Source organism: Streptomyces sp. NPDC049597 (assembly GCF_040675505.1).
Classification (GTDB): domain Bacteria; phylum Actinomycetota; class Actinomycetes; order Streptomycetales; family Streptomycetaceae; genus Streptomyces.
The window spans coordinates 25,416-136,647 of sequence record NZ_JBFAOY010000004.1; the positions used below are offsets into that span (position 1 = coordinate 25,416).

Sequence of the window (111,232 nt, forward strand, 5' to 3'; positions counted from 1 at the left end):
GTCAAGGACCCGCAGGTGCGCGCCCTGGTCCGTCACATCGTCACGGAGAACCACCGGGTGGAGCGCGTGATCGCGCACCTGTCCAGAGCGTCGCGATGAAGACGTTCGCGACCGTCAGCCCGCCGACCGCGCCGAAGAGCGCCTTGTCGACGCGCTCCTCGTCCCGCTTGACGTAGACCAGGCCGAGGATCACCACCAGCACCGCCAGCTTGACGCCGATCTTCAGGTTGTTCACCGTCTGGTCGTCGGCCTGGTTGAGGCCCACCAGCACGACGCCGGTGATCAGCATCGTCAGCGCACCGTGCAGCATCGCCGGGTTGAAGCGGGCCGTGCCCGCGCCCATCGCCTTCATCTGGGTCAGGAATCCGCCCAGCAGGGAGGCGATGCCGATGATGTGCAGCGCGACGAAGACATTGATGAGTACGTCCATGGGCCGGAGCCTAATCGGCGCCATACCACCGTCCGGCGGCCGGGGGAGCCCGATCGCGGCGTTCGGTCGGTGCCGCTCCGCAATGCGGCCGGCACCGCCGTCGCGCACACAACAAGCGGACATCACCGTCCAGGTTCGAGCACTTCCCGTCGTCACGTCGTCGTCCGCCGACCGCCAGGTCTAGCGTCAGCGCCCAGGTGGCCGGCTCCCCACCGCCGTCGTGCAGCCGGACGGCCCGGCCGCCCCCGCCGAAAGATCCGGCGGTGTACCGCTCCCCCGTGCGGTACGCCGCCGGACCGCAGGTACGCAAGTACGCAGGAAGGACGTGTACGCCCCGTGGCAGCGCACCGGAGACCGAAGCAGCGTCCGCTCACCGGGCCGGCTGCCCGCACCGCGGCCACCCTCGCGCTCGCAGGCGCGGCGACCACGACCGCGCTCGACGGCTCGGCCCACGCCGAGCCCCGTCTCACGCCCGCCCAGCTGAAGGCCCGCATCGACACGCTGTACCAGGAAGCCGAGGAGGCGACCGAGAAGTACAACGGAGCCAAGGAGCGGACGGCGCAGGCCCGCGGAGCGCTCGACGAGCTGCGGGACGAGGCCGCCCGCCGGACGGAACGGCTCAACGCCTCCCGCAACGCGCTCGGTTCCGTCGCCACCGCGCAGTACCGCTCCGGCGGCATCGATCCCGGCCTGCAGCTCGCGCTGACCTCGGACCCCGACGAGTACCTGGCGCGCGCCTCCCTCGCCGAGCGGGTCGGCGAGCGGCACGCGGCCGCCGTCGCCGGTGTGCACCGCCGGCTCGTGGACCTCGGCCGGCTCAGGGCACGGGCCGACGAGCGGACGGCCGAACTGGAGCGGCACCGGCGCGAACTGGCACGACACAAAGCGGCCGTGAAGGAGAAACTGGCCGCCGCCGAACGACTGCTGGCCAAGCTGCCCGCCGAGGAGCGCGCCGCGTACGACGCCGGAGGGGCCGACGCGGCCCGCGCCGGCCGCTCCACCGCACCTGGCGGCGCGCTCGAGGCGCCGAACGGCCGGGTCGCACAGGCCGTCGCGTACGCCTACGGCGCTCTCGGCAAGCCGTACGTGTGGGGGGCGACCGGGCCGTCCGCGTACGACTGCTCCGGGCTCATCCAGGCCGCCTGGCGCTCGGCCGGAGTCTCGCTGCCCCGCACCACGTACACCCAGATCAACGCCGGGCAGCGCGTCTCCCGCTCCCAACTCGCTCCCGGAGACCTGGTCTTCTTCTACTCCGGCATCTCGCACGTCGGCCTGTACATCGGCGGCGGCCAGATGATCCACGCGCCGCGACCCGGTGCGCCCGTGCGCGTCGCCCCGATCGACCTGATGCCCTTCGCCGGGGCGACGCGGGTCTCCTAGCGTCCGGCGGACCGGAGCGGGGCGGCATCGCCGCGCGCGTCGCGCCCGGCGTCAGACCAGGCGCCGGGCCGTCGCCCACCGCGTGAGCTCGTGGCGGTTGGACAGCTGCAACTTCCGCAGCACCGCCGAGACATGCGACTCGACCGTCTTCACCGAGATGAACAGCTGCTTGGCGATCTCCTTGTACGCGTAGCCGCGCGCGATCAGCCGCAGCACCTCGCGCTCCCGCTGGGTGAGCCGGTCCAGGTCCTCGTCGACGGGCGGCGCGTCGGTCGATGCGAACGCGTCCAGCACGAAGCCGGCAAGCCGCGGCGAGAACACCGCGTCGCCGTCCTGCACCCGGAAGATCGAGTCGACCAGGTCGGCGCCGGTGATCGTCTTGGTGACATAGCCCCGGGCCCCGCCGCGAATCACGCCGATGACATCCTCGGCGGCGTCCGAGACCGACAGCGCCAGGAAGCGCACGGGGTGCTCCGCCGACGCCATCAGCGGCGCGCAGCGGCGCAGCACCTCCACGCCTCCGCCGCCGGGCAGGTGCACGTCCAGCAGGACGACCTCCGGCCGGGTCGCCATGATCACGGTGACCGCCTGGTCGACGTCGGCGGCCTCACCGACGACCTCGACCCCGGTGCGCTCGGTCTGCCCGATCTCGGCCTGCACACCGGCGCGGAACATCCGGTGGTCGTCGACGAGCACGACCCGCACGCGCCGCTCGGCGCTCTCCTGCGCAGACTCGGTCATCCGTCAGCCCTCTCCATCTCGAGCTCCACCTCGGTACCCCCGCCGGGCACCGTGCGCAGCCGTGCCGTGCCGCCGTTGCGCTGCATCCGGCCGATGATCGATTCTCTTACGCCCATTCTGTCGCCCGGAACGGCATCCAGGTCGAATCCCGGCCCCCGGTCCCGGACCGAGACGAAGACCGTGCGGCCCTCGACCTCCGCGTAGACCTGGACCGCCCCTCCCGCGCCACCGTACTTGGCGGCATTGACCATCGCCTCGCGCGCGGCCTGCATCTGTGCGGAGAGCTTCTCGTCGAGCGGGCAGTCCCCGACGACCACGACCTCCAGGGGCACGCCATGCTTGTCCTCGACCTCGGCGGCGGTCCTCTTGACCGCCTCGGCGAGGGTGTCGGGCTCCTCGTCCTCGTCCTTGCCGGTGCCCTCCGGCCGGTAGAGCCAGTTCCGCAGCTCGCGCTCCTGGGCGCGGGCGAGCCTGCGCACCTCGCCGGGGTCGTCCGCGTTCCGCTGGATCAGGGTGAGGGTGTGCAGGACGGAGTCGTGGACGTGGGCGGCGACCTCCGCCCGCTCCTGGGCGCGGATGCGCATGGTCCGCTCCTCGGAGAGGTCCTGGGTCATCCGCACCAGCCAGGGGCCCGCGAGCAGCGCGACCCCGGCGATGACGGCGATGGCGGCCGTCAGCACGTTGCCCAGCTGGGCCGCCGAGCCGCGCACGACGATGAAGACGGTGAGGCCCATGCCCACGAGCGCCACCCCGGCGAGGGCGCGCGCCAGTTGCACCAGGCGGCGGCGCCGGCTGTCCGTGTCGAGACTGGTCCAGCGGGCCCTGCGCGCGTTGTCCGCCTGCCGCCACACCAGCACCACACCGGCGCCGATCAGCAGCGTCGGCCACACGTAGCGGTTGGCGGTGCCGTTGGTGTCGACATTGCCGACGAAGACCGCCGCGCCGACGAGCAGCGCGACCAGGGCGAACAGCTGCCCCTTGTCGGGCTTGCGCAGCCGGCGCCGGCCGTCGGGCGTGGTCTCGAAGACCGATCGCGGCTCGGCGGCCCGGCCCCCGACGCCGAGCGGGACGACGATCCAGAAGACCGCGTACAGCAGGGCGCCGAGGCCGTCCGCCATGAACAGGGCGAGGAAGAGGAGGCGCACCCAGACGACCGGCAGCCCGAGATGTCCGGCGAGACCGCGCGCCACACCGCCGAGCATGCGTCCGTCGGCGCTGCGGTACAGCTTGCGGACGGCCATCTCTTCGGTCTCGGTCGGACGGGCGGCGACTGGCATGCCCTGATCGTCACACGGCCCCGCCGGACCGGTCATCAGGGCCGTCCCTTAATCCGACCCTGAGAATTCCCCGTTCCTCAGGGGCAATATCAGGGGACGGCCAGGGTCGGGGCGGCTGCCGTCCCGGCGCCGGGACCGTCACCATGGAGTCATGACCCAGCCGACCGCCGCGCCGCCCCAGCCACCGCAGGAGCCGCCGCCTCCGCCGCGGCTGCGCCGCGCCCCGCGCCACAAGGTCGTGGCCGGCGTCTGCGCCGGGCTGGGCAGGCACTGCGACATAGACCCGGTGATCTTCCGGATCGTGATCGGCGTGCTGTCGGTGACCGGCGGCATCGGCCTGATCTTCTACGGCTTCGCCTGGCTGCTGATCCCGGCCGACGACGAGGAGGAGAACGAGTTCCGCAGGATGCTGACGGGCCGCGTCGACGGCGCATCGCTGAGTGCCGTGCTGCTCGCCCTGCTCGGCTGCGGACTCCTCCTGACGATGCTGGGCAACGGGAACATGCTCGGCTTCGTCACGATGCTCTCGCTGGCGGTGACCGGGGCTGCCGTGTGGTCCCAGCGGCGCACGCACGCCCCGCCCGGCGGCGAACCCGCGGCCGCGGCCGCGGCCCACGCCGTCGCGGAGGCGCCGCCGGAGACGAAGGCCCCTCCCGTCCCGGACAGCCCGTCCTGGTGGCGCGACCCGATCGTCAAGGACGGTACGACCGGGCCGGTGCCCACCGGATACCTGTGGGGCCCCGAGTCGGCGCTCGCCGAGAGCGCCGTCGCTCCGCCGCGCCCCGGGGCGCGGCCGGCCGAGGCCGTGGTGGCGCCGCAGCCGCGCGGGCCGCGCGGGATCGGCGGCGCGGTGTTCCTGCTGGCCCTGGTCGCGGGCGGTCTGGGCACGGGCCTGAGCTGGGACAGCCGGCCGCTGGGCACGGCCCTGCAGATCGGGCTCGTCGCCGCTCTGGCCGTGTTCGGCCTCGGCCTCCTCGTGAGCGCGCTGCTGGGCCGTACAGGTTTCGGCACGGTGCTGCTGACGATGGTGACGGCGGCTCTGCTGGCGGGCGCCGCGGCCCTGCCGAAGGACATCAGCACGAGGTTCGACCAGAGGACGTGGGCGCCGGCGTCGGCGACCGCCGTCCGGCCGGGTTACGAGATGGGCTCGGGGGAGGGGACCCTCGACCTCTCCGCACTCGAACTGCCCGCCGGGCAGACGGTGTCGACGAGGGCGGAGATGGGGCTGGGGCACCTGAGGGTCGTCGTGCCGAAGGACGCCGTGGTGCGGCTGGAGGCCCAGGTGGGGGTCGGCGACATCAGGCTGCCGGGCGACGCGCCGGACGATGTGGACGTCGGCCCGGGCCAGGACCGGCGCAGGACGCTTCCCGCCCCGCCGGGAGCGCCACCGGGCGGGACGCTCGTCCTCGATCTGGAACTGGGCATCGGACAGGTGGAGGTGACCCGTGCGGCGTCGTGAGTTCCGGCACGCCTTCCGTCCCGGCAGGCTGGTCGCCGGACTGTCCGTCCTGACCGCCGCCCTGCTGTACGGGGGCGATGCGGCGGGCGCCTGGCACACCCCCTGGTTCGTCGCCTTCCCGGTCGTGTTCGGCGGTCTGGTCCTGGCGGGGACCGTCGCCGCCCTGCACTACATGGTCCGGCGCCGCCGGGCCCGCAGCACGGCGTCGAGGGAGAACACCGGGGCCCCGGCGAGCACCAGCGGCAGCCAGGCCATGAAGTAGGCGAGGTCGTTGCCGTAGTAGTACGGATCGGTCTGCCAGCTCACGGTCAGCCACAGGCTCAGCGAGATGAGCGCACCTCCGAGGGCGGCCAGTCGGGCGAACAGCCCGACCAGAGTGCCGAGGCCGACGGCGATCTCGCCGATGGCGATGGCCTGGCCGAAGGCCTCCGGGTTCCTGAGCGCCAGATCGACGAGCCAGGGCACGGCGGAGCCGTCGCGCACGGAGTTCATGACCTCGCCAATGGATCCCGTGCCGCTCGCCGCCAGGAACCGGCTGTCCGTGAGCTTGTCGATGCCGGCGTAGACGAAGGTCACGCCGAGGAACAGCCGCAGCGGCAGAAGCGCGTACCGGATGGCCTGCTCTCGCCACCCGCGTCGCGGCCCCTCGCTGTCCGTCCCGTAGGTCGATGTCGTCCCGTAGGTGTATGTCATCGCTGGTCCCGCCTTCGCTTCGGCCCCGTCAGACGACCATACGTAGGCCGAGGCCGTGTGGCTCACCAGGCATGCGGCACACACTGTGACACTCGGGTGACATCTCGGCTGACATGTCGGCCGGCGGCTTTCGTCCGCCCCCGGCCCGGGCGCTTCGCGGTCAGTCGGTGATCTGGATGAGGCAGCGGTTGCTCGTCACTCCGGCGGCCGTCACCACCTGCACGTCGACCCTGCCCGGCTCGACCTCCACGGGTACCGGCACCGTGAGCAGGGTGTCGGCCGGGTTGGCGAAGCCGCCCGCCACCGGGACGAGCGGTACGTGCACATGGACCGCGCCGAAGCGGACGACGAGCCTCGCCAGCAGGTCCGGCCGGTCGGCGCCCGGCGGCACGAAGCCGGTGCCCCGGATCTCGATGTCGTCACCCGTGCGGATGGGCCCGTCCAGGTCACCGGCCTCCCGGGCGCGCACCACGGACATCACGACGGGCCGGCCGCCCTCCGCGTGCTTGCCGGCGAGATAGGTCCCTGCCGACAACACCACCAGCAACACGAGCCCCCACGGGATGTGGGGCAGCCGCTCCGGGTCACGGGTCAGCGCCGTCAGGGCGAGAACGACGGCGGCCCCGTTGATCAGCACGTACTGCCCGTCGGCGAAGGCGGCCCGCCCCGAGTCGTCGCAGAACAGGTCGGACGCGCGCGGATGGTCGGCGCGCACCTTCTGCAGCCGCAGCGCGGCGACCCGTACGGCCACGGTCCTGCGCACCCCGACAGCGATCGCGCACACAACGGCGAGGACGCACAGCAGCCCGCCTCCGGCGGCGAGGCCCAGCCCGTCGGTGAGCCGGTCGCGCCGGATGCCGGACGAGGCACCGGCCAGCAGGAAGGCGAGATGCAGCAGGGTGCCGCAGACGACGAGCAGCCAGGCGACGGCAACGGCACGGGAGGTGGACAGGCGGTTGTCCTCACCCGTCAGCACGGCGAGGAGGCCGCCCCGGGCCCCGTGCGCCCGCGCCGCGCCGGTGAGGGCGCCGGCGACGACGAGCGCGGCGAGCAGCCCCGCCGTGCGCGCCGGGGTCCAGCCCGTGCCGATCGCGGTCGCCGTCTGCGCGACGACGAGCGCCGTGAAGCACCCCCACACCCCGGCCAGGGTGCGCAGCCGGACCCCGCGCAGCCGGGACGCGGCCACGGCCCGGTCGAGACCTGCGACGCTGCGGGCCGACTGCGTCAGCTCGTCGGACACCCACTGCCGCGAGGCGCCCGGTGAATGGGCGACGCCCGCGGGAAGCCCTTCACCCGCCGCGAACTCGTCCCGTTTGGCGAGGAACTCGGCCACCGCGCGCCGATGACCTTCGCGCGCCCCGTGCGCGCACGTGTCGCACTGTCCCGCTTCTTGCACCGCCACGGCCGAACGCCACCTCTCCGCATCGACAGGCCAAGCGCCTTGTGATGCATGGGAATTGTGCCGTACGCAAACGGCCGCCACCCCGATGGCCGAGGCCTGGAAGCGTGAAACCGGCGGCGCGGAATTGACCTCGGCTACTGGAGGAGGTCCGGTTCGGCGCGGCTGATCTGCTGCCACAGCGGCTGGAAACTGATCCAGGCCACCAGGTCCCCGCCCAGCTGTTCGCGCGTGGCCAGCGCCTGCCGGCGTCCGATGGGCACGGCCCTGCCCGCGGCCCGCGCCGCCAGCTGCACCTGCGCGCAGCGCTCCATCGAGATGAACCACCAGGCGGCGGCGTCGACCGAGTCGCCGACGGTCAGCAGCCCGTGGTTGCGCAGCACGAGCGCCTTGCGCGGCCCGAGTGTCTCCGCGATCCGCCGCCCCTCGTCCTCGTCCACGCTCACCCCCGTGTACGCGTCGACCACCGCGTGGTCCTCGTAGAAGGCGCAGGCCTCCTGGGTGAGGGGCTCGACCGGGTGGCCCAGCGCGGCGAGCGCCCGCCCGTGCACCGTGTGGGTGTGGGCGACCGCGACGACGTCGGGGCGGGCCAGGTGCACCTGGGCGTGCACGGCGAAAGCCGCCTGGTTGACGCGGTGCCGTCCGACGACCGCCCGGCCCCACCGGTCGGCGAGGACCAGGTCCCCGGCGGATACGTGGGCGAAGGGGACGCCGAAGGGGTTCACCCAGAAGCAGTCGGTGAATTCCGGGTCCCGTGCGGTGATGTGTCCCGACACCCCGTCCTCGTACCCGAAACGCCCGAACAGCCGCAGCGCCCCGGCGAGCCGCTCCTTGCGGTACGCGCGCTCCTCGACGACGGACTCGTGCACGGGCGGCATCGCGAACCGCAACTGCTCCACGGGCAGGGGCTCCGGCGTGAACGTCATGGCCCGGAAGGTAGTGCCGCGGAGGTCAACAGACCAGAGCGGCTCGGCACTTCAAGGGCGCAGCCCCCGCACACGGCGACGCCGCCACCCGCACGAGGCGGGCGACGGCGTCGCGTACGGCGGCGGGGAGAATCACTCCCACTCGATGGTGCCCGGCGGCTTGCTCGTCACGTCGAGCACCACGCGGTTGACGTCGGCGACCTCGTTGGTGATCCGGGTGGAGATCTTCGCGAGCACCTCGTACGGCATGCGCGTCCAGTCGGCCGTCATGGCGTCCTCGGACGAGACGGGGCGCAGGACGATCGGGTGGCCGTAGGTGCGGCCGTCGCCCTGGACGCCGACGCTGCGGACGTCGGCGAGCAGCACGACGGGGCACTGCCAGATGTCGCGGTCGAGGCCGGCCGCCGTGAGCTCCTCACGGGCGATGGCGTCCGCCTCGCGCAGCAGGTCCAGGCGCTCCTTGGTGACCTCGCCGACGATGCGGATGCCGAGACCGGGGCCGGGGAACGGCTGGCGCTGGACGATCTCCTCCGGCAGGCCGAGCTCCTGGCCGACCATGCGGACCTCGTCCTTGAACAGCTTGCGCAGCGGCTCGACGAGCTCGAACTCGAGGTCCTCGGGCAGACCGCCCACGTTGTGGTGCGACTTGATGTTGGCGGTGCCGGTGCCGCCGCCGGACTCGACGACGTCCGGGTAGAGCGTGCCCTGCACGAGGAAGGCGACGTCCTCGCCGCCCGCGGCCTCCGCCACGATCTCGGCCTGCGCCTGCTCGAAGACGCGGATGAACTCCCGGCCGATGATCTTGCGCTTCTCCTCGGGGTCGGAGACGCCCGCGAGCGCGTCGAGGAACCGCTTCTCCGCGTCGACGACCTTCAGCTGGACGCCGGTCGCGGCCACGAAGTCCTTCTCGACCTGCTCGGTCTCGCCCTTGCGCATCAGGCCGTGGTCGACGTAGACGCAGGTCAGCTGGGAGCCGATGGCCTTCTGGACGAGGGCCGCGGCGACCGCCGAGTCCACGCCGCCGGACAGACCGCAGATGGCGCGCTTGGTGCCGACCTGCTCGCGGATCGCCGCGATCTGCTCCTCGATGACGTTGCCCGTGGTCCAGCTCGGCTCGATGCCGGCGCCGCGGTAGAGGAAGTGCTCCAGGACCTGCTGGCCGTAGGTGGAGTGCATCACCTCGGGGTGGTGCTGCACGCCGTAGAGCTTCTTCTCGTCGTTCTCGAAGGCGGCGACCGGGACCACGTCGGTGGACGCGGTGACGGTGAAGCCCTCCGGCGCTGCCGAGCAGGCGTCGCCGTGCGACATCCACACCGACTGCTCGTCGGGCGTGCCCTCGAAGAGGGTGGAGCCGGGCTTGGTGACGTGCAGCGGCGTACGGCCGTACTCACGCGCACCGGTGTTGTCGACGGTGCCGCCGAGGGTCGTGGCCATCAGCTGGAAGCCGTAGCACATGCCGAAGACGGGGACGCCGGCCTCGAAGATCTCGCGGTCCAGGCGCGGGGCGCCCTCCGCGTACACCGAGGACGGGCCGCCGGAGAGGATGATCGCCTTCGGGTTCTTCGCCAGCATCTCCGCCACGGGCATCGTGGACGGGACGATCTCGCTGTAGACCCGGGCCTCACGAACGCGGCGGGCGATGAGCTGGGCGTACTGGGCGCCGAAATCGACAACCAGGACGACGTCCGGGTTGGATGCGGGCGCGGCAGCGGGGGACGCTGATGACACTGGCGGCCTTCCGGCGGTGGGAGAGGGTCGGTATTTGTCGATTCTACCGGGACGGGCGGGCATACCTTCGTCTCACCATCCGAACCCGGCTTTGGCGCGCGACGGGCCGGAGTCCATACTGACCGCATGCACACGCAGCTGACCTTCGTCTTTACCTATGGCACCGGCCCGTCCGGCTGCCATGGTCGTGCTGCCTAGCTTCTGACAGCGACTTCCCAGGCGCCCCGGGCCGACAAGGCCCGGGGCGCTTCGGCTTTCTCCGGGCCGTGCCGATCCGGGGCCCCACCGAAACGAGGAGAGCCCCCGTGACCGAGGTACTCGACAAGACCGGCGCCCGCACCGACGACGCCGCCCACGTGATCGCCGGCGCGCGCGAGCGCATCGACGCGCTCGACGACCGCATCATCGGCCTGATCCAGGAACGCATGGCGGTATCGGCGGTGATCCAGGACGCCCGGATCGCCTCCGGCGGCCGCCGGGTCAACCTGGCGCGCGAGATGGAGGTGCTCGGCCACTACAGGGACGCGCTCGGCAAGCCCGGCACCTCGCTCGCGATGACGATGCTGGAGCTGTGCCGGGGCCGCATCTGAGCCGTGGGCCTACGCCTGCGCACCTGCGTTCGGGCGCATCCTCACCCGTACGGCGCGTGACGCACCCGGCCGGTCTTCGTTGGTCCCGATGTCCGCGCCAGCCAGGGGCGGGCCTCGAAGGAAACCACGCGTGGCTCCGCTGGAGCGTGTGACGCACCCGCAGGTGCGTCGTGGGACCTCGCCCCAGCGCGCGTGACCGGTCGGCAGGGGACAGCAGCCCGGTCACCCCAAGGGCGGTCGGCTCCGGGGACGCCCGGCGCCGACCGCATCCGGTCGGACGGTGCGCAGGCCGCATCCCGTCCCCCAGACACGAGTACGAGCACGTCCCCCTCTGCGCAACCGCACTGTCACAGGCCGAACCCCGCGCCGCGCGAGCGCCGGGGCGGCGGCCTCCCCCACGCGGCGCAGCCCCCCGGCGCCGCGCCACGGCACCGCGCCGCCCTGACGCCGGTGCCGAACGGAAGGGCCCCGCGGACTCGGCGTCCGCGGGGCCCTTCCCCTGCCGTGTGCCCGCCATGACGCGTCGACGGCGGGGTCCTGTGTGTGATCCACCTCACATGAGGATTCCGCGGCGCGAGGACAACCATCCCCACTGGTCACAGGTCATGCATGCGTAACAACGGCCTCTTGTGCGCTGCGGCGCGCGGCGGCCGCCGAAGCCAGGAGGCCGCTGCACTCGGAGGGGGGTGCAGCGGCCTTCGTCGTGCGCGGGCGCGGCGCGGGCGCGCGGGCTACTTCTTGGGCGGGACCGCCGGGATGCCCAGGAACGGCAGCCTCAGCGCGCCGAACGCCTCGGCCGGGACGGCCGGGGACTTCGGCGCCACCGGGGACAGCCGCTCGTATGCCGCGCCCTGGGCAGGACGTGTGTCCTCGTCCCCGTTGTTGGGCCAGAACGACATCGCGCGCTCCGCCTGAGCCGTGATCGTCAGCGACGGGTTGACGCCCAGGTTCGCGGAGACGGCGGAGCCGTCGACGACCGAGATGCCCGGGTGCCCGTACAGCCGGTGGTACGGGTCGATCACGCCCTCGTCGGCCGAGGCGCCGATCGGGCAGCCGCCGAGGAAGTGGGCGGTGAGCGGGGTGCCCATGAGCTCACCGATGTTGGACCCCGCGAAGCCGTTGATCTCCTCCGCGAGCAGGGACGCGGCGCGCGTGGCCTCGGGGATCTGGTTCGGGTTCGGGGCGCCGTGACCCTGGCGGGCGGTGAGCAGGCCCTTTCCGATGCCGCTCGGTTTGCGGTAGGTGGTCAGCGAGTTGTCCAGCGACTGCATGACCAGGCCGATGATCGTCCGCTCGGACCAGCGCCGGTTGGACAGCGCGCGGAGCGCGAGCAACGGGTGCCTGGCCATGTTGCCGAGCCAGCCGGCGACCCGGCCCTTGGCCCGGTAGGGCACCTGGAGGATCGTCATGCCGCCCATGGCGTTCGAGCCACGGCCGTAGCGGACCGGCTCGATGTGGGTGTTCTCGTCCGGGTGGATCGAGGACGTGATCGCGACACCGCGCGTGAAGTCGACCCGGTCCGCGCCGTGGCGCTTGCGGTAGCGGCGGTTGTCGGTCTGGGCGCCGACGAGTGCCTCGGAGTTGGTCCGGGTCAGCTCGCCGAGGCGCGCGGACAGCCGCGGCAGCAGCCCGCTGTCCTTCATCCGGTGCAGCAGGGTCTGCGTGCCGTACGTGCCGGCGGCGATGACGACCCGGCGGGCCCGGAACGTACGGCCCCGGCCCTTGCGCCTGTTGTCGCTCGGCAGGGTCCTGACCGCGAAGCCGCCGCGCGAGTCCTCGGTCACCGCGACGACGGACGTCATCGGGTGGACGACCGCGCCCGCCTTCTCGGCGAGGTGGAGATAGTTCTCGTTGAGGGTGTTCTTGGCCCCGTGCCGGCAGCCCGTCATGCACTCGCCGCACTCGGTGCACGCCTTGCGCGAGGGGCCCGCCCCGCCGAAGTACGGGTCGGCGACCTCCTGGCCGGGCCGGGCCCTCACCGATCCGTCGGCGTCGTCGCCGTCCCCGAAGAACACGCCGACCGGGGCCATGTGGAAGGTGTCGCCCACGCCCATCGCCTCGGCGGTCGCCTTCAGGTGGACGTCCGAGGGCGTCATCGTCGGGTTGAGCCGTACGCCGAGCATGCGGCGGGCCTGGTCGTAGTACGGCGTGAGCTCGTCCTGCCAGTCGGTGATGTCCTTCCACTGCGGGTCGTTGAAGAACGGCGCGGGCGGGACGTAGAGCGTGTTGGCGTAGTTGAGCGAGCCGCCGCCGACGCCCGCCCCCGCGAGCACCATCACGTTGCCGAGCAGGTGGATGCGCTGGATGCCGAACAGGCCGAGCGCGGGGGCCCAGAGGTAGTTGCGCAGGTCCCAGGAGTTCTTCGGCAGCGACTCCCTGGTGAACCGGCGGCCCGCCTCGAGGACTCCGACCCGGTATCCCTTCTCGGACAGCCGGAGGGCGGAGACGGAGCCGCCGAAGCCGGAGCCCACGACGATCACGTCGTAGTCGTACACGACGCCGTCCGCCGCGTCCTGATTTCGGGCAGGGGGTACCTCGGACATGGCTCTCCTCGTGAAATGTGCGGGCGTACGGGTGGGGCCGGGGGGTCAGCTCAGACGCAGGGCCTTCATGGCCTTCAGGCTGAAGCTCATGAACGCGGCGTACTTCTCGTCGTCCATGCCGAACGACGGGGCGAGAGGCAGCAGTCGCTGCTGGGCGACGGTCTGCGCCTCCGTGTACTTGAGGATGCCCTCGGAGCCGTGCCGCCGGCCGAGCCCGGAGTCCTTCATGCCGCCCATGGGCGCCTGGACGCTGCCGTAGGCAGGGGCGTAGCCCTCGTTGATGTTGACCGTGCCGGTGCGCAGCTTCGCGGCGACCGCGTGGCCTCGCCTGCCGTCCTTGGTCCACACGCTCGAATTGAGCCCGTACGCGGTGGCGTTGGCCAGCTCGACCACCTTGTCCTCGTCCGAGAAGCGGTAGACGGACACGACCGGCCCGAAGGTCTCCTCGCCGCACACGGCCATCGGCGCGTCGACGCCGTCGAGGATGGTGGGCTCGTAGAAGTAGGGGCCGATGTCGGGGCGGGCGACGCCGCCGGCGACGAGCGTCGCGCCCTTGGCGACGGCCTCCTCGACATGGCGGGTCACGGTCTCCAGCTGGCGCGGGCCGACGAGGGAGCCCATGTCCGCGCCGTAGGCGAGGGAGGTGCCGAGCCGCATCGCCTTGGTGCGCGCGGCGAAGCGCTCGACGAACTCGTCGGCGATCGACTCGTGGACGTACAGCCGCTCGATGGAGATGCACAGCTGGCCCGCGGACGAGAAGCAGGCGCGGACGGCGCCGGCCGCGGCCTTCTCCACATCGGCGTCGTGGAGCACCAGCATGGCGTTCTTGCCGCCGAGTTCGAGGGAGACGCCGACCAGCCGGGCGGCCGCCCCCTGGGCGACCTCGCGGCCGGTGCGGGTCGATCCGGTGAAGGAGACGTAGTCGGCGTGCTTGACGACCTCGGGGCCGACGACCGGGCCCTCGCCGATGACGACCTGGAACACCTCGGCGGGCAGCCCCGCCTCGATCAGCAGGTCGCGCGCCCACAGCGCGGTGAGCGCGGTCTCGGTGTCGGGCTTCATGACGACCGCGTTGCCGGCGACGAAGGCGGGCAGGGCGTCGCCGACGGACAGCTCCAGCGGGTAGTTCCAGGGCGCGATCTGGCCCACCACCCCGCGCGGCTGGCGCAGTTCGGTGGTCTTCGTCAGGACGGGCACGACGCCCGTGTGGTGCTTGGGCCTGAGATACGCGGGGGCCTTGCGCCCGTAGTGGCGGGCCGCGACGGCGACGGCCAGCACCTCCTCGTGCGCGTGCAGCCGGGCCTTGCCGGTCTCCAGCTGGATCAGGTCCAGCACCTCGGCCTGGCGATCGAGCACCAGGTCGTGGAAGCGCAGCAGCACGGCGGCACGGGCGCGCACCGGGGTGGCCTCCCACACCCGCTGGGCGGCACGGGCCCGCTCGAAGGCGGCGGCGACGTCCTCGGGGCCGGACTCGGGCAGGTCCGCCAGCTTCTCGCCGGTGAACGGGGCGTGGTTCGCCGTGCGGCCGGAGCCCGTCACACCCCTGGTGAGCTGGGCGACCAGTTCGGGAGTGACCACGTCGGCTGCGGTGCGCGCACCGGCCGGCGAGGCGGCGATGGGGTTGGTGCCGAGGGCGGTTGCGGTGGCCTGCGAGTCCGTCATGGGGGCGAGAGTATGCGGCGGCGGGCACTTTGGGTACCCGTCGGTAACAGCTTTTCACCGGGCCCCCACGATTACGCCAGTGATCACTGGCAGATAAGCCCTGATCAGGGGCTCGTCATGGTTCGACGGAGGCCGGCAGTGTGATGAAGCCGTAGTACGGATCTCCGCGGACGACCGCCCGGCCGTCAGTTCGAGGGCGGCCGCCAGCCCCTGAGCATCGTGTCGAACTGCTCGCGGATCACGTCCCAGTCCTTCGCCGGGCCGGACATGTAGAGGGCGTACTCGGTGCCGTCGTCCTCGTAGTACATCTGGTCGATGGCACGCCGGGGCCCGGGGTGCTCCGTGCGCTCGGTCCAGGTGAACTCCCAGAGCGCGGACTGCGTCTGGTCGCGGAACGTGTTGGGACGCAGCTTCAGCCGGCGGTAGTCCGGCAGGCGCTTCGCCAGCCCCTTCTGCATGTCCAGCATGTGCATGTAGGGATTCTCGAAGTCCGGGGACGGGTCGACGCTGATCCGGATGCGGTGGCGGCCGTTGTCCGGCGTGTAGTCGATCTGGTCGCCGTCGGCCTGGCGCTTCCAGCCGTCGGGCACCCACAGGACGAACCCCTTCGGGTCCTTGACGCGCCCCCAGCCGTCCGGGACGTCCGACGCCCGGGCCTGCCCGGTCGGTCCTCCGCTGTCCGTGGTCCTTTCCCCGGCGCCGCCCCCGTCCGCGTACTTCATCGCGGCGAGGCCCGCGCCGCCGCCGACCACGGCCGCGAGGACCACGACGACGGCGAGCGTGCGCAGCCGGGGACCGCGCCGCGGCCGGACGGCGTCCGCGCCGGGCGCCGCGGCCAGGACCGTGCCGGAACCCGCCGCGCCCGTGCCGGAGGCCGTGACGGCGCCCTGCGGCAGCCGCTGAGTCACCCGCTGCGCCGGCACGGCCGGGTCCCGGCCCTCCACGGCCTCCGTCAGCATCCGCTCGGCCTCGGCCGCCGAGGGGCGGGCCGCCGGGTCCTTGTGGAGCAGCGCCATGATCACGGGTGCGAGGCGGCCCGCCCGCAGCGGCGCGGGCGGCGGGTCGTCCACCACGGCCTGCATCGTCGCCAGCGGCGACGAGCGGCGGAACGGCGACCGCCCCTCCAGCGCCGTGTACAGCGTCGCGCCCAGCGACCACAGGTCGGACGCCGGGCCCGGGTCGTGGCCGCGGACCCGCTCGGGAGCCAGATAGTCGATCGAGCCGACGATCTCCCCCGTCCTGGTGATCGTCGAGTCACCCTCGATCGCCGCGATCCCGAAGTCGGTGATCATCGCCCGGCCGTCACGGCCCAGCAGGACGTTGGCGGGCTTGATGTCCCGGTGGAGCACCCCTGCGGCATGCGCGGCGCCGAGCGCGCCCAGGACGTGCAGCCCGATCCGGGCGGCCTCCCGCTCGTCGATGCGGCCGGGCTCCTTGGCGGCGTCGGCGAGCGAGGGCCCGTCGACGTACTGCATGACGATCCAGGGCCGGGCGTCGTGCTCCAGCACGTCATGGACCGTGACGACACCGGGATGGCTGATGCGCGCCGCCGCCCGGGCCTCCTTCTGGGTCCGGGCGTGCAGCACGGTCCGGTCGGCCTCGGAGACGTACAGACCCGCCGTCAGTTCCTTGACGGCGACTACTCTGTGCAACACCTCGTCATGAGCGCGCCAGACCTTGCCCATGCCGCCGCGTCCAATGGTCTCGCCCAGCCGGTAGCGCCCGGCGAGCAGCAGACCGGCGCCTGTGCTGTGAGTGTGTTCCACGTACCCGCCCCGTTCTTAGGATTTACAGGTTACGGAGGGGAAGCCCGGACGTGGAACCGAGGCTCGCTCAAGTGACCGCACTGTGATGCGTGGTCAGCTGCCGAGACGTCACGCTCCGTGACAGGGAGGCCGGTTCGGGATGGTTCGGGCGGAACCGGAAGGCCGGGGAGGGAGGTTGACGGCCGGGCAGCGGCTCAGCGCGTCACGCGGTACGTGGCCGTGGCCTGCTGATGGATCTCGGTGACCCGGTCCCGCCGGTCGGCCGGTCCGATCACCTGGATCACGTGGTAGCTGTCGCCGACGATCACCGCGAGGTTGCGGACGAACACCTCGCGGCCGGTGCTGTCCTGCCAGGTGAACTGGCCCTCCGCCATCGACTGCTGCCCCACGTCGATGCGGCGCAGTCCGCTCGCGCTCGCCCACGACGAGTCCCGGAACGGCTGGAGCTCCCGCTCCTTGTCCCGCTGGTAGACCAGCGGATCGTCGCCGCTGGTGCTCACCGGGTCCCGCCCGGGCACCACGATCAGCGTGAAGTCGCCGTCGCCGTAACGCACTTGGCCGGCATCGTTGATCGGGCTGCGCCGCCAGTCCTCGTCGACGGCGAGCCGGAAGCCCTCGGGGTCCTCGCGCAGCACATAGCCGTCGGGCAGGCTCGCGGCCGGCGCCGAGGTCTGCGGCTGCTGCGCACCGGAGCTCCCGCTCGGCGAGGCCCCCTGGCCGCCCTCCCCCTCACCGCCCGTCCGCCCCGGGCTCGGCCCCGCACCCGCCGTGCGGCCGGCTCCCGGGCCGGGCTCCCCGGAGCCCGCTCTGGGCATGAACAGGAACGCGTACGCGACGGCCGCCACCAAGGCGAGCAGGATCAGCAGCAGCAAGGTGCGGCCCAGGGCACGCGGCGCACGACTCCGACCGCCGTACGGCTGCCGCTCCGGACGCGCCAGGTGGTCCCGGCGCTCGACCCGCCCCGCACGGACACCGCCCCTCGGTCCCTTGTGCCGGTGCCGGCCGTGCGCCGCCTCCCGGCCGCCTGACCGGCGCCTGCGCACCAGCTCTCCCCGCCGGCGTACGACCGGCAGGCGCGAGGCGTCCACCGGGCCCGCGGGGAGCGGCACGACGCCCATGCCCGCCTCCGGCTCCGGCGCGGAACGCACCAGAGACCGCAGCCAGCCGCGCAGCTCCTCGAAATCGGGCCGCTCCGTGGGGTCCTGACGCAGCAGCGATTCGACGACGGGACGCAGCGGCCCGCACTCCTCCGCGAACGCGGGCGGCTCCGCGCACACGAGCTGGACCAGCTCGGCGGCGCTCTCCTCGGGGTACGGGGCATGGCCCTGGACCGCCCGGAAGAGCAGCGCGCCGAGCGCCCACAGGTCCGTGGCCGGTCCGACGGGGGCGGCCAGCTGCCAGTTCTCGTGGACCGGTCCGGCCTGCTCCGGGGCCCATCGCTCGGTGACCGCGCCGACGACGGCGATCCGCGCCTGGCGCGCGCGCTCGGCCGCCAGCGGCGTGGCCGGGCCGCGGAAGACGGGGGCGGCGGCGCCCGCCACGACGTCGTCCCAGCGGCCGGACGCGGGCGCCGGGGAGCTCCCGGCGGGGACCGGACGGCGCTGGGCGTCGGCGCGCAGGGCGTCTCCGCCGCCACCGCCGCGGTTCCAGCTGCCCGTCGCCGAGCTGTCCGGTCGGGCGGCCGGCAGCGCGGGACGGGCTCCGTGGGTGCCGCTGTCCGGACGCCCGTGACCGGCCGCCGCCTGGCGCACGCCGTAGGGGTCGTCGCGGTACGGGTCGTTCCGCGGGATCTCGCCCCCAGGGCGCGCGGCGGGCAGCGCGGGGCGGCTGCCGCCCGCGGAGAGGGGGCCGGGGCCGTCACGGCCGGGGGGCGCGGCGTCGTGCCAGGTCCCGGCGAGGCGGGCGCGGCCGGGCCCTTCCTCGTCGTCGTAGTCGTCGTAGTCGTCGTAAGCGGATGTCCCGTCGTGGCCGTCGTCGTACGCGGATACCCCGGACTGGCCGTCGTCGTCGTACGCGGATGCGTCGCCCTGGCCGTCGTCGTCGTACGCGGATGCGTCGCCCTGGCCGTCGTCGTACGCGGATGTCTGGTCGTCGGCACGGCGGTCTTCGCCCTCGCCCGGGCGACGGGCCCACCAGTCGGGGTCCAGGCCGTCCTGCACGGGGCGGTCGTCGTCGGCGCCGCCCGCGTACCGTCCGGTGTCGCGCCCCCGGCCGTCATGGACACGCGCCGCCGCGCGGGCGCCCGCGCGGTAGGCCGCAATGGCGCCCGCCCTGGCGGCCCGTACGTCCGGGAGTCGGCCGGTGTCCGTGCCGGCCTGACGGGGCAACGCGGACCGGGCGGGCTCCAGGGCAGCCGGGCCGTCCGGCGCGCCGCCCGCGCGCGGCCGCGGCACCGGCTCGGCCCCGGTCGCCTCCGGGGCGCCCGCGAGGTCGTGGCCGGGGCCAGGGCCGTCGAAGCCGGCCTCCGGACCGTCGGGGCCTGCCTCGGGCGGCTCGGGGACCGGCGCGTACCCGCAGAGCGCCTCCTCGGCCGCTCCGGAGGCCAGGCCGGTGAGCACCACGCGGCCGTCGTCGCAGACGAGGACGGTGCGCACGGTGATGTTCCGGTGGGTCCAGCCATGGGCGTGCAGGACGCGCAGCGCGGTGAGCACATCGGACGCCACCTCGGCCGCGCGGTAGGGGCTGAGCGGCTTCTCCGCGAGGAGGGCGGCGAGCGGACGTGCGCCGACGAGCTCGCTCACGATCCAGAGCGAGCCGTCCTCGGCGAATACGTCGAAGACCTGGTCGAGGCGCGGATGGTCGGGGATCCGCGCCGCCGCCTGCGCGGCCTCGACGGCCCGGCGCACGGCCGGGTCGGTCGGCCGCCGCGTCGCACGCCCCGGCATCCGCCGGGGCACGGCGGCGCCTGCGAGCCCGTCACCGTCGACCACCTCGGCGTCCACGACCTCCGGCAGCGGAACCTGCCGCACCAGCACCTCATGGCCGCTGTACGTGTCGAACGCGCGCGTCTCGGCCAGCTCGAACTCGTCGGAGGGCGGCAACGGCAGGCGATAGCGGTCGGCGAGCACCCTTCCCGCATAGTCCTCCACGACGCCTCCCCACGTGCGCGCTGTCCCCCCGGCCGGTCCGGAAACACCGCACACAGCCGCGCGAAGCCGTCAATACCGGTCGCTCAACGGCCCCTTGTCGCTGCATTCCGTCCGCGAGTTCTCACGATACGTGGCCTTGCTCAGTCCTTGGGGCTGAACGTCGCGAACGCCGTCGTGCGCAGCGTCTTGCACTCCTCGGCGTCCCACTCAGTCGCCTTGCACGTGATCATGATCGCGTAGCCGTGCTTGGCGTCGACCTTGAAGCCCCTGTTCAGAACGCGTACCCGCTGACCGCTCTCCGTGCGCTCGAACTCCCAGTCGGCGACGGTCGGATAGCCGTTGTAGTCGACCTTCCGAATGCCGATGTGCTTGTAACCGGTGCTCGTCGACTTGACGCCGAGGACGGCCGCGGACCAGGCGGCGGCCGCATCGCCGCCCGGGCTGGCGGTGAAGTCGACCTGAACGCGCGGCACGCCGCCGTCGACGCTGAACTTGGCGCCGGAGTTGCGGCCCGCGATTCCGGTCATCCGGAACTTCTCCGGCATCGCCATGGTGAAGTGGAACTGGTCGTTGGAGACCATCACGTACCCCGCGGGCAGGGCGTCCTTGCCCGCGCCGGTGCCGCTGCCGTCGCCGGAGGGCTGCCCGCCGGACGTGCCGGTGCTGCCGGCCTGGTCGTCCTTGCCGGCGTCCTCGCCCGCGTCCTTGTCCGTGCCCTGCCCACTGTCCGGCGTCGCGGCACCGCCGACGGTGGCCTTGCCGTCGCCGCCCGCGGACGGACCCGCCGACGCGGCTGTGTCGTTCTTGCCCTTGCCCTCATTGGCCTTGTCGTCTCCGCCGAGCGCGAAGACGAGCACGGTGGAGAGCACCACGAGGACGGCGACGACCGCGATGATCACCAGGGTGCGGCGGGGCACCACATCCGTGAGCGGCGCGCGGACGGGAGCGGTCCTGCCGGCAGACGGTGTGGCGGAAGCGGGGACCGCCGCAGCGGCCGTGGTCGCCGTCCTCGTCCCCCCGCCCGCCTCGGCCCTTGTCTCGGCCTTGGCCGCAGCGGCTGCGTTCCGCACGGAACGCAGGGCCCCGCGCAGCCGATCGGCCGCCGGGTCCTTCGGCTTGGCGTCCGGGCGCACCGGCGGCGCGGGCGGGACCGGCGGGATGCGTATGGCCCGTGTCTGCTCCACCGGCGTCTCGGTCCCGGCCGTCCGGACCGGCGCCTCGGGGGCGTTGACCACCTGGGTGAGCAGGGTCCGGGCGCCCGCGTCGTCGAGCCGCTGGGCCGGGTCCTTGGCGAGCAGGCCGTAGATGACCTCCTCCAGCGGGCCCGCGTTCTTCGGCGGGTCGAGCGGCTCGGTCATGACCGCGGTCAGCGTCGCGATCGCGGAACCCTTGTCGTACGGCGGGCAGCCCTCGACGCTCGCGTACAGCAGGCCGCCGAGGGACCACAGGTCCGCGGCGGGCCCGGGCTTGTGGCCGCGGGCGCGCTCGGGCGAGATGTACGAAGGGGCGCCGACGAGCATGCCGGTCGACGTGATCGACGGGTCGCCCTCGACCTGGGCGATGCCGAAGTCGGTGAGGACGACGCGGCCGTCCTTGCCGATGAGCACGTTGGACGGCTTCACGTCGCGATGCAGGATGCCCTCGCGGTGCGCGGAACGCAGTACGTCGAGGATCGCGAGCCCGACCTCGGCGGCGCGACGGGGCGTCAGGATGCCGTCCTCGCGCACGACCTCGGCGAGCGACTTGCCCTCGACGAGCTCCATGACGATCCACGGCCGGTCGTCCTCGTCGACGACGTCGTAGACGGTGACGGCGCTGTTGTTACGGATCCGGGCGATGGCCTTGGCCTCGCGGAGCGTACGCGTGATGAGCCGGCGCTTCTCCTCCTCGTCGATCGCGTTCGGGAAGCGCAGCTCCTTGACGGCGACGGTGCGCCCGAGCGTCTCGTCGACGGCACGCCACACGGTGCCCATCCCACCGCGGCCGAGCACGCCTCCCAGCCGGTAACGCCCGGCCAGCAACCGCCCTTCGGGCGCCTTGGCGCCACTGGCGGCGGCCTTCTCGGGCCCGGAACCCGCGGCCCCACGGCCGGTGCCGCTCGCGACGACGCCGGAGGTGCCCGCGCCCGTGGCTGCCGCGCCGCCGTCGCGAGGACCGTTGCCGGCCACGCTGTCAGAGGCCGCGTCAGCGGTGGCGGTGGGCTTGGCCGCGCCAGTGGGCGACGCCGCGTCCCCCTTGCCCGTGGTCCCTCCGGCCACGCCCTTGGTCACGCCCGCTGCCTTCATGTCACCCGCCGCGGGAGCGCCACCCGCGTCGGAAGGCGCCTCGACGGCATCGGCCTTGCCCGCCGTGGAAGCGCCTCCTGCGTCGGAGCGCGCACCGTCGGCGTCGGCCTCGTCCGTGCCCGCCGCAGGGGCCTCGGTGACAGCTCCCTCCGCGACGCCGGTGTCCGAGGTCTTGACGTCAGCGGACGACAGCTCTCCGGCCGCTGCCTCGACGGACGACGCGTCACCTGACGCGTCGCCGGACGGTGTGCCGCCGAGCGTCGCGCCTCCGGACGTCGCATCTCCGGACGTAGCGTCTCCGGGCGCTGCCTCGTCGGACGACGCGTCACCTGACGTCGCGTCGCCGGAGGACGCCTCGTCCCCCGCCCCGGCAGCGGACGGGTCGGCCTGAGGGTCCGTCACCGCCCCGCCAGGCGCGACTCCCCCGGCCGCGTCCCCCGTGTCCTCGGGCGTGGAGTCGCCGCTGCGGCCCCCGGCGCCCACGGCGGAGTCCTCGCCCTTGCCGGCGAGGCCGGCCCCCTCGGTCTCGTCCCGCTGGGGCTCCCGCGACTGCTCAGCCTCCGACATGCGTCCCCTCTGCGATCCCTGATCTTCGCCCGCGCCTGCCGCTTCCCGCTTCCCGATGCGGTAACCCGCCCTGGCAGAGCGACCATTGTCCCTTACCCCAGGACCGGAATCTCTCCCGGGTCCACACACCGGGCACACGCGGGCGCGCGGGGCAGCCTCCGCCGGAACGGTCACGCGCTGTGAAGCCCGCCCCTGCGCTGGTCGGGGCCTTGCCCGCCTCGTCCGGCCACGCTCCCGAGGCGGCTCTCCGCCGATCAGGGCTCGGCGGAAACGGTCGGTGACGGCCGGCCTGTGCGCCGAAGCGGACGGGCAGACTCCGGCCGGGCTTCCGGGCCGGTCCGTCAGATCGGCACGATGTCCGGCGCCCCCAGCCGCGCCGCGTCCGCCGTCAGGTCGTCCGGCTGACGCTGCGACTCCCGCTCGGCCTCGACCCGCTTCTCGTAGTGCTCGACCTCCTTCTCGACGTGCGCCTGCTCCCACCCCAGCACCGGAGCCATCAGCTCCGCGCACTCCCGCGCACAGCGCGTCCCCCGGTCGAAGGTCTCGATCGAGATCCTGGTGCGCCTCGTCAGCACGTCGTCCAGATGGCGTGCGCCCTCGTGCGAGGCCGCGTAGACGACCTCGGCGCGGAGGTAGTCGTCGGCGCCGGTGAGCGGCTCGCCGAGCGAGGGGTCCTCGGCGATCAGCGCCAGCAGCTCCTCGGCCAGGGAGCCGTACCGGTTCAACAGGTGCTCGACGCGCACGACATGGAGACCGGTCCGTGACGCGATCCTCGCCCGGGCGTTCCACAGGGCGCGGTAGCCCTCGGCTCCGAGGAGCGGGATCTCCTCCGTGACGCATGCGGCCACCCTCTGGTCGAGACCGTGCACCGCCTCGTCCACCGCGTCCTTCGCCATCACCCGGTACGTCGTGTACTTGCCGCCCGCCACGACCACCAGCCCCGGCACCGGGTGCGCCACCGTGTGCTCGCGGGACAGCTTGCTCGTCGCGTCGGACTCGCCGGCGAGCAGCGGCCGCAGCCCCGCGTACACCCCCTGGACGTCGTCGCGGGTGAGGGGCACGGCGAGCACCGAATTGACGTGCTCCAGCAGGTAGTCGATGTCCGCGCTGGACGCGGCGGGGTGCGCCTTGTCCAGGTCCCATTCGGTGTCCGTGGTGCCCACGATCCAGTGCCGGCCCCACGGGATGACGAACAGCACCGACTTCTCCGTGCGCAGGATCAGACCGGTGGTCGAGTGGATTCGGTCCTTCGGCACCACGAGGTGGATGCCCTTGGACGCCCGCACATGGAACTGTCCGCGCTCGCCGATCAGCGCCTGCGTGTCGTCCGTCCACACCCCGGTCGCATTGACGATCTGGCGGGCACGGATCTCGTACTCGCCGCCGGCCTCGACATCGAGCACCCGCGCCCCGACGACCCGCTCCCCCTCGCGCAGGAAGCCGACCACCCGTGCCCGGCTGGCCACCTGAGCCCCGTAACTCGCGGCCGTGCGCACCAGGGTCGTGACGAAACGGGCGTCGTCCATCTGGGCGTCGTAGTACTGCAGGGCTCCCACGAGTGCGTCCTTCTTCAGCGCCGGGGCCACCCGCAGCGCATGACGCCGTGACAGATGACGGTGCACGGGGAGACCGCGCCCGTGACCCGAGGAGACCGACATCGCGTCGTACAGCGCGACGCCCGATCCCGCGTACCACCGCTCCCAGCCCTTGTGCTGCAGCGGATAGAGGAAGGGCACCGGCTTGACCAGGTGCGGGGCCAGCCGCTCCAGGAGCAGCCCGCGCTCCTTGAGCGCCTCTCTGACCAGGGCGAAGTCGAGCATCTCCAGATACCGCAGACCGCCGTGGATGAGCTTGCTCGACCGGCTCGACGTACCCGACGCCCAGTCACGGGCCTCGACCAGACCGGTCGTGAGGCCTCTCGTCGCCGCGTCCAGCGCGGTGCCCGCTCCGACGACGCCGGCGCCGACCACCAGCACGTCCAGTTCACGCTCGGCCATACCGGCGAGCGCTGCGGCGCGCTCCTCGGGTCCCAGTGTCGCTGTCCTCACTGCTGCCTCCCGTCGCCCCCGTGCGTCCCTGCGGTCGGGCTCACAACCTCGATTCTGTCCGCACTCACCGACTTCAGCCACTGCCTGTGGATAACACTCCGTTAGCCACACGCGCGTAATCCGGCATAACGGTCATATTTACGCCTAGTGTGACATTGCGCGCGCTCGTTCTGCCCACAGGACTTGCGACCTCTGTCCCCTCCGGCTATGGGAAAGGACGGCCACCGCCATGCCCGCAGATCTCGCCGTCATCGGACTCGGCCACCTCGGTCTGCCCCTCGCCCAGGCCGCCGTGGCAGCCCGCATCGAGACCATCGGTTACGACCCCGACCCGTGCCGTCCCGCCGAACCGGCCGCCGGAGTCACCGCGGCGGACATCCGCCGCATGCTCTCCGCCGGCTTCCGCACGGTCACCGACGCCGCCGAACTGGGCCGGGTGCGCACCGCCGTCATCTGCGCCCCCACACCTCCCGGCCCGGACGGCGCGCCCGACCTCACGGCACTCGCGGACGCGGCCCGCGCCCTCGCGTCCCGGCTGCGCCCGCACACCACCGTGCTCCTCGAATCGGCCGTCCAGCCCGGCACGACCGAGACGTTCCTCCGCCCGCTGCTCGAACAGGGCTCCGGCCTGCGCGCGGGGCGCGACTTCCACCTGGCGTACTCCCCCAGCCGCACCGACCCCGGCAATCGGGACCACGGCTACGCCAACACCCCCAAGGTCATCGGCGGCCTCACCCCCGCCTGCACCGAGTCGGCCGCCGCCTTCTACGGCCGGCTCACCGACAAGGTCGTCCGGGCGCGCGGCCTGCGGGAGGCCGAGACGGTCAAGGTCCTCGAGACGAACTTCCGGCACGTCAACATCGCGCTGGTCAACGAGATGTCCGTCCTCTGCCACGACCTCGGCATCGACCTGTGGGACGTCATCCGCTGCGCCGAGACCAAACCGTTCGGCTTCCAGGCCTTCCGTCCCGGCCCCGGCGTCGGCGGGCACGGCGTCCCCCTCGACCCCGGCCACCTCCCGCCCACGGGCCGCACCCTGCGCATGGTCGGCCTCGCCCAGGACATCAACACCCGGATGCCGCAGTACGTCGTCCAGCGCAGCGCCACGCTCCTCAACGAGCACGGCAAGTCGGCCCGCGGCGCACGCGTCCTGCTCCTCGGCATCACCTACAAGCCCGACCTGGCCGACCTGACCGGCTCCCCCGCCACCGAGATCGCCCGCCGCCTGACGGACCTCGGCGCGTCCGTCAGCTACCACGACCCGTACGTCCCGGACTGGCAGGTGAACGGACTGCCCGTTCCCCGCGCCGACTCGCTCTACGAGGCGGCCGCCGACGCGGACCTGACGGTGCTGCTCCAGCACCACCGCACGTACGACCTCCAGGGACTGGCGGTCAAGGCGCAGCTCCTGCTCGACACGCGGGGCGCGACGCCGGCGGGCGCTGCCCACCGCCTCTGAGGAGCCGGAAGGCGGCGCTGGACAGATCCGATCCCGGTGGGTGGACAAGGGACCCGCCGGCCCGGGGCCGGCTCCGGGGATTCGGGCGAGGCGACAGGTCGGCCGCGCAGGTGGAGGCCGAGATCCTGCGCGTCGTCGCCGCGAGCGCCTGGGCGTGCTGGACGCTGCGCAGATGTCAGCGCCTCGAACGCCGGGCGGTCGGAGCGACGGAGCGACGACGGTGTGCCTGGTGCTGGAGGCCGGGGTGCCGGCGCTCGAATTCCGCTCCCACGAGCCGTGGGCCGTGGCGGTCGCGGCCGTCACGCTGCTGTGGATCGCCATGAGCGTTCCGCCCGCGCGCGGGAGGCCGCGGGCCGACGCGCGCAGGAGTGAGGCTCCTGCCTCGGCGCGCGCCCAGCCCGCTCACCCGCACAGGACAAGGGCCCGGCACTGAAGTGCCGGGCCCTTGTCCTGTGTACGGCGTCCTGTGTACGGCCGGTCGTCAGCGGCGGTGCTGCGAGTCCGCCACCGTGACCTCGACCCGCTGGAACTCCTTGAGCTCGCTGTAACCGGTCGTCGCCATCGCCCGGCGCAGCGCGCCGAAGAAGTTCATCGATCCGTCCGGGCTGTGCGAGGGACCGGTCAGGACCTCCTCGGTCGTGCCCACGATGCCCAGGTCGACCAGCTTGCCGCGCGGCACGTCCTCGTGGACGGCCTCCATGCCCCAGTGGCGGCCCTTACCCGGCGCGTCGGTCGCGCGCGCCAGCGGCGAGCCGATCATCACCGCGTCCGCGCCGCAGGCGATCGCCTTCGGCAGGTCGCCCGACCAGCCCACACCGCCGTCGGCGATGACGTGGACGTACCGGCCGCCGGACTCGTCCATGTAGTCGCGGCGGGCCGCGGCCACGTCGGCGACGGCGGTCGCCATCGGGACCTGGATGCCCAGCACGTTGCGCGTGGTGTGCGCGGCTCCGCCGCCGAAGCCCACGAGCACGCCCGCCGCACCCGTGCGCATCAGGTGCAGCGCGGCGGTGTAGGTGGCGCAGCCGCCCACGATGACCGGGACGTCGAGCTCGTAGATGAACTGCTTCAGGTTCAGCGGCTCGGCGGCGCCGGAGACGTGCTCGGCGGAGACCGTCGTGCCGCGGATGACGAAGATGTCGACACCGGCGTCGACGACGGCCTTCGAGAACTGCGCGGTGCGCTGCGGGGAGAGCGCGGCGGCGGTGACGACGCCCGAGTCGCGCACCTCCTTGATGCGCTGCCCGATCAGCTCCTCCTTGATCGGGGCGGCGTAGATCTCCTGGAGCCGGCGCGTGGCGCTCTCCGGGTCCAGCTCGGCGATCTCGTCGAGCAGCGGCTGCGGGTCCTCGTAGCGGGTCCACAGGCCCTCGAGGTTCAAAACGCCGAGTCCGCCCATCTCGCCGATGCGGATCGCGGTGCTCGGGGAGACGACCGAGTCCATCGGGGCCGCAAGGAAGGGCAGCTCGAAGCGGTAGGCGTCGATCTGCCAGGCGATCGAGACCTCCTTCGGGTCCCGCGTGCGCCGGCTCGGTACGACGGCGATGTCATCGAACGCGTACGCCCGGCGGCCGCGCTTGCCGCGCCCGATCTCGATCTCAGTCACGATGTGTGGCCTTTCCCTCTTACCTTCTGCGCCTGGGGCCCTACCAGTATCCCCGACCCGCACACGAGGGGCGGCCCCGGCGACCCGGGACCGCCCCTCGTGGGACGTGCGCGCTACTTCCTGCTGTAGTTCGGCGCCTCGACCGTCATCTGGATGTCGTGCGGGTGGCTCTCCTTGAGACCCGCCGAGGTGATCCGGACGAACCGACCGTTCGCCTGAAGCTCCGGCACCGTACGGCCGCCGACGTAGAACATCGACTGGCGCAGGCCGCCGACCAGCTGGTGGACGACCGCGGAGAGCGGGCCGCGGTACGGGACCTGGCCCTCGATGCCCTCGGGGACCAGCTTCTCGTCGGAGGCGACGCCCTCCTGGAAGTAGCGGTCCTTGGAGAAGGAGCGCTGCTCGCCGCGGGACTGCATGGCGCCCAGCGAGCCCATGCCGCGGTACGACTTGAACTGCTTGCCGTTGATGAAGAGCAGCTCGCCCGGGGACTCCTCGCAGCCGGCGAGCAGCGAGCCGAGCATGACCGTGTCGGCACCCGCGACCAGGGCCTTGGCGATGTCACCGCTGTACTGCAGGCCGCCGTCGCCGATCACCGGCACGCCCGCCTCCTTGGCGGCGAGCGAGGCCTCGTAGATCGCGGTGACCTGGGGGACGCCGATGCCGGCGACCACGCGCGTGGTGCAGATGGAGCCCGGGCCCACGCCGACCTTGATGCCGTCGACGCCCGCGTCGATCAGCGCCTGGGCGCCGTCCCTGGTGGCGATGTTGCCGCCGATGACGTCCACACCGGAGGAGTTCGACTTGATCTTGGCGACCATGTCGCCGACCAGCTTGGAGTGGCCGTGCGCGGTGTCCACGACGATGAAGTCGACGCCCGCCTCGATCAGCGCCTGGGCGCGCTCGAAGGCGTCGCCCGCGACACCGACGGCCGCGCCGACGAGCAGCCGGCCTTCCTTGTCCTTGGCGGCGTTCGGGTACTTCTCGGCCTTGACGAAGTCCTTGACCGTGATCAGGCCCTTGAGGATGCCCGCGTCGTCGACCAGCGGAAGCTTCTCGATCTTGTGGCGGCGCAGCAGCTCCATGGCGTCCACACCGGAGATCCCGACCTTGCCGGTGACCAGCGGCATCGGCGTCATGACGTCGCGCACCTGCTGGCTGCGGTCGGTCTCGAAGGCCATGTCGCGGTTGGTGACGATGCCGAGGAGCTTGCCGGCCCGGTCGGTCACCGGCACACCGCTGATGCGGAACTTGCCGCAGATCGCGTCGGCCTCGGCGAGCGTGGCGTCCGGGTGCACGGTGATCGGGTCGGTGACCATGCCGGACTCGGAGCGCTTGACCAGGTCGACCTGGTTGGCCTGGTCGGCGATGGACAGGTTGCGGTGCAGCACGCCCGCACCGCCCTGGCGGGCCATGGCGATGGCCATGCGCGCCTCGGTCACCTTGTCCATGGCGGCGGACAGCAGCGGGATGTTCACCCGCACGTTCTTCGAGAGGTACGAGGAGGTGTCGATCTGGTCGGGCGCCATGTCGGAGGCGCCCGGCAGCAGAAGCACATCGTCGTAGGTCAGCCCGAGTGTCGCGAATTTCTCGGGCACTCCGTCGACGTTGGTCATGACACCTTCCCCAATGGCCTTGATCGGTGCGGATGTCCATGCTAACGGGCTCGGAAGCCGTCTCATTCCACGATCAAGATCAGTAAGCAGCTTTGTACGTTCATACGTACGCGGCCGCCGCGCGGATCACTGCTCGGCCAGCGCCCGCAGACGACTCAGCGCGCGGTGCTGGGCGACCCGCACGGCGCCCGGCGACATCCCCAGCATCTGCCCCGTCTCCTCCGCCGTCAGCCCCACCGCGACGCGCAGCACCAGCAGCTCGCGCTGGTTCTCCGGGAGGTTGGCGAGGAGCCTCTTGGCCCACTCGGCGTCGTCGCTGAGCAGCGCGCGCTCCTCGGGACCGAGGGAGTCGTCGGGCCGCTCGGGCATCTCGTCGGACGGCACGGCTGTCGAACCGGGGTGCCGCATCGCGGCCCGCTGCAGGTCGGCGACCTTGTGCGAGGCGATGGCGAAGACGAAGGCCTCGAAGGGCCGTCCGGTGTCCCTGTAGCGCGGCAGTGCCATCAGCACCGCGACGCACACCTCCTGGGCGAGGTCGTCGGCGAAGTGGCGGGCGTCACCCGGAAGTCTGTTGAGGCGGGACCGGCAGAAGCGCAGCGCGAGCGGGTGGACGTGCGCGAGCAGGTCGTGCGTGGCCTGCTCGTCGCCGTCGACGGCGCGATGGACGAGCGCACCGATGACCCCCTGGGCGTTCGCCGCCTCGTCGTCACGCATCGGTCCATGGTGCCTCGGCGCCGGAGCGTCCGTGGCACCGTGTCCCATGTTGTGCACCGAAGCGTTATGAGCAGGTGCGCCGGAACTCATCCCCTGCGCCCTCCCCTCCCGCTCGACCGACTCGTCCCCGAGGAACTCCACACCCTCAAGGATGCGGCATCGTGCGGGAAACGGATGCCCTCGGGCATCCGTCACCCCGTACGGGCCCACTCAGCGGACCAGGCCCCACCGGAATCCGAGCGCCACCGCGTGCGCCCGGTCCGAGGCGCCGAGCTTCTTGAACAGGCGCCTGGCGTGCGTCTTCACCGTGTCCTCGGACAGGAACAGCTCGCGTCCGATCTCGGCGTTGGACCGGCCGTGGCTCATGCCCTCCAGCACCTGGATCTCGCGCGCGGTGAGGGTGGGCGCGGCGCCCATCTCGGCCGAGCGGAGCCGGCGGGGGGCGAGCCGCCACGTCGGGTCGGCGAGCGCCTGGGTCACGGTCGCCCGCAGTTCGGCGCGCGAGGCGTCCTTGTGCAGGTAACCCCGGGCGCCGGCGGCGACCGCGAGCGCGACACCGTCGAGGTCCTCGGCGACGGTGAGCATGATGATCCGGGCGCCCGGATCGGCCGACAGCAGCCGGCGCACGGTCTCGACGCCGCCGAGTCCCGGCATGCGCACGTCCATCAAAATCAGGTCCGAGCGGTCCGCGCCCCAGCGGCGGAGGACTTCCTCGCCGTTGGCCGCGGTCGTCACGCGCTCGACGCCGGGCACGGTCGCGACCGCGCGGCGGAGCGCCTCTCGGGCAAGCGGGGAGTCGTCGCAGACGAGGACGGATGTCATGACTGACCTCCGTGGCTCTCGCAGCAAATGCGCGTCACCTTGAGCCTCCAGGCTGGGTACGTTTCGTCACCTGAGCGGTTGAACGCTCTCGGACATGTGCCCGACAGCTTGTTCCTTCAACCGCCTCCGCCCTCTCAACGACGGTCACTCGAAAGAGTTACGGGTGGGGCGAGGCTCTTCGGCACTCTGCGTAAGGGGCCGCACACGGACCGCAGCGCCGCAGGTCACCGCCGTTTCTTCGGGAAGTCGTGCCCCATTCAGCGGCTTTTCTTCCCATTCGCTGGTGTCTTTGGCTAGATTCGCAATGAGTCATATTTACATCTACTTACACAGCAGATGTACGGTCGTTGGCACAGTGCGGGGTGCCGGATCCGGCACAGGCCGGGCGCGGGTCCCGTGCGTTTCCGACTTGTCCTATCCACTCAGCACGGTTTCAAGGGGACATGCGCTATGGCAGATTTCTCTCGCCTTCCCGGACCCAACGCCGATCTGTGGGACTGGCAGCTCCTCGCGGCATGCCGCGGGGTCGACAGCTCGCTCTTCTTCCATCCGGAGGGCGAGCGCGGTGCCGCGCGCAGTGCGCGCGAGAACTCGGCGAAAGAGGTCTGCATGCGGTGCCCGGTCCGGGCCGAGTGTGCCGCGCACGCGCTGGCCGTGCGCGAACCGTACGGCGTCTGGGGCGGACTGACCGAGGACGAGCGCGAGGAGCTCATGGGCCGCGCACGCCATCGACTGATCCCCGCGACGAGCGCGGGAGGCGCGGTGGGCGGCTGACGCCCGGACCGCGAACTATCGAAGAAACGTTCCTTCGCCTATGTGAGCGAAGACGACAGCGACAACGACCGACGACGGGCATCCCGACGAACGACGACGAGCGATCCCCCAGCGCCCCGCACCACCGACTCCCCGCCGGTCCCGGCCTCCGCCGGGACCGGCTTACGTGTCCTCAGCGACGGGCCGCCAGGGTCAGCTGATCGAGGGTCGCCGCGACGGCCGGGACCTGGGCGAGGTCCGGCAGGGTGAGGGCCACGATCTCGCGCGCGACGGGCGGGTTCACCGCGATCGTCCGCACACCCTTGGGGCGCACCGACTCCAGCGCGAGCTCCGGCAGCACCGCCACACCCAGACCGGCGCCCACCAGCCCGATCACCGCCGGATAGTCGTCCGTCGCGAAGTCGATCCGGGGGGTGAAGCCTGCCTCCTCGCAGACCTCCACGAGCTGACGGCGGCAGCGCGGGCAGCCCGCGATCCACGGCTCGTCGGTGAGGTCGCCGATCGCGGCGCTCTGCGCCCCCGCCAGGCGGTGCCCCTTTGGCACGAGCCCGACGAGCCGGTCGGTGAGCAGCGGACGCACGACGAGGTCGTCCCATTCGGCGCCCGCCGTGCCGTACCGGAAGGCGAGGGCCACGTCGCAGTCGCCCTCGCGCAGCATCTCGACGGAGCGGGGCGGTTCGGCGTCGACCAGGGAGACCCTGGTGCCGGGGTGCGCCGCGCGCAGGGCGGCGAGCGCGGTCGGCACGAGCGTGGAGCTGCCGCTCGGGAACGACACCAGCCGGACCCGGCCCGCCCTGAGGCCGGCGATGGCCGCGATCTCCTCCTCCGCCGCGGTGAGCCCCGCGAGGATGCCGGCGGCATGCCGGACGAGCACTTCCCCGGCCTGAGTCAGGCGCATCTCCCGGCCCGTACGGACGAGCAACGGCGTGCCGGTCGAGGTCTCGAGCGCCTTCATCTGCTGGCTGACCGCGGGCTGGGTGCAGCCCAGCTCGCGCGCGGCGGCGGAGAAGGAGCCCGTGGCGGCGACGGCGCGCAGAACTCGGAGGTGGCGGGCTTCGATCACCCTCTGAGCATAAGGGAGCCTTGGGGGCTGAGGGAATAATCTCCTGGTTCCTTTGAGGAATGCCGGGTTAACGTGCCCGCCATGAAGCTTCTGAGTGTGAACGTGGGGCGGCTGAAGCCCGTGGAGTACGCGGACACCGGCGCGACCGGCATCGACAAGCGCCCGGCCGAGGGGGCCGTCCGGGTGAGCGATCCGGGCCCCAAGGGCGAGGGCGGCAGCGGAGTGGCCGGCGACGCCATATCCGACCTGCGTCACCACGGAGGCGCCGACCAGGCCGTCTACGCCTTCGCACGCGAGGATCTGGACCTCTGGGAGCGGGAGCTGGGCAGGCCGCTGGCGAGCGGTTCGTTCGGCGAGAACCTCACGACGAGCGGGCTCGACGTCAATGGCGCGAGGATCGGCGAACGCTGGCGGATCGGCGACGAGCTGGTGCTCGAGGTCACCGGCGGACGCATCCCGTGCCGCACCTTCGCGAGCTGGCTCGACGAGAAGGGCTGGGTCAGACGGTTCACCCGGGCCGCCGCCCCCGGGGCGTACCTGCGGGTGATCACGCCCGGTGAGATCCGTGCGGGCGACCCGATCGAGATCGTGCACCGGCCGGAGCACGAGGTCACCGTCTCGCTGGCGTTCCGGGCCGAGACCACCGAACGCGCTCTGCTGCCCCAGGTGCTCGCCGCGGGTGATGCACTGCACCCCGAGCAGCTGCGCGCGGCACGGGAGTACGTGGCCAGGTACGGGGCCGGGGGCACGGAGCAGCCGGTCGTCTCGTAGGGGAAATCCCGGAGGCAGCACCACAGTTGAATCGGGGGCCGATGGGGGACGGCCCCCGATGTGGCCGATCACGGCGGCCGGGACGCTGGGGGCATGTCCCCGCTCAAGCGCGTCATCGTCGTTCTCACCGCCCTCGCCGTCGTCTTCGCCGTCGCGGTGGGCGGCGGGTTCTTCCTGCTGTACTCCGGCGCGCGGGTGTCCACCGTCGGCGCCTCGTTCAGCCGCGAGTTGACCGTGCCGCCCCTGGCCGAACCGACCGTCCGGCCCGACGGCACCAAGGTCTTCGACCTGACGATGCGGGCCGGGCACACGGAGTTCAGAGCCGGGCAGCGGACACCCACCTGGGGCTTCAACGGCGACTATCTGGGTCCGACCCTGCGGGCCGCCCGCGGCGACAGGGTCCAGGTGCGGATACGGAACACGCTGGACGAGACCTCCACCGTGCACTGGCACGGCATGCACCTGCCCGCCGCGATGGACGGCGGCCCGCATCAGGCGGTCGCGCCGGGCGGCACCTGGAGCCCCCACTGGACGGTGGACCAGCCGGCGGCGACGCTCTGGTACCACCCGCATCCGCACGGGAAGACCGAACAGCATGTACGGCGGGGACTGGCCGGCATGTTCCTGCTCGACGACCTAAGGTCGGCGCGGCTTCCGCTGCCGAAGCGGTACGGCGTGGACGACCTGCCCGTCATCGTGCAGGACGTCCGCTTCGACGGCGCCGGGTTCGACCACGGCCACAGGCTCATGTCCAACAGCGGCTTCCTCGGCGACCGGACCATGGTCAACGGCACCCTCGACCCGTACAAGGAGGTCCATGACGAGCTGATCCGGCTGCGCCTGCTGAACGCCTCCACCGCCCGCGTCTACCACTTCGGCTTCGCCGACGACCGGCGCTTCTCGCTGGTCGCGTCGGACGGCGGGCTGCTGGAGGAGGCCGCGGCGATGGACCGTATCCGACTCTCCCCCGGCGAACGGGCGGAGATAGTGGTGCGGATGCGGCCCGGCGAGCGGGCGGTGCTGCGCAGCCATCCGCAGAGCCTGGGGGACTTCTGGCAGACCCGGTTCAACGGCGGCGACGACTCGTTCGACGTGCTGGAGCTGCGCGCCGCCAAGACCCTGCGCCCCTCCCCGGAGCTTCCGCGACGGCTGGGCGAGCCGGAGCTGCCCGACGCCGGGCAGTCGGTGCGGACCCGGTTCTTCGGCCTTCAGCGGTCGGGGATCAACGGCAGACCGATGTCCATGGAGCGGATCGACGCGACCGTCACCCGGGGCACCACCGAGACCTGGGTCCTGCGCAACCAGGACGGAATGCCGCACAACTTCCATGTGCACGACGTGCAGTTCCGGGTGCTGGAGGTCGACGGCCGCCGGCCCCCGCCGCATCTGCGCGGCGCCAAGGACACCGTCTTCGTGCCCGGCAACACGAGCGTGACGACAGCCCTGCGGTTCACCGGCCCGGCCGACCCGGACACTCCGTACATGTACCACTGCCATCTGCTGTACCACGAGGACGAGGGCATGATGGGCCAGTTCGTGGTCGTCGAGAAGGGACAGCGGGCGGGCGAGGTGCGTACGCCGCACTCACACGCGGGGCACTAACGTGCCGCCTATGACGACTGCACTGATCACGGGAGCGACCGCGGGCATCGGCGCCGCGTTCGCGCGGCGGCTGGCTGCCGAGGGACGCAATCTGGTGCTGGTGGCCCGTGACACCGAGCGGCTGCAGGAGCAGGCCACCGAGCTGCACGACCGGCACGGCATCGAGGCGGAGGTGCTGACCGCTGACCTGTCCGAGGACGAGGAGATCTCGGCCGTCGAGAAACGGCTCGCGGACCGCAGGCACCCGGTCGACCTGCTGATCAACAACGCCGGCTTCGGGAACAAGGGACGCTTCCTGGAGGTGTCCATGGCCGACGAGCTGACGATGCTCAAGGTGCACTGCGAGGCGGTGCTGCGGCTGACGTCCGCGGCGGCCGGCTCGATGCGCGAGCGGGGCCGCGGAGGCGTGGTGAACGTGGCCTCGGTGGCGGCGTTCGTGCCGCGCGGCACGTACGGCGCGTCGAAGGCGTGGGTCGTGCAGTTCACGCAGGGCGTGGCGCGGGAGATGGCGGGGTCGGGCGTGCGGCTGATGGCGCTGTGCCCCGGGTTCGTCCGGACGGAGTTCCACCAGCGGGCCGGGATGGGGACGGACAACATCCCGGGCTGGATGTGGCTGGACGCCGACAAGCTGGTGGCGTCGGCGCTGTCGGATCTGGCGAAGGGCAAGTCGCTGTCGATCCCCGATCCGCGGTACAAGGCGCTGATGGGCGTGGTGAAGCTGGCGCCGCGCGGCCTGCTCGGAGGGGTCAGCTCGCGAGCAGGCCGCAAGTACGGGCCGCAGTGATCAGTCGACTCCCGGACCCTCGTACGCACCGATGTTGGGCGCGGTGAGGGGCAGCGGGTTGCCGAACCAGTCCTTGCCGCCGTTGTCCTCGATGACGGCTCCGGCGGCGAGGGCGGGCGAGCCGGTGCCCAGCCGGAAGTCGTCGCGCAGCAGCGGATCGGCGGTGATGCCGCCCGGGTTGGGGCGGGTCATGGTGATCCCGTGGAAGACGTTGTGGTCGAAGGTGAGACCCGCGGTCGGGTTCTTGAAGGCGTAGCCGCCGGTGCCCTCGCTCACGAAGACGTTGTTGCGGAAGGCCAGTTCGTGCTGGGTGGCGGCCGGGCTTCCCGCGTCGTCCTGGACGAGGTAGCCGGGCGTCACCGTGGTGTTGTGGAAGGTGTTGTTGTGGATCCGGGTGCCCAGGATGGGCCCCCAGCAGTTCTGCACGAGCCGGGCACCGTCGTTGCGGCTGACGTTGTAGCGGGCGACCGTGCCGATCGTCCTGGCTCCGCTGTACGGGCAGATCAGCAGGAAGCCGCCCTTGTTGTCGTGGCTGTAGTTGTACTGGAAGACGGTGTTCTGTGAGGCGCCGTCGGCGTCGAAGGACATCCCGTCCTTGGTGTTGCCGCCGCCCGAGACCTCGTTGTACTCGACGAGGGTGTCGTCGGTGTTGAAGGTCCACACGCCGGCGTTGGCGGCCTTCGAGCGAAGCTGGAATCCGTCGACGCGGTTGTGGTCGACGCGGGCCCCGGCCGTCGTGTCGAGCTTGATGCCGTCGCCCGCCATGGACCTCAGGACATTGTGGTGGACGCGGACCCGGGTGGAAGGGGTCCACGCGCCCGGGTAGGCGTTCGGGTCCTGCTGGTTCCCGACCAGGGGGCGCTTGGAGAACGTCGACTTGAAGTAGATGCCCTCGCGGTCGACGTCCTCGATGCGGTTGTGGTGGATGTCGAGGTCGTCGTACCTGCTCGCCCTCGCGGTGCCTTCGACGGCGATCTGGATGGCGCTGGAGCCGGTGAGCGTCTTGAAGTCCCCGCCGCGCACGTCGTGGATGTGGAGGTGGTCGAGTTCGATGCCGGTCGCCGTGCCGTAGTCGGTCAGGCGCAGGCGTATGCCGTTGCGGAGGGTGCCGGGGTCGGCGGCGTTGACGATCTCCAGGCGGGTGACGCGCACGTGCTCCGTGTTGGAGAGCAGGACGACGTCCTGGGCGGCTGCTCCGTCGAGCTTGGCCCGTGCCGCCGAGTCGCCGTAGTCGGCGATGGTGAAGGGCGCGTCGGCGGAGCCGGCGCCGCGGGGCTGGAGGGTGCCGGTGCAGGTGACGCCGCGCTTGAACAGGAGGCGGTCCCCGGGGCCGAACACGTGCGCGTTGGCGTCGGCCAGAGACGTCCAGGGGCTGCCGGCGCTGCCGTCGCCGGGGGCGGTGGCAGCGCAGTCGACGTAGTACGCGGTGCCGGCGGGCGGCGCGGCGTGGGCGGGGGCGGCCAGGGCGGCGAGGGCGAGTGCCGCCGTGGCGAGGGCGAGGGTGCTGCGGTGTCTCACAGGTCCTCCGGGTCGAGGCCGATCAGGGCGGTTGATCCGTTCTCCCAGGTCACCCGGATGGTGCGGCCGGTGATCTGGACGTCTGCGAGGGTGGCGACGGGAGCCGGGTCCGGCTCGGCGGTCACCGAGGCGAGGGCGACGAAGAGCGACTCGGCCGACTCGGTGCGCCCTTCGAGTACGTGCGTACGGCTCCGGTCGGCGGCCAGGGTCGGGCCGGTCGCCGCCTCCGTCGCCACGTCGTAGCCGCGGACGGGGTGGAGCTGGGCGGTCACGGTGCCGTCGGTGGCCCAGCCGGTCTGGCGGACCGGCGTCCCGGGCGGCGCGCCGACGACCAGATGGGCGCGGACCTCGGCACGGCCGTGCACGAGCGTGGCGGACACGACGCGCACGCCGGGGTGCGGGGTGTGGGCGGAGGCGGCCCAGCCGGGACCGTGGCCGAGCGGCTTCGCGGGGCCGCGCCGGGTGGGTGCCCCGTCGATGAGCAGGGCGAAGTGGTTGTCGGCGGTCTCGATGGCCGGGCCGGTCCGGGTGGAGTAGGCGAACCGGGCGTATCCGGGGTCGTCCTCCCGCGGGTCCACGTGGTTGCTGCCGTGGTTGTGGAGGCGTACGAGACCGTCGGCGGCGGTGGACTGGATCAGCATGGCGGGCGGACCCAGCGTGGTGACCGCGTCCTCGGTCTCGGCGGGAAGCGGTTCCTCGGGGTCGGTCCACACCGGGTGGGTCGCGGGCAGGAGCAGGCCGAGGAAGCCCTTGGAGGCCCAGTAGGGGGACGCCGGGCCGGAGTAGCCCTGGACGGCCGGTTCACAGGCGCCGTACCAGCCCAGGGTGAGCAGCCCTCGTTCGTCCGTGGCGCCCCGGTCGAGGAAGTGGCGCAGGGTGCCGGAGGCGAGCCGGCGGGTGGCGCCGGGGGTGAGCGGGGTGTGGCCGGTCAGCGCGCCGAGCCAGGGGGCCGCGGCCGCGGCGAAGCGGTAGGTCAGGGAGCGGCCGTAGGGCAGGGGTGCGCCGTTGGCGTCGAAGAGGCGGGTGACGTCGGCGAGGTGGCGGTGCAGGCGCGGGCCGTAGCGGCCGAGCATGGCCCCGTCACCGGCGAGGTGGGCGTGCAGGACCGGGTAGAAGTGCAGGGCCCAGGCGTTGTAGTGGTCGAAGGCTCGGTTGGGGCCGTCGCTGTACCAGCCGTCGCCGAGCCACCACTGCTCGATGCGGTCGAGTGCGCGGTCGATGGTGCGCCGTGCCCGTTCGGTCTCGATGCCGGCGTCTTGGAGGAAGCCCGCGACGGTGAGGCCGAAGAGCCACCAGTTGTTGTCGACCGGGGAGGGGCCGAGGGCCGGGAGCAGCCAGTCGACGACCCGTGCGCGGGTCCTGTCGTCGAGGGTGTCCCACAGCCAGGGGCGGGTGAGCCGCAGGGCGACGGCGACGGAGGCCGATTCGACGACCGCCTGGCGTACGTCGGCCATGAGCGGCCAGGCGTCGGGCGCCTGGGGGCTCAGGTCACCCGTGGGGACGGGGTCCTCGGTACCGGCGGCCAGCCCTTCGGCGTACCGGGGCAGGAAGCCGTGCGGGTCCTCGCCGTGGGCGCCCGCGACGCGGAGCGCGGCGAGGAGGAACGTACGGGCGTAGCCTTCGAGGCCGTCGGAGCGGGGGCCCGACCAGCTCGGGCGGGCACCGGGGAGGCAGATGAGGCCGCCCCGCGGCGAGGCCCATGGACGCACCGCGAGGAGCAGGTCGTCGGCGGCGTTCTCCCAGTGCTCCCGGGTCCAGCCGGTGGGCTCGAACGGCATGATGCTCCCCTGGGCAGAGACGACGGGCGACGGCGGAAGCATGAACCTGCTTTTGATCGAACGTCAATGGATCGCGTTTGAATGATCGAAACTTCCGGCCGTTCGATCACTCTGCCGTAGAGTGGGCATCGGCCGGGCCACACACTGCGAGGGGGATCGTCACCGTGCGCGAGAGTGCTGCGGAACGTCACGAACGACTGCTGGAGCTGGTACGGGAGCGCGGCAGCGCACGCGTCTCCGACCTGGCCGCCCTGCTGGGCGTCTCGCCCGTGACCGCGCGCAGGGACGTCGAGCTGCTGGCCGGGGAGGGCCGGCTCGACCGGGTCCACGGCTCGGTGTCGTGGCCGGGCCGGCGGCCCCCTGCTGCGACCGGCGCGCCATCGGCCACCGGCGGCGGGCACGGCCCCGTGCTCGGACTGCTCGCGCCCTCGTCGACGTACTACTTCGCCGAGGTGATCCGCGGCGCCCACGAGGCGGCCGCGCGCGCCGGTTCCCGGCTGATCCTGCGGATCTCGGACTACCGGCCCGAGGAGGACCCGATGCGCACCGAGGGGCTGCTGGCCGCCGGTGCCGAGGGACTGCTGATCGCTCCGGGCTGGCGCGCGCCCGGGGACCCGGCCGCGTACGGCGAATGGATCACCGGCCTGCCGGTGCCCGCCGTGCTGCTGGAGCGCCGGGCCGCGCCCGGCAGCGCGCTGGACGGCATGGACCGCGTCGCGTCCGACCACGGGCACGGCGCCCTGCTGGCCGTGCGCCACCTGATGGACCTCGGCCACGGCGCGCCGCTGCTGGTGGCCCGGGCCGACAGCCCGACCGCGCTCGCGGTGCGCTCCGGTTACGCGGACGCGCTCGCCGCACTGGGGGTGCGCGCGCCCCGGGACGTGATCGACTCGGTGCCCGCCGAGCAGCGTCCCGAGGAGTTCGACGCGGCCGTGCGCGCTCTGCACCAGGCGGTGGTCTCGGGCACGGCGAGCGCGGCACTGGTGCACAACGACGTGGACGCGATCCAGATGGTGCAGCGGCTGGCCGAGCTGGGTGTACGGGTGCCCGACGACCTGGCGCTGATCGCGTACGACGACGAGGTGGCGGCGCTCGCCGACATCCCGCTGACCGCGGTGGCCCCGCCCAAGCGCGAGGTCGGCCGGGAGGCGACGAGGCTGCTCGTGGAGCGGCTCACGGACCGGCAGCGCGCGGACGAGCCGCGGCGGCATCTGTCGCTGCTGCCGCGCCTGCGGGTGCGGGACTCGTGCGGGGCGCGCCGCGCGAGCGGGGGTGCGGCGGGAGCAGGCCCCGACCGGACCGACACCGACAACAGCTTCTGACCTTTTTTCGATCATTCGATCATTCGTTCTTGACTTCGCTCACAACTCGGCCAAGGATCGCGGCCAACGCCAATGCCGCCGCTTTGTCAGGAGCTGTGCCGTGAGCCCCATCAGGAATGTCCGCACCCCTCGGACGAGGAAATCCGTCGCCGCGATCGCCGCCGCCTCCGCCCTCGCCGTGCTCACGGCCTGCGGCGGCAGCGGCGGGGACTCCCAGGCCGAGGGAAGCGACGGGAAGCCCGTGACCATCACCTTCTGGGGATGGGCCAAGGGGACGCAGGAAGTCGTGGACGCGTTCAACGCCTCGCAGCGCGACATCCGCGTCACGTTCGAGGAGACGCCCTCCGGCAACGCCGGGGGCTACGCCAAGATCTCCAACGCGGTGAAGGCCGGCAACGCGCCCGACCTGGTCTCCATCGAGTACCCGATGCTCCCCGAGTTCGTGAGCCAGGGCGCGGTCCAGGACATCAGCTCCCACCTGACCGACGACGTGAAGAAGAAGTTCCTCCCGCAGGCGGTCGAACTGACCACCCTGGGCGGCAAGAACTGGGCCGTCCCCTTCGACGCCTCGCCGCAGGCCTTCTACTACCGCAAGGACCTGTTCGAGAAGTACGGCGTCGAGGTCCCGAGGACCTGGGACGACTTCCGCACGGCCGCCGAGAAGGTCAAGAAGGCCGACAAGAAGGCGCGCATAGGCACCTTCTTCCCCGACGACCCGACCACCTTCCAGGCCATGGTCTGGCAGGCCGGCGCCCAGTGGTTCAAGGCCGAGGGCGACACCTGGAGGATCGACACCACGGACGCCGCCACGGCAAAGGTCTCGGCGTACTGGCAGCAACTCCTCGACGACGACCTCATACGCAGCAACGCCTCCTTCAGCCCGGAGTGGACCAACTCCCTCAAGAGCGGCGGCACCGTCGGCTACCTCGGCGCCTCGTGGGGCGCCGGTGTCCTCAAGGGCACGCTGCCCGAGCAGAGCGGCAAGTGGGCCGTCGCCCCGATGCCCACCTGGGACGGAAAGCCGGCCAGCGGCATGCTGGGCGGTTCCACGTTCGCCGTGACCAAGGACAGCAAGAAGGCCGAGGCCGCGGTCGAGTTCGCGAAGTGGATGACGACCACCGACGACGGCATCAAGGCCCGGATCGAGTCCGGGACCTCCAGCGCCTTCCCCGCCGCCGCCGAACTGCGTCCGGCCGCCAAGTCCGCGTTCGACACGGAGTACTACGGCGGCCAGGACATCTACCAGGTCTTCGAGAGCGCAGGCGCCTCCATCGTCCCGAACTGGGCATGGGGCCCGACCTCCGGCACCACCAACACCGCCATGAAGGACGCCTTCGGCAAGGTCACGACCGGGGGCGCCACAATCGCCGACGCCGTCAGGGCCGGGCACGACGCGACCGTCTCCGAACTCGGCAAGCGCGGCCTGAAGGTCGAGGGCTGACGAAGACCATGAAGGCCCGCACCCGTACCAACGCCGCTGCCGGCGTCCTGCTGACCCCCTTCTTCGTTCTCTTCGTCCTGGTGATGGTGCTGCCGATCGGTTACGCGGTCTGGCTGAGCCTGTTCACCGACAAGCAGTCCGGACTGGGCTTCGGCGGCACGGAGACCGTCTTCAGCGGCCTCGACAACTACGCGGCGGCGCTGGGTGACCCGGCCTTCCGCGAGGGCTTCGTCGTACTCCTCGGGTACTGCGTGTTTTACATCCCGCTGATGATCGGCGGAGCCCTCGTCCTCGCCCTGCTCCTCGACTCGGCGCTCGCCCGCGCCCGCCGCTTCTTCCAGCTCGCGCTCTTCCTGCCGCACGCCGTCCCCGGCATCATCGCGGCCCTGATCTGGGTCTACCTCTACACCCCCCAACTCAGCCCGGTCGTCGAGGCGATGGAGGCCGGCGGCATCGGCTTCGACTTCTTCTCGCCCGAGGGCGCCCTCCCCTCCGTGATCAACATCGCGCTGTGGGAATGGCTCGGCTACAACGTGGTGATCTTCTACGCCGCCCTCCAGGCCATCGACCGCTCCGTACTCGAAGCGGCCACGGTGGACGGTGCGGGCGCCTGGCGCACCGCGCTGCACATCAAGGTCCCGCTGATCCGCACCTCGGTCGTGATGGTCGCGCTCTTCACCATCATCGGATCGCTCCAGCTGTTCACCGAGCCGCTGATCCTCAACAAGGGCACCGGCTCCTCCGTCACCTCCACCTGGACACCGAACATGTACGCCTACACCGCGGCCTTCGACCGGAACGACTACGGACTCGCGGCCGCCGCCTCCGTACTCCTCGCGCTCACCGCCGCGCTTCTCTCCTTCGGGGTCACCCGCCTCACCGGCCGGAAGGAGAAGAGGGCATGAGCACCCCCGCCTCCCGCTGGATGTCCAAGGGCGCCGTCAACGCCGCGCTCACCCTCGCCGCGCTCTACATGCTCTTCCCGCTCGTGTGGCTGGTCACCGCGGCAACCAAGGACACCGGCGGCCTCCTCGCCGGAAACGCCTTCTCCTTCGAGGGGTTCAGCCTCGGCGCGAACCTGTCGGCCCTGGCCTCGTACGGCGACGGCGTCTACTTCCGCTGGTACCTCAACAGCCTTCTGTACGCGGGCGGCGGAGCCCTGCTCAGCTCGCTCATCAGCGTCGCGGCGGGCTACGCCTTCGACAAGTACCGCTTCAGGGGCAAGGAGAAGCTGTTCGGCGTGGTCCTGCTGGGGGTGCTCGTCCCGACCACGGCGCTCGCCCTGCCGATGTACCTGCTCGCCAGTGAGGTGGGCGTCGTCAACACCTACTGGGCCGTGCTCCTGCCCGTCCTGGTGCACCCCTTCGGTGTGTATCTCTCCCGGGTCTTCAGCGCCGGCTACGTCCCCGGCGAGGCCCTGGAAGCCGCCCGTATCGACGGAGCGGGTGAGCTGCGCACCTTCTGGTCCATCGGACTGCGCATGCTGATGCCGGGTTTCGTGACAGTCTTCCTCTTCCAGTTCACCGCGATATGGAACAACTTCTTCCTCCCCCTGGTGATGCTCTCGGACCAGAAGCTCTTCCCGCTGAGCCTCGGCCTGTACGCGTGGAACAGCAACTCCCATGCCGAGCCGGAGTTCTACCCGCTCGTCGTGACCGGCTCCCTGCTCGCCGTCATACCCCTGATCGTCGCCTTCGTCTCACTTCAGCGGCACTGGAAGGCCGGCCTGACCGCCGGCAGCGTCAAGTGACCCAAGCGACCTGTGAGGAGCCCGAGTTCCACCATGCATCACGCCACTGACAATCGCCCCGCGCTGCTGCTGGCCATGAGTCCGCGCGTCGCCGGCCAGTTGCTCTTGGATCGCCATCGCGAACGGCTGACGGCGCTCACCCGCACCGACCCGCATCTCGTCGCCCACGACCTGGCCTCCCCCTCGCCGCGCGTCGCCGCCGCGCTCGCCGAGGCGGAGGTGCTGCTGACCTGCTGGGGCGCGCCGCCGCTCACCGCCGAGGTGCTGGCCGCCGCGCCCCGGCTGCGCGCCGTCGTCCACGCCGCTGGCTCGGTCAAGCACCACGTCACCCAGGCGTGCTGGGACCGCGGCATCGCGGTGACGTCGGCGGCGGCCGCCAACGCCCTGCCCGTCGCGGAGTTCACGCTCGCCGCCGTCCTCTTCGCGGGCAAGCGGGTGCTGCGTTCCGCCCACCGGTACGCGCGGCTGCGCGCCCAGCACGACTGGCGCGCCGAGCTCGACGGGGCCGGCAACTACCGCCGTACGGTCGGAGTCGTGGGAGCGTCCCGTATCGGGCGACGCGTGATCGAGCTGCTGCGCCCCTTCGACCTGCGGGTCCTGCTGTACGACCCGTATGTGGACGACGCCGGGGCGGCGGAGCTCGGGGTCGAGCGCACCGGTCTCGACGAGCTCTGCGCCCGCGCCGACATCGTCACCGTCCACGCGCCGCAGGTCCCGGCCACCCGTCACATGATCGGCGCCCCCCAGCTGGCCCTGATGCGCGACGGGACCACGCTGATCAACACCTCGCGCGGCTCGCTGGTCGACGAGGAGGCGCTGCTGCCGGAGCTCGTCTCCGGCCGGCTGGACGCGGTGCTCGACGTGACCGAGCCCGAACTGCCGTCGGCAGACTCTCCGTTGTACGACCTTCCGAACGTGCTGCTGACGCCGCACATCGCCGGGTCGCTCGGCGTCGAGCTGTACCGGATGGCCGACCAGGCCCTGGACGAGGTGGAGCGGTTCGCGCGAGGGCTGCCGTTCGCCGACCCGGTCCTCCCGGGGACGCTCGGCCACTCGGCCTGAGGCGCCGCGATGTGATCTGCGTCACTAAAATGGACGTACGATCCTGGGAGGCACGATGAAATTCGTACAGATCATCGACTACAAGACCGACCGGTTCGACGGCGTGAACGCGCTCATGGACCAGTGGGTCGAGAAGACCAGGGGCAAGCGGACCACGTCCCACCTGATGATGGGCAAGGACCGCGCCGAAGGCTCGCACTACGTCGAGATCGTCGAGTTCCCCTCGTACGAGGAGGCGATGCGCAACTCCAAGCTCCCCGAGACCGACCGGATCTTCCAGGAGATGGTCGCTCTGTGCGACGGCATGCCGACGTTCACCGACCTCGACGTGGTCCGTGAGGAGCAGCTCAACGCGGCGACGGCCCGGCGCTTCTTCCACGAGATCGCCGCCGGCGGGAACATGGCCGCCATCGAGGAGGTGTTCGCCGAGGACTACACCGACCACGACATCGCCAACGAGGAGGACGCGGAGGTCGGCATCGACGTCATCCGGCGCGACCTCACGATGTGGCGCAACGCCTTCGACTTCACCTTCGAGCTCGACCGGCAGATCACCGAGGGCGACGACGTCGTGATGCTGTGGACCTTCAACGGCCGGCACAAGGGCGATTTCCAGGGGATACCGGCCACGGGCGAGCAGTGCTCCATGACCGGCACGACGATCTTCCGGTTCGAGGACGGGAAGATCAAGGAAGGCTGGTGGCACTTCGACATGATGCGGCTGATGCGGCAGCTCGGCGCGATGTGACCCACGGCCCCGGTGGAAGGCGGTCGAACGACGGTCGAAGCGGGAAGGCCCCCGCCCCCGCGGACAGCGGGGACGGGGGCCTTCTCTGCGCGGCAGGCGCCGTCAGGCTCGTACGGCCGTCAGGCCCGTACGTCAGTGGCTGTGGCCGTGACCGTGGCCGTGGCCCGCCTCGGCCTCCTCGTCGGCCGGCTTCTCGACGACCAGGGTCTCGGTCGTGAGCAGCAGCGAGGCGATGGAGGCGGCGTTCTCCAGGGCGGAGCGCGTGACCTTGACCGGGTCGATGACGCCGGCCTTCACCAGGTCGCCGTACTCGCCGGTGGCGGCGTTGAAGCCCTGGCCCGCCTCGAGCTCCGCGACCTTGGAGGTGATGACGTAGCCCTCGAGGCCGGCGTTCTCCGCGATCCAGCGCAGCGGCTCGACGGCGGCGCGGCGGACGACGGCGACACCGGTGGCCTCGTCCCCCTCCTTGCCCAGGTTGCCGTCGAGCACCTTCACGGCGTGGACGAGCGCGGAGCCACCACCGGAGACGATGCCCTCCTCGACCGCGGCGCGGGTCGCGGAGATGGCGTCCTCCAGACGGTGCTTCTTCTCCTTCAGCTCCACCTCGGTGGCGGCACCGACCTTGATCACGCACACGCCGCCGGCCAGCTTCGCGAGGCGCTCCTGGAGCTTCTCGCGGTCCCAGTCGGAGTCCGTGGTCTCGATCTCGGCCTTGATCTGGTTGACGCGGCCCTGCACGTCCTCGGAGTTGCCGCCACCGTCGACGATGGTGGTGTCGTCCTTGGTGACGGTGACGCGGCGGGCGGTGCCCAGCACGTCCAGACCGGCCTGGTCGAGCTTGAGGCCGACCTCCTCGGCGATGACGGTGGCACCGGTGAGGGTGGCCATGTCGCCGAGCATCGCCTTGCGGCGGTCGCCGAAGCCGGGGGCCTTGACGGCCACCGCGTTGAACGTGCCGCGGATCTTGTTGACGACGAGGGTGGACAGGGCCTCGCCCTCGACGTCCTCGGCGATGATCAGCAGCGGCTTGGAGCCACCCGCCTGGATGACCTTCTCCAGCAGCGGGAGCAGGTCCTGGATGGAGGAGATCTTGCCCTGGTGGATCAGGATGTACGGGTCGTCGAGAACGGCCTCCATACGCTCCTGGTCGGTCACCATGTACGGGGACAGGTAGCCCTTGTCGAAGGCCATGCCCTCGGTGAAGTCGAGCTCCAGGCCGAAGGTGTTGGACTCCTCGACGGTGATGACACCGTCCTTGCCGACCTTGTCCATCGCCTCGGCGATGAGCTCGCCGACCTGCTGGTCCTGCGCGGAGAGCGCGGCCACGGCGGCGATGTCGGTCTTGTCCTCGATCGGGCGGGCGGTCGCGAGGAGCTCGTCGGACACGGCCTTGACCGCGGCGTCGATGCCCTTCTTCAGGGCGGCCGGGGAGGCACCGGCGGCGACGTTGCGCAGACCCTCGCGGACCAGGGCCTGGGCCAGCACGGTGGCGGTGGTCGTACCGTCACCCGCGATGTCGTTGGTCTTGGTCGCCACCTCCTTCACGAGCTGGGCGCCGAGGTTCTCGTACGGGTCCTCGACCTCGACCTCGCGGGCGATGGTGACACCGTCGTTGGTGATGGTGGGCGCGCCGAACTTCTTGTCGATGACGACGTTGCGGCCGCGGGGGCCGATCGTCACCTTGACCGTGTCGGCAAGCTTGTTGACGCCGCGCTCGAGGGCGCGACGGGCGTCCTCGTCGAACTTCAGGATCTTCGCCATGGGAGCGATTCAGCCCTCTCGGAAATCGTGTTCAAAAGAACCGCGCCCCTCGCCGCCCGGCGTCAGCGGGGTGGCCAGGGGCGCAGCTCAAAGCAAATCTGCCGGGTGAAGCAGGAATTACTTCTCGACGATCGCGAGCACGTCGCGAGCCGAGAGGACGAGGTACTCCTCGCCGCTGTACTTCACTTCGGTGCCGCCGTACTTGCTGTACAGCACCACGTCGCCGACGTTCACGTCGAGCGGAAGGCGCTCGCCGTTCTCGAAGCGGCCCGGGCCCACGGCCAGGACGACGCCCTCCTGGGGCTTCTCCTTGGCGGTGTCCGGGATAACCAGGCCAGAAGCCGTGGTCTGCTCGGCGTCGAGCGGCTGGACCACAATGCGGTCCTCGAGCGGCTTGATGGCAACCTTGGAGCTGGTGGTCGTCACGATCCGACCTCCCCCTTCGGAGATCTCACGGGGTTAACTGATCTGAGGTGGCGACCAGGTGGATCCGTCGTCGCGGGTGCCGGACCTGCCCGTCGCTGTGTTGGCACTCTCCGGTGGGGAGTGCCAGGAGCGAGACTATGACTGCGATTAGCACTCGGTCAAGCGGAGTGCCAATGCAGCGCCGCGTGGCGGCCTGATCCGGCCGCGGCCGCGCCTGAGGCGGCCGTGCCGCCCGCGGCGAGTGGCGCGCTCCCTGCCGCCGTACGGCCCACGCGCTCGGCCGGGTCCGCGGCCCGCCGCGGCAAGGGGCGCACCGGCCGCCGGCGACCCGGCAACCCGGCGAGGGACCGGTGCGCGCGGCTCACACGTAGTCCTCCAGCTTCGCCACGGCGTAGCCCTTGGCGGTCACGGTCCGCATGACCCGCCGGATCACGTCCGGCATCGTGCCCTTCCACTCCCCGCGGCCCCGGAAGTGGGTGAGGATGATGTCGCCGGGGTGCAGGTCCCGGTCCCATTCGCGCCACTCCATGTGGTCGGGGAACGCCTCGGACGCCCACAGCGGCACGGCCTCGATCCCGCAGGACTTCGCGACGCGCAGCGTGTCCTTGTTGTAGTTCCCGTACGGCGGGCGGAACAGCCGCGGGCGCGTGCCGTACCGCTTCTGCAGCCTGTCCTGCTGGCCGCAGATCTCCCGCTTCTGGGCGGAGCGCGAAAGGCCGGGCAGATAGGGGTGGTTGAGGGTGTGGTTGTGCAGCGCGACGCCGCCGCCCTGCATCTTCTCGAAGTAGTCGTAGTCGTCGTCGATCACGTAGTCGCTGAGGAAGGCGCTGTACGGGATCCGCAGTTCGGACATCATCCGCAGCAGCTCGGGGTCCTTCTCCGCGCCGTCGTCGATCGTCAGGAAGACGATCTTCTCCTTGGTCGGAACGGTGGTGAAGACCGGCGGCAGTTCGTCGCCGCCCTCGACCTCGAAACCCTTGCGGGTGGTGATCCTCGGCTTGGTCTGCGGCGGCGGGGGCGCGGCGAGCGGGGTCTGCTCCAGGCCCCACCTCCTCGCTGCCGCGGCCCGCGCGGCCTGCGCCCGCCTGACCTTCCCGGCGTACGCGGACAACGCGCCGGACGGGCCCGCCGCCTGCTCCTTTCCCGCCGGGCCCCGCTGGACCTGCTTCCCCGCGGCGGACGGTGCCGGACGCGCGTCCCGCCCGTCACCGCCCGCACAGCCCGAGCCGGTGGCGGCGACGAGGAGCGCGACGAGACCCACACCGACCCGGTACGCTCTTACTTTTCCCTTTTGTCGTACTGACTGCATGGCGTCGCATCCTGTCAGCGCGGCGCCTGCCCGCCCGGCCGACACCGCCTGTGCGCGCGGAGCATCCCCCGCCTGGCCCACAATGGCCCGGTGAACGCCTCCGATCCGCTCGCCGCCTTCCTGGCCCTGCGCACCGAGGAGGGGGCCGCGCTGCTGGCGTCGCTCGCCTCCTACGACCCCGCCGACGAACTGGCGGTGGCCACCCGGCTGCGCCGCGAGCATCCGGCGGAGCTCGTCTCGGCGGCCCTCGGGCAGGCCCGGCTGCGGCAGCGCGCGGCGGCGAAGTTCGGCGCGGAGGACGCCGGACGGATGTTCTTCACCCCGAACGGCGTCGAGCAGTCCACCCGCCGGCCGGTCGCCGCCCACCGGGCCGAGCGCTTCGCCGCGCTCGGCGTGCGCAGCGTGGCCGACCTGTGCAGCGGCATCGGCGGCGACGCGCTCGCGCTCGCGCGGGCGGGCATCTCCGTCCTGGCCGTGGACAAGGACCCGCTGACGGCCGAGGCCGCGCGGGCCAACGCCGAGGCGCTCGGGCTCGCCGATCTCGTCGAGGTCCGCTGCGCGGACGTGACGGACATCGACACCTCCGCGTACGACGCGGTGTTCGTGGACCCGGCGCGACGCGGTGGCCGGGGCCGGATCTTCGACCCGGAGGCGTACTCGCCGCCCCTGTCCTGGGCGATCGCCGCGGCCCGCACACGCCCCCACGCCGCGCTCAAGATCGCGCCGGGCATCCCGCACGAGGCCGTCCCCGGGGACGCCGAGGCCGAGTGGATCTCGGACGGCGGCGACGTCAAGGAGGCGGTGCTCTGGTTCGGCACGGACCCGGGCGCGGTCCGCGCGACCCTGCTCCCGGGCCCGCGGACCCTGACCGGGCGCGGCCTGCAGGACCCCGCCGTCCGCGCGGTCGGCCGCTACCTCTACGAGCCCGACGGCGCGGCGATCCGCGCGCATCTGGTCGCCGAGGTCGCCGAGGACGTCTCGGGCGGCCTGATCGACGAGACGATCGCCTACATCACGTCGGACGAGTTGCACCCGACGCCGTACGCCACGGCCTACGAGATCACCGACACGCTGCCGTTCAACGTGAAGAAGCTGAAGGCGCTGCTCAGGGAGCGCGAGGTCGGCGTCCTGACCGTCAAGAAGCGCGGCTCGGCGGTCGAACCGGAGGAACTGCGCCGCAAGGTGAAGCCCAGCGGCCCGGCCTCGGCGACCGTGTTCCTCACACGGGTGGCCGGGGCGCCGGCCATGCTGGTGGGCCACCCGGCCTAGGGATCCGGCGCGCGGGCCACGGCTCAGGGCCGGGCGGGCGCCCGGCTCACGGCGGGCGCAGGGCGCCGGCTCAGGCGTGCGGGCCGGACGGGGCCCGGGGCGGGACCAGCCGCAGCGCCCAGCGGTAGTGGCCCACCGCCTTCGAGACGCCGATCAGTCCCGTCAGCCACAGGATCATCCCGAGCCCCATCAGCAGCACCACTCCCGGCACCGTGTCCTGGCCGGGCTCCGCGCCGGCCGGGACGGCGAAGCAGGTCCACAGGCCGCCCGCGCACATCAGGAACGACGGCAGGAACCAGGTCAGGCTCAGGCCCGGCGAGGCGAAGCGCGCGTCGCCGGCCGGGTCGCTGTCCAGGCCGCTCCAGGCACGCAGCAGCCCGCGCACCTTCGCGTCACGGGCGAGGCCGAAGCCGATCAGCAGGCCGGTCGGCACCATGAACGCGGCGCCGAGCAGGAGGAGCACACCGCCGAACATCTGACCGAACATGTCGATCGCCTCGTCGAATGTCCGCAGCGCGGCGGCGACCAGCACCCAGCCGACGGCGAAGCCGGCGGCCAGCAGCCACAGTTGGACGAGCACGGCCCCGCCGATGCTCAGCCGGTGGAGCTCCGCCATCGCCCGCGACCGGTCGGCGAGCAGCGACGCGCGGTCGGGCCACGCCCGTGTGCCGACGGGCGGAGGAAGGGGCGGGAGGGTGCGTCCTGACATGACCATGAGGCTACCGGGACCGTCCCCGGGCGCGCGGCCCGCACCCGGCTACGGCTACGGCTACGGCTACGGCTACGGCTACGGCTACGGCTACGGCTACGGCACGACGCGAGCGGCCCGGTCCAGCAGCAGTTCCCTCTCCCGAGCGTTGCGGGCGAGGGACGCGGCCCGCTCGAACTCCGCCCGTGCCTCCTCGGCGCGGCCCAGCCGGGCCAGCAGGTCGCCGCGAACGCTCGGGAGCAAGTGGTAGTCCTTCAGGGCCGGTTCACCGGCCACCGCGTCCACCAGTGCGAGCCCGGCCTCTGGCCCCTCGGTCATCGACACCGCGACCGCCCGGTTCAGTTCGACGACCGGGGACGGCACGAGACGGACCAACTGCCCGTACAGCGCGGCGATCGTCGCCCAGTCGGTGTCCCGGTAACGGAGAGCCCGCGCGTGGCAGGCGGCGATGGCGGCCTGGAGGCAGTACGGACCGTACGGGCCGCCGCCGGCGCGCCCCAGTGCCTCGACGCCGCGCCGGATCAGCAGCCGGTTCCACTTGGCGCGGTTCTGGTCGGCGAGCAGGACGGGCTCGCCCGAGGGCCCCGTACGGGCCGGGATGCGCGACGCCTGGAACTCCAGCAGCGCCGCCAGGCCGTGGACTTCCGGTTCGTCCGGCATCAGGCCGGCGAGGACCCGGGCCAGCCGCAGCGCGTCCTCGCAGAGCGCCGGGCGCACGAGGTCGTCCCCCGCGGTCGCCGCGTAACCCTCGTTGAAGATCAGGTAGATGACGTCGAGCACGGAGCCCAGGCGCGCGGCGCGCTCGGCTCCGTACGGCGCCTCGAAGGCCACGTCCGCCGTGGCCAGCGTCCGCTTGGCGCGCACGATCCTCTGCGCCACCGTCGGCTCCGGCACGAGGAAGGCGCGGGCGATCTCCGCGGTCGTCAGCCCGCCGAGCAGCCTCAGCGTGAGCGCGACCCTGGCCCCGGTGGACAGCACGGGATGGCAGGCGGTGAAGATCAGCCGCAGCAGGTCGTCGTCGATGTCGTCCGGCTCGGCCGGTTCGGGCGGCGGCGGCGCGTCCTGCAGCGTGCGCCCCACCTCGGCCAGCTTGCGGGCGTACGTCTCCTTGCGGCGTACGAGATCGACGGCGCGGTGCCTGGCGGTGGCCATGAGCCAGGCGCCCGGCCTGTCCGGGACGCCCGACTCCGGCCACTGCTCCAGCGCGGCGACCAGAGCGTCCTGCGCGATCTCCTCGGCGATGCCGATGTCCCGCACGACGCGGGCCACGCCGGCGATGATGCGCGCCGACTCGATCCTGAAGACCGCCTCGACCGTGTCCGCTGCGCTTCCTGCCGTCACGGCCACCCATCAGAGCAGCCGCGGCGGAAGGGGTGCAAGCGGGGCCTGGTCAGCCCTCCATGATCTGGCGGACCTCGCAGGTGACGGTCCACTCCTCCGGGTGGATCTCCAGGAAGCGCTTGGCCCATTCGAGGGCCTCGGCCTTGTCCTTGCACTGCATCAGGGCGTAGCCGCCGACGACTTCCTTGGTCTCGGTGAAGGGGCCGTCGGTGTACGACACCTTTCCGCCGGACCAGGTCACGCGGGTGCCCTCGGAGGTGGGGAGCAGGCCGGCCGTGTCCAGCATGACCCCGGCCTTGGTGATCTCTTCGAGCAGCTTGCCCATGCGCTCGTTGAAGTCCTCCGGGAAATCGTCCGGGGGGAGCTCGTTCTCGTTGATGCGGATCATCGACAGGAAGCGGGGCATGGTGACTCCTCGGGTCGTGAGTGCGGGGCCGTTCCCCGCCTCTCACCCGTGCGTCGAACGGGAGACGGCCGGATCGACATCCTCGCGGAGATTTCTTTTGGGAAATCCCGGCGGGTTGTCAGCCGAGCGACTCGAAACGCCAGCGGTGCACCGGCCGGGTGATCACATCGGGGGCGGGCTCGGGGAGCTCGGGCAGCTCGGCGTCGGCGTGCGCCGCCTCCCACCAGGTGATGACCAGCACCCGGTCCTGCGCGGCCCGGAAGGTCTCGCGGCGCAGCGGATCGCGCGCGAGCTGCTGGGCGCGGGCCCACTCCAGCAGCTCGGCGCCCCGGCCGTCCACGGCGCGGGCCTCCCACATCAGAGCGACGACGGTCATGAGTACAGGTTGTCCTTGCTGACCTCGTGCACATGGTCGTGGTCGTGGACCGGGTCCGCACCCGGCACGTGCGGGTCCGTCACGGGCAGGGACGAGTCCGCGGACAGCTCCCAGTCGGAGGCCGGCCGGTTCCGCGCGACCATCTCCGCGCCCAGCGCGGCGACCATCGCGCCGTTGTCCGTGCACAGCTTGGGCCGCGGGACGCGCAGCCGGATGCCCGCGCGCTCGCAGCGCTCCTCGGCGAGCGCGCGCAGCCGGGAGTTGGCCGCGACGCCGCCGCCGATCATCAGGTGGTCCACGCCCTGGTCCTTGCAGGCGCGCACCGCCTTGCGGGTCAGCACGTCGACGACCGCCTCCTGGAAGGACGCCGCCACGTCCCGCACCGGCACCTCCTCACCCGCGGCCCGCTTGGCCTCGATCCAGCGCGCGACGGCCGTCTTCAGGCCGGAGAAGGAGAAGTCGTACGCCGGGTCCTTGGCGCCGCTCAGACCGCGCGGGAACGCGATCGCCTCCGGGTCGCCCTCCCTGGCCAGCCGGTCGATCACCGGGCCACCGGGGAAACCGAGGTCGAGGGCGCGCGCGATCTTGTCGAACGCCTCACCCGCCGCGTCGTCGATCGTCGCGCCCATGGGGCGCACGTCGGCGGTGATGTCGGGGGCGAGCAGCAGCGAGGAGTGGCCGCCGGAGACGAGGAGCGCCATGGTCGGCTCGGGCAGCGGGCCGTGCTCCAGCTGGTCGACGCAGATGTGCGAGGCGAGGTGGTTGACCCCGTACAGCGGCTTGTTCAGGGCGTAGGCGTACGCCTTCGCCGCCGAGACCCCCACCAGCAGCGCGCCGGCGAGCCCGGGCCCGGCCGTGACGGCGATGCCGTCGAGGTCGCGGGCGCTGACCCCGGCCTCCTTCAGGGCGCGCTCGATGGTCGGCACCATCGCCTCCAGGTGCGCGCGCGAGGCGATCTCCGGGACGACGCCGCCGAAGCGGGCGTGCGTGTCCACGCTGGAGGCGACCGCGTCGGCGAGCAGGGTCGTCCCGCGGACGATGCCGACTCCGGTCTCGTCGCAGGAGGTCTCGATGCCGAGTACGAGCGGTTCGTCAGCCATGGGTGTGAGTCTCAGTTCCTTGTACGGTCAGGCTTGCACGGTCAGGCGCATGACGAGGGCGTCGATGTTTCCGGGCTGGTAGTAGCCCCGGCGGAATCCGATGGGCTCGAAGCCGAAGCGCTCGTACAGCTTCTGGGCCCGGGTGTTGTCCACCCGCACTTCGAGGAGCACCTCGTCGCACTCGAAGGCGGTGGCGTGCTGGAGCAGGTCGGTCAGCAGCCGGGCGCCGAGGCCGGTGCCCCACTGGCCGCGTTCGACCGCGATGGTCTGGACGTCGCCGAGGCCGCCCGCCGCCGCGAGCCCCGCGTAGCCGACGATCCCGCCGTCGAGCTCGGCGACGACGTACCGGCGAGTGGCCTGCGGGCCCCGGGAGTGCGCGAGTTCGGACCAGAACATCCCGGCCGACCAGGCGTCGTCGGGGAACAGCTCGTGTTCGAGTTCGAGCACCGGCCGGATGTCCCACCAGCGCATCTCACGCAATGCGGGAGTGCCGCCGCGCGTCGATGAGGGGCGGCAGTCGGGAGACGGGTGGGCGGCACTCACTTCGGAGTGACCACCTTGTAGTTCTTGGGGACCTGGGCGTCGGGGCGGCGCAGGTACAGCGGCAGCGGGTCGAGGAAGTCCTCGCCGGCCGCCAGCTTTCCGGCCGCGAGCGCGGCGAGCGCGCCGGCGCTGACGTGCTCGGGCCCGCGGGCGTCCCGGAACGTCTCGGGGTACAGCAGGGCGCCGGCGCCGACCGCGGGCAGGTCCGCGACCTGCTCGGCGATGTCGGCGGGCCGGTCGACGGCGGCGTCGGTCACGCGGGTGCGGGCATCGGCGTACCGCGCCCAGTAGACCTCCTTGCGGCGCGCGTCCGTCGCCACCACGAACGGCTCGTCGAGGCCGGCGGCGTACGCGAGGCCGTCCAGCGTGCACACCCCGTGGACGGGGACCCCGAGCGCCGACGCGAACGTCGTGGCCGTCACGAGCCCGACGCGCAGTCCCGTGTACGGCCCCGGGCCGACGCCGACCACGATCCCGGTGACGGCGTCGAGCTTGGCGCCGGCCTCGGCGAGCACCCGGTCGACGGCGGGCAGCAGCAGCTCCCCGTGCCTTCGGGCGTCCACCCGGCTGGACTCGGCGACGACGGCGGACCCGTCGTGGAGGGCGGCGGTGACGGCGGGCGTGGCGGTATCCATGGCGAGCAAGAGCACGCAAACAGCCTACGGCTCCGGCGGCGGAGGCACGGCCGCCCGGTCGAACGCGGGGCCTGCTGCTACCGTCACCACAACCGGGATCGGATTCGAAAGGTGGGCACGGTGGCACGGAGCAGCTCGGGACTCGTGGCCGGGCTCACGGCGGCCGCGCTGGCCGTCGTCGGCTTCCTCGCCTATCAGGCGTCGGCGAACGTTCCCGACAGCCTGGGCGCGCCCAAGGCCCCGAGCGCCGTCCCGTCGGGCCAGGCCTCCGGCAGCCCCGAGAAGAAGGAGAAGGACCCGCTCGCGGTGCCCGCGCACTCCGGTACGGGCGTGCGGGTCGTCTACTCGCTGGGCGACCGACGGGTGTGGCTGGTCGGCGCGACGGGCAAGCCGCGCACCTTCGAGGTCATGCCGTCGACGGTGAGCCCTGCTCCGGGCTCGTACACGGTCACCTCGCGCTCGGGCAGCGTCTCCGGCTCGGACGGCGTCCCGGTCGAGCACGTGGTGCGGTTCGCCAAGGTCGGCAACGTGCCGATCGGCTTCAGCGCGGCCGTGAACGGCTCGATGGCGACCCCGGACCCGAACAGGAAGACGGGCGGCGTGCGGATGGCACGGGCCGATGGGGACGCGATGTGGGTGTTCGCCACGATCGGCTCGAAGGTGGTCGTGGTCCCGTAGGACCACCCGTACGGAGCCGGCTGTACGAATCGGGACCGCCCGCTACGCGGCGTCGCGCCGCGCCTCGTCCGCCTCGGCTGCCCGCGGCGTCTCGCGCGGCGGCGTCGACACCGCGCTGGCCGCCGCGCAGGACGCCAGCAGGTCCCGCATCGACAGGGCCGGGGGATGCGGCACGGACGCCGCGGGCGCGTGCTGCCGGTTCTGCGGTTCGCGCTGCGATGCCGACATGGACGCCTCCTGGTGGGCTCCGGGGGCGGGCGTGGTTAGGTAGACCTAACCAGATCTCTCCACCATGTCATCACGCGCGGGACGCCGGGCGCAACAGTTTCCCGACGTCTTGTCGGAACGTACGGCGTTTCATACCGGGGGCCGCGCCCGCGTCCCGCCGGTTCAGGCCAGATCCAGCTCCGCCCAGCGCTCCCCGTAGCCCCGCAGCACTACCTCGCGGCGGTCGTCCTCCGTGTCGCCCACGACCCGGTGGATCACTACGTGCAGACGGTCCTCGGACAGGTCCTCGACCTTGCCCTCGCCCCACTCCACGACCACCACCGATTCCGGCAGCGAGACGTCGAGGTCGAGGTCCTCCATCTCGTCGAGTCCGCCGCCCAGGCGGTACGCGTCGACGTGGACGAGCGCCGGTCCGCCCGTCAGGGACGGGTGTACGCGTGCGATCACGAACGTCGGGGACGTGACGGCCCCGCGCACCCCGAGCCCCTCGCCCAGGCCGCGCGTCAGCGTCGTCTTGCCCGCGCCGAGCTCGCCCGTCAGCATCACAAGATCGCCGGGGCGGAGCAGTTTCGCGAGCCTGCGGCCCAGGTCCTGCATCTGCTCGGGGGATTCGATCGACAGGCGGGCGGAGCCGGCGACGGCCGTCTCAGCCGCCGGGCTGTGCGGTGCTTCCAGCGGTGCTTCCATACGTGCCAACGTTAGCCGCTGCGGGGACCGCTCCCGCCCGGGCCAGCAGGTCCGCCAGCCGGTCGGTGACGGCCTCGGGATGCTCCAGCATCACCAGGTGCCCCCCGTCCGGCACGATCACCAGCTCCGCCTCCGGCATCAGATCGGCGATCGCCTCGCTGTGCGTCCCGGGCGTGACCAGGTCCTTGTCACCCGCGAGGACGAGGACCGGCATCCCCTCGAACACGACGAGCGCCTCCGACTTGTCGTGCTCGGCGAAGGCCGGATAGAACTCGGCGACCACGTCGATCGGTGTCGACTCGATCATCCGTTCCGCGAACCGCGCGATCGCCGGGTCCACGTCCCTCGACGAGAACGAGTACCGCTTGATCAGGCCCGCGAACAGGTCGGCCGTCGCCCGCCTGCCCCGCTCGACCAGCTCCGCCTGCGAGCCGAGTGCCCGCAGCACCCCGGGCAGCACCCGGCGCACCACGTTGACGCCCGCCACCGGAAGGCCGTAACTGACCTCGCCGAGCTTGCCCGACGACGTGCCGATCAGGGCGATGGCCGCCACCCGCTCCCGGACGAACTCGGGGTAATGGGCGCCGAGCGCCATCATCGTCATGCCGCCCATCGAGTGGCCGACGAGCACCAGCGGGCCCTCGGGAGCCGCCGCGTCGATGACCGCCTTCAGGTCACGGCCGAGCTGGTCGATGGAGACCGGCACGCCGTCCGGGCCCGCCTGCGCGGCGCCGCGCGCCGAACGGCCGTGGCTGCGCTGGTCCCAGTACACCGCGCGGACCAGACCCCGCAGCGCCGCCCGCTGGAAGTGCCACGAGTCCTGGTTGAGGCAGTAGCCGTGGCTGAAGACGACGGTGACGGGGGCGGGCGTCTTGCGGCCGAACATCCGGCGGCGGCGCGGCGCGGCCACCTCCGGGTCGACCTCCTCGACCTCGTAGTAGAGCTCGGTGCCGTCGTCCGCGACCGCCGTGCCCGGCACGCCGCGCAGCGAGCCGTAGGGCCCGGCCGCGTCGAGGGCGAGACGCGCCTTCTTGCGCATGCCGCGCCCGACGGTGAGGCGTTCGAGCGCGACGCCCGCGGCGGCGCCGGCCGCGACCACGCCTATGGCGGCACCGGCGATGCCCGCCCTGCGCCAGTTGCCCGTCGCCACCGCGGCGGCGGCCTCGGCCACCTCCCCCGTGCTGGTCTCGCTCACCGTGCCTCTCCTACTCGTCGGCGGTCCGCTCGTCGCTTCCTTCGGGAACCTCGTTCACATAGACGCGGGGCACCCGGGCGCCGATGCGGGTGACGATCTCGTACGCGATCGTGTCCGCCGCCCGTGCCCAGTCCTCGGCGGTCGGCTCGCCCCGGTCGCCCGGGCCGAACAGCAGCGCCTCGGCTCCTTCCTCGACCGTCTGCCCGCCGAGATCTACGACGAACTGGTCCATCGCGACCCGGCCGGCGATCCGCCGCCACTCCCCGCCGATCAGCACCGGACCCCGGCCGGACGCATGACGCGGAATGCCGTCCGCGTAGCCGAGGGGCACGAGGCCGAGCGTCGTCTCGGAGCCGGTGACGTAGTGGTGGCCGTAGCTGACGCCGTGGCCGGCCGGCACCTGCTTGACGAGCGCCACGGACGCGGCGAGCGTCATCACCGGGCGCAGGCCGAAGTCCGCGGGCGTGCCCAGCTCGGGGCTCGGCGAGATGCCGTACGTCGCGATGCCGGTCCGTACGAGATCGAAGTGGGACTCCGGAAGGCTCAGCGTGGCCGGGGAGTTGGCGATGTGCCGCACCTCTGGCTCGACGCCGGCCTTCTCGGCGTGGTCCACCATGTCGCGGAACACGTCCAGCTGGGCGGCGATCGAGGGGTGCCCCGGCTCGTCGGCGCAGGCGAAGTGCGACCACAGGCCCGTGATCTCGACCAGGCCCTCGTCCTCGGCGGCGCGCGCGGCCGCGACGAGCGCGGGCCAGTCGGCGGGCTGGCAGCCGTTGCGTCCGAGACCGGTGTCCGCCTTGAGCTGGACGCGGGCCGGGGCGCCGGCCTCCCTGGCCGCCGCGGTGACCTCCCTCAGCGCCCACAGGCCGCTCACCGACATGTCGAGGTCCGCCTCGATGCCCTCGCGCCACGGGTCGCCCGGCGTCCACAGCCAGCACATGATCCGGCCGCCGATCCCGGCCGCGCGCAGGGCGAGCGCCTCGTGCGGAGTGGCCGTGCCCAGCCAGGTCGCCCCCGCGGCGAGCGCGGCACGGGCGCACGGCACCATGCCGTGCCCGTACGCGTCCGACTTGACCACGGCCATCAGCGCGGCGCGCGGCGCACGGGCGCGCAGCGCGCGGACGTTGGCACGCAGGGCCGCGAGGTCGATCTCGGCGCGGGCTCTCGGCGGTGCGGGGGGCGACGGTGTCTGGCTCATCGCGCCCAGTCTCTCAGAGCCGCACGGCTCGATCCGTATGGGCGGCAGTCGACTGTGTCACTCGCCGGGCGGCGCCGGGGCCCCTGATTCCCTCACGTCGCGCCAGGCGGCCGGGAGAGTCGCCGCCACCTCGTACGCGGTGATCGGCACGCCCCGCGCGGCGCGGAGCCGGGCCGCGAGGCCGTGCAGATACGCGGCGGCCGAGCCCGCGTCGCGCGCGTCGAGCCCGGCCGCCAGCAGCGAACCGGCGAGCCCGGAGAGCACGTCCCCGCTGCCCGCGGTCGCCAGCCACGAGGTGCCCATGGGGTTGACGCGCACCGGGGAGCGGCCGCCGTCCGCGTCGGCGACCAGCGTGGTCGAGCCCTTGAGCAGCACGGTCGCCCCGAACCGCGCGGCCAGCTCCCGCACGGACGCGAGCCGCGCCGCCTCCACCTCCTCGCGCGACACGCCGAGCAGCGCGGCGGCCTCGCCCGCGTGCGGCGTCAGGAGGGTGGGCGCGGCCCGCTCGCGCACGGCTGCCGGGTCCAGCAGCCGCAGCCCGTCGGCGTCGACGAGCACGGGAACGTCGGAGGCGAGCACGTCCCGCACGGCGTCCCCGTTCTCCCCGATGCCCGGCCCGACGACCCAGGACTGGACCCGGCCCGCCTTCCCCGGCGGTCCCGCGTGCACGAGGCTCTCCGGGAAGCGGGCGATCACCGCGTCCGCCGCCGGTCCGACGTACCGCACGGCTCCGGCCCCGCCGCGCAGCGCGCCCGCCACGGCGAGCACGGCCGCGCCTGGGTAGCGCGCGGATCCGGCGACGATGCCCACGACGCCGCGGCGGTACTTGTCGCTCTCCGCGGCCGGGAGTGGCAACAGCCGTGCCACATCGGCGTGTTGCAGTGCCTCCAGGTCCGGCACGGCCGGCAGGTGCTCCTCGATGCCGATGCCGACCAGCCGGACCGTGCCCGTGTACTCCCTGGCCGGGTCGACGAGCAGGCCGGGCTTGTACGTCCCGAACGTCACCGTGGCATCCGCGCGCAGCGCCTCCCCGCGCACCTCGCCCGTGTCGGCCTCGATGCCGCTCGGCAGGTCGACGGCGACGACGACGGCGTCCGATCCGCGGGCGGCGCGGGCGACCGGCACGGCGTCCGGACGCAGGCCGCCGCGTCCACCGATCCCGGTGATGCCGTCCAGCACGAGGTCGGCGCGGGCGAGCGCCGCGAACGGGTCGTCAGCGACCCGGCCGCCGGCGGCGAGCAGGGCCGCCAGGCCTCCCGGGTGGGTCCGGTCGGGGGCGAGGAGCACGGCGACGACCCCGGCACCGCGACGGGCGAGGCGCGCCCCGGCGAACAGGGCGTCACCGCCGTTGTCCCCACTGCCGGCCAGCAGCACGACGCGCGCGCCGTACACCCGCCCCAGCACCCCGGCACAGGCGGCGGCCAGTCCGGCGGCGGCCCGCTGCATGAGTGCCCCTTCGGGCAGCCTGGCCATGAGCTGCGCCTCGGCGTGCCGGACGGTCTCGACGCTGTAGGCAGTACGCATGCCCCGAGTCTGCCCCAGTCTCACGACGCCGGCCGGAGTTACGCCCCGGGGACGGTCGGTCCCACCGAGAAACGCGGATCGCCCAGGCGGCGGGATACGGCTGCATCTTCCGGGCGCGGCGATCTCGGAACTGCCCTGCCCGCACGCGGGCGTGGGCCGCGGGCACGGGGGCGACGGGACGCGGCGGGCGCTTGCGCCACCGCAGCCCGGCCGACCGCCGAAGCACCAGGTGCCCGCGTCTTTGACGCGGTCCGGTCACTCCCCGGCGGGGTGCTGCGCCTCCGGCCCACCCGCCGCGCGACCGCCAGGATGCGTGGGACGCCTCTGTGGCGGTGGACTGCGCATCGGCACGGGCCCACCCGAGCCCGGCACGGGCGCGGCGCGCACGACCCTGTCGAAACACGAGGCTCAGCTGCGACGGTGACCGCGCATCGGGTGCGGCCCCACCCGACCCCGGCGCCGGCGCGGCCCGCCCGGCGCGGGCGTCGTCGCGACCGCCGCGTCCGGGGCCCGGGTGAAGCCCAGGAGGGCAAGACCTGGGCACGACCGGCCCCTCAGCCCTCCGCGATCACCACCGCTGACGCCACCCCCGCGTCGTGACTGAGCGAGACGTGCCAGGAACGGACGCCCAGTTCGGCCGCGCGGGCCGCGACCGTGCCGCGCACGCGCAGGCGGGGGCGGCCGGAGTCCTCCACGTACACCTCCGCGTCCGTCCACAGCAGTCCGGCCGGCGCGCCCAGCGCCTTGGCCAGCGCCTCCTTCGCGGCGAACCTCGCCGCGAGGGACGCGTACCCCCGCCGCTCCCCGCTCGGCAGCAGCAACTCGTGCGCCACGAAGAGCCGTTCCGCCATGTGCGGCGTACGCCTCAGCGACGCGGCGAAGCGGTCGATCTCGGCGACGTCGATCCCCACCCCGATGATCATGCGGTGGCGCCTCCCGCCCCGTTCCCGCCCCTCACTCCACCGTCACCGACTTGGCGAGGTTCCGCGGCTGGTCCACCTCGTTGCCCCGGGCCGTCGCCAGCTCGCAGGCGAAGACCTGGAGCGGCACCGCGGCCACCATCGGCTGGAGCAGGGTGGGTGTCGCCGGGATCCACACGAGATGGTCCGCGTACGGCACGACCGACTCGTCGCCCTCCTCCGCGATCACGATGGTCCGCGCGCCCCGTGCCCGGATCTCCTGGATGTTGGAGACGATCTTGTCGTGCAGCACCGAACGCCCCCGCGGCGACGGCACCACGACCACCACCGGCAGGTCCTCCTCGATCAGCGCGATCGGCCCGTGCTTGAGCTCGCCCGCCGCGAACCCCTCCGCGTGCATGTACGCCAGCTCCTTGAGCTTGAGCGCACCCTCCAGCGCGACCGGGTAGCCCACGTGCCGCCCGAGGAACAGCACGGTGTTCTTGTCCGCGAGCGAGCGCGCCAGTTCGCGCACCGGCTCCATCGTCTCCAGGACCCGCTCGACCTCACCGGAGATCTGTGCCAGGTCGCGGATCACGGCCCGGATCTCGTCGCCCCACTTGGTGCCCCGCACCTGGCCCAGGTAGAGGGCGACCAGGTAACAGGCCACCAGCTGCGTCAGGAACGCCTTCGTGGAGGCGACCGCCACCTCGGGGCCCGCGTGCGTGTACAGCACGGCGTCCGACTCGCGCGGGATGGTCGAGCCGTTGGTGTTGCAGATGGCCAGCACCTTGGCGCCCTGCTCCCGCGCGTGCCGCAGCGCCATCAGGGTGTCCATGGTCTCGCCGGACTGCGAGATCGCGACGACCAGCGTCCGCTGGTCCAGGATCGGGTCCCGGTAACGGAATTCGCTCGCCAGCTCGACCTCGCAGGGGATACGGGTCCAGTGCTCGATGGCGTACTTCGCGATCAGACCCGCGTGGAAGGCGGTCCCGCACGCCACGATGACGACCTTGGTCGCCTCGCGCAGCACGGACACGGGGATGCGCACCTCGTCGAGACTCAGCGACCCCGAGGCGTCGATGCGGCCCAGCAGGGTGTCGGCGACCGCCTTGGGCTGCTCGGCGATCTCCTTGAGCATGAAGTAGTCGTAACCCCCCTTCTCGGCCGCGGAGGCGTCCCAGTCCACGTGGTAGGACCGCACGTCCGCGGGCGCCCCGTCGAAGCCGGTGACCGTCACACCGTCGCGGCGGAGCTCCACCACCTGGTCCTGTCCCAGCTCGATGGCGGACCGGGTGTGGGCGATGAACGCGGCCACGTCCGACGCGAGGAACGACTCGCCCTCCCCGATGCCCACCACCAGCGGGGAGTTCCGCCGGGCGCCGACCACCACGTCCGGATCGTCGGCGTGCACGGCGACCAGCGTGAAGGCGCCCTCCAGCTGACGGCACACCAGCCGCATGGCCTCCGCGAGGTCGCCGCACGACGAGAACGACTCCGCGAGCAGGTGCGCAACGACCTCGGTGTCGGTCTCCGACGCCAGGTCGTGCCCGCGCTCGGCCAACTCGGCCCGCAGCACGGCGAAGTTCTCGATGATCCCGTTGTGCACGACGGCGACGCGCCCCGCATTGTCCAGATGGGGATGGGCGTTGGCATCCGTCGGGCCGCCGTGCGTGGCCCACCGCGTGTGTCCGATCCCGGTGGAACCGCTCGGCAGCGGCCGATCCACCAGCTCCTTCTCCAGGTTGACGAGCTTGCCCGCCTTCTTCGCCGCGGCGAGCCCGCCGTCCGCGAGCACGGCGACCCCGGCCGAGTCGTAGCCGCGGTACTCCAGCCGCTTCAGTCCGGCGATGACCACATCAAGCGCCGACTGCCCGCCGACGTAACCCACGATTCCGCACATGTGCGCAGCCTACGGCGCGGGGCGCGGCTCGGCAGCGGGCCGGCCCCGCTCCGTGGGCCCCGCCGGCCGGGCCCACGCGTTCAGACCTTCGCCCGGTACGCCCGCATCGCCAGTGGGCAGAACACGGCCGCGATGCCCGCGGCCCACAGCAGCGACCACAGCACCGGCTCCGCCACCGGGCCGCCCAGCAGCAGCCCGCGGAACGCGTCCGACAGATGGGTGACCGGATTGACGTCGCTCCACGCCTGGAGCCAGCCCGGCATGGTGTCGACCACGACGAACGCACTGCTGGTGAACGTGATCGGGAAGATCAGCGTGAAGGCGAACGCCTGCACCTTCTCCACGTCGCCTGCCAGCATGCCGATCAGCACCGCGGTCCACGACACCGCCGCCGCGAAGACGACCAGCAGCAGCGCCCCGGCCAGGAATCCGCCGAAGCCGCCGGTGACGCGGAACCCGAGCAGCAGACCGAGCCCGATCATCAGCAGCATCGCCCACACGTGCTTGGCGAGGTCCGCGGTGATCCGCCCGATCAGCGGCGCGGACCGGGCTATGGGAAGGCTGCGCAGCCGGTCGAAGACCCCTTTGGTCAGGTCGGTGTTGAGTGCCATGGCCGTGTACATCGTCATGAACAGGGTGTTCTGCACGATGATGCCGGGCAGCGCGTACTTCAGGTACGCGTCCGGGGAGCCGGCCATCTGCCCGCCGAGGACGTACGTGAACAGGAACACGAACATGATCGGTGTGACGCTGTAGTCGACGAGCTCCAGCGGGTTGTGCTTGACGGCCACCAGGCTGCGCCATGCCATCGTGAGGGTCTGCCGGCCCCAGGCCAGCGGTTTCACCCGGCCGGACGCGGTCAGGGGGGCGGTGATCGTCGTGGCGGTCATGCCGGACTCACCGCCTTCTCCGTCGCGCTGTCGTCACTGCCGCCGTCCCCGTCCACGTCCGCGCCCGCGTGCCCGTCGGGCCCGGAGCCGTTCCCGGACGGCTCGGCCCGGTGTCCGGTGAGCGCGAGGAAGACCTCGTCCAGCGAGGAGCGCCGCAGGGTCAGCTCCGCCACCGCGATCCCCTCGCGGTCGAGCGTGCGCACCACCGTGGGCATCAGCTCGGGATCCTTGACCGGGGCGGTGACGGACCCGCCCTCGATCCGGGCCCCGTCCCCCGCCGCGTCGGACACCAGCCGGTGCGTCGCCGGCAGGTCCACGGAGCGGACCGGACGCAGCTCCAGCACCTGGCCGCCCACCTCGGACTTCAGCTGGTCGGGCGTGCCCTCGGCGATCACCCGGCCCTTGTCGATCACCACGATGTCGTCGGCGAGCACATCCGCCTCGTTCAGGTACTGCGTGGTCAGCAGGGCGGTGGCCCCGTCGGCGACCAGGGCGCGCAGCATGTCCCACAACTCGCCGCGGCTGTGCGGGTCCAGGCCGGTCGTCGGCTCGTCGAGGAAGAGGATGCTGGGCCGGCCGACCAGGCTCGCCGCGAGGTCCAGGCGCCGCCGCATGCCGCCGGAGAACGTCTTCGTGGCCCGGCCCGCCGCGTCGGTGAGCTGGAACCGCTCCAGCAGCTCGGCCGCGCGGGCCTTCGCCTCACGCCTCGGCAGACCCAGCAGGCGCCCTATGAGCAGCAGATTCTCCGTGCCGGTCAGATTCTCGTCGACGGCCGCGTACTGACCGGTCAGGCCGATCAGGGAGCGCACGAGGCCCGCCTCCCGGACGACGTCGTGACCGGCCACCGTCGCCCGGCCGCCGTCGGGGGACAGCAGGGTGGCGAAGATCCGCACCGCCGTCGTCTTTCCCGCCCCGTTCGGGCCGAGCAGGCCGAGCACCGAGCCGGTGCGGGCGGCCAGATCCACCCCCGCCAGTGCCTCGGTCTCCTTGAACCGCTTGACCAGGCCCTCCGCCTGGATCGCATAGGTCATGGGACTCCCCTGGTGACTTCGCGGTTTCGCGGACGTCGCGGGTCGGCGCCCACCTCATGGACAACTGTGACGCACGCCACTGACATTCCGGACGGGCGCGGAGCCCCGCCGCGTGACCCAGCCCACCCCCCACAGTGGCCCCGCAGCCCCGACAATGACCGTGTGATCTCTTCGCCGCCACGAAGCGCCCACCGCCGGGCAGAGCCTGCGTCGACCCCGTACGTCGACCTCACCCGAGCGGAGTGGAGCGCCCTGCGCGAGAAAACGCCGCTGCCGCTGACCGCCGAGGAGGTCGAGCGGCTGCGCGGCCTCGGGGACGTCATAGACCTGGACGAGGTCCGGGACGTCTACCTGCCGCTGTCCCGGCTGCTGAACCTCTACGTGCAGGCCACGGCCGGTCTGCGCGGCGCCCTCAACACCTTCCTCGGCGACGCCGGCAACGGGCACGGCGCCCAGCGCGGGACCCCCTTCGTCATAGGCGTCGCCGGGTCCGTCGCCGTCGGCAAGTCCACGGTGGCCCGTCTGCTCCAGGCCCTCCTCGCCCGCTGGCCCGAGCACCCCCGCGTCGAGCTCGTCACGACCGACGGGTTCCTGCTGCCGATGAAGGAGCTCCAGGCCCGGGGGCTGATGTCCCGCAAGGGTTTCCCCGAGTCGTACGACCGCAGGGCGCTGACCCGCTTCGTCGCCGACATCAAGGCGGGCAAGGACGAGGTCACCGCGCCCGTCTACTCCCACCTGATCTACGACATCGTCCCCGACGAGCGGCTGACCGTACGCCGCCCGGACATCCTCATCGTCGAGGGGCTCAACGTCCTCCAGCCCGCCCTGCCGGGCAAGGACGGCCGCACCAGGGTGGGTCTCGCCGACTACTTCGACTTCAGCGTGTACGTCGACGCCCGGGCCGAGGACATCGAGACCTGGTACCTCAACCGGTTCCGCAAGCTGCGCGAGACCGCCTTCCAGAACCCGTTCTCGTACTTCCGGAAGTACACGCAGGTCTCCGAGGAGGAGGCCCTCGACTACGCTCGCACGATGTGGCGCACCATCAACCGGCCCAATCTGCTGGAGAACGTGGCGCCCACCCGGGGCCGCGCCACACTGGTGCTGCGCAAAGGGCCCGACCACAAGGTGCAGCGCCTGTCCCTGCGCAAGCTCTAGGAGGAACGGCGTGTTGCACCTGCGGATCATCGCCCCGGCCGACCGGACCGCCGAGGTGGTCTCCGTGCTGGAGAAGACGGTCGGCACGGCCCATCTCGTGGTGCTCCCGGACACGGCCCGCGATCCCCGGGGCGACCTGATCCTGTGCGACGTGGCGCGGGAGGCCGGGGACGAGCTCATGGCGGAGCTGCGGGAGCGCGGCATCGACGAGTGCGGCTCCATCGCCGTCGACGACATCTCGCTGTCGCTGTCGGCCCGGGCGGAGAAGGCGGAGAGGGACGCGCCGGGCGAGGGCGCGGACGCGGTCCTGTGGGAGCAGCTGTCCGACGCCACGCACGAGGAATCGACGCTCAGCGTCACCTACCTCGCGTTCCTGACCCTCGCGATGATGATCGCGGCGTGCGGCGTGGTGCTCGACAACGCGATCCTGATCGTCGGCGCCATGGCGGTCGGCCCCGAGTTCGGACCGCTGGCCGGCTTCTGCACGGCCCTGGTGCGGCGCGCGCCGAGGCTCGCGTGGCGATCGTTCCTCGCGCTGACCGTCGGCTTCGGCGCCGCGATGCTGCTGACGGTGGGATTCAGCTTCGTCATGGACGCGCTGGACCTGTTCTCCGCCTCGAAGCTGGACGCCGAGCGCCCCAACACGGCCTTCATCTACGCCCCCGACGAGTTCTCGCTCGTCGTCGCCGTCCTCGCCGGCTCGGCGGGGATGCTCTCGCTGACCTCCGCCAAGTCGGGTGCGCTGGTCGGCGTCGCCATCTCGGTGACGACCGTCCCGGCGGCGGCGAACGCGGCCGTGGCGTTCAGCTACTCCGAGTACCAGCAGGCATGGGGCTCCACGGAGCAGCTGCTGCTGAACCTGCTCGGCATCGTGCTGGCCGGCACCCTGACGCTGCTGGTGCAGAAGGCACTGTGGCGCGCGAGCCGCAAGGGCGCCCGTACGCGGAGCGAGGGGGCCCGTACGTGATCCCCGTACGGGCCCCCTCGCCAAGCATGTCCGCCGGCTCCTAGCCGAGCGCCGACTTCACCACGTCGGCCAGCCGGCCCGCGACGGCCTGCGCCTGCTCGAGGTCGGCGGCCTCGACCATGACCCGCACCAGCGGCTCCGTGCCCGAGGGCCGCAGCAGGACGCGGCCCGTGGCGCCGAGCTCGCGCTCCGCCTCGCCGACCGCCTGCGCCAGCTCGGCCGAGGTCTGCACCCGGGACTTGTCGACGTCGCGCACGTTGATGAGCACCTGCGGCAGGCGCTGCATCACGCCGACGAGCTCGGCCAGGGAACGGCCGGTCGCGGCGACCCGGGCCGCCAGCATCAGACCGGTCAGTGTGCCGTCGCCGGTGGTGGCGTGGTCCAGGACGATCACATGCCCGGACTGCTCGCCGCCGAGCGCGTAGCCCTGCGCCTTCATGGCCTCCAGGACGTAGCGGTCGCCGACCGCGGTCTGCACCAGTTCGACGCCCTCGCGCTCCATCGCCAGCTTGAAGCCCAGGTTCGACATGACGGTGGCGACGACGGTGTTGCCGCGCAGCGTGCCCGCCTCGCGCATCGCGAGCGAGAGCACCGCGAGGATCTGGTCGCCGTCGACCTCGTTGCCCTCGGCGTCCACGGCGAGGCAGCGGTCCGCGTCGCCGTCGTGGGCGATGCCGAGGTCGGCGCCGTGCTCGACCACGGCCGCCTTGAGCAGGTCCAGGTGCGTCGAGCCGCAGCCGTCGTTGATGTTCAGGCCGTCCGGTTCCGCGCCGATGGTGACGATCTCGGCGCCGGCCCGGGCGAACGCCTCCGGGGACACACGGGCGGCCGCGCCGTGCGCCTCGTCGAGGACGATCTTCAGTCCGTCGAGGCGGTTGGGCAGCACCGCGATGAGGTGGGCGACGTACTTGTCGAAGCCCTCGTCGTAGTCCGTCACCCGGCCCACGCCCGCGCCGGTCGGGCGGTCCCACGGCTCACCGGTGCGGTGCTGCTCGTAGACCTGCTCGATCCGGTCCTCCAGCTCGTCGGCGAGCTTGTGGCCGCCGCGCGCGAAGAACTTGATGCCGTTGTCCGGCATGGCGTTGTGGCTGGCGGAGAGCATCACGCCGAGGTCGGCGCCGAGCGCACCGGTGAGGTACGCCACCGCGGGGGTGGGCAGCACGCCGACGCGCAGCACGTCGACGCCGGCGCTGGCGAGGCCGGCCACGACGGCCGCCTCCAGGAACTCTCCGGAGGCACGAGGGTCGCGTCCGACCACCGCGGTCGGGCGATGGCCCGCGAAGGTGCCCGCCTCGGCAAGCACGTGCGCCGCGGCGACCGACAGGCCGAGCGCGAGCTCTGCCGTCAGGTCCGCGTTGGCCACACCGCGTACACCGTCCGTTCCGAAGAGTCGTCCCACAGTTGTCCTCCGAAGAAGCTGAATACTCGAATTCGTCAATACGCCCGAGGTCGTCGGGCCGATGTCCGTCGGGTCGATAGACGAACGCCCCGGCAGCACGGAGTGCCGCCGGGGCGAACGTGAAGCCGTACAGAAGCCGTACCAGCGTGTACAGGCCAGCGTGCGTTTTAGCGCTTGCTGTACTGCGGAGCCTTGCGGGCCTTCTTGAGACCGGCCTTCTTGCGCTCGACCGCACGGTCGTCGCGGGAGAGGAAGCCGGCCTTCTTCAGCGGACCGCGGTTGTTGTCCACGTCCGCCTCGTTCAGCGCGCGGGCCACGCCGAGGCGCAGGGCACCGGCCTGACCGGAGACGCCGCCACCCGAGATGCGGGCGATGACGTCGTAGCGGTTGTCGAGCTCGAGCACCTTGAAGGGCTCGTTGACTTCCTGCTGGTGCACCTTGTTGGGGAAGTAGTCCTCAAGGGTGCGGCCGTTGATCTTCCACTTGCCGGTGCCCGGAACGATCCGGACGCGGGCGATGGCGTTCTTGCGGCGGCCCAGGCCGGCGGCCGGCTGCGGGTCGCCGAAGCGGGAAGCCAGGGACTCGGAGGTGTACTCACCCTCGACCGGAACCTCGGTCTCGGTGGTGTACTGCTCGACGTCAACCTCTTCGAGCGGGGTCTCGGCGGTGGTCTCAGCCACGATTCTCCTCAGATTCTTTTCGTCTTAGGGGGTGGCCGGACTTACTGCGCGACCTGGGTGATCTCGAACGGGACCGGCTGCTGGGCAGCGTGCGGGTGGTTCTCGCCCGCGTAGACCTTCAGCTTCGAGAGCATCTGACGGCCCAGGCTGTTCTTGGGGAGCATGCCCTTGACGGCCTTCTCGATGGCCTTCTCGGGGCTCTTCTCGAGCAGCTCGTCGTAGCGGACGGAACGCAGACCACCCGGGTAGCCGGAGTGGCGGTACGCCATCTTCTGGGTCCGCTTGTTGCCGGACAGGTGCACCTTCTCCGCGTTGATGATGATGACGAAGTCACCAGCGTCGACGTGGGGGGCGTAGATCGGCTTGTGCTTGCCCCGGAGAAGGGTAGCGGCGGTGGTCGCCAGACGGCCCAGGACGATGTCCTGCGCGTCGATGATGTGCCACTGGCGCGTCACATCGCCGGGCTTGGGGCTGTACGTACGCACGGTCGTAGCCTTCGCTTCTTCAGTGATGGAGGTCCTGACAAGGCCACCCGGACGATCACGACAGCCGTGGCGGCATGCGGGGACGCAACCCGAATGCCTGCCGCTGGTCATCGGCCCGGTGGACCGGCGTAAGGGCCTCTCACGTGAGATAGAGCAAGCCAATACGCATAACGAACCAGAAGAATACCGCTGCCCCCCGCGCATGGTCAAAACGCCCCCGCCCCCCGGGCCGGGACGGCCGGGCGGCGCTACCGGGCCCGCTCCACCCGGCGCTCGTCCCAGACCGGCTCCGGCGTCTCCCGCACCACCCCGTCCGAGCCGAACACCAGATACCGGTCGAACGAACGGGCGAACCACCTGTCGTGCGTCACCGCCAGCACCGTGCCCTCGTACGCCTCCAGGCCCCGCTGCAGCGCCTCCGCCGACTCCAGGTCCAGGTTGTCCGTGGGCTCGTCCAGGAGCAGCGCCGTCGTGCCCGACAGCTCCAGCAGCAGGATCTGGAAGCGCGCCTGCTGGCCGCCGGACAGTTTCTCGAAGGGCTGGTCCCCTTGGCGCTCCAGCTCGTAGCGCCGCAGCGCCGACATCGCGCCGCCCCGGTCCTTCGCGTGCTCCGTCCACAGGATGTCGACGAGCGTGCGGCCCAGCAGCTCGGGGTGTGAGTGGGTCTGGGCGAAGTGGCCGGGCACCACCCGCGCCCCCAGCTTCCACTCCCCCGTGTGCGCGACCAGGTCACCGGCCAGCAGCCGCAGGAAGTGCGACTTGCCCGAGCCGTTCGAGCCGAGCACCGCCACCCGTTCCCCGTAGAAGACCTCCAGCGAGAACGGCTTCATCAGGCCGGTCAACTCCAGACCGGTGCAGGTCAGCGCCCGCACGCCCGTCCGGCCGCCCCGCAGCCGCATCCGGATGTCCTGCTCGCGCGGCGGCTCCGGCGGCGGTCCCGCCTCCTCGAACTTCCGCAGCCGCGTCTGAGCCGCCGCGTACCGCGACGCCAGCTCATGGCTGACCGACGCCGCCTGCCGCAGGCTGAGCACGAGCTTCCTCAGCTGCGCGTGCTTCTCCTCCCAGCGGCGCTTCAGCTCCTCGAACCTCGCGAACCTCTCCTTGCGCGCCGCGTGGAACGTGCCGAAGCCCGCGCCGTGCACCCACACGTCCGACCCCGCCGGCCCCGGCTCCACGGCCACGATCCGCTCGGCCGCCCGCGACAGCAGCTCGCGGTCGTGGGAGACGAACAGGACCGTCTTGCGGGTCTCCTTCAGCCGGTCCTCCAGCCATCGCTTGCCCGGCACGTCCAGATAGTTGTCCGGCTCGTCCAGCAGCAGCACCTCGTCCGGACCGCGCAGCAGCGCCTCCAGCACCAGCCTCTTCTGCTCGCCCCCGGACAGCGTCCGCACCTGGCGCCACTGCGCCTTCTCGTACGGGACGCCGAGCGCCGCCGTGGTGCACATGTCCCAGACGGTCTCGGCCTCGTAGCCGCGCGCCTCCGCCCAGTCGCTCAGCGCCTGCGCGTAAGCCATCTGCGCGGCCTCGTCGTCGACCGTCAGGATCAGGTGCTCGGCCGCGTCCACCGCGGCCGCCGCCTGACGGATCCGCGGCTGCGCCACCGACACCAGCAGGTCCCGGACCGTGCGCTCGTCTCTCACGGAACCGACGAACTGCTGCATCACCCCGAGGCCGCCGCTGACCCTCACCGAGCCGCCGTGCGGCTGCAGTTCGCCCGCGATGATCCGCAGCAGCGTGGTCTTGCCCGCGCCGTTGGCCCCCACCAGCGCGGCCACGGTGCCTTCCCCGACACGGAAGGACGCGTCACCGAGCAGCACCCGCCCGTCCGGTAGGTAGTACTCCAGATGCGCGGCCTCTACGTGTCCCATGGGTCGATTCTCACCGCCCGTACCGCCCTTGCCCAACAGGTTTAGGATGCGCGGCATGAGCTTTGGGCAGGGGGGACCTCAGTGGGGTTCCGGCGGACAGAACCAGGATCCGTACAACCAGGACCCGTACAACCAGGGCCGGTACGGGCAGGATCCGTACGGCCAGGACCCGTACGGCAGCGTCCGCGGCCAGTACGGCGCGGACTCGGGCACCCCTGACTGGGCCGCGCTCGCCGACGCCTCCGCCGCCCGCGCCCGCCGCAAGCGCTGGCTGATGGTCGGCGGCGGCGCGCTCGCCACCGCGCTCATCGCCGGGATCGTCGCGACCGCGATCGTCTCGTCGAACAACGACGGCGGCAACAGCGCGTCCGACAAGAGCAGCACCCTGCCCACCGCGCCCACACTGCCGCAGGACACCACCCAGCCGCAGCCGTCCTTCTCCTCGGTGGTGCCCCTGCCACCGCCGAACCCGAAGGACTTCGTCTCCGACCGCAAGAAGGACACGGCGCCGCTCAGCGCCGAAACCCTCTTCCCCGGCAAGAAGCTGACGATGGGTGACGGCGACCGCGTCTACACCAAGGGCGCCACGTCCCGCACCGGCAACTGCGCCTCCGTCACCAGCGGCGCCCTCGGCCCGGTCCTGGAGACGCACGGCTGCGAACAGGTCTTCCGCGCCACCTACCTCAAGGACGGCATCGCGGTCACCGTCGGTGTCGCGACCTTCCCGAACGAGGCGAAGGCCAAGACGGTCGTCCAGCAGGCCAAGGGCGGCATCGCTCCGCTGCCCGGCGCAGGCGTCCCCACGTTCTGCAAGGGCGGCCCGGTCTGCCGGAACACGTACAACTCCTACGGCCGCTACGCCTACTTCACCATCACCGGCTACACGAAGGCCAAGTCCGTGACGACCGGTGACGCCAAGGCGTACCGCTCCGGGGACGACATCGGCGAGTTCGCGTTCCGCCAGATCGTGCGCCGCGGCGAGGCCCAGGCATCGGCCGCCGCGACGGCACCGGCGCAGTGACCAAGGGGTGGGCCGCCGCCCACCCCCTGCCCCGTCAGGCGTTCCCGCCGCCGCATCACCGTCACCGAGGCGCCCTTTGCCGATCCGTGATCTGCCCCACGGCAACTTCCGGACGCCTCCGGCGATCCAACACCCGGAGCCGCTTCGGCTCCTGGACGGAGACGGGACGGGTGGGGAACATGACGTTCGGTACAGCCGCAGGTACGCGCCGCGTGCTGGGTGTGGTGGCGGCCGGGACACTGCTGGCCCTCGGGACGGCCGTCCAGGCCGGGGCCGACACGCTCCCCGGTGAGAACGACCTCCTCGTCGGCAACTTCACGATCAACAAGGAGAGCACGGTCGGGGACGAGCAGCCGCTGCACATCGCGTTCAAGAACCGCACCGACAAGCCGGTCGAGAACGCGATGCTGATCCTCAGGACCGCCCCCGGTCTGCGGTTCCCGGAGACGTTCTCGAACTGCGAGTACGCCGAGAAGCGCAGCGGCTATTCCACCCGGTTCGCGATCTGCTCCTTCAAGGGTGTCTTCGAGCCCGGCAAGGCGTACCAGACCGACCAGCTCCTCCATCTGACCACCACACCCGAGGCCTACACGGACTTCTGGATCATCGAGGCCCAGCCCGACACCCCCGCGCTTCGCGAGAAGGCGCGCGGGGACAGGACGTACCGGCCCGGCAGCGGTCCCGAACTGACGCTGACCGAGACCCGGACCTTCACGGAGTCCCCGACCGAGGACGCCGTCAACACCCATGGCAACACGGCGGACTTCAGCGTCACCGGTGACACGGCGGCCGGTGTGCCGGGCGGCACGGTCACGGTGGAGGCGACCTGGCGGAACAACGGGCCGGCGACCATCTCCGAGCCCTGGGACTCCAGCACCGTGGGCACCGTCGAGATCACGGTCCCCAAGGGCGTGACCATGGTGGACTCGCCGTGCCGGGAGATCACCGAGGCGGATCCCGAAGCCGGCGGCGAGAAGGGCGAGGTCTGGTACAGCTGCGGCCCCAGGGGCTGGCAGCTGCTCGCGGGCGACAGCGGCACCGTCAAGGCCACCCTGAAGATCGACGACGGCGTCGGGCCCGGCACGCTCAAGGGCGAGGTCAAGTGGACGACGCGGTCCATTCACCACCACATGTCGCTCTCCGCCTTCGACAACACCCCGGCGAACAATTCCGCACTGCTGGTCTTCGACGTGACCGGTGACGGCACCGGCAGCCCCTCCCCGAGCGCCAGCCCGAGCGCCAGCCCGACCACCTCTCCGTCGCCGAGCGGCACAGCGACCGCCCCGGCCGCCACGCCGAGCACCACGAGCACCCCGCAGCCAACGGCCACCGGCACTCCCGTGGCCGGCGGAAAGCTGGCCTCCACCGGCTCGTCCGCCCTGGCGGTCGGCTCGCTCGCCGCTCTGGCCGTGACGCTGGGCGGCGGCCTCTGGCTCTGGGCCCGCAGGCATCCCACCGCCTGAGCCCGCCTCTCGACACAGAAGGGGGCGGACGCCCAACCGGGTGCCCGCCCCCTTCATGAGGCCGAATCAGCAGCAGCCCGCCGCGCCCGGCAACGACCGCCTGTTGCGGGCCTCCTTGTTGCGGGCGGCCAGCAACTCGTCGGCGGGGTAGCCCACTTCCTCCAGCGTCAGACCGTGCGGCCGCACGACGTGCACCGCAGAGTCCCGCACGCCCGCCGCGAGCACCTTGGCCGGCCACTCCACCGGCCGGTGCCCGTCGCCCACGAACAGCAGCGCGCCGACCAGCGAGCGCACCATGTTGTGGCAGAAGGCGTCGGCCTTGACCGTGGCCTCCAGGATCCCGGACGGCAGCCGCTCCCAGCGCAGCTCCTGCAGGGTGCGGATCGTCGTCGCGCCGTCGCGCTTCTTGCAGTACGCCGCGAAGTCGTGCTCCCCGACCAGCCGCTCGGCCGCCGCGTTCATCGCGCCGACGTCCAGCGGCCAGTCGTGCCACAGCACATGGCCGCGCAGCAGCGGATCGACACCGCCGGGATCGTCGGTCACGCGGTACGCGTAACGGCGCCAGATCGCGGAGAACCGCGCGTTGAAGCCCGCCGGGGCCTCGGCCACGCTCCACACGCGCACGTCCTTCGACAGCCGGCCCGCCAGCCGCTTCAGGAGCTTGTCCCGGTGTTCGGCCCACAGCTCCTCGGGCAGGTCCACGTGCGCCACCTGCCCCCGCGCGTGCACCCCGGCGTCCGTGCGCCCGGCGACCGTCAGCTCGTACGTCACGGAGGACCGCGTCACCGTACGCAGCGCGTCCTCGATCTCGCCCTGCACGGTCCGCTGCCCGCGTGCCTGCTTGGCCCAGCCGGAGAAGTCCCTCCCGTCGTACGACAGATCCAGCCGCACCCGCACGAAGCCGGGCTCCACCTCGTCGCTCACGCGATCCCTTCCTTCATGAGGGCGGGCCCGCATCCCCAAGGGATACGGGCCCGCCCGAAGACCTGCGCCACGGATACGCGGCTCAGGCCTCCTTGGTCTCCTCGGCCGGAGCCTCGGCTGCCTCGGTCTCCTCGACCTTGGCCTCCTCGGCCTTCGCCTCGGACTCCTTGACCGCACGCTTGGTGGCGGCCTCGGCCTCGGCGACGGTGGCCTTCTTCGCGATCTCACCCTCGACCAGCTCGATCACGGCCATCGGGGCGTTGTCGCCACGACGGTTGCCGATCTTCGTGATGCGGGTGTAGCCGCCGGGACGCTCGGCGTAACGCGGAGCGATCTCGGTGAACAGGGTGTGCACGACGCCCTTGTCCGTGATGGTCTGCAGCACCAGGCGACGGTTGTGGATGTCGCCCTTCTTCGCCTTGGTGATCAGGCGCTCGGCGACCGGACGCAGGCGGCGGGCCTTCGCCTCGGTCGTGGTGATGCGGCCGTGCTCGAACAGCGACTTCGCCAGGTTCGCGAGAAGCAGCTTCTCGTGCGCGGCGCTGCCGCCGAAACGGGCTCCCTTGGTGGGACGCGGCATGGGGTTTCTCCTTGTGATCTGCACCGGCCGTGTCAGGTACCGGTGTCAGTTCCCTCCTGGCGGTCGCCGGAGGGTGTGCGAGGGGCGAGCCCCTCGCGGGCCCCGGACGAACCGGGGAAGTCCAGTCCCGGGCCGGAGCCCGGGTGCCGGGGGCAGTGCGCCCACGGCCGAGTCCGCCCGGTGCGGGCGGCGGACCTCACGACCCGCCACCCGCACCGGGAGGCACTCAGTACTGCTCGGTCTCGACGAACCCGGCGTCCGTGTCGTCGTCGGCGCCGAAGGCGTCGGCGGCGGCGGTCGGGTCGAATCCGGGCGGGCTGTCCTTGAGGGCCAGGCCCATGCCGGCCAGCTTCGCCTTGACCTCGTCGATCGACTTCGCACCGAAGTTGCGGATGTCGAGGAGGTCGGCCTCGGAGCGCGCCACGAGCTCACCCACGGAGTGGATGCCCTCACGCTTGAGGCAGTTGTACGAACGGACGGTGAGCTCGAGCTCCTCGATCGGCAGCGCGAGGTCGGCGGCCAGGGCGGCGTCCGTGGGGGACGGGCCCATGTCGATGCCCTCGGCGTCGATGTTGAGCTCACGGGCCAGGCCGAACAGCTCGACCAGGGTCTTGCCGGCGGACGCCATGGCGTCGCGCGGGCGCATGGCCTGCTTGGTCTCGACGTCGACGATCAGCTTGTCGAAGTCGGTGCGCTGCTCGACTCGGGTCGCCTCGACCTTGTAAGTGACCTTGAGCACCGGCGAGTAGATGGAGTCGACCGGGATGCGGCCGATCTCCTGGCCCACCTGCTTGTTCTGCACGGCGGAGACGTAGCCGCGACCGCGCTCGACGGTCAGCTCCATCTCCAGCTTGCCCTTGCCGTTCAGCGTGGCGAGCACCAGGTCGGGGTTGTGCACCTCGACACCGGCCGGCGGGGCGATGTCAGCAGCGGTGACCAGGCCGGGACCCTGCTTGCGCAGGTACATCACGACCGGCTCGTCGTGCTCCGAGGAGACGACCAGCTGCTTGATGTTGAGGATGAGGTCGGTGACGTCCTCCTTGACGCCCGGCACGGTGGTGAACTCGTGCAGGACACCGTCGATGCGGATGGACGTGACCGCCGCACCCGGGATCGAGGAGAGGAGCGTACGGCGCAGGGAGTTGCCGAGCGTGTAGCCGAAGCCCGGCTCCAGCGGCTCGATGACGAACCGCGAGCGGTATTCGTCGACAACCTCTTCGGTCAGCGAGGGGCGCTGAGCGATCAGCATGGTGTGTTTCCTTCAGTCGTGGACGCCCGCTATTTGACGTCCTCTGATACAGGGTACGGGCGGTACGCCCCCAAAGGGTCGTACCGCCCGGAAACCCTGGTCACGCAGGCAGCGGCCGTGCGTCAGACGCGGCGGCGCTTCGGCGGACGGCAGCCGTTGTGGGGCGTGGGGGTGACGTCCTGGATCGAGCCGACCTCGAGGCCGGTGGCCTGGAGGGAGCGGATCGCGGTCTCACGGCCGGAGCCGGGACCCTTGACGAAGACGTCGACCTTGCGCATGCCGTGCTCCTGCGCGCGGCGGGCGGCCGACTCGGCGGCCATCTGCGCGGCGAAGGGGGTGGACTTGCGCGAGCCCTTGAAGCCGACGTGGCCGGCGGAGGCCCAGGAGATCACGTTGCCGGTCGGGTCCGTGATGGACACGATCGTGTTGTTGAACGTGCTCTTGATGTGGGCGTGGCCGTGAGCGACGTTCTTCTTTTCCTTGCGGCGCACCTTCTTGGCAGCGCCCTGACGACCCTTGGGGGGCATCTATAACTCCTACGGGAGGTGGTCGGTCCTACAGCGAAGACCGTGGACAGTCGTCCGCTGCGGACTACTTCTTGCCCGGCTTCTTCTTACCGGCGATGGCGCGACGCGGGCCCTTGCGGGTGCGCGCGTTCGTGCTGGTGCGCTGGCCGTGGACCGGCAGGCCGCGACGGTGGCGCAGACCCTGGTAGCAGCCGATCTCGACCTTGCGGCGGATGTTCGCCTGGATGTCGCGGCGGAGGTCACCTTCGGTCTGGAAGTTGACGTCCACGTACTCGCGAATCTTGACGAGGTCCTCTTCGGCCAGGTCACGAACGCGGATGTTGGGGTCGACACCGGTGGCGGCGAGGGTCTCCTTGGACCGGGTGCGCCCGATGCCGAAGACGTAGGTGAGGGCGACCTCAATACGCTTGTCGCGCGGGAGGTCAACGCCTTCAAGGCGTGCCATTCATGGCTCCTGTTGTAGTCGGAGGTCTTCCGCAAAGCCGTTCCGTGGTCGCCGACCCTTGGAGAAGGGTGGTACGCCCAGGTCTCCGGCCTCCACCGGAGGTGTCGCCAGCCGTGGCCAGGCGGACTCTGCGTATGTACATGTTTTTACGTGCGTCGCGCGAAGAACTGCGAGTGCAGGTGGTCGTGCGTCAGCCCTGGCGCTGCTTGTGGCGCAGGTTGTCGCAGATGACCATGACCCGGCCGTGACGGCGGATCACCTTGCACTTGTCGCAGATCTTCTTGACGCTCGGCTTGACCTTCATGGGATGTGAGGTTCTCCGGGTCAGTGCCGACACCCCGCGGAAGGGGGTGCGACAAGATCTACTTGTAGCGGTAGACGATCCGCCCACGCGTCAGGTCATACGGAGAGAGCTCCACGACGACCCGGTCGTCCGGGAGGATACGGATGTAGTGCATCCGCATCTTGCCGGAGATGTGCGCGAGGACCTTGTGACCGTTCTGGAGCTCCACCTTGAACATGGCGTTCGGGAGGGACTCGATCACGGTGCCCTCGATTTCGATGGCACCTTGCTTCTTGGCCACGCTTCGCCCTTCGAATCGGCTACCTTGATCGACTCTCCTCCCCGGGTGCGGACACACGGGTACACGAGAGCCGACGCATCAGTCTACGTCAGGCCCTTCCAAAAGACGAATCCGGCAAGTGTGCCCACCGCAGAAGATCGATACGCTCCTGGCGCGCAGGAGGCCTCGGGCCCTCGGGGCCGAGGGGAAGAGCCCGGCCGTCAGGCCAGGGGGTCCGGCGCCGCGGTGACGCCCAGCTCGGCCAGCTTCGCCTTGCCGCCGTCGGGGGCCGTCAGCACCAGGGGGCCCTCCTCCGTGAGCGCCACGGAGTGCTCCCAGTGCGAGGACCAGGTGCCGTCGGTCGTCACGACCGTCCAGTCGTCCTCGAGCACATCGGTCAGCGGCGTGCCGAGCGAGACCATCGGCTCGATCGCGAGGCAGAAGCCCGGCACCAGCTTGGGGCCGCGGCCGCGCTTGCGGGAGACGTAGTTCAGCAGGTGCGGGTCCATGTGCATCTCGGTGCCGATGCCGTGGCCGCCGTAGTCCTCGATGATCCCGTACTTGCCGGTCGCGGGACGCGGCTGGCGGCGGATGTACGTCTCGATGGCGCGGGAGATGTCGACGAGGCGGTTGCCGTTCTTCATCGCGGCGATGCCGGCCCACATCGACTCCTCGGTGACCCGGGACAGCTCGATGAGCTCCGGGGCGTGACCGCTGCCCACGAAGGCCGTGTACGCGGCGTCGCCGTGCCAGCCGTCGACGATCGCGCCGCAGTCGATGGAGATGATGTCGCCGTCCTTCAGGACGGTCTTCTCGTCGGGGATGCCGTGGACGACGACCTCGTTCACCGAGGTGCAGATCGTCGCGGGGAAGCCGCCGTACCCGAGGAAGTTCGACTTGGCGCCGTGGTCGGCGATGACCTTGCGGGCGACCTCGTCCAGGTCACGGGTCGTGGCGCCGGGCACCGCGGCCTCGCGGGTCGCCGCGTGGATGGCGGCGACGACCAGTCCCGCCTCGCGCATCTTCGCGATCTGCTCGGGGGTCTTGATCTGCACCATTACGGCGGGCGCCTTTCTCGGCGGGAATCGGGGGCTTATCAACAATACGGCCGCGGCGTCCGTCGGACACCGCGGCCGTACTCGAGACTGTCCGGATCAGGCCTGTGCGGCCTTGTCCTCCTGCAGGGCCTCCATCGCCCGGGCGGTCACGTCGGCGACCTTGCCCAGCGCGGAGATGGTGACCACCAGGCCCTGGGCCTTGTAGTAGTCGATGATCGGCTCGGTCTGCGTGTGGTAGACCTCGAGCCGCTTGCGCACCGTCTCCTCGGAGTCGTCGTCGCGCTGGTACAGCTCGCCGCCGCACTCGTCGCAGACACCCTCGGCCTTCGGCGGGGTGTACGTGACGTGGAAGACGTGCGCGCTGTCGTTGCGGCACACGCGACGGCCGGCGATCCGCTTGACGACCTCGTCCTCGGGGACCTCCAGGTCGAGGACCGCGTCCAGCGTGACGCCCTCGCCCTGCAGCATCCCGTCCAGCGCCTCGGCCTGGCCCACGTTGCGCGGGAAGCCGTCCAGCAGGAACCCGTTCACGGCGTCGGGCTGGGACATGCGGTCCTTGGCCATCCCGATGGTCACCTCGTCGGGGACCAGGTTGCCGGCGTCCATGTACGACTTGGCCTGCTTGCCCAGTTCCGTGCCCTGGGAGATGTTGGCACGGAAGAGGTCGCCCGTGGAGATGTGCGGGATCGACAGGTTCTTGGCAAGGTACGCGGCCTGCGTTCCCTTCCCGGCACCGGGCGGTCCGACAAGGACGATTCGCATCAGCGGAGGAACCCTTCGTAATTGCGCTGCTGGAGCTGGCTCTCGATCTGCTTCACGGTCTCCAGACCCACACCCACGATGATGAGGATGCTCGTCCCGCCGAACGGGAAGTTCTGGTTCGCGCCTCCGAAGCCTGCCAACGCCATCGTCGGAACAAGAGCAATCAGACCCAGGTACAGCGAGCCCGGCCAAGTGATCCTGTTGAGCACGTAGCTCAGGTACTCGGCAGTAGGACGACCAGCCCGGATACCCGGGATGAAGCCACCATACTTCTTCATGTTGTCCGCGACTTCCTCGGGGTTGAACGAGATCGCCACATAGAAGAAGGCGAAGAACACGATCAGGAGGAAGTACGTAGCGATGTAGTAGGGGTGGTCACCCTTCACGAAGTGGGCTTCGATCCAGGTTTTCCAGCCCGCGTTGGAGTTCGAGAACTGCGCGACGAGCGCCGGGATGTACAGCAGCGACGACGCGAAGATGACAGGAATCACACCTGCCTGGTTCACCTTGAGCGGGATGTATGTGGACGTACCGCCGTACGACCTGCGGCCGATCATGCGCTTCGCGTACTGCACCGGGATGCGGCGCTGGGCCTGCTCGACGAAGACGACGAGGCCGACCATCACGAAGCCGATCAGGATGACCGTGCCGAACTCGATCCACCCGCCCGCGAGCTTGCCGCTCTCCTTGATGGCCCACAGGGCGCCCGGGAAGCCGGCGGCGATCGAGATGAACATCAGGATGGACATGCCGTTGCCGATGCCGCGGTCGGTGATGAGCTCACCGAGCCACATGACGGCGGCGGTGCCGGCGGTCATCGTGACCACCATCACGACGGTGGTGAAGATCGACTGGTCGGGAACGATCTGGTCGGCCACCGTGCAGCCGCTGAACAGCGCGCCGCTGCGGGCGGTTGCCACCAGGCCGGTGCCCTGGAGGACGGCGAGCGCGACGGTCAGGTAGCGCGTGTACTGCGTGATCTTCGCCGTGCCGGACTGGCCCTCCTTCTTGAGGGCCTCGAGCCGTGGGATCACCACGGTCAGCAGCTGAAGGATGATGCTCGCCGTGATGTACGGCATGATGCCCAGCGCAAAAATGGTGATCTGCAGCAGCGCCCCGCCGCTGAACATGTTCACCAGCCCGAAGAGGCTGTTGTTGCCCTTCTGGGCCGCATCCACACAGATCTGAACGTTCTGATAGTCCACGCCCGGGACCGGAATGTGCGACCCGAGGCGGTACAGCACGATGATGGCCAGCGTGAACAGGAGCTTCTTGCGCAGGTCGGGCGTCTTGAACGCCCGGGCGAACGCGGTGAGCACGGTGCCTCCTGCGACCCCCGCGCTTCTGCGTCAGAGGTGACGGTCTTGAGGATCGACGAATACGTATCCGCACGGTTTGCCGGGTAGGCACACCGGGCTGAAGTTAACAGTGCACGCCACCTTACCGGCGACCATGCCCCCCTAGGAACGACCAACCGGGGATGCCCCATTTGGAAGGCATCCCCGGCTGGATGTTCAGGCCATCGAGTCGTCTCAGACGAGCTCGGTGACGGTGCCGCCGGCGGCGGCGATCTTCTCCTTGGCGGAGCCGGAGACGGCGTCGACCGTCACCTGCAGCGCCACGGAGATCTCGCCCTGGCCCAGGACCTTGACGAGGCTGTTCTTGCGCACGGCACCCTTGTCGACCAGGTCGGCGACGGTGACCTCGCCACCCTGCGGGTACAGGGCGGCCAGCTTGTCCAGGTTCACGACCTGGTACTCGGTGCGGAACGGGTTCTTGAAGCCCTTGAGCTTCGGCAGCCGCATGTGGAGGGGCATCTGCCCACCCTCGAAGCGCTGCGGAACCTGGTAACGGGCCTTGGTGCCCTTGGTACCACGACCGGCCGTCTTACCCTTCGACGCCTCACCACGACCGACACGGGTCTTGGCGGTCTTGGCGCCGGGGGCGGGACGGAGGTTGTGGACCTTCAGCGGGTTCTGCTCCGCCATGTCAGTCGACCTCCTCGACCGTCACGAGGTGGCGGACGGTGTGCACCATGCCGCGGAACTCGGGACGGTCCTCCTTGACGACCACGTCGTTGACCCGCTTGAGGCCAAGCGAACGCAGCGTGTCGCGGTGGTTCTGCTTGCTGCCGATGTACGACTTCGTCTGCGTGATCTTGAGGCGAGCCATTACGCACCCGCTCCCGCACGCGCACGCAGCAGAGCCGCGGGGGCGACGTCCTCGAGCGGCAGACCGCGGCGGGCCGCGATCTCCTCGGGACGCTGCAGGCCCTTCAGGGCCGCCACGGTCGCGTGCACGATGTTGATCGCGTTGTCCGAGCCGAGCGACTTCGACAGGATGTCGTGCACGCCCGCGCACTCGAGCACGGCACGCACCGGGCCACCGGCGATAACACCGGTACCGGGGGAAGCCGGCTTCAGCAGAACGACGCCGGCAGCCTTCTCGCCCTGGATCGGGTGCGGGATGGTGCCCTGGATGCGGGGGACCTTGAAGAAGTGCTTCTTGGCCTCCTCCACACCCTTGGCGATGGCGGCCGGCACCTCCTTGGCCTTGCCGTATCCGACGCCGACGGTGCCGTCACCATCGCCCACCACGACCAGCGCGGTGAAGCTGAAGCGACGACCACCCTTCACAACCTTGGCGACGCGGTTGATCGCGACAACGCGCTCAACGTACGCGGTCTTCTCGGCGGCAGCTGCGCCGCCGTCACGGCCCTTCCGGTCCCGCCGCTCGCCGCCACCGGCACCGCTTCCGCGGCGCTGGGGTCCAGCCATTGGAATTACCTCTCTCTTTATCCGCTAGCTACGGCAGGCTCAGAACTTGAGCCCGGCTTCGCGGGCGGCGTCCGCCAGGGCGGCGATGCGCCCGGCGTACTGGTTGCCACCACGGTCGAACACGACAGCCTCGACACCGGCGGCCTTGGCACGCTCGGCGACCAGGGCGCCGACCTGCTTGGCCTGCGCGGACTTGTCGCCCTCGCCACCCCGGATGGAGGTGTCCAGGGTCGACGCCGACGCCAGGGTGTGACCCTTGATGTCGTCGATGACCTGGGCGACCATGTGGCGGTTCGAGCGCGTCACGACCAGGCGCGGACGCTCGGCCGTGCCCGAGACCTTCTTGCGGACGCGGATGTGGCGGCGCTTGATGGCAGCAGCCTTGTAGGCCTTGCCCTTGGCGATCTTCACACCGTATGCCATGGCTTACTTACCCGCCTTTCCGACCTTGCGGCGGATGACCTCGCCCGCGTACTTCACGCCCTTGGCCTTGTACGGGTCGGGCTTGCGCAGCTTGCGGATGTTCGCGGCGACCTCGCCGACCTTCTGCTTGTCGATGCCCTCGACCGAGAACTTGGTCGGCGACTCGACCTTGAAGGAGATCCCCTCGGGGGCCTCCACCAGGATCGGGTGGCTGTAGCCGAGCTGGAACTCCAGGTTGGAGCCCTTCGCGGCAACGCGGTAACCGACACCGCTGATCTCGAGCGCCTTGGTGTATCCCTGGGTCACACCGGTGATCATGTTCGCCACCAGCGTGCGGGACAGGCCGTGGAGGGCCTTGTTCTGACGCTCGTCGTTGGGGCGGGTGACGTTCAGAACGCCGTCCTCACCCTTGACGATCTCGATCGGCGCGGCGACGGTGTGCGTGAGGGTGCCCTTGGAACCCTTCACGGTGACCGTGCGGCCATCGATGGTGACGTCCACACCGGCGGGAACCTGGATGGGGAGCTTGCCGATTCGCGACATGAGCTTTTCCTCCGTTCCCGACTACCAGACGTAGGCGAGGACTTCCCCACCCACGCCCTTCTTCTGCGCCTGCTGGCCGGTCAGGAGACCGTGGGACGTGGAGATGATCGCCACGCCCAGGCCGCCGAGAACCTTCGGCAGGTTGGTGGACTTCGCGTAAACACGCAGACCCGGCTTCGAGATGCGCTTGATGCCGGCGATCGAACGCTCACGGTTCGGGCCGAACTTCAGCTCCAGGACGAGGTTCTTGCCGACCTCGGCGTCCTCGACCTTCCAGCCGGTGATGAAACCCTCCTGCTGGAGGATCTCCGCGATGTGCGACTTGATCTTGCTGTGCGGCATCGACACGGAGTCGTGGTATGCCGAGTTCGCGTTCCGCAGACGCGTAAGCATGTCTGCGATCGGATCAGTCATGGTCATGAATTGGCCTTCGGCCTCTCTCGCCGGGGTTTCCTGTATGCGCCATCCCTCTCCCCACACAGGGGCGGGACGGGTGCGGCGCGGGGACCTACGGCGTAGTAAGCGTTTATAGCGGACCTGGTCCGCGGGCGTACGGGCGGCGGACGCCCAACCCTCCCAGCCTAAGCCATGGAGGGAAGGGCCTCCGCCATACCCAGTGCTTACCGAGAGACTCCGGTCATCCCAACGAGGGGATTACCAGGAGCTCTTGGTCACGCCCGGCAGCTCGCCACGGTGAGCCATCTCACGAAGGCACACGCGGCACAGGCCGAACTTGCGGTACACGGAGTGCGGACGGCCGCAGCGCTGGCAGCGGGTGTACGCGCGCACACCGAACTTGGGCTTACGAGCAGCCTTGGCAATCAGAGCCTTCTTCGCCATCTCGCTCACGCCTCCTTGAACGGGAAGCCGAGGTGACGAAGGAGGGCGCGGCCCTCGTCGTCGTTGGTCGCCGTGGTGACCACGGTGATGTCCATACCCCGGACACGGTCGATCTTGTCCTGGTCGATCTCGTGGAACATGACCTGCTCCGTGAGACCGAAGGTGTAGTTGCCACGGCCGTCGAACTGCTTGGGGGACAGACCACGGAAGTCGCGGATGCGCGGGAGCGCGAGCGACAGGGTGCGGTCCAGGAACTCCCACATGCGGTCGCCACGGAGGGTGACGTGCGCACCGATCGGCTGACCCTCACGCAGCTTGAACTGCGCGATGGACTTGCGGGCCTTGGTGACGGCCGGCTTCTGACCGGTGATCGTGGTGAGGTCGCGGATGGCGCCCTCGATCAGCTTGGAGTCGCGGGCGGCGTCGCCCACACCCATGTTGACCACGATCTTGACGAGGCCGGGGACCTGCATGACGTTCTCGTACGAGAACTCCTCACGCAGCTTGCCCGCGATCTCCTCGCGGTACTTCGTCTTCAGACGCGGAGTGGTGGTGGTAGCCATCAGATGTCCTCACCCGTCCGCTTGGCAACGCGGATCTTGTTGCCCTCGTCGTCGAAGCGGTAACCGACGCGGGTCACGACCTTCTTGCCGTCCTTCTCCACGACGAGCTGAACGTTGCTCACGTGGATGGGGGCCTCGGTGGTGACGATGCCGCCGGTCTGCGAACCACGAGCGGTCTGGCCGGCCTTGGTGTGCTTCTTGACCCGGTTGACACCCTCGACCAGGACGCGGTCCTCGCGGGGGAAGGCCGCGATGACCTTGCCCTGCTTGCCCTTGTCCTTGCCGGTGATGACCTGAACCAGGTCGCCCTTCTTGATCTTCATGCTTACAGCACCTCCGGCGCGAGCGAGATGATCTTCATGAACTTCTTCTCGCGCAGCTCACGGCCCACGGGGCCGAAGATACGGGTGCCGCGAGGGTCGCCGTCGTTCTTCAGAATGACGGCGGCGTTCTCGTCGAAGCGGATGTACGAGCCGTCCTGGCGGCGGCGCTCCTTGACGGTGCGAACGATGACCGCCTTGACGACGTCACCCTTCTTCACGTTGCCACCGGGGATCGCATCCTTGACGGTGGCGACGATGACGTCACCGATGCCCGCGTAGCGGCGGCCCGAGCCACCGAGAACACGGATGCAAAGGATCTCCTTGGCACCAGTGTTGTCGGCGACGCGAAGCCGCGACTCCTGCTGGATCACGTCTATCTCCTGATTGTCTGCCGGTTCCCGGCGGGGGCGTCACAGCGGACGCCCCCGCCGAGCCTGGCGGAACGAACTCGAAGGGTTACCCCTTCAAGCGATTACTTGGCCTTCTCGAGGATCTCGACGACGCGCCAGCGCTTCGTCGCGGACAGCGGCCGGGTCTCCATGAGGAGGACACGGTCGCCGACGCCCGCGGCGTTCTGCTCGTCGTGCGCCTTGAGCTTGTTCGTACGGCGGATGACCTTGCCGTACAGCGCGTGCTTCACGCGGTCCTCGACGGCGACGACGACGGTCTTGTCCATCTTGTCGCTGACGACCAGACCCTCACGGGTCTTGCGGAATCCGCGCTCGGTCTTGTTCTCAGTCACGTTGCTCTCGCTCATCAGGCGCTCTCCACCGTCTCGATGCCCAGCTCACGCTCACGCATCAGGGTGTAGATCCGGGCGATGTCCTTGCGGACGGCCTTCAGCCGGCCGTGGTTCTCGAGCTGACCGGTCGCCGCCTGGAAGCGGAGGTTGAACAGCTCTTCCTTGGCCTCGCGAAGCTTGGCAACAAGCTCCTCGTTGCCCAGCTCGCGCAGCTCGGACGCCTTGGTTCCGGCCGACATCACGCCTCACCTGCCTCGCGCCGAACGATGCGGCACTTCATCGGAAGCTTGTGAGCAGCGCGGGTGAGCGCCTCACGAGCAATCTTCTCGTTCGGGTAGGACAGTTCGAACATCACCCGACCGGGCTTGACGTTCGCGATCCACCACTCCGGGGAACCCTTACCGGAACCCATGCGGGTCTCGGCAGGCTTCTTGGTCAGCGGGCGGTCCGGGTAGATGTTGATCCAGACCTTGCCGCCACGCTTGATGTGGCGGGTCATCGCGATACGAGCCGCCTCGATCTGGCGGTTGGTCACGTACGCCGGAGTGAGGGCCTGGATGCCGTACTCGCCGAACGCAACCTGCGTACCACCCTTGGACATACCGCTGCGCTTCGGGTGGTGCTGCTTGCGGTGCTTGACCCTACGGGGGATCAGCATTTCGGTCAGGCCTCCGTTCCGGTGCTCTCAGCCGGAGCGGCGGCAGCGGCCTCGGCCTTGGGGGCCTCGGCAGCAGCAGCCTGCTGCGGCTTGCGACCGCGACCGCCACGCTCGCCACCGCGGCCACCACGGGCCGGGCGGTCGGCGCCGCCACGGGCCGGGCGGTTGCCGGCGCGGGCAGCAGCGTTCTCGGCGCGGACCTCGGCGATGTTCTTGACGTCGCCCTTGTAGATCCAGACCTTCACGCCGATGCGGCCGAAGGTGGTCTTGGCCTCGAAGAAGCCGTACTCGACGTTCGCGCGGAGCGTGTGCAGGGGCACACGGCCCTCGCGGTAGAACTCCGAGCGGGACATCTCGGCGCCGCCGAGACGGCCGCCACACTGGATCTTGATGCCCTTGGCGCCCGCCTTCATGGCCGACTGCATGCTCTTGCGCATGGCACGGCGGAAGGAGACGCGGGAGGACAGCTGCTCGGCAACGGCCTGGGCCACGAGCTGAGCGTCGACCTCGGGGTTCTTGACCTCGAGGATGTTCAGCTGGACCTGCTTGCCCGTGAGCTTCTCGAGGTCGCCGCGGATGCGGTCGGCCTCGGCGCCACGACGGCCGATGACGATGCCGGGACGCGCGGTGTGGATGTCCACCCGCACACGGTCACGGGTGCGCTCGATCTCAACCTTCGAGATGCCGGCGCGCTCCATGCCGGACGTCATCATCCGACGGATGGCGACGTCTTCCTTGACGTAGTCCTTGTACAGCTTGTCGGCGTACCAGCGGGACTTGAAGTCCGTGGTGATACCGAGCCGGAACCCGTGCGGGTTTACCTTCTGGCCCATTACCGGGTTCCTTCCTTGCTGCTGACGACCACGGTGATGTGGCTGGTCCGCTTACGGATCCGGTAGGCACGGCCCTGAGCACGCGGACGGAACCGCTTCAGGGTCGGGCCCTCGTCCACGTACGCCTCGCTGATGAACAGCGAAGAGGCGTCCGTGTGGTCGTAGTTGTGCGCGGCGTTGGCAATGGCGCTGTCCAGCACCTTGCCGACCGGCACGCTCGCGGCCTGCGGGGCGAAACGCAGGACCGCCTGAGCCTCCGTGGCATCCATGCCACGGATGAGGTCCACCACGCGGCGGGCCTTCATGGGCGTGACGCGGATGTACCGCGCCTGGGCCCTGGCTTCCATGGTTGTCCCTTCGGTGTAAGTCATTAGTCGTTCCACCCCGCTTTAGCGGCGCTTCGACTTCCGGTCGTCCTTGACGTGGCCGCGGAAGGTGCGAGTCGGCGAGAACTCGCCGAGCTTGTGGCCGACCATGGACTCGGTGACGAACACCGGGACGTGGGTCTTGCCGTTGTGCACCGCGATCGTGTGGCCGAGCATGGCCGGGATGATCATCGAGCGACGGGACCAGGTCTTGATGACGTTCTTGGTGCCGGCTTCGTTCTGGGCGTCCACCTTCTTGATCAGGTGGTCGTCGACGAAGGGCCCCTTCTTGAGACTGCGCGGCATCTAAACCCGCTCCTAGCGCTTCTTGTTCGTCTTGCGGCGGCGGACGATGTACTTGTTCGAAGCCTTCTTCGGCGAACGAGTACGACCCTCCTTCTGACCCCACGGGGAGACCGGGTGGCGACCACCGGAGGTCTTGCCCTCACCACCACCGTGCGGGTGGTCAACCGGGTTCATCGCCACACCGCGAACGGTCGGGCGGACGCCCAGCCAGCGCTTGCGGCCGGCCTTGCCCCAGTTGATGTTCGACTGCTCGGCGTTGCCGACCTCGCCGATGGTGGCGCGGCAGCGGACGTCGACCAGGCGGATCTCGCCGGACGGCATACGCAGGTGGGCCATCTGGCCCTCCTTCGCCAGCAGCTGCACGGAGGCACCCGCGGAGCGGGCGAACTTCGCGCCGCCGCCGGGCCGCAGCTCGATGGCGTGGATGGTCGTACCGACCGGGATGTTGCGCAGCGCCAGGTTGTTGCCGGGCTTGATGTCGGCGGCCGGGCCGTTCTCGACACGGTCGCCCTGGTTCAGGCCACGCGGCGCGATGATGTAGCGCTTCTCGCCGTCTGCGTAGTGCAGCAGCGCGATGCGCGCGGTGCGGTTCGGGTCGTACTCGATGTGAGCGACCTTGGCCGGCACGCCGTCCTTGTCGTGACGACGGAAGTCGATCACGCGGTAGGCGCGCTTGTGGCCACCGCCCTGGTGACGGACGGTCACACGACCGGTGTTGTTACGGCCGCCCTTGCTGTGCAGGGGGCGGACCAGCGACTTCTCCGGCGTGGACCGCGTGATCTCGACGAAGTCGGCGACGCTGGAGCCACGACGGCCCGGAGTCGTCGGCTTGTACTTGCGGATACCCATTGTCTCTCAGTCCTCGGAAGCTATTCCGAAATCTGGACGACTCGACCTCCGTCAGGAGGTCGGGCCGCCGAAGATGTCGATACGGTCGCCCTCAGCAAGGGTCACGATGGCGCGCTTGGTGTTGGCGCGCTTGCCGAAACCGGTGCGGGTGCGCTTGCGCTTGCCCTGGCGGTTGATCGTGTTGACCCCGGTGACCTTGACCGAGAAGACCGCCTCGACGGCCTGCTTGATCTGGGTCTTGTTGGCACGCGGGTCGACGACGAACGTGTACTTGTTCTCGTCCAGCAGCGCGTAGCTCTTCTCCGAGACAACCGGCTTGACAAGAATGTCGCGCGGGTCCGTGAAGGTCTTGCTGGTGATCGTGGCCTCGGACATCAGGCCTCGCTCCCTTCGGTGTCGTTGGCGGCCTTGGGGCCGGACACGAAGGACTCGAAGGCGGCCTGGGTGAAGACCACGTCGTCGGAGACGAGCACGTCGTACGTGTTCAGCTGGCCCGGCTCCAGGATGTGGACCTGGGGCAGGTTGCGGGCGGACAGCCACGCGGCCTCGTCCGAGCGCTCGGCGACCAGGAGCAGGTTCTTGCGCTCCGAGATCTTGCCGAACAGGGACTTGGCGGCCTTCGTGGACGCCGCGCCGTCGACCACGCCGGAGACGACGTGGATGCGCGAGTGGCGAGCCCGGTCCGAGAGGGCACCGCGCAGGGCGGCGGCCTTCATCTTCTTCGGGGTCCGCTGCGAGTAGTCGCGCGGCACGGGGCCGTGGACGACGCCACCGCCGGCGAACTGCGGCGCACGGGTCGAACCCTGGCGGGCGCGGCCGGTGCCCTTCTGGCGGTAAGGCTTCTTGCCACCACCACGGACCTCGCCGCGGGTCTTGGTCTTGTGCGTGCCCTGGCGGGCAGCGGCCAGCTGCGCGACGACGACCTGGTGGATCAGCGGAACGCTGACCTTGGCGTCGAAGATCTCCGCGGGGAGCTCGACGGTCCCGGCCTTGTCGCCTGCCGGCGAAAGGATGTCAATGGTGCTCATCGGTTACCTCAGGCCCCCTTGGCCGCGGTACGGACCAGGACGAGGCCGCCGTTCGGACCAGGAACCGCGCCCTTGATGAGCAGCAGGCCCTTCTCCGCGTCAACGGCGTGAACGGTCAGGTTCTGGGTGGTGACCCGCTCGTTGCCCATACGGCCCGCCATGCGGAGGCCCTTGAACACACGGCCCGGGGTGGCGCAGCCACCGATGGAACCGGGAGAGCGGTGCTTGCGCTGGGTGCCGTGACCGGCGCCGAGGCCCTTGAAGTTGTGACGCTTCATGACACCGGCGAAGCCCTTGCCCTTGCTCTTGCCCGTGACGTCGACCTTGACGCCGGACTCGAACACCTCGGCGGTGATCTCCTGGCCGAGCGTGTACTCGCTGGCGTCGGAGGTACGGAGCTCCACCAGGTGGCGGCGCGGGGTCACGTCGGCCTTGGCGAAGTGGCCCTTGAGGGGCTTGTTCACCTTGCGCGGGTCGATCTCGCCGAAGGCGATCTGGACCGACTCGTAGCCGTCGATGTCGTTCGTGCGGACCTGGGTAACAACGCAGGGCCCGGCCTTGACGACGGTCACCGGGACGACACGGTTGTTCTCGTCCCAGACCTGGGTCATGCCGAGCTTCTCGCCCAGGACGCCCTTGATCTGCTTAGCCATCTCTTCCGCGCCTCTCAGAGCTTGATCTCGATGTCGACGCCGGCCGGAAGGTCCAGGCGCATCAGCGAGTCAACGGTCTTGGGCGTCGGGTCGAGGATGTCGATCAGGCGCTTGTGCGTGCGCATCTCGAAGTGCTCGCGCGAGTCCTTGTACTTGTGCGGCGACTTGATGACGCAGTACACGTTCTTCTCAGTGGGCAGCGGCACCGGGCCCGCGACCGACGCACCAGTGCGGGTCACCGTCTCGACGATCTTCTTCGCCGAGGAGTCGATGACCTCGTGGTCGTAGGCCTTGAGCCGGATGCGGATCTTCTGTCCCGCCATGGCTACTTCGTAGTCCTGTCTCTCGTAAACGCTCTGGAACCCGGTGGGACCTGCGCTCTTCGCCGACCCACGCGGTCGGGCGTGTCGCAGCCCCTCTACGAAGATCTCCCGAAGGATTTCCCAACCAAGGGGGTGCGGGCCCAGGGACCGCGAGCCGGGGGAAGAGCTCCCGCCGGGTGCCTGGCCGGTACCCCGCTGACGCTTCCCGGAAGATTCCCGTACGTCCGACCCGCGTGGGATCGACGAGTACTGTGGGACTCGCTTCCGGTCCTCCCGGCGGGAGGCGCGCAGCATCGGCACTCAACCGAGCAACCCGGACAGTCTGCCACACGCCCGGGGCCCTTGGCCAATCGAGCCGAAGAGATTACCCCGCGGGGATTGCGTGTCAAACCGCGGCACGCGGTTCGCCCTCCGGAAGCCGTTGGCAGGGGCCGCACGGCAGGGCTGCGCGCCCGCGCCTGCCGCTCCCTCCGGATCCCTCCGGCCCTGCGCCGCTCAGCCCGGTTCCGAGACGCGTGCGCTCCCAGCCGCCCAGAAGCCGAGCAGCACCAGGACCAGCGCCGCCGGTGCGGCCAGCACCACCGCGGGGTGCACCGACTGGTGCAGCAGCCAGGCCCCGGCCAGCGCGCCCGCGAACATCGCGCCGACCGAGACGGCGCGGCGGCCCTCGGCCCGGGCACCGGAGGAGGTCCGCGCGGCCGGCGTGAGGGGCAGACCACCGAACAGGCCGGCCATCGCCCGGGTCGCCAGCGTGGTGGGCATCTCCGGGACGTGCACCCGCAGCATCGTCACGTTGCGCACGCCCATGGCGCAGGCCACGAGGGCGATCACCGCGAAGTGCGGTGCCGCGAGGGGCACGCCCGCGGCGTCGACACCGGCACGCCACGCGACCAGCACCGCGAGACCCAGAAGCACCGCCTCCCCGCCGAGCGCGGCCACGAACCACCCGCGGCCCCGCGCGGCGGCGGCGGACTCGACCGCCGAGCCGGCGACGGCGCCCAGCGCGAAGCCGGCCAGCGAGACGGCGGGTGCCGCGGGCGACAACGCGCCCTCCCCCGCGACGGCGAACCCGAGGAAGAGCACGTTGCCGGTCTGCATCGCGGTGAATACCGGCCCCAGGGCGAGGAAGCTGACGGACTCGATCATGCCGGTGGCGAAGGCCAGCGCGACGAGGGTCGCGCTGAGGGCGGGCCCCGGTTCGGGTCTCATACCGGGACGATACGGTCACCAGGCGGAGGAAAACCCGTCGAAGCCCGTCCGGGCGCACACTTACAGTGACCGCGCAGCCGCTATCACGGGGGAACGGTCACATGCGTACGCACTATCCGCGGACACGACATCTGCCCTGGTCGCCAGGGGCGACAGGAGACGATCTGCGGGTCACCGACCTGCGCGGGCTGCTGGGGCGCGAGGTCGTCGTCACCGAGAAGCTCGACGGCGAGAACACCACCCTGTACCGCGACGGCCTGCACGCCCGGTCCCTCGACTCCGCCCACCACCCGTCCCGGGCCTGGGTCAAGGCGCTGCAGGGACGCATCGGACACGCCGTCCCCGAGGGCTGGCGTGTGTGCGGCGAGAACATGTACGCCCGGCACTCGATCGCGTACGACGACCTGGACGGCTACTTCTACGGCTTCTCCGTGTGGGACGCCGAGGGGCACTGCCTCGGCTGGGACCGGACCGTGGCGTTTCTGCGGGAGCTCGGCATTCCCGTGCCGCGCGTGCTGTGGCGGGGATTCCTGGACGAGACCGCCGCGCGGGCCGAGCGGGAGCTGCGCGCGCTCAGGCTCGACCTCACGCGGCAGGAGGGGTACGTCGTCCGGACCGCCGAGGGGTTCCCCGCCGAGGAGTTCGGGGTGCGCGTGGCCAAGTGGGTGCGCGCCGGTCATGTGCAGACGGATACGCACTGGATGCACGCGGCCGTCGTGGCGAACGGGCTCGGCCCGAACGCCGCGCTGTGGACGGTGCGTTCGGGCGCCCCCGCCGACGCGGCGGCGCTGACCGCCGCGCTCGGGGTGCCCGGCGGCGACGCGGCGGCCCTCGGCAGGCTGGAGGTCGCGGGCGCCACGGGCGACGCGAGGCTCTCGGGCGTCCTCGCCGCACTGCTGCACGGCAGCCGGCGGGCGTGGCTCGCGCCCAGGCTGGCCGCGGTGCTCGGGATGCCGCTCGCCCGGCGCGTGGCGGACCTCGTCGGGCTGGCCCCGGCACTGCACCGGCCCTATCCGGACGAGGAGCGACGAGCCGGTCTGGTGCGGATGTCGTACGCCGCCGACCTCGGCGTCCTGCACGCCGTCGCCCGGGCGACGGCCCCGGACGCCGAGGCACGCGAGCAGGTGGAGTGGTCGGCGCTGCACGCCGAGGACGCCGCACCGATCGCGGAGCCGGCCGAGCTCTTCGGTGACCTGGAGCCGGACGCCGCGGCCCGCTGCCGGGCCGAGGCACGGGAGGCGTACGCGCTCGGGCGGATCGGCACGGCCGAGGAGGCCGTCGCGGCCACCTGGCAGTGGCGCGCAGGCGACTTCCCGAGGCTCGTCCAGATGGTGGGACCCGCGGGCAGCGGCAAGAGCACGTTCGCACGGGGCCTCGCCGGGGTGGACGCGTACGTCTCGCTGGACGACCTGCGCGAGGCCCGCGGTTCACGCGCCGACCAGAAGGCCAACGCCGAGATCCTGCGCGCGGGGCTCGACCGGCTGGACGCCGCCCTGGCGGCCGGCGGCACCGCGGTGTGGGACGCGACCTCGCTCAACCAGCAGCAGCGCTCCCTGGTGCACGCGGTCGCCCGCCGCCGTGACGCCCTGATCACCCACGCCGTCGTCCTCGTCGACGAGGACGAGCTCGTCCGGCGCAACAGCGTGCGCGAGCACCCGGTTCCGCCTGCCGTCCTCGCCGCCCAGCTGCACCGCTTCGGCCCGCCGTACCCGGGCCAGGCGCACCGCACCTGGTACGTCGGGGCGAGCGGGACGATCGAGGAGGAGGTGTAGCCGTGCGTACCAGCGAGGAGATCTACCACCGGGTGCGCTGGGACGCGCGTTTCGACCCGGCCCGCTTCGTGCTCGGCGTCATGCAGCGCGGGGCCGCGCCGAAGCGGGTGCCGCTGCCCGCGTTCGTGCCCGGCGGCGACATCCCCTGGCACCGGGTCCTGTTCTTCGAGGCCGACGGCGAGGTGGTCTGGGACCGCACCTGCGGGCTGGACCGGATGGACGACACGGACGCCGGGCGGGTGCGCGAGGCACGCCGGCTGCGGGCGCCGTTCTTCACCGCCCGGACGCCGCACGTGTGGGACGGCGCCGACTGGGTGCCGACGCGCACCCCCAGGGGCACCGTGCCCGCGGGCCGCCTGCGCGTGCTGACCTGGAACACCTTGTGGGACCGCTACGACGCCGACCGCATCGACACCGCCCTGCGCAGGCCGTTGCTGCTGGCCGCCCTGCGCGAGGCCGACGCCGATGTCATCGCTCTCCAGGAGGTCGAGCCCCGGCTGCTGACGATGGTGCTCGGCGAGCCCTGGGTGCGCGAGGCGTACACGCTCGGCGCCGATCCGGGTGCGCGGGACGTCGACGAGTGCGGTCTGCTCCTGCTGAGCAGGCTGCCCGTACGGGAGGCAGGGCACCACGAGCTCGGCTCGCACAAGGCGGTGACGGCGCTCGTCGTGGAGACGGGCGCGGGGCCGGTCACGGTGGCCGCGACGCACCTGAGCAGCGACCACTCGGACGACGGCGCGGGGCGGCGTGACACCGAACTGGCGAGCATCGCCGAGGGGTTGGCCTCCCTGGACGGCGACGTCGTCCTGATGGGCGACTTCAACGACGGCACGGACGCACCGGCGGCGGCCCTCGGGATGCGCGACGCCTGGAGCGAGGTCCACGGCAGGGGCGACACGACGCCGACCTTCGACCCGGGCGTCAACCCGCTGGCCGCGGTGTCCTCGCTGACCGGACGGGCCTCCCGGCTGGACCGGGTGCTGCTGCGCGCGGAGGCGCTGCGGGTGCGGGAGGCCGCGCTGCACGGCGACACGCCCACGGAGGAGGGCCTGTACGTCTCCGACCACTACGGCGTACGGGCCGACCTGGCCCTCGGCCGGCACACGCCGGCGGACGTGCTCGCGTTGCGGCCGACTCCCCGCACGGCCGTGGCATGGCTCCCCCCACGGGAGCTGTGGCCGCCGATCCAGCACATCCGACGGGAGCACGACCGCCAGATCCGCCGCTGGCCGCCGCATGTCAACATCCTCTTCGGCTTCCTGCCCGAGTCCGATTTCGAGCGGGCGGCCCCGCTGCTCAGCGCCGCCGCGGCGGAGGTCGCGCCGTTCACCGCCCGGCCGGCGGGGGTGCACTGGTTCGGCCACCGGGAGGACGCCACCGTATGGCTCGATCCGGCGGCGGGCGACGAGGAGCCGTGGGCACAGCTGTACGAGGCGCTGGTGGAGCGCTTCCCCCTGTGCGCGGGGCGGCAGGGGCGGGCGCACGGTTTCACGCCGCACCTGTCCCTGGGGCGGACCCGCGACCCGCAGCGATTGGCCGCGCAGTGCGAGGCCCTGCTCGGCGGCGGCATGACGGCCCGCATCGGCGAGCTGGCACTGCTGTCGCGCCGGGGGGAGGAACCGATGCGCGTCCGGGCGACGGTGGCACTGGGGACGGGCGAGGTGCGGTGGGTGCCGGACGATCCCGTGGCGGACGCGTCGGCGCAGGACATGTCGGCGGCCGGGCGGGCGGCGGAGTGGGCGTTCACTCGCAGTACGTGGCCGCACGGCCGGGAGGCAGAAGGCGGATCGGCGGTGGACGGGTCGTCGTCCGGCGAGCCGCAGGACGCGGGCGCCATGGACGACATCGTGCGCCGCGTCCGTGAGGCGCTGGCCGACGGCGTGGTGCATGTCGTCGGCTCCCGTCGCATGGGCTGCGCCCTGCCCGGCGCGGACCTGGACCTGGTGGCGGCGCTGCCGGGCGAGGACCGGCTGGAGGACGTACGCGCCCGGCTGACGGCGGCGCTGCCCGAGGCGGCGGACGTGCGGGAGGTGGTCGGTGCGCGGGTCCCCGGTCTGCGCGCGGACGTCGGCGGCCCGACCGTGGATCTGGTCGTGGTTTCCACCGGCGCGGCCGACCCCGCCACCGCCGTCGAGAACCGTACGGAACTGGGCGCCGCGGCGGCGATCGCGCTCAGCGCCGTCAGCGACGCCGAGGCCGTCCTCGCGCTGGCCGGCGACCGCCGGGAGGCGTTCGCCCGGCTGGTACGCGAGGTCAAGGCGTGGGCCACGGCACGCGGCCTGGACTCGGCGCCGTTCGGCGGGCTTCCCGGGCTGGCGTGGTCCCTGCTGGCGGCCCGTACCGTCCGCGAGGCGGGGGACCTGCCGCCCGCCGAACTGCTGCGCCACTTCTTCGCGACGTGGGCGGCCTGGGACTGGCGCGAACCGGTGGTGGCACCCGGGGTGGGCGCGCCGGACCTGCCCGTGGGCGCACCCCGTGCCGGCGCGCCGGAGCTGCCCGTGGTGATCATGACTCCCTCCGCGCCCGTACGCCCGTGCAGCGATCAGGTCACGCCGGGCATGCGCGACCTGCTCACCCAGGAGCTGTTCCGCGCCTGGGAGCTGCTGGAGACGGGGCCCGCCGGTCTGCTCTCCGCGCCTCCGCTGCACCGCCGGCACGCGGCGTGGGCGGTCGTGACCGTCCCGCCGGGTCCGGCCGAGGGCCGGGTCCGGGGCCGTATGCGCGCGCTGCTCAGCGAGCTCTGCGAGGTGTCCCCCGACGTCCACGCCTGGCCCCGCCCGTTCGGCCGGGACCCGGTCCGCCTCGCGATCGGACTGGGCGCGGCCCCGCCGGACCGGGACGTGCTCGACCGGATCGCGGACCGGTGGCTGCGGGGGCTCACCGGCGTGACGCTGACGCGCGCCGAGGGCGGGGACGTGCCCACGCTGCGCTGACCGCCGAGCAGCGGCGAAGAGCACACACGTTCCCAGGCAACCCGGCTCCCGTCACCGCCGTCTTGCTGATCGCGGAGGGGGCTGACCAGCCCGTCCGCGCCTGGGGAGATCACAGTACGCAGACGGGGGCACGGCAGGGCCCGTCCGCTGCGGGGGGAAGCGGACGGAGCATCACCGGTGAACGACAGAGCTGTCCGCGCGCTGCCCACAGCCGCGCGCGAGAACCGTCAGGACGCCGTCCGGCGACCGGCACCGCGCCGCCGCAGTGTCGTCGCCGCCGTCACCGCGCTCGCCGCCCTCGTCGGCACGGGCGCGCTCGGCGCGTGTTCCGTTCCCGCCCCTCGGCGCCAGGGGCCGGTGGCCGATCCGGCGCCCGGCATTCCGATAGCCGGCTCCCGGCGCGCGCAGCTGATGCAGATCCTGGCCCACCCGGACGACGACCTGTACTTCATGAACCCGGACACGCAGCAGATGCTGGACGCCGGGGTCCCGCTGGTCTCGGTGTACGTCACCGCGGGCGAGGCGGACGGCAAGAACCACATCCCGGGGAAATGGGACGTCGCGTCCGACAAGAGCGCCTACTCGTCGGCCCGCCACCAGGGCCTTCGCCAGGCGTACGCCGAGCTGCTCGGCCTCGACAGGTTCACGCAGTGGCAGAAGGGCGTCGCCACCCTGCGCGGCGACCGGCGCGCCGAGATCAACACCCTGTCGAACGGCGCCCGCCGGGTCGAGCTGATCTTCCTCAACCTCGCCATGCACACGGCCCGCGGCGACCGGAAGGGCCTGCCGAGCCTGTGGCGGGACCGGGCGCTCGGCCTCGCGACCGTCGTCGCCGACAACTCCCCCCTCCGCAAGGCGGACTCGTACGACTACGACCAGCTCGTCGACGTCCTCGTCGGGCTGATGGAGCGCTACCGGCCGACCGTCGTGCAGACCCTGGACCCGGACCCCGACATCCAGCACAGCGACGAGGCGACCCGCAGGAAGGACAGCGAGCAGCGCGGCTACTCCGACCACGCCGACCACACCGCGGTGGCGTCGTTCAGCTGGGCGGCCATGGTCCGCTGGGTGGCCGAGGCGACGCAGGACGGAGGCGAGGTGCCCGCCTTCGTGGCCACCTCCTTCCGCGGCTACTACAACCGGCACTGGCCGAAGAACCTCCCCGCCGCCGTGCTGGGCCGCAAGGCGGCCCACCTCGTCCCGTACGGCGGTCACGCCGACTGGGACTGCGGCAACGCGGCCGGCTGCGGCGACTACAACGTCGGCGGCAGGCGCCCCCTCAAGAACAAGAAGGGCTGGGTCCGCTCGACCCATCACCGCTACCCCGGCCCCCGTACCGCCCTCGCCACCGAACCGGACGGGCGGCTGTGCGCGTACGGGGTACTGGGGCTGCGGGCCGTCCGCTGGCGTGAGACCGAGCCCGGCAGCGGCCGCTGGGGAGAGCCGGACGACCTCGGCGGCGGCCCGCTCGCGCCGGCGATGGGCGCCACCGCGCTGGCGGACGGCAGGCAGTTGCTGTTCGGACTGCGGTTCGCGGCCGTCGGCGGGCACGGCGGTGACAACGCCCGCGAGATCGTGCTGCTGGAGCAGCGCTCAGCGGGCGGCCCGTTCCTCGCCTGGCGCGGTCTCGGGAATCCTGAGCACGACGACGACCGCGGCCGGCGCATCGGTGTGCCGGTGGCCGTCACGGCACCGGACGGCCGGGTGCACCTGTTCGTGCGCAACGCGGACAAGGGCGTCAGCGGCCGGGTCCGGCAGGCCGACGGGAGCTGGAGCGGCTGGCAGGACCTCGGGGGCGGCGAGATCCAGGACGGGCTGACCACGGCGGTCGACGGTGAGGGCCGCGTCCACCTCTTCGCCGCGGGGCACGACACCGTGCACCACTGGACGCAGGAGGCGCCCGGCGACGCCGTGGTCCACCGCCCCGGCGGCGCGCTGCCGGTCGCCGTCGGCTCCCCGGCCGCCCTGACCGCCGCCGACGGATCCCTCCAGCTGCTGTACCGGCAGGAGCGGCCCTACAGGCGAGCGACGCCGACGGACTCCCGTGGCACCGCGGCCGCCGGGCTGATCTGCGTACGCCCCGACGGCAAGCGCCTGCCGGCGGTCCGCTTCGAGGGATACGGGCCCGTCCGCGCGGCCACCGGCACGGGCGGCGCCGTCCTGCTCGGCAGGGACCTGCGGGGGCGGATCCAACTGCGTTTCGCGGGCCGCCTGCTGACCCGGACGACAGGGGCGCAGGGCATCGACACGCCCACGCTGCACCTGGGCGCCGACGGCGCCGCGACCGCCGTCGGAATGGGCGCGGACGCGCACCCGTGGACGTGGTCCCCGCGTCCACGCGCCGAGGGCTGAGTGCGCTGCGGTCGCGTCAGAAGGGCGTCCGCGCCCGGAGCCTGCGCAGCATCCGGGCGTCCTCGAAACCCACCTCGCGCGCCGCGCTCTCCACCGTCGCCCCGTGACTGACGAGGTGCTCGGCCCGTTCCACCCGCAGCGTCTGCTGATACCGCAGGGGGGTCAGGCCTCCCGTGGCTCGGGCGAACAGCCGGGTCAGGGTGCGCTCGCTGACTCCGGCCGAGGCGGCGAGGCGGGCCAGCGGCAGGGGTTCGGCGAAGCGCGCGTCGATGAGGTCCTGCACACGGTGGACGGTGTCGTCCACATGGGAACGGTGCCGCAGCATGGCGCTGGCCTGCGGCTCGTGCCCGTTGCGGCGGGCGTAGACCACCATCTCGCGCGCGACCCGCGCGGCGAGCGCCGGTCCGTGCCGGCCCGCGAGCAGGTGCAGCGCCAGGTCGATCCCGCTGGCGATGCCGGCCGATGTCACCACCCGGTCGTCTGCGGTGAACAGCACGTCCCTGACGACGACCGCCCGCGGGTGGCGTGCCGCCAGCTCGTCCTGGAGCCCGTGGTGCGTGGTGCACCGGCGCCCGTCGAGCAGCCCCGCGAGCCCCAGCGCCTCCGCCCCCGCGCACACGCTGGCGACGCTGCCGCCGGCGGCATGGTGGGCGCGCAGCCGTTCCAGCAGGGTCGGCCCGGGGAGCGGGCCGCCGCGCAGCGTCGGCGCCCGCCAGCCAGGCACCACGATCAGGTCGTCGGGCCCCAGCTCGGGCCAGCGGGTCCGTGCGGCGAGCGGCAGCCCCTGGGCGCTGGGCACCTGCTCCTGCTCGGCCACGTAGGAGAGCCGGTAGGGCTGCCCGAAGTCCGCCGCCGTGCCGAAGACCTGGGCGGGGCCGGCCAGGTCGAGCAGGTGGACGCCGGGCACGAGGACGAAGACGACCTGGGTCACGCCCCGGATGCTCCCAGCTCCGCCGCCAGTTCGGCCACCGTGGCGATGCGGGCGAACCGGTCGCGCAGGACCGCCTCCGTGCGCTCGATGATCGCCTCGGCGCTGAGGTCGCCGATCGGGTTCGTCGTGGTGGCGTCGGTGACGAAGACCATCCGGTAGCCGAGGTCGCTGCCCACGCGGGTGGTCGTCTCCACGCACTGTTCCGTACGGATGCCGCACGCCCACAGCTCGCCCACGCCGGCGGCGGTCAGCAGCTGCTGCAGGTTGGTCGTCGTGAAGGCGTTGTGCGAGGTCTTGCGCAGGACCGGTTCGCCCTCCGCCGGCCGCTCCAGCTCGTCCAGCAGCCGTACGTGCCCGAGGGCCGGGTCGAAAGCGCCGCCGCTGCCGGGCTCCTCGTGCAGCACCCAGACGACGAGGTCCCCGGCCGAACGGGCCAGGCGGACCAGCCTGTTCACCGGCTCGGCGATCTTCGGATCGGCGATCTGCTCCCACAGCGGACGGGCCCGGAAGGACTCCTGGACATCGATGACTATCAGCGCTCGTCTCATGGCACCCATTCTGACCAGGCACGACCCTTCACCGGCAGGCCCGATCCGGGCCGGTGGCGGAACGATCCGGTCAACGACCGGCCGCCGCCCAAGGACATCCCGCTGCCCCGGGATCCGCCCCGGACATGACGAAGGGCCCCGCACCGACTGGTGCGGGGCCCTTCTTGCAGCTCAGCGAGCTACCAGGTCAAACCACCGGGATCACTTGGTGATCTTGGTGACCTGGCCGGCGCCGACGGTCCGGCCACCCTCACGGATGGCGAACTTCAGGCCCTCTTCCATGGCGACCGGCTGGATCAGCTGGACGGACATCTGGGTGTTGTCACCCGGCATGACCATCTCGGTGCCCTCGGGGAGGGTCACAACACCGGTCACGTCAGTCGTACGGAAGTAGAACTGCGGACGGTAGTTGTTGAAGAACGGCGTGTGGCGGCCACCCTCGTCCTTGGACAGGATGTAGGCCTGGGCCTCGAACTCGGTGTGCGGCGTGACCGAACCGGGCTTGATGATGACCTGGCCGCGCTCGACGTCCTCGCGCTTGATGCCACGGAGGAGCAGACCGACGTTCTCACCGGCCTGGCCCTCGTCGAGCAGCTTGCGGAACATCTCGATGCCGGTGACCGTGGTGGTGGTCTTCTCCGGCTTGATGCCGACGATGTCGACGGTCTCGTTGACCTTGAGGACACCACGCTCGATACGGCCGGTGACGACGGTGCCACGACCGGTGATCGTGAAGACGTCCTCGATCGGCATCAGGAACGGCTTGTCGACGTCACGCTCGGGCTGCGGGATCGCCTCGTCGACGGCGGCCATCAGGTTCAGGACCGACTGGCCCCACTCCTTGTCGCCCTCGAGAGCCTTGAGCGCCGAGACCTTGACGACCGGCAGGTCGTCGCCCGGGAACTCGTACTCGGAGAGGAGCTCACGCACCTCGAGCTCGACGAGCTCCAGGATCTCCTCGTCGTCCACCATGTCGGCCTTGTTCAGGGCGACGACGATGTACGGAACGCCGACCTGGCGGGCCAGGAGCACGTGCTCCTTGGTCTGCGGCATCGGGCCGTCGGTGGCGGCGACCACGAGGATGGCGCCGTCCATCTGGGCAGCACCGGTGATCATGTTCTTGATGTAGTCCGCGTGACCGGGGCAGTCGACGTGGGCGTAGTGACGCGACTCGGTCTGGTACTCGACGTGCGCGATGGAGATGGTGATACCGCGCTGGCGCTCCTCAGGAGCCTTGTCGATCTGGTCGAAGGCCGAGGCCTCGTTCAGGTCCGGGTACGCGTCGTGCAGCACCTTGGTAATGGCGGCCGTGAGGGTCGTCTTACCGTGGTCGATGTGACCGATGGTGCCGATGTTGACGTGCGGCTTAGTCCGCTCGAACTTCGCCTTCGCCACTGGGGTCCTCCTGTGGAGTGGTTCTGTACGCCTTACTCATCGGCGCCAGGTGATCTTTGCTGGGAAGCCGGCCGCCGGGGGTTCGACCCTGAAGGTCTCGGGGCGAACCCCCGGCGGACGGTGTCAAGCCTAAAGCGTGAACTCGGGTGAGTTACTCGCCCTTGGCCTTCGCGATGATCTCCTCGGCGACGTTCCGGGGAACCTCGGCGTAGGAGTCGAACTGCATCGAGTAGCTTGCGCGACCCGAGGTCTTGCTGCGGAGGTCTCCGACGTAGCCGAACATCTCCGAGAGAGGCACCAGACCCTTGACGATCCGGGCACCCATCCGCTCCTCCATGGCCTGGATCTGACCACGGCGGGAGTTGATGTCGCCGATGACCTCACCCATGTAGTCCTCGGGCGTGGTGACCTCGACGGCCATCATCGGCTCGAGCAGCACGGGGCTGGCCTTGCGCGCGGCCTCCTTGAAGGCCTGCGAACCGGCGATCTTGAACGCGAGTTCGGAGGAGTCGACCTCGTGGTAGGCGCCGTCGATGAGCGTGACGCGAACGCCCGTCATCTCGTAGCCGGCCAGGATGCCGAACTGCATGGCCTCCTGCGCGCCCGCGTCCACCGAGGGGATGTACTCCTTGGGGATGCGGCCACCGGTGACCTTGTTCACGAACTCGTACGAGGCGTCGCCGCCCTCGATGGGCTCGATCGCGATCTGCACCTTGGCGAACTGACCGGTACCACCGGTCTGCTTCTTGTGGGTGTAGTCCACGCGCTCGACCGACTTGCGGATCGTCTCGCGGTACGCGACCTGCGGCTTGCCGACGTTGGCCTCGACCTTGAACTCACGGCGCATACGGTCGACCAGCACCTCGAGGTGCAGCTCGCCCATACCACCGATGATGGTCTGGCCGGTCTCCTCGTCCGAGTGGACCTGGAAGGAGGGGTCCTCCTCCGCGAGACGCTGGATGGCCACACCCAGCTTCTCCTGGTCACCCTTGGACTTGGGCTCGATGGCGACCTGGATGACCGGCGCCGGGAAGTCCATGGACTCCAGGATCACCGGGTTCTTCTCGTCGCACAGCGTCTCACCGGTGGTGGTCTGCTTCAGGCCCATGACGGCGACGATGTCGCCGGCGCCCACCGACTCGATCTCCTCACGCTTGTTCGCGTGCATGCGGTAGATCTTGCCGATGCGCTCCTTCTTGCCCTTCACGGAGTTCAGCACCGCGGTGCCGGAGTCCAGGCGACCGGAGTAGATCCGGACGAAGGTGAGCTTGCCGAGGTGCGGGTCGCTCGCGATCTTGAACGCGAGGGCCGACAGCGGCTCGTCGTCGGACGGCTTGCGCTTGACGACCTGCTCCGGGTCCTTCACGTCGTGGCCCTCGATGGCCTCGACGTCCAGGGGGGAGGGGAGGTAGCGCACGACCGCGTCGAGCAGGGGCTGGACGCCCTTGTTCTTGAACGCGGTGCCGCAGAACACCGGGGTGACGGTGGTGTCCTTGGAGACGCCGGACGCGATGGTGATACGACGGATCGCGGTGTACAGCTGCTCCTCGGTGGGCTCCTTGCCCTCCAGGTACAGCTCCATGATCTCTTCGTCGTTCTCGGCGACGGTCTCCAGCAGCGTGCCGCGCCACTCCTCGGCGGCCTCGGCGTGCGTGGAGGGGATGTCGACGACGTCGTACATCTCGCCCTTGGTGGCCTCGGCGGACCACACGAGGGCCTTCATGCGAACGAGGTCGATGACGCCCTTGAAGTCGGCCTCGGCACCGATCGGGAGCTGCATGACGATCGGGGTCGCGCCGAGGCGGTCCTTGATCATGTCAACACAGCGGTGGAACTCGGCACCGGTGCGGTCGAGCTTGTTGACGAAGCAGATGCGCGGAACGCCGTAGCGGTCCGCCTGACGCCAGACGGTCTCGGACTGCGGCTCAACACCGGCGACACCGTCGAACACCGTGACGGCACCGTCGAGCACGCGGAGCGAACGCTCCACCTCGACCGTGAAGTCGACGTGACCCGGGGTGTCGATGATGTTGATCGTGTGATCGACGTTGTCGAGCGGCCAGTGGCAGGTCGTCGCGGCGGACGTGATGGTGATGCCGCGCTCCTGCTCCTGCTCCATCCAGTCCATCGTGGCAGCGCCGTCGTGGACCTCACCGATCTTGTAGCTCACACCGGTGTAGAACAGGATGCGCTCGGTGGTCGTCGTCTTGCCCGCGTCGATGTGGGCCATGATCCCGATGTTGCGGACCTTGGCCAGGTCAAGCGAAGTGGTGGCCATATGGCTCAGTCTTCTCTCGGTCTCGATGTGGGTAGCGACTACCAGCGGTAGTGCGCGAAGGCCTTGTTGGACTCGGCCATCTTGTGCGTGTCCTCACGCTTCTTGACCGAAGCGCCGAGGCCGTTGGAGGCGTCGAGCAGTTCGTTCATGAGGCGCTCGGTCATGGTCTTCTCGCGACGGGCGCGGGAGTAACCGACCAGCCAGCGCAGCGCCAGCGTGGAGGCGCGGCCGGGCTTGACCTCGACCGGCACCTGGTAGGTGGCGCCACCGACACGACGGGACTTGACCTCGAGCGCCGGCTTGACGTTCTCGAGGGCGCGCTTCAGCGTGATGACCGGGTCGTTGCCGGTCTTCTCGCGGAGGCCTTCCATGGCGCCGTAGACGATGCGCTCAGCGGTGGAACGCTTGCCGTTGAGCAGGATCTTGTTGATCAGCGAGGTCACCAGAGGAGAACCGTAAACCGGGTCGATGATGACCGGGCGCTTCGGGGCGGGGCCCTTACGAGGCATTCTTACTTCTCCTTCTTGGCGCCGTAGCGGCTGCGGGCCTGCTTGCGGTTCTTGACACCCTGGGTGTCGAGGGAACCGCGGATGATCTTGTAGCGAACACCCGGCAGGTCCTTCACACGGCCACCACGCACGAGCACGATGGAGTGCTCCTGCAGGTTGTGTCCCTCACCCGGGATGTAGGCCGTGACCTCGATGCCGGAGGTCAGACGCACACGCGCGACCTTCCGCAGGGCCGAGTTCGGCTTCTTCGGGGTGGTCGTGAACACACGCGTGCAGACGCCGCGACGCTGAGGAGAACCCTCGAGTGCGGGCGTCTTGTTCTTCTCGACCTTGTCCTGCCGGCCCTTGCGGACCAGCTGCTGGATCGTAGGCACTACTTCTCCGGTTTCTGTGTGCCGTCAGTGAAGCTAACCTGGAACGTCGCCGACCCACGCGGTCGGGTGTGTCGAATGCTGCGGACCTCTGCCGCGAGCGGAAAAGGCGCAGATTGCGGTGGCCGGTAATCTGACTCGCCATGCGGTTGAGGACACGCACACGAGCCCAGGCACACCCCAGGCACAAGGTCTGAGCGTACCTATCGCATGGACTCCGGTCAAAACAAATGCCCGCGCGCACGAGGGCCCGGCCGACGTGGGAGAACGTATCCGGAACGGGTCGGTGCGCGGGCCGGCACGAAGAGCCCGCGGGGCCGCCCGGGCACCCGCCTTCCGGCAGACCCGGGGGCGCCGGCACGAGCCCGGGTGGCGCGTGAGGTCAGTCCCGGACGGCGCGGCGCGGGTCGCCGGCGGTTCGCGGCTCGGTTCCCTCCTCGCCGGGCTCCAGGAACTGGTTGACGACCTTCACGAACACACTCATCCGCTCGTCGGGGACGCCGAGCCAGCGGGCGAAGTCCTCCATGGTGGGCTGCCAGTCGCCGGGCGGCAGCAGGTCGGCCGCCAGGGGCAGCTCATCGGGGGTGACCCGGCCCGACCGGATCAGCATGTCGCGGACGGAGACCCCGAGAAGGGGGGCGATCCGGCGCATGGTCTCCAGGTCGGGCATGCTCTGCCGCTGCAGCAGCCGCGTCACGGCGGCTCGGTGCACACCGGCCTCGTCCGCGATCCGCGACTTGCCTCCGCCGCGCGGACTGTCGATGTCGTAGCCGCGCTCTCTCATCAGGCTTTCCACCCAGCCTGCGAATTCGTCCAGCCCACGAGTGGTCATGTACCGCTCCTCACTCCTCCAGGCACCCCACTCTAGCGTGCTTGCGCGCGCGGAATTACGTGCTTTCGGGCGCGCAACCGTGTCGAACCGGTGAAGGTGCCTCCACATTTTTGTTGCGCGCTCGCACGCAACATGCAACGCTGGCTCGCCGCCGACCGCATCGGCCTCCTGAGCCCCAGGGACCTCACAGGCCCCTCGGGCACCCATGGGCCCCGGAGACTGGAGAACCACCTTGCACCTGTCCGACTCCCCCTCCTGGCAGGCCGCTGCCGCGTGCGCCGGTCTCTCCCCGGCCGTCGTCTTCGCCCGCCGCGTCCCCCAGGCGGCCCCGGCGCTGCGCGCTTGCGAGGTCTGCCCCGTGCGCCGCGAGTGCGCGCAGACGGTCGCACCGGCGGAGAGCTACTTCGACGGCGTCTGCGCGGGCCGCCTGTGGCGCAACGGCCGCCCCGTGGTCCCGCGGGGCCGACGCCGTACGTCCGCGCCGACGACGGCCGGCGCTGTCCCCGCCGGCACCGTGCGCACCGGGGGTACCCGTGGCTGAGACCACCGGCGGGTCCGTCGACCGCGTCGTGCGGGACATCGCGCTCTGGACCGCCTCCCTGGTACGGCAGTTCCCCGAGCTCTCCGACGAGCTGGCGCCCGGCCGCCGCTCCCCCGCCCGGACCGCGCCCGCCGCCCCGCACCCCGGGCACGACGAACTGATCCGCGAGGAACGGCGCGAGGCGCTGCTCCTCCAGCAACGGCACGGACTCTCCGTGCCGGGGCACGGCGCCGCCCCGATCCGGCTGCACATTTCCGACGCCATCCGGGACGTCACCGACGGCGTGGTGGAACTGGAGGAGGCCGTCCGCGCCCGCCTCGGCCTGCCGCGGCCGCGCCGGGCCGGAGTGATCGAGCGGCTGCGCCGGATCGTCGGACTGCTCGACGCCGTCGCCGAACACCCCGTCCTCGCCCGGCACGTACGGGACGAGATCCGGCGGATGGCACGCCGGTGCGCACGGACCCTGGGCGACGCGGAGACGATCGTGCGGGTGTCGGGGCGCTGCCCCTGGTGCGACTCGGTCTCGCTGCGGGCGTTCCCGGACCGGCGGGCGGTGCTGTGTGTCAACCCGGCGTGCGTGTGCGCGGACGAGGCATGCGGCTGCCAGGACGACCCCGCGTACCGGCACCTGTGGCCGGAGGACCGGTGGGGGGAACTGGCGGACGCCTCGGGGACCCGTACCGAGGAGATCGAAGCGGCGATGGACGACACGAAGGAGACCCGATGCTGAGCTCGCCCACCCTGCCGGCGCTGCCCGCGCTGATCCCCGGCCCCCTCGCGGCGGAGGAGGCGGGAGTGGCCGCGGCGACGATCCGCAAATGGGTCCAGCTGGGCCATCTGCGGGCCGCGGGAAAGGCGGGCCGGGCCCAGCTCTTCCGCCTGGAGGACGTCTTCGCGGCGGAACGGGCGGCCCGTCGCCGTACGGGTACCGCCTGACCGTCCGCAGAACGAACATCGAACGTGCTCGACGAAGCGCCCCGTGTCTCATCGCGAGACACGGGGCGCTTCGTCATGCGGTGAGACGTGAGCGGGCCGGGGACGCAGAGGGCGCACGGGAAGAGCTCGTCGACGAAGTGGACGGACCCGGCCGCGGTGAGGTCGAGCAGGTACTGCTTGCCGGCCATGTCGCCGCGCCCGTGGAGGGTCGCAGACGCGGGTGCCCGAGGGCGGCGGCCCGCTTACGGAACGAACTGGCTCCGCACCCTAGTTGCGTGCGCGCACGCTCTCTGTCACAGTTGGTGCAGCGGCGGAGCTGTGCCCGAACGACGGGAAACGGCTTCGCCGTTCGCCGTCCGGGCGCGCTGCCGCGCCCCGCCCCCCTCCCGCCGGAGCGCCCCGGGCGGCACTCCCGTCCCGCCACCCTCCGAGGAGAACCGTCATGACCACTCCCCCGAGTGCGTTCCCGGACGTCGAGAAGCTGGTCGTCGACGTCCTCAAGGCCGACCCCGCGCTGGCCGGCGCCACCATCGCGGTCAATCCGCCGGCCGGCTTCGACGGCACCCAGAGCGCCGTCCTGGTGAACCGCCGCGGCGGCGCCTGGATCGGCGACCTGCACGTCGACATGCCGCTGATCGAGTTCGAGGTGTACGGGCCGAGCAAGAACGCGGCCCACGTCCTCGCCAACGGGGCCCGGCGGGCCCTGCTGGCCACCATCGGCAAGCAGATCGGCGCCAACAACGTCGTCCACGACGTCGAGGAGCAGGACGGGCCGCGCTGGCTGCCCGACTACCTCTACCGGGGCGCCAACCGCTACCTGTGCGTCATCCGCCTCTCCCTGAGCGTCTTCTGAGCCCTTCCGGCCGCTGAGCCCCGCGCTCCCGGCGCCCTTCCGGCTCCCCGGCCCCGCGCTCCTGACGGACGCTCACCCCACAGACCAGGCCTCGCCGTCCGGCGGGGCCTTTGCCGTACCCGGGCCCGGTGCCCGGGGCGGCGCCCTCACCCAACCCAAGGAGAAACCCACCATGGCAGGAAACAACTCGGCCGAGATCCGCGTCGCAGGCGTCGGCAAGCTCTACGTGGCCGCGGTCGGCACCGCCGCCCCGGCCTTCGGCGCCGGCGACTCCTCCGCCGACTGGTCCAGCTGGACCGACCTCGGCTTCACCACCGGCGACGGCGTCACGTTCTCGAAGAAGGACAAGCTGGAGGCCGTCGACTCGTGGCAGTCGGTCTCCCCGATCCACTACATCTACTCGGCCCGTGACCTCTCGCTGAAGTTCTCGATGCTGCAGTTCAACGAGAACACGCTGCCGTTCTTCATGGGCGGCGGCAAGGTCGAGGCCGACCCGGCCGCGCAGGCGGAGACCTTCAAGTACGAGATCGCCGAGCGTCCGTACGCGGACGTGCGCGCCCTCGGCCTGGAGTTCACCGACGTCAAGGCCGGTGGCACCACCGCCGTCACGTACCGCTTCATCATCCCGCGCGGTCAGGTCACCGCCTCCGACGACATCAAGCTGGCGCGCAAGGCGGCGTCCACGCTGGGCATCACCTTCACCGCCATGTCGAACGGCAACGGCAAGCCGCTGGCCTCCTTCCTCATGAAGGACAGCCAGTACGGCACCGCGGTCTGATCCACCCCCACCCGGGGCGGGACGGACCTCCGTCCCGCCCCGCCCCTTCTCCTCTGCACTCACTCGAACAAGGAGTACGCATCACCATGGCCCGTTTCGACGTCAACGCCGCCCGCGCCCAGCGACAGGAGGCCCACGGCCGCAGCTGGTCCTTCGAGCTGGACGGCGAGAGCTACACCCTTCCCACCGAACTCAGCCGCGCCACCGCCAAGGCGCTGCGCACGCTCGACGACAACGACGTGGACGGCCTGCTCGCGCTCCTGATGGGTGAGAAGCAGTTCTCGCGCTTCGAGCAGCACGAGGTCACCATGCAGGACATCGCCGCCATCCTGGAGGCCTACGGCAAGGAGACCGGGCTCGGCCTGGGGGAAGACTGAGCCTCGTCGAGTTCGTCGACGAACACGCCGAGGCCCTCGAGGCGGACCTTCTCCGCTATTACGGCACCGATCTCCTCGACTGGCACCGCGGCGAGCTGTCCAGCCGGCGGGTCCTGGTGCTGATCAAGAACCTGCCGCGGGACAGCGCCGTACAGCGGGAGCTGCACGGCGAGGCCGCCGAGTGGTCGATCGGCGACCATCTGCTGGCGGCCGCGGTGGACCATCTGGCCGTCGCCAACTGGATGTTCGCCTCTGTCAACACCGGTGAGGACGACGACGCGCCGGAACCTCCGACGCCCGTGCCGCGGCCGGGCGGCGCCGAGGAGGACGGGGAAGAGGAAGGAGAAGGGCAGGGCGGGGACTCCCCGAAGGAGGGCACCGACCAGGTGGTCTCCCCCGGAGCGCTCGCCCGGTTCTTCGGCTGAAGCCGTATCCCCTGCTGTCCCCGGAGCCCGTTCCCGTCAGGGAGCCGGCTCCGGGGGCGCTTCCTGTGCTCGCTCGGCCGCCAGCTCCTCCTCCAGGGCCCTGGCTCGTTCGGACAGCCGGCGCCCCTTGCCCCGCGTCTCCGGCTCAGCGGGATCGGGTTCCCGGCGGTCGATACCCGCGACCGGCTGTACGGGTACCCCGGCCAGCGGCGGCACGATCGGGCGCCCGCCCTTGCGCCGTACGACCTTCCGAACCGGCTGGACGTTCCTGGCACGGCTCTCCTGGGCGGTCACGA

Annotated in this window: 115 protein-coding genes (1 of these 115 running past the window's edge); 32 read left to right on the top strand and 83 right to left on the bottom strand. The window is 71.3% G+C overall.

Going from position 1 to position 111,232, the window contains the following annotated elements; translation table 11 throughout:
• Positions 1-40 precede the first annotated feature (40 nt).
• The gene (locus AB0K02_RS06800) at positions 41-430 is read right to left on the bottom strand and encodes a hypothetical protein (protein ID WP_365991286.1); all 390 of its coding nucleotides are present in this window, start codon (positions 428-430) and stop codon (positions 41-43) included.
• Positions 431-766: 336 nt separating this feature from the next.
• Here AB0K02_RS06800 and AB0K02_RS06805 point away from each other — a divergent pair, with 336 nt between their 5' ends.
• A complete protein-coding gene (locus AB0K02_RS06805; RefSeq protein ID WP_365991287.1) occupies positions 767-1,810 on the top strand; it encodes an NlpC/P60 family protein in 1,044 nt (347 codons plus the stop codon).
• A 51-nt stretch (positions 1,811-1,861) separates the two neighbouring features.
• On the opposite strand, the gene AB0K02_RS06810 is transcribed toward AB0K02_RS06805, so the two are convergent.
• Both AB0K02_RS06810 and AB0K02_RS06815 read right to left on the bottom strand, forming a co-directional pair.
• A complete protein-coding gene (locus AB0K02_RS06810) occupies positions 1,862-2,551 on the bottom strand; it encodes a response regulator transcription factor (protein ID WP_365991288.1) in 690 nt (229 codons plus the stop codon).
• On the bottom strand, positions 2,548-3,828 hold the full coding sequence (locus AB0K02_RS06815) for a PspC domain-containing protein (protein WP_365991289.1): 1,281 nt from the start codon (positions 3,826-3,828) through the stop codon (positions 2,548-2,550). The genes AB0K02_RS06810 and AB0K02_RS06815 overlap by 4 nt, the downstream gene beginning before the upstream one ends.
• A 151-nt stretch (positions 3,829-3,979) precedes the next feature.
• Between AB0K02_RS06815 and AB0K02_RS06820 the strand changes: the two genes are divergently transcribed.
• Entirely contained in the window at positions 3,980-5,287 is a 1,308-nt protein-coding gene (locus AB0K02_RS06820) for a PspC domain-containing protein (protein WP_365991290.1), read from the top strand.
• Positions 5,274-5,549 carry a hypothetical protein gene (locus AB0K02_RS06825; protein WP_365991291.1) on the top strand — a complete coding sequence of 92 codons (276 nt, stop codon included), beginning with the start codon at positions 5,274-5,276 and terminating at the stop codon, positions 5,547-5,549. The genes AB0K02_RS06820 and AB0K02_RS06825 overlap by 14 nt, the downstream gene beginning before the upstream one ends.
• Here AB0K02_RS06825 and AB0K02_RS06830 read toward each other — a convergent pair.
• The 4 genes from AB0K02_RS06830 to guaA form a co-directional block, all read right to left on the bottom strand.
• Complete coding sequence (locus AB0K02_RS06830) at positions 5,456-5,980, bottom strand: DoxX family protein (protein WP_365991292.1); 525 nt, start codon at positions 5,978-5,980, stop codon at positions 5,456-5,458. The genes AB0K02_RS06825 and AB0K02_RS06830 overlap by 94 nt on opposite strands.
• 160 nt (positions 5,981-6,140) lie before the next feature.
• Positions 6,141-7,382, bottom strand: coding sequence for a hypothetical protein (locus AB0K02_RS06835; protein WP_365991293.1), 1,242 nt, complete (start codon positions 7,380-7,382; stop codon positions 6,141-6,143).
• A gap of 134 nt (positions 7,383-7,516) precedes the next feature.
• Complete coding sequence (locus AB0K02_RS06840; protein WP_365991294.1) at positions 7,517-8,305, bottom strand: class II aldolase/adducin family protein; 789 nt, start codon at positions 8,303-8,305, stop codon at positions 7,517-7,519.
• A 132-nt stretch (positions 8,306-8,437) separates the two neighbouring features.
• Complete coding sequence (guaA, locus tag AB0K02_RS06845) at positions 8,438-10,033, bottom strand: glutamine-hydrolyzing GMP synthase (protein WP_365991295.1); 1,596 nt, start codon at positions 10,031-10,033, stop codon at positions 8,438-8,440.
• A gap of 305 nt (positions 10,034-10,338) precedes the next feature.
• Between guaA and AB0K02_RS06850 the strand changes: the two genes are divergently transcribed.
• Positions 10,339-10,623, top strand: coding sequence for a chorismate mutase (locus AB0K02_RS06850; protein ID WP_177148674.1), 285 nt, complete (start codon positions 10,339-10,341; stop codon positions 10,621-10,623).
• Positions 10,624-11,354: 731 nt separating this feature from the next.
• On the opposite strand, the gene AB0K02_RS06855 is transcribed toward AB0K02_RS06850, so the two are convergent.
• The 6 genes from AB0K02_RS06855 to AB0K02_RS06880 form a co-directional block, all read right to left on the bottom strand.
• The gene (locus AB0K02_RS06855; RefSeq protein WP_365991296.1) at positions 11,355-13,166 is read right to left on the bottom strand and encodes a GMC family oxidoreductase; all 1,812 of its coding nucleotides are present in this window, start codon (positions 13,164-13,166) and stop codon (positions 11,355-11,357) included.
• A gap of 45 nt (positions 13,167-13,211) precedes the next feature.
• A complete protein-coding gene (locus AB0K02_RS06860) occupies positions 13,212-14,828 on the bottom strand; it encodes a succinic semialdehyde dehydrogenase (RefSeq protein ID WP_365991297.1) in 1,617 nt (538 codons plus the stop codon).
• Positions 14,829-15,013: 185 nt separating this feature from the next.
• A complete protein-coding gene (locus tag AB0K02_RS06865; RefSeq protein ID WP_365991298.1) occupies positions 15,014-16,594 on the bottom strand; it encodes a serine/threonine-protein kinase in 1,581 nt (526 codons plus the stop codon).
• A 194-nt stretch (positions 16,595-16,788) separates the two neighbouring features.
• The gene (locus AB0K02_RS06870) at positions 16,789-19,683 is read right to left on the bottom strand and encodes a protein kinase (RefSeq protein ID WP_365991299.1); all 2,895 of its coding nucleotides are present in this window, start codon (positions 19,681-19,683) and stop codon (positions 16,789-16,791) included.
• A gap of 140 nt (positions 19,684-19,823) precedes the next feature.
• The gene (locus AB0K02_RS06875; protein ID WP_365991300.1) at positions 19,824-22,535 is read right to left on the bottom strand and encodes a protein kinase; all 2,712 of its coding nucleotides are present in this window, start codon (positions 22,533-22,535) and stop codon (positions 19,824-19,826) included.
• Between the two features lie 341 nt (positions 22,536-22,876).
• Complete coding sequence (locus AB0K02_RS06880; RefSeq protein WP_365991301.1) at positions 22,877-24,583, bottom strand: glycerol-3-phosphate dehydrogenase/oxidase; 1,707 nt, start codon at positions 24,581-24,583, stop codon at positions 22,877-22,879.
• A 229-nt stretch (positions 24,584-24,812) separates the two neighbouring features.
• Here AB0K02_RS06880 and AB0K02_RS06885 point away from each other — a divergent pair, with 229 nt between their 5' ends.
• On the top strand, positions 24,813-26,042 hold the full coding sequence (locus tag AB0K02_RS06885) for a nucleotide sugar dehydrogenase (RefSeq protein WP_365991302.1): 1,230 nt from the start codon (positions 24,813-24,815) through the stop codon (positions 26,040-26,042).
• Positions 26,043-26,214: 172 nt separating this feature from the next.
• The gene (locus AB0K02_RS06890; RefSeq protein WP_365991303.1) at positions 26,215-26,475 is read left to right on the top strand and encodes a hypothetical protein; all 261 of its coding nucleotides are present in this window, start codon (positions 26,215-26,217) and stop codon (positions 26,473-26,475) included.
• Between the two features lie 48 nt (positions 26,476-26,523).
• Here AB0K02_RS06890 and AB0K02_RS06895 read toward each other — a convergent pair whose 3' ends face one another.
• From AB0K02_RS06895 to AB0K02_RS06910, 4 genes are all read right to left on the bottom strand, one after another.
• Positions 26,524-27,648, bottom strand: a complete 1,125-nt coding sequence (locus AB0K02_RS06895) for a GuaB3 family IMP dehydrogenase-related protein (protein ID WP_365991304.1) — start codon at positions 27,646-27,648, stop codon at positions 26,524-26,526.
• Positions 27,649-27,761: 113 nt separating this feature from the next.
• Complete coding sequence (gene guaB / locus AB0K02_RS06900; protein ID WP_365991305.1) at positions 27,762-29,264, bottom strand: IMP dehydrogenase; 1,503 nt, start codon at positions 29,262-29,264, stop codon at positions 27,762-27,764.
• 126 nt (positions 29,265-29,390) lie between these two features.
• Positions 29,391-29,978 carry a sigma-70 family RNA polymerase sigma factor gene (locus AB0K02_RS06905; protein ID WP_365991306.1) on the bottom strand — a complete coding sequence of 196 codons (588 nt, stop codon included), beginning with the start codon at positions 29,976-29,978 and terminating at the stop codon, positions 29,391-29,393.
• 210 nt (positions 29,979-30,188) lie between these two features.
• Entirely contained in the window at positions 30,189-30,800 is a 612-nt protein-coding gene (locus tag AB0K02_RS06910) for a response regulator transcription factor (RefSeq protein ID WP_003948568.1), read from the bottom strand.
• Between the two features lie 450 nt (positions 30,801-31,250).
• Here AB0K02_RS06910 and AB0K02_RS06915 point away from each other — a divergent pair, with 450 nt between their 5' ends.
• Positions 31,251-31,574 (top strand): WhiB family transcriptional regulator, encoded by a 324-nt coding sequence (locus AB0K02_RS06915; protein ID WP_177148662.1) that lies wholly within the window; start codon positions 31,251-31,253, stop codon positions 31,572-31,574.
• 172 nt (positions 31,575-31,746) lie between these two features.
• Here AB0K02_RS06915 and AB0K02_RS06920 read toward each other — a convergent pair whose 3' ends face one another.
• Positions 31,747-32,637 (bottom strand): LysR family transcriptional regulator, encoded by an 891-nt coding sequence (locus tag AB0K02_RS06920; RefSeq protein WP_365991307.1) that lies wholly within the window; start codon positions 32,635-32,637, stop codon positions 31,747-31,749.
• Between the two features lie 81 nt (positions 32,638-32,718).
• Here AB0K02_RS06920 and AB0K02_RS06925 point away from each other — a divergent pair, with 81 nt between their 5' ends.
• From AB0K02_RS06925 to AB0K02_RS06935, 3 genes are all read left to right on the top strand, one after another.
• A complete protein-coding gene (locus tag AB0K02_RS06925) occupies positions 32,719-33,408 on the top strand; it encodes an MOSC domain-containing protein (RefSeq protein WP_365991308.1) in 690 nt (229 codons plus the stop codon).
• A 93-nt stretch (positions 33,409-33,501) separates the two neighbouring features.
• On the top strand, positions 33,502-35,010 hold the full coding sequence (locus tag AB0K02_RS06930) for a multicopper oxidase domain-containing protein (RefSeq protein WP_365991309.1): 1,509 nt from the start codon (positions 33,502-33,504) through the stop codon (positions 35,008-35,010).
• A gap of 10 nt (positions 35,011-35,020) precedes the next feature.
• Positions 35,021-35,794: an SDR family oxidoreductase gene (locus AB0K02_RS06935; protein ID WP_365991310.1), complete on the top strand. Its 774-nt coding sequence runs from the start codon at positions 35,021-35,023 to the stop codon at positions 35,792-35,794.
• Here AB0K02_RS06935 and AB0K02_RS06940 read toward each other — a convergent pair whose 3' ends face one another.
• Positions 35,795-37,312 carry a right-handed parallel beta-helix repeat-containing protein gene (locus tag AB0K02_RS06940; protein ID WP_365991311.1) on the bottom strand — a complete coding sequence of 506 codons (1,518 nt, stop codon included), beginning with the start codon at positions 37,310-37,312 and terminating at the stop codon, positions 35,795-35,797.
• Entirely contained in the window at positions 37,309-39,090 is a 1,782-nt protein-coding gene (locus tag AB0K02_RS06945; protein ID WP_365991312.1) for a DUF2264 domain-containing protein, read from the bottom strand. The genes AB0K02_RS06940 and AB0K02_RS06945 overlap by 4 nt, the downstream gene beginning before the upstream one ends.
• A 164-nt stretch (positions 39,091-39,254) precedes the next feature.
• On the opposite strand from AB0K02_RS06945, the gene AB0K02_RS06950 reads away from it, so the two are divergent.
• The 6 genes from AB0K02_RS06950 to AB0K02_RS06975 all read left to right on the top strand — a co-directional run bounded on the left by AB0K02_RS06950 (position 39,255) and on the right by AB0K02_RS06975 (position 45,413).
• On the top strand, positions 39,255-40,412 hold the full coding sequence (locus AB0K02_RS06950) for a substrate-binding domain-containing protein (protein WP_365991313.1): 1,158 nt from the start codon (positions 39,255-39,257) through the stop codon (positions 40,410-40,412).
• Positions 40,413-40,521: 109 nt separating this feature from the next.
• Entirely contained in the window at positions 40,522-41,853 is a 1,332-nt protein-coding gene (locus tag AB0K02_RS06955) for a sugar ABC transporter substrate-binding protein (protein ID WP_365991502.1), read from the top strand.
• An 8-nt stretch (positions 41,854-41,861) separates the two neighbouring features.
• Positions 41,862-42,758 (top strand): sugar ABC transporter permease, encoded by an 897-nt coding sequence (locus tag AB0K02_RS06960; RefSeq protein WP_365991314.1) that lies wholly within the window; start codon positions 41,862-41,864, stop codon positions 42,756-42,758.
• Positions 42,755-43,603: a carbohydrate ABC transporter permease gene (locus tag AB0K02_RS06965; protein WP_365991315.1), complete on the top strand. Its 849-nt coding sequence runs from the start codon at positions 42,755-42,757 to the stop codon at positions 43,601-43,603. The genes AB0K02_RS06960 and AB0K02_RS06965 overlap by 4 nt, the downstream gene beginning before the upstream one ends.
• 33 nt (positions 43,604-43,636) lie before the next feature.
• Positions 43,637-44,665, top strand: coding sequence for a hydroxyacid dehydrogenase (locus AB0K02_RS06970; protein WP_365991316.1), 1,029 nt, complete (start codon positions 43,637-43,639; stop codon positions 44,663-44,665).
• Between the two features lie 55 nt (positions 44,666-44,720).
• Positions 44,721-45,413 (top strand): ester cyclase, encoded by a 693-nt coding sequence (locus tag AB0K02_RS06975; RefSeq protein ID WP_365991317.1) that lies wholly within the window; start codon positions 44,721-44,723, stop codon positions 45,411-45,413.
• A gap of 132 nt (positions 45,414-45,545) precedes the next feature.
• Here AB0K02_RS06975 and groL read toward each other — a convergent pair whose 3' ends face one another.
• The 3 genes from groL to AB0K02_RS06990 form a co-directional block, all read right to left on the bottom strand.
• Entirely contained in the window at positions 45,546-47,174 is a 1,629-nt protein-coding gene (gene groL, locus AB0K02_RS06980) for a chaperonin GroEL (protein WP_365991318.1), read from the bottom strand.
• 117 nt (positions 47,175-47,291) lie between these two features.
• Positions 47,292-47,600 (bottom strand): co-chaperone GroES, encoded by a 309-nt coding sequence (gene groES / locus AB0K02_RS06985; RefSeq protein ID WP_177148652.1) that lies wholly within the window; start codon positions 47,598-47,600, stop codon positions 47,292-47,294.
• Positions 47,601-47,961: 361 nt separating this feature from the next.
• On the bottom strand, positions 47,962-48,909 hold the full coding sequence (locus AB0K02_RS06990) for a polysaccharide deacetylase family protein (protein WP_365991319.1): 948 nt from the start codon (positions 48,907-48,909) through the stop codon (positions 47,962-47,964).
• Positions 48,910-48,957: 48 nt separating this feature from the next.
• Between AB0K02_RS06990 and AB0K02_RS06995 the strand changes: the two genes are divergently transcribed.
• Positions 48,958-50,178, top strand: coding sequence for a class I SAM-dependent methyltransferase (locus AB0K02_RS06995; RefSeq protein WP_365991503.1), 1,221 nt, complete (start codon positions 48,958-48,960; stop codon positions 50,176-50,178).
• 70 nt (positions 50,179-50,248) lie between these two features.
• On the opposite strand, the gene AB0K02_RS07000 is transcribed toward AB0K02_RS06995, so the two are convergent.
• The 7 genes from AB0K02_RS07000 to tsaB form a co-directional block, all read right to left on the bottom strand.
• Positions 50,249-50,887 (bottom strand): hypothetical protein, encoded by a 639-nt coding sequence (locus tag AB0K02_RS07000; protein WP_365991320.1) that lies wholly within the window; start codon positions 50,885-50,887, stop codon positions 50,249-50,251.
• A 96-nt stretch (positions 50,888-50,983) separates the two neighbouring features.
• Positions 50,984-52,234, bottom strand: a complete 1,251-nt coding sequence (locus AB0K02_RS07005; RefSeq protein WP_365991321.1) for a DUF6596 domain-containing protein — start codon at positions 52,232-52,234, stop codon at positions 50,984-50,986.
• A gap of 43 nt (positions 52,235-52,277) precedes the next feature.
• On the bottom strand, positions 52,278-52,634 hold the full coding sequence (locus AB0K02_RS07010) for a YciI family protein (RefSeq protein ID WP_365991322.1): 357 nt from the start codon (positions 52,632-52,634) through the stop codon (positions 52,278-52,280).
• Between the two features lie 118 nt (positions 52,635-52,752).
• Positions 52,753-53,010 carry a hypothetical protein gene (locus tag AB0K02_RS07015; protein WP_365991323.1) on the bottom strand — a complete coding sequence of 86 codons (258 nt, stop codon included), beginning with the start codon at positions 53,008-53,010 and terminating at the stop codon, positions 52,753-52,755.
• Positions 53,007-54,110 carry a tRNA (adenosine(37)-N6)-threonylcarbamoyltransferase complex transferase subunit TsaD gene (gene tsaD, locus AB0K02_RS07020; protein WP_365991324.1) on the bottom strand — a complete coding sequence of 368 codons (1,104 nt, stop codon included), beginning with the start codon at positions 54,108-54,110 and terminating at the stop codon, positions 53,007-53,009. The genes AB0K02_RS07015 and tsaD overlap by 4 nt, the downstream gene beginning before the upstream one ends.
• A gap of 27 nt (positions 54,111-54,137) precedes the next feature.
• Entirely contained in the window at positions 54,138-54,581 is a 444-nt protein-coding gene (rimI, locus tag AB0K02_RS07025) for a ribosomal protein S18-alanine N-acetyltransferase (protein WP_365991504.1), read from the bottom strand.
• 68 nt (positions 54,582-54,649) lie between these two features.
• Positions 54,650-55,303 carry a tRNA (adenosine(37)-N6)-threonylcarbamoyltransferase complex dimerization subunit type 1 TsaB gene (gene tsaB / locus AB0K02_RS07030; protein ID WP_365991325.1) on the bottom strand — a complete coding sequence of 218 codons (654 nt, stop codon included), beginning with the start codon at positions 55,301-55,303 and terminating at the stop codon, positions 54,650-54,652.
• A gap of 129 nt (positions 55,304-55,432) precedes the next feature.
• On the opposite strand from tsaB, the gene AB0K02_RS07035 reads away from it, so the two are divergent.
• Entirely contained in the window at positions 55,433-55,966 is a 534-nt protein-coding gene (locus AB0K02_RS07035; protein WP_365991505.1) for a hypothetical protein, read from the top strand.
• A 42-nt stretch (positions 55,967-56,008) separates the two neighbouring features.
• On the opposite strand, the gene AB0K02_RS07040 is transcribed toward AB0K02_RS07035, so the two are convergent.
• The 9 genes from AB0K02_RS07040 to AB0K02_RS07080 form a co-directional block, all read right to left on the bottom strand.
• Entirely contained in the window at positions 56,009-56,194 is a 186-nt protein-coding gene (locus AB0K02_RS07040; RefSeq protein WP_365991326.1) for a hypothetical protein, read from the bottom strand.
• 162 nt (positions 56,195-56,356) lie between these two features.
• The gene (gene tsaE / locus AB0K02_RS07045) at positions 56,357-56,869 is read right to left on the bottom strand and encodes a tRNA (adenosine(37)-N6)-threonylcarbamoyltransferase complex ATPase subunit type 1 TsaE (protein ID WP_365991506.1); all 513 of its coding nucleotides are present in this window, start codon (positions 56,867-56,869) and stop codon (positions 56,357-56,359) included.
• Positions 56,841-58,076 (bottom strand): alpha/beta hydrolase, encoded by a 1,236-nt coding sequence (locus tag AB0K02_RS07050; protein ID WP_365991327.1) that lies wholly within the window; start codon positions 58,074-58,076, stop codon positions 56,841-56,843. Before AB0K02_RS07050 ends, tsaE begins: the two co-directional genes overlap by 29 nt.
• Before the next feature lie 10 nt (positions 58,077-58,086).
• Positions 58,087-59,274, bottom strand: a complete 1,188-nt coding sequence (gene alr, locus AB0K02_RS07055) for an alanine racemase (RefSeq protein WP_365991328.1) — start codon at positions 59,272-59,274, stop codon at positions 58,087-58,089.
• Positions 59,275-59,331: 57 nt separating this feature from the next.
• Positions 59,332-60,798: an NAD(P)H-hydrate dehydratase gene (locus AB0K02_RS07060; RefSeq protein ID WP_365991329.1), complete on the bottom strand. Its 1,467-nt coding sequence runs from the start codon at positions 60,796-60,798 to the stop codon at positions 59,332-59,334.
• Between the two features lie 554 nt (positions 60,799-61,352).
• On the bottom strand, positions 61,353-61,721 hold the full coding sequence (locus tag AB0K02_RS07065; RefSeq protein WP_307713962.1) for a holo-ACP synthase: 369 nt from the start codon (positions 61,719-61,721) through the stop codon (positions 61,353-61,355).
• A 31-nt stretch (positions 61,722-61,752) separates the two neighbouring features.
• On the bottom strand, positions 61,753-63,600 hold the full coding sequence (gene glmS, locus AB0K02_RS07070; RefSeq protein WP_365991330.1) for a glutamine--fructose-6-phosphate transaminase (isomerizing): 1,848 nt from the start codon (positions 63,598-63,600) through the stop codon (positions 61,753-61,755).
• An 80-nt stretch (positions 63,601-63,680) separates the two neighbouring features.
• The gene (locus AB0K02_RS07075; RefSeq protein WP_365991331.1) at positions 63,681-64,490 is read right to left on the bottom strand and encodes an ABC transporter permease; all 810 of its coding nucleotides are present in this window, start codon (positions 64,488-64,490) and stop codon (positions 63,681-63,683) included.
• Positions 64,487-65,521, bottom strand: coding sequence for an ATP-binding cassette domain-containing protein (locus AB0K02_RS07080; protein WP_365991332.1), 1,035 nt, complete (start codon positions 65,519-65,521; stop codon positions 64,487-64,489). Before AB0K02_RS07080 ends, AB0K02_RS07075 begins: the two co-directional genes overlap by 4 nt.
• 162 nt (positions 65,522-65,683) lie before the next feature.
• Between AB0K02_RS07080 and coaA the strand changes: the two genes are divergently transcribed.
• A complete protein-coding gene (coaA, locus tag AB0K02_RS07085) occupies positions 65,684-66,679 on the top strand; it encodes a type I pantothenate kinase (RefSeq protein WP_365991333.1) in 996 nt (331 codons plus the stop codon).
• A 10-nt stretch (positions 66,680-66,689) separates the two neighbouring features.
• Entirely contained in the window at positions 66,690-67,646 is a 957-nt protein-coding gene (locus AB0K02_RS07090; RefSeq protein WP_365991334.1) for a DUF389 domain-containing protein, read from the top strand.
• A gap of 40 nt (positions 67,647-67,686) precedes the next feature.
• On the opposite strand, the gene glmM is transcribed toward AB0K02_RS07090, so the two are convergent.
• The 4 genes from glmM to AB0K02_RS07110 form a co-directional block, all read right to left on the bottom strand.
• Positions 67,687-69,045: a phosphoglucosamine mutase gene (glmM, locus tag AB0K02_RS07095; protein ID WP_365991335.1), complete on the bottom strand. Its 1,359-nt coding sequence runs from the start codon at positions 69,043-69,045 to the stop codon at positions 67,687-67,689.
• A gap of 167 nt (positions 69,046-69,212) precedes the next feature.
• Positions 69,213-69,725 carry a 30S ribosomal protein S9 gene (rpsI, locus tag AB0K02_RS07100; protein ID WP_365991336.1) on the bottom strand — a complete coding sequence of 171 codons (513 nt, stop codon included), beginning with the start codon at positions 69,723-69,725 and terminating at the stop codon, positions 69,213-69,215.
• A 41-nt stretch (positions 69,726-69,766) separates the two neighbouring features.
• On the bottom strand, positions 69,767-70,210 hold the full coding sequence (rplM, locus tag AB0K02_RS07105) for a 50S ribosomal protein L13 (protein WP_365991337.1): 444 nt from the start codon (positions 70,208-70,210) through the stop codon (positions 69,767-69,769).
• 248 nt (positions 70,211-70,458) lie between these two features.
• Positions 70,459-72,078 carry an ATP-binding cassette domain-containing protein gene (locus AB0K02_RS07110; RefSeq protein ID WP_365991338.1) on the bottom strand — a complete coding sequence of 540 codons (1,620 nt, stop codon included), beginning with the start codon at positions 72,076-72,078 and terminating at the stop codon, positions 70,459-70,461.
• Between the two features lie 55 nt (positions 72,079-72,133).
• On the opposite strand from AB0K02_RS07110, the gene AB0K02_RS07115 reads away from it, so the two are divergent.
• Together AB0K02_RS07115 and AB0K02_RS07120 are read left to right on the top strand one after the other, a co-directional pair.
• A complete protein-coding gene (locus AB0K02_RS07115) occupies positions 72,134-73,099 on the top strand; it encodes a hypothetical protein (protein WP_365991339.1) in 966 nt (321 codons plus the stop codon).
• A 179-nt stretch (positions 73,100-73,278) separates the two neighbouring features.
• A complete protein-coding gene (locus AB0K02_RS07120) occupies positions 73,279-74,562 on the top strand; it encodes a hypothetical protein (protein ID WP_365991340.1) in 1,284 nt (427 codons plus the stop codon).
• Between the two features lie 66 nt (positions 74,563-74,628).
• Here AB0K02_RS07120 and truA read toward each other — a convergent pair whose 3' ends face one another.
• The 32 genes from truA to AB0K02_RS07280 form a co-directional block, all read right to left on the bottom strand.
• Positions 74,629-75,486 carry a tRNA pseudouridine(38-40) synthase TruA gene (truA, locus tag AB0K02_RS07125; RefSeq protein ID WP_365991341.1) on the bottom strand — a complete coding sequence of 286 codons (858 nt, stop codon included), beginning with the start codon at positions 75,484-75,486 and terminating at the stop codon, positions 74,629-74,631.
• An 82-nt stretch (positions 75,487-75,568) separates the two neighbouring features.
• On the bottom strand, positions 75,569-76,066 hold the full coding sequence (gene rplQ / locus AB0K02_RS07130; protein ID WP_365991342.1) for a 50S ribosomal protein L17: 498 nt from the start codon (positions 76,064-76,066) through the stop codon (positions 75,569-75,571).
• A 226-nt stretch (positions 76,067-76,292) separates the two neighbouring features.
• Complete coding sequence (locus AB0K02_RS07135; protein WP_365991343.1) at positions 76,293-77,315, bottom strand: DNA-directed RNA polymerase subunit alpha; 1,023 nt, start codon at positions 77,313-77,315, stop codon at positions 76,293-76,295.
• 122 nt (positions 77,316-77,437) lie between these two features.
• Entirely contained in the window at positions 77,438-77,842 is a 405-nt protein-coding gene (rpsK, locus tag AB0K02_RS07140) for a 30S ribosomal protein S11 (protein ID WP_003948617.1), read from the bottom strand.
• Positions 77,843-77,906: 64 nt separating this feature from the next.
• Positions 77,907-78,287, bottom strand: a complete 381-nt coding sequence (rpsM, locus tag AB0K02_RS07145) for a 30S ribosomal protein S13 (protein WP_177148628.1) — start codon at positions 78,285-78,287, stop codon at positions 77,907-77,909.
• Between the two features lie 190 nt (positions 78,288-78,477).
• The gene (rpmJ, locus tag AB0K02_RS07150; protein ID WP_003956441.1) at positions 78,478-78,591 is read right to left on the bottom strand and encodes a 50S ribosomal protein L36; all 114 of its coding nucleotides are present in this window, start codon (positions 78,589-78,591) and stop codon (positions 78,478-78,480) included.
• A 58-nt stretch (positions 78,592-78,649) separates the two neighbouring features.
• The gene (gene infA, locus AB0K02_RS07155) at positions 78,650-78,871 is read right to left on the bottom strand and encodes a translation initiation factor IF-1 (RefSeq protein ID WP_003956442.1); all 222 of its coding nucleotides are present in this window, start codon (positions 78,869-78,871) and stop codon (positions 78,650-78,652) included.
• 200 nt (positions 78,872-79,071) lie between these two features.
• Positions 79,072-79,908, bottom strand: a complete 837-nt coding sequence (gene map / locus AB0K02_RS07160) for a type I methionyl aminopeptidase (protein ID WP_365991344.1) — start codon at positions 79,906-79,908, stop codon at positions 79,072-79,074.
• 96 nt (positions 79,909-80,004) lie between these two features.
• Entirely contained in the window at positions 80,005-80,670 is a 666-nt protein-coding gene (locus AB0K02_RS07165) for an adenylate kinase (protein ID WP_365991345.1), read from the bottom strand.
• Positions 80,670-81,989 (bottom strand): preprotein translocase subunit SecY, encoded by a 1,320-nt coding sequence (gene secY, locus AB0K02_RS07170; protein WP_177148625.1) that lies wholly within the window; start codon positions 81,987-81,989, stop codon positions 80,670-80,672. Before secY ends, AB0K02_RS07165 begins: the two co-directional genes overlap by 1 nt.
• 213 nt (positions 81,990-82,202) lie before the next feature.
• The gene (rplO, locus tag AB0K02_RS07175; RefSeq protein ID WP_177148624.1) at positions 82,203-82,658 is read right to left on the bottom strand and encodes a 50S ribosomal protein L15; all 456 of its coding nucleotides are present in this window, start codon (positions 82,656-82,658) and stop codon (positions 82,203-82,205) included.
• 1 nt (position 82,659) lies between these two features.
• Positions 82,660-82,842: a 50S ribosomal protein L30 gene (rpmD, locus tag AB0K02_RS07180; protein WP_071273185.1), complete on the bottom strand. Its 183-nt coding sequence runs from the start codon at positions 82,840-82,842 to the stop codon at positions 82,660-82,662.
• On the bottom strand, positions 82,842-83,447 hold the full coding sequence (rpsE, locus tag AB0K02_RS07185; RefSeq protein ID WP_005313527.1) for a 30S ribosomal protein S5: 606 nt from the start codon (positions 83,445-83,447) through the stop codon (positions 82,842-82,844). The genes rpmD and rpsE overlap by 1 nt, the downstream gene beginning before the upstream one ends.
• A 39-nt stretch (positions 83,448-83,486) precedes the next feature.
• The gene (gene rplR / locus AB0K02_RS07190; protein WP_177148623.1) at positions 83,487-83,870 is read right to left on the bottom strand and encodes a 50S ribosomal protein L18; all 384 of its coding nucleotides are present in this window, start codon (positions 83,868-83,870) and stop codon (positions 83,487-83,489) included.
• A 3-nt stretch (positions 83,871-83,873) separates the two neighbouring features.
• Entirely contained in the window at positions 83,874-84,413 is a 540-nt protein-coding gene (rplF, locus tag AB0K02_RS07195) for a 50S ribosomal protein L6 (RefSeq protein WP_365991346.1), read from the bottom strand.
• A 21-nt stretch (positions 84,414-84,434) separates the two neighbouring features.
• A complete protein-coding gene (gene rpsH, locus AB0K02_RS07200) occupies positions 84,435-84,833 on the bottom strand; it encodes a 30S ribosomal protein S8 (RefSeq protein WP_019888762.1) in 399 nt (132 codons plus the stop codon).
• Positions 84,834-85,067: 234 nt separating this feature from the next.
• Positions 85,068-85,253 carry a type Z 30S ribosomal protein S14 gene (locus AB0K02_RS07205; RefSeq protein WP_003956452.1) on the bottom strand — a complete coding sequence of 62 codons (186 nt, stop codon included), beginning with the start codon at positions 85,251-85,253 and terminating at the stop codon, positions 85,068-85,070.
• Positions 85,254-85,258: 5 nt separating this feature from the next.
• Entirely contained in the window at positions 85,259-85,816 is a 558-nt protein-coding gene (gene rplE / locus AB0K02_RS07210; protein WP_019888759.1) for a 50S ribosomal protein L5, read from the bottom strand.
• Positions 85,816-86,139 (bottom strand): 50S ribosomal protein L24, encoded by a 324-nt coding sequence (rplX, locus tag AB0K02_RS07215; RefSeq protein WP_073753485.1) that lies wholly within the window; start codon positions 86,137-86,139, stop codon positions 85,816-85,818. Before rplX ends, rplE begins: the two co-directional genes overlap by 1 nt.
• A gap of 2 nt (positions 86,140-86,141) precedes the next feature.
• Entirely contained in the window at positions 86,142-86,510 is a 369-nt protein-coding gene (gene rplN / locus AB0K02_RS07220) for a 50S ribosomal protein L14 (RefSeq protein WP_003956455.1), read from the bottom strand.
• 101 nt (positions 86,511-86,611) lie between these two features.
• Positions 86,612-86,896 (bottom strand): 30S ribosomal protein S17, encoded by a 285-nt coding sequence (gene rpsQ / locus AB0K02_RS07225; protein WP_093656384.1) that lies wholly within the window; start codon positions 86,894-86,896, stop codon positions 86,612-86,614.
• Positions 86,896-87,120 (bottom strand): 50S ribosomal protein L29, encoded by a 225-nt coding sequence (gene rpmC / locus AB0K02_RS07230; RefSeq protein WP_017949657.1) that lies wholly within the window; start codon positions 87,118-87,120, stop codon positions 86,896-86,898. Before rpmC ends, rpsQ begins: the two co-directional genes overlap by 1 nt.
• The gene (gene rplP, locus AB0K02_RS07235) at positions 87,120-87,539 is read right to left on the bottom strand and encodes a 50S ribosomal protein L16 (protein WP_072485538.1); all 420 of its coding nucleotides are present in this window, start codon (positions 87,537-87,539) and stop codon (positions 87,120-87,122) included. Before rplP ends, rpmC begins: the two co-directional genes overlap by 1 nt.
• A gap of 5 nt (positions 87,540-87,544) precedes the next feature.
• Entirely contained in the window at positions 87,545-88,372 is an 828-nt protein-coding gene (gene rpsC, locus AB0K02_RS07240) for a 30S ribosomal protein S3 (protein ID WP_177148620.1), read from the bottom strand.
• A complete protein-coding gene (rplV, locus tag AB0K02_RS07245) occupies positions 88,372-88,719 on the bottom strand; it encodes a 50S ribosomal protein L22 (protein ID WP_009327087.1) in 348 nt (115 codons plus the stop codon). The genes rpsC and rplV overlap by 1 nt, the downstream gene beginning before the upstream one ends.
• A 42-nt stretch (positions 88,720-88,761) precedes the next feature.
• On the bottom strand, positions 88,762-89,043 hold the full coding sequence (gene rpsS / locus AB0K02_RS07250) for a 30S ribosomal protein S19 (protein ID WP_166628878.1): 282 nt from the start codon (positions 89,041-89,043) through the stop codon (positions 88,762-88,764).
• Between the two features lie 12 nt (positions 89,044-89,055).
• The gene (gene rplB / locus AB0K02_RS07255) at positions 89,056-89,892 is read right to left on the bottom strand and encodes a 50S ribosomal protein L2 (RefSeq protein WP_177148618.1); all 837 of its coding nucleotides are present in this window, start codon (positions 89,890-89,892) and stop codon (positions 89,056-89,058) included.
• A gap of 51 nt (positions 89,893-89,943) precedes the next feature.
• Positions 89,944-90,267 (bottom strand): 50S ribosomal protein L23, encoded by a 324-nt coding sequence (rplW, locus tag AB0K02_RS07260; RefSeq protein WP_365991347.1) that lies wholly within the window; start codon positions 90,265-90,267, stop codon positions 89,944-89,946.
• Positions 90,267-90,920: a 50S ribosomal protein L4 gene (gene rplD / locus AB0K02_RS07265; RefSeq protein WP_365991348.1), complete on the bottom strand. Its 654-nt coding sequence runs from the start codon at positions 90,918-90,920 to the stop codon at positions 90,267-90,269. The genes rplW and rplD overlap by 1 nt, the downstream gene beginning before the upstream one ends.
• An 8-nt stretch (positions 90,921-90,928) precedes the next feature.
• Positions 90,929-91,573: a 50S ribosomal protein L3 gene (gene rplC / locus AB0K02_RS07270; RefSeq protein WP_365991349.1), complete on the bottom strand. Its 645-nt coding sequence runs from the start codon at positions 91,571-91,573 to the stop codon at positions 90,929-90,931.
• Positions 91,574-91,587: 14 nt separating this feature from the next.
• Positions 91,588-91,896, bottom strand: coding sequence for a 30S ribosomal protein S10 (gene rpsJ, locus AB0K02_RS07275; RefSeq protein ID WP_003948644.1), 309 nt, complete (start codon positions 91,894-91,896; stop codon positions 91,588-91,590).
• 495 nt (positions 91,897-92,391) lie between these two features.
• A complete protein-coding gene (locus tag AB0K02_RS07280; RefSeq protein WP_365991350.1) occupies positions 92,392-93,105 on the bottom strand; it encodes a YoaK family protein in 714 nt (237 codons plus the stop codon).
• Between the two features lie 101 nt (positions 93,106-93,206).
• Here AB0K02_RS07280 and AB0K02_RS07285 point away from each other — a divergent pair, with 101 nt between their 5' ends.
• The 3 genes from AB0K02_RS07285 to AB0K02_RS07295 all read left to right on the top strand — a co-directional run bounded on the left by AB0K02_RS07285 (position 93,207) and on the right by AB0K02_RS07295 (position 100,162).
• Positions 93,207-94,877 (top strand): RNA ligase family protein, encoded by a 1,671-nt coding sequence (locus AB0K02_RS07285; protein ID WP_365991351.1) that lies wholly within the window; start codon positions 93,207-93,209, stop codon positions 94,875-94,877.
• Between the two features lie 2 nt (positions 94,878-94,879).
• Positions 94,880-97,810, top strand: a complete 2,931-nt coding sequence (locus AB0K02_RS07290) for a poly(A) polymerase (RefSeq protein ID WP_365991352.1) — start codon at positions 94,880-94,882, stop codon at positions 97,808-97,810.
• A gap of 357 nt (positions 97,811-98,167) precedes the next feature.
• Complete coding sequence (locus tag AB0K02_RS07295; protein WP_365991507.1) at positions 98,168-100,162, top strand: PIG-L family deacetylase; 1,995 nt, start codon at positions 98,168-98,170, stop codon at positions 100,160-100,162.
• Between the two features lie 16 nt (positions 100,163-100,178).
• Here AB0K02_RS07295 and AB0K02_RS07300 read toward each other — a convergent pair whose 3' ends face one another.
• From AB0K02_RS07300 to AB0K02_RS07330, 7 genes are all read right to left on the bottom strand, one after another.
• Positions 100,179-101,093: a DJ-1/PfpI family protein gene (locus AB0K02_RS07300; RefSeq protein ID WP_365991353.1), complete on the bottom strand. Its 915-nt coding sequence runs from the start codon at positions 101,091-101,093 to the stop codon at positions 100,179-100,181.
• The gene (locus tag AB0K02_RS07305) at positions 101,090-101,641 is read right to left on the bottom strand and encodes an isochorismatase family protein (RefSeq protein ID WP_365991354.1); all 552 of its coding nucleotides are present in this window, start codon (positions 101,639-101,641) and stop codon (positions 101,090-101,092) included. Before AB0K02_RS07305 ends, AB0K02_RS07300 begins: the two co-directional genes overlap by 4 nt.
• Positions 101,642-101,842: 201 nt before the next feature.
• On the bottom strand, positions 101,843-103,036 hold the full coding sequence (gene tuf / locus AB0K02_RS07310; RefSeq protein ID WP_365991355.1) for an elongation factor Tu: 1,194 nt from the start codon (positions 103,034-103,036) through the stop codon (positions 101,843-101,845).
• 151 nt (positions 103,037-103,187) lie between these two features.
• Entirely contained in the window at positions 103,188-105,314 is a 2,127-nt protein-coding gene (fusA, locus tag AB0K02_RS07315; protein WP_365991356.1) for an elongation factor G, read from the bottom strand.
• A gap of 38 nt (positions 105,315-105,352) precedes the next feature.
• Complete coding sequence (rpsG, locus tag AB0K02_RS07320) at positions 105,353-105,823, bottom strand: 30S ribosomal protein S7 (RefSeq protein ID WP_100108597.1); 471 nt, start codon at positions 105,821-105,823, stop codon at positions 105,353-105,355.
• 2 nt (positions 105,824-105,825) lie between these two features.
• Positions 105,826-106,197 carry a 30S ribosomal protein S12 gene (gene rpsL, locus AB0K02_RS07325; protein WP_003948652.1) on the bottom strand — a complete coding sequence of 124 codons (372 nt, stop codon included), beginning with the start codon at positions 106,195-106,197 and terminating at the stop codon, positions 105,826-105,828.
• Positions 106,198-106,576: 379 nt separating this feature from the next.
• Positions 106,577-107,026 carry a helix-turn-helix transcriptional regulator gene (locus tag AB0K02_RS07330; protein WP_365991357.1) on the bottom strand — a complete coding sequence of 150 codons (450 nt, stop codon included), beginning with the start codon at positions 107,024-107,026 and terminating at the stop codon, positions 106,577-106,579.
• A 232-nt stretch (positions 107,027-107,258) separates the two neighbouring features.
• Here AB0K02_RS07330 and AB0K02_RS07335 point away from each other — a divergent pair, with 232 nt between their 5' ends.
• The 7 genes from AB0K02_RS07335 to AB0K02_RS07365 all read left to right on the top strand — a co-directional run bounded on the left by AB0K02_RS07335 (position 107,259) and on the right by AB0K02_RS07365 (position 110,936).
• Positions 107,259-107,567, top strand: coding sequence for a WhiB family transcriptional regulator (locus tag AB0K02_RS07335; RefSeq protein WP_365991358.1), 309 nt, complete (start codon positions 107,259-107,261; stop codon positions 107,565-107,567).
• The gene (locus AB0K02_RS07340) at positions 107,560-108,297 is read left to right on the top strand and encodes a hypothetical protein (RefSeq protein ID WP_365991359.1); all 738 of its coding nucleotides are present in this window, start codon (positions 107,560-107,562) and stop codon (positions 108,295-108,297) included. The genes AB0K02_RS07335 and AB0K02_RS07340 overlap by 8 nt, the downstream gene beginning before the upstream one ends.
• The gene (locus AB0K02_RS07345) at positions 108,291-108,503 is read left to right on the top strand and encodes a hypothetical protein (protein ID WP_365991360.1); all 213 of its coding nucleotides are present in this window, start codon (positions 108,291-108,293) and stop codon (positions 108,501-108,503) included. Before AB0K02_RS07340 ends, AB0K02_RS07345 begins: the two co-directional genes overlap by 7 nt.
• A gap of 442 nt (positions 108,504-108,945) precedes the next feature.
• Positions 108,946-109,356, top strand: coding sequence for a hypothetical protein (locus AB0K02_RS07350; protein WP_365991361.1), 411 nt, complete (start codon positions 108,946-108,948; stop codon positions 109,354-109,356).
• Between the two features lie 172 nt (positions 109,357-109,528).
• Complete coding sequence (locus AB0K02_RS07355) at positions 109,529-110,134, top strand: phage tail protein (RefSeq protein ID WP_365991362.1); 606 nt, start codon at positions 109,529-109,531, stop codon at positions 110,132-110,134.
• Between the two features lie 86 nt (positions 110,135-110,220).
• On the top strand, positions 110,221-110,511 hold the full coding sequence (locus tag AB0K02_RS07360) for a hypothetical protein (RefSeq protein WP_365991363.1): 291 nt from the start codon (positions 110,221-110,223) through the stop codon (positions 110,509-110,511).
• 116 nt (positions 110,512-110,627) lie between these two features.
• A complete protein-coding gene (locus AB0K02_RS07365) occupies positions 110,628-110,936 on the top strand; it encodes a hypothetical protein (RefSeq protein WP_365991364.1) in 309 nt (102 codons plus the stop codon).
• 36 nt (positions 110,937-110,972) lie between these two features.
• On the opposite strand, the gene AB0K02_RS07370 is transcribed toward AB0K02_RS07365, so the two are convergent.
• On the bottom strand, positions 110,973-111,232 hold the final stretch of the coding sequence (locus AB0K02_RS07370) for a hypothetical protein (protein WP_365991365.1). The gene runs 511 nt beyond the window's last position; 260 of the gene's 771 nt are visible here — the last part of the coding sequence; the start codon falls outside the window, past its right edge; the stop codon is at positions 110,973-110,975.

What these genes read in the sequence shown, in the direction of transcription:
- AB0K02_RS06800 (WP_365991286.1), bottom strand. Translation starts at nt 430, where the DNA reads ATGGACGTACTCATCAATGTCTTCGTCGCGCTGCACATCATCGGCATC.
- AB0K02_RS06810 (WP_365991288.1), bottom strand. Translation starts at nt 2,551, where the DNA reads ATGACCGAGTCTGCGCAGGAGAGCGCCGAGCGGCGCGTGCGGGTCGTG.
- AB0K02_RS06815 (WP_365991289.1), bottom strand. Translation starts at nt 3,828, where the DNA reads ATGCCAGTCGCCGCCCGTCCGACCGAGACCGAAGAGATGGCCGTCCGC.
- AB0K02_RS06820 (WP_365991290.1), top strand. Translation starts at nt 3,980, where the DNA reads ATGACCCAGCCGACCGCCGCGCCGCCCCAGCCACCGCAGGAGCCGCCG.
- AB0K02_RS06830 (WP_365991292.1), bottom strand. Translation starts at nt 5,980, where the DNA reads ATGACATACACCTACGGGACGACATCGACCTACGGGACGGACAGCGAG.
- AB0K02_RS06840 (WP_365991294.1), bottom strand. Translation starts at nt 8,305, where the DNA reads ATGACGTTCACGCCGGAGCCCCTGCCCGTGGAGCAGTTGCGGTTCGCG.
- AB0K02_RS06855 (WP_365991296.1), bottom strand. Translation starts at nt 13,166, where the DNA reads ATGTCCGAGGTACCCCCTGCCCGAAATCAGGACGCGGCGGACGGCGTC.
- AB0K02_RS06860 (WP_365991297.1), bottom strand. Translation starts at nt 14,828, where the DNA reads ATGACGGACTCGCAGGCCACCGCAACCGCCCTCGGCACCAACCCCATC.
- AB0K02_RS06875 (WP_365991300.1), bottom strand. Translation starts at nt 22,535, where the DNA reads ATGTCGGAGGCTGAGCAGTCGCGGGAGCCCCAGCGGGACGAGACCGAG.
- AB0K02_RS06885 (WP_365991302.1), top strand. Translation starts at nt 24,813, where the DNA reads ATGCCCGCAGATCTCGCCGTCATCGGACTCGGCCACCTCGGTCTGCCC.
- AB0K02_RS06890 (WP_365991303.1), top strand. Translation starts at nt 26,215, where the DNA reads ATGTCAGCGCCTCGAACGCCGGGCGGTCGGAGCGACGGAGCGACGACG.
- guaB (WP_365991305.1), bottom strand. Translation starts at nt 29,264, where the DNA reads ATGACCAACGTCGACGGAGTGCCCGAGAAATTCGCGACACTCGGGCTG.
- AB0K02_RS06905 (WP_365991306.1), bottom strand. Translation starts at nt 29,978, where the DNA reads ATGCGTGACGACGAGGCGGCGAACGCCCAGGGGGTCATCGGTGCGCTC.
- AB0K02_RS06910 (WP_003948568.1), bottom strand. Translation starts at nt 30,800, where the DNA reads ATGACATCCGTCCTCGTCTGCGACGACTCCCCGCTTGCCCGAGAGGCG.
- AB0K02_RS06915 (WP_177148662.1), top strand. Translation starts at nt 31,251, where the DNA reads ATGGCAGATTTCTCTCGCCTTCCCGGACCCAACGCCGATCTGTGGGAC.
- AB0K02_RS06925 (WP_365991308.1), top strand. Translation starts at nt 32,719, where the DNA reads ATGAAGCTTCTGAGTGTGAACGTGGGGCGGCTGAAGCCCGTGGAGTAC.
- AB0K02_RS06930 (WP_365991309.1), top strand. Translation starts at nt 33,502, where the DNA reads ATGTCCCCGCTCAAGCGCGTCATCGTCGTTCTCACCGCCCTCGCCGTC.
- AB0K02_RS06935 (WP_365991310.1), top strand. Translation starts at nt 35,021, where the DNA reads ATGACGACTGCACTGATCACGGGAGCGACCGCGGGCATCGGCGCCGCG.
- AB0K02_RS06945 (WP_365991312.1), bottom strand. Translation starts at nt 39,090, where the DNA reads ATGCCGTTCGAGCCCACCGGCTGGACCCGGGAGCACTGGGAGAACGCC.
- AB0K02_RS06960 (WP_365991314.1), top strand. Translation starts at nt 41,862, where the DNA reads ATGAAGGCCCGCACCCGTACCAACGCCGCTGCCGGCGTCCTGCTGACC.
- AB0K02_RS06965 (WP_365991315.1), top strand. Translation starts at nt 42,755, where the DNA reads ATGAGCACCCCCGCCTCCCGCTGGATGTCCAAGGGCGCCGTCAACGCC.
- AB0K02_RS06970 (WP_365991316.1), top strand. Translation starts at nt 43,637, where the DNA reads ATGCATCACGCCACTGACAATCGCCCCGCGCTGCTGCTGGCCATGAGT.
- AB0K02_RS06975 (WP_365991317.1), top strand. Translation starts at nt 44,721, where the DNA reads ATGAAATTCGTACAGATCATCGACTACAAGACCGACCGGTTCGACGGC.
- groL (WP_365991318.1), bottom strand. Translation starts at nt 47,174, where the DNA reads ATGGCGAAGATCCTGAAGTTCGACGAGGACGCCCGTCGCGCCCTCGAG.
- AB0K02_RS06990 (WP_365991319.1), bottom strand. Translation starts at nt 48,909, where the DNA reads ATGCAGTCAGTACGACAAAAGGGAAAAGTAAGAGCGTACCGGGTCGGT.
- AB0K02_RS07000 (WP_365991320.1), bottom strand. Translation starts at nt 50,887, where the DNA reads ATGTCAGGACGCACCCTCCCGCCCCTTCCTCCGCCCGTCGGCACACGG.
- AB0K02_RS07010 (WP_365991322.1), bottom strand. Translation starts at nt 52,634, where the DNA reads ATGCCCCGCTTCCTGTCGATGATCCGCATCAACGAGAACGAGCTCCCC.
- AB0K02_RS07015 (WP_365991323.1), bottom strand. Translation starts at nt 53,010, where the DNA reads ATGACCGTCGTCGCTCTGATGTGGGAGGCCCGCGCCGTGGACGGCCGG.
- tsaD (WP_365991324.1), bottom strand. Translation starts at nt 54,110, where the DNA reads ATGGCTGACGAACCGCTCGTACTCGGCATCGAGACCTCCTGCGACGAG.
- rimI (WP_365991504.1), bottom strand. Translation starts at nt 54,581, where the DNA reads ATGCGCTGGTGGGACATCCGGCCGGTGCTCGAACTCGAACACGAGCTG.
- AB0K02_RS07040 (WP_365991326.1), bottom strand. Translation starts at nt 56,194, where the DNA reads ATGTCGGCATCGCAGCGCGAACCGCAGAACCGGCAGCACGCGCCCGCG.
- alr (WP_365991328.1), bottom strand. Translation starts at nt 59,274, where the DNA reads ATGAGCCAGACACCGTCGCCCCCCGCACCGCCGAGAGCCCGCGCCGAG.
- AB0K02_RS07060 (WP_365991329.1), bottom strand. Translation starts at nt 60,798, where the DNA reads ATGCGTACTGCCTACAGCGTCGAGACCGTCCGGCACGCCGAGGCGCAG.
- AB0K02_RS07065 (WP_307713962.1), bottom strand. Translation starts at nt 61,721, where the DNA reads ATGATCATCGGGGTGGGGATCGACGTCGCCGAGATCGACCGCTTCGCC.
- glmS (WP_365991330.1), bottom strand. Translation starts at nt 63,600, where the DNA reads ATGTGCGGAATCGTGGGTTACGTCGGCGGGCAGTCGGCGCTTGATGTG.
- AB0K02_RS07075 (WP_365991331.1), bottom strand. Translation starts at nt 64,490, where the DNA reads ATGACCGCCACGACGATCACCGCCCCCCTGACCGCGTCCGGCCGGGTG.
- AB0K02_RS07080 (WP_365991332.1), bottom strand. Translation starts at nt 65,521, where the DNA reads ATGACCTATGCGATCCAGGCGGAGGGCCTGGTCAAGCGGTTCAAGGAG.
- AB0K02_RS07110 (WP_365991338.1), bottom strand. Translation starts at nt 72,078, where the DNA reads ATGGGACACGTAGAGGCCGCGCATCTGGAGTACTACCTACCGGACGGG.
- AB0K02_RS07115 (WP_365991339.1), top strand. Translation starts at nt 72,134, where the DNA reads ATGAGCTTTGGGCAGGGGGGACCTCAGTGGGGTTCCGGCGGACAGAAC.
- AB0K02_RS07120 (WP_365991340.1), top strand. Translation starts at nt 73,279, where the DNA reads ATGACGTTCGGTACAGCCGCAGGTACGCGCCGCGTGCTGGGTGTGGTG.
- rplQ (WP_365991342.1), bottom strand. Translation starts at nt 76,066, where the DNA reads ATGCCGCGTCCCACCAAGGGAGCCCGTTTCGGCGGCAGCGCCGCGCAC.
- AB0K02_RS07135 (WP_365991343.1), bottom strand. Translation starts at nt 77,315, where the DNA reads ATGCTGATCGCTCAGCGCCCCTCGCTGACCGAAGAGGTTGTCGACGAA.
- rpsK (WP_003948617.1), bottom strand. Translation starts at nt 77,842, where the DNA reads ATGCCCCCCAAGGGTCGTCAGGGCGCTGCCAAGAAGGTGCGCCGCAAG.
- rpsM (WP_177148628.1), bottom strand. Translation starts at nt 78,287, where the DNA reads ATGGCACGCCTTGAAGGCGTTGACCTCCCGCGCGACAAGCGTATTGAG.
- rpmJ (WP_003956441.1), bottom strand. Translation starts at nt 78,591, where the DNA reads ATGAAGGTCAAGCCGAGCGTCAAGAAGATCTGCGACAAGTGCAAGGTG.
- map (WP_365991344.1), bottom strand. Translation starts at nt 79,908, where the DNA reads ATGGTGCAGATCAAGACCCCCGAGCAGATCGCGAAGATGCGCGAGGCG.
- AB0K02_RS07165 (WP_365991345.1), bottom strand. Translation starts at nt 80,670, where the DNA reads ATGCGAATCGTCCTTGTCGGACCGCCCGGTGCCGGGAAGGGAACGCAG.
- rplO (WP_177148624.1), bottom strand. Translation starts at nt 82,658, where the DNA reads ATGGCGGAGCAGAACCCGCTGAAGGTCCACAACCTCCGTCCCGCCCCC.
- rpmD (WP_071273185.1), bottom strand. Translation starts at nt 82,842, where the DNA reads ATGGCTCGCCTCAAGATCACGCAGACGAAGTCGTACATCGGCAGCAAG.
- rpsE (WP_005313527.1), bottom strand. Translation starts at nt 83,447, where the DNA reads ATGGCTGGACCCCAGCGCCGCGGAAGCGGTGCCGGTGGCGGCGAGCGG.
- rplR (WP_177148623.1), bottom strand. Translation starts at nt 83,870, where the DNA reads ATGGCATACGGTGTGAAGATCGCCAAGGGCAAGGCCTACAAGGCTGCT.
- rplF (WP_365991346.1), bottom strand. Translation starts at nt 84,413, where the DNA reads ATGTCGCGAATCGGCAAGCTCCCCATCCAGGTTCCCGCCGGTGTGGAC.
- rpsH (WP_019888762.1), bottom strand. Translation starts at nt 84,833, where the DNA reads ATGACCATGACTGATCCGATCGCAGACATGCTTACGCGTCTGCGGAAC.
- AB0K02_RS07205 (WP_003956452.1), bottom strand. Translation starts at nt 85,253, where the DNA reads ATGGCGAAGAAGGCTCTGATTGCCAAGGCTGCTCGTAAGCCCAAGTTC.
- rplE (WP_019888759.1), bottom strand. Translation starts at nt 85,816, where the DNA reads ATGGCTACCACCACCACTCCGCGTCTGAAGACGAAGTACCGCGAGGAG.
- rplX (WP_073753485.1), bottom strand. Translation starts at nt 86,139, where the DNA reads ATGAAGATCAAGAAGGGCGACCTGGTTCAGGTCATCACCGGCAAGGAC.
- rpsQ (WP_093656384.1), bottom strand. Translation starts at nt 86,896, where the DNA reads ATGAGCGAGAGCAACGTGACTGAGAACAAGACCGAGCGCGGATTCCGC.
- rpmC (WP_017949657.1), bottom strand. Translation starts at nt 87,120, where the DNA reads ATGTCGGCCGGAACCAAGGCGTCCGAGCTGCGCGAGCTGGGCAACGAG.
- rplP (WP_072485538.1), bottom strand. Translation starts at nt 87,539, where the DNA reads ATGCTGATCCCCCGTAGGGTCAAGCACCGCAAGCAGCACCACCCGAAG.
- rpsC (WP_177148620.1), bottom strand. Translation starts at nt 88,372, where the DNA reads ATGGGCCAGAAGGTAAACCCGCACGGGTTCCGGCTCGGTATCACCACG.
- rplV (WP_009327087.1), bottom strand. Translation starts at nt 88,719, where the DNA reads ATGGAAGCCAGGGCCCAGGCGCGGTACATCCGCGTCACGCCCATGAAG.
- rpsS (WP_166628878.1), bottom strand. Translation starts at nt 89,043, where the DNA reads ATGCCGCGCAGTCTCAAGAAGGGGCCCTTCGTCGACGACCACCTGATC.
- rplB (WP_177148618.1), bottom strand. Translation starts at nt 89,892, where the DNA reads ATGGGTATCCGCAAGTACAAGCCGACGACTCCGGGCCGTCGTGGCTCC.
- rplW (WP_365991347.1), bottom strand. Translation starts at nt 90,267, where the DNA reads ATGTCCGAGGCCACGATCACCAGCAAGACCTTCACGGACCCGCGCGAC.
- rplD (WP_365991348.1), bottom strand. Translation starts at nt 90,920, where the DNA reads ATGAGCACCATTGACATCCTTTCGCCGGCAGGCGACAAGGCCGGGACC.
- rplC (WP_365991349.1), bottom strand. Translation starts at nt 91,573, where the DNA reads ATGGCTAAGCAGATCAAGGGCGTCCTGGGCGAGAAGCTCGGCATGACC.
- rpsJ (WP_003948644.1), bottom strand. Translation starts at nt 91,896, where the DNA reads ATGGCGGGACAGAAGATCCGCATCCGGCTCAAGGCCTACGACCACGAG.
- AB0K02_RS07280 (WP_365991350.1), bottom strand. Translation starts at nt 93,105, where the DNA reads ATGAGACCCGAACCGGGGCCCGCCCTCAGCGCGACCCTCGTCGCGCTG.
- AB0K02_RS07285 (WP_365991351.1), top strand. Translation starts at nt 93,207, where the DNA reads ATGCGTACGCACTATCCGCGGACACGACATCTGCCCTGGTCGCCAGGG.
- AB0K02_RS07305 (WP_365991354.1), bottom strand. Translation starts at nt 101,641, where the DNA reads ATGAGACGAGCGCTGATAGTCATCGATGTCCAGGAGTCCTTCCGGGCC.
- fusA (WP_365991356.1), bottom strand. Translation starts at nt 105,314, where the DNA reads ATGGCCACCACTTCGCTTGACCTGGCCAAGGTCCGCAACATCGGGATC.
- rpsG (WP_100108597.1), bottom strand. Translation starts at nt 105,823, where the DNA reads ATGCCTCGTAAGGGCCCCGCCCCGAAGCGCCCGGTCATCATCGACCCG.
- AB0K02_RS07330 (WP_365991357.1), bottom strand. Translation starts at nt 107,026, where the DNA reads ATGACCACTCGTGGGCTGGACGAATTCGCAGGCTGGGTGGAAAGCCTG.
- AB0K02_RS07345 (WP_365991360.1), top strand. Translation starts at nt 108,291, where the DNA reads ATGCTGAGCTCGCCCACCCTGCCGGCGCTGCCCGCGCTGATCCCCGGC.
- AB0K02_RS07350 (WP_365991361.1), top strand. Translation starts at nt 108,946, where the DNA reads ATGACCACTCCCCCGAGTGCGTTCCCGGACGTCGAGAAGCTGGTCGTC.
- AB0K02_RS07355 (WP_365991362.1), top strand. Translation starts at nt 109,529, where the DNA reads ATGGCAGGAAACAACTCGGCCGAGATCCGCGTCGCAGGCGTCGGCAAG.
- AB0K02_RS07360 (WP_365991363.1), top strand. Translation starts at nt 110,221, where the DNA reads ATGGCCCGTTTCGACGTCAACGCCGCCCGCGCCCAGCGACAGGAGGCC.